Annotated in this window: 97 protein-coding genes and 1 riboswitch (2 of these 98 only partly in view); of the genes, 55 read left to right on the plus strand and 42 right to left on the minus strand. The window is 67.1% G+C overall.

Going from position 1 to position 113,876, the window contains the following annotated elements:
• The 3 genes from ACZK2R_RS19185 to thiC form a co-directional block, all read right to left on the minus strand.
• On the minus strand, positions 1 to 1,138 hold the 5' end (the start) of the coding sequence (locus ACZK2R_RS19185; RefSeq protein ID WP_180838365.1) for a winged helix-turn-helix domain-containing protein. Its footprint begins 1,187 nt before the window's first position; the window shows 1,138 of its 2,325 coding nt (coding positions 1-1,138); the start codon lies at positions 1,136 to 1,138; its stop codon lies beyond the left edge, outside the window.
• 260 nt (positions 1,139 to 1,398) lie between these two features.
• Complete coding sequence (locus ACZK2R_RS19190) at positions 1,399 to 2,070, minus strand: ion channel (protein ID WP_032128402.1); 672 nt, start codon at positions 2,068 to 2,070, stop codon at positions 1,399 to 1,401.
• Between the two features lie 137 nt (positions 2,071 to 2,207).
• Positions 2,208 to 4,052 carry a phosphomethylpyrimidine synthase ThiC gene (gene thiC / locus ACZK2R_RS19195; protein WP_071228157.1) on the minus strand — a complete coding sequence of 615 codons (1,845 nt, stop codon included), beginning with the start codon at positions 4,050 to 4,052 and terminating at the stop codon, positions 2,208 to 2,210.
• An 82-nt stretch (positions 4,053 to 4,134) separates the two neighbouring features.
• A riboswitch (TPP riboswitch) is annotated at positions 4,135 to 4,236 on the minus strand.
• Positions 4,237 to 4,481: 245 nt separating this feature from the next.
• On the opposite strand from thiC, the gene ACZK2R_RS19200 reads away from it, so the two are divergent.
• Positions 4,482 to 6,059, plus strand: a complete 1,578-nt coding sequence (locus ACZK2R_RS19200) for a BCCT family transporter (protein ID WP_049400562.1) — start codon at positions 4,482 to 4,484, stop codon at positions 6,057 to 6,059.
• A gap of 559 nt (positions 6,060 to 6,618) precedes the next feature.
• Here the strand turns inward: ACZK2R_RS19200 and ggt are convergent.
• On the minus strand, positions 6,619 to 8,412 hold the full coding sequence (gene ggt / locus ACZK2R_RS19205) for a gamma-glutamyltransferase (protein WP_223276850.1): 1,794 nt from the start codon (positions 8,410 to 8,412) through the stop codon (positions 6,619 to 6,621).
• Here ggt and ACZK2R_RS19210 point away from each other — a divergent pair.
• The 10 genes from ACZK2R_RS19210 (at position 8,411) to leuB (ending at position 18,681) form a co-directional block, all read left to right on the plus strand.
• Entirely contained in the window at positions 8,411 to 8,608 is a 198-nt protein-coding gene (locus ACZK2R_RS19210) for a hypothetical protein (RefSeq protein ID WP_180838217.1), read from the plus strand. The two genes, ggt and ACZK2R_RS19210, sit on opposite strands and share 2 nt — an antisense overlap.
• 418 nt (positions 8,609 to 9,026) lie before the next feature.
• Positions 9,027 to 10,001, plus strand: coding sequence for a ketol-acid reductoisomerase (gene ilvC / locus ACZK2R_RS19215; RefSeq protein ID WP_032130453.1), 975 nt, complete (start codon positions 9,027 to 9,029; stop codon positions 9,999 to 10,001).
• Positions 10,002 to 10,040: 39 nt separating this feature from the next.
• Positions 10,041 to 11,777, plus strand: a complete 1,737-nt coding sequence (gene ilvG / locus ACZK2R_RS19220) for an acetolactate synthase 2 catalytic subunit (RefSeq protein ID WP_180838218.1) — start codon at positions 10,041 to 10,043, stop codon at positions 11,775 to 11,777.
• Complete coding sequence (locus tag ACZK2R_RS19225; RefSeq protein ID WP_014038403.1) at positions 11,761 to 12,012, plus strand: ACT domain-containing protein; 252 nt, start codon at positions 11,761 to 11,763, stop codon at positions 12,010 to 12,012. The genes ilvG and ACZK2R_RS19225 overlap by 17 nt, the downstream gene beginning before the upstream one ends.
• 96 nt (positions 12,013 to 12,108) lie before the next feature.
• Complete coding sequence (locus ACZK2R_RS19230) at positions 12,109 to 13,200, plus strand: threonine dehydratase (RefSeq protein ID WP_032130451.1); 1,092 nt, start codon at positions 12,109 to 12,111, stop codon at positions 13,198 to 13,200.
• A complete protein-coding gene (locus ACZK2R_RS19235) occupies positions 13,197 to 14,783 on the plus strand; it encodes a 2-isopropylmalate synthase (RefSeq protein ID WP_032130450.1) in 1,587 nt (528 codons plus the stop codon). Before ACZK2R_RS19230 ends, ACZK2R_RS19235 begins: the two co-directional genes overlap by 4 nt.
• A gap of 10 nt (positions 14,784 to 14,793) precedes the next feature.
• Entirely contained in the window at positions 14,794 to 15,573 is a 780-nt protein-coding gene (locus tag ACZK2R_RS19240) for a class I SAM-dependent methyltransferase (RefSeq protein WP_180838219.1), read from the plus strand.
• A 60-nt stretch (positions 15,574 to 15,633) separates the two neighbouring features.
• Positions 15,634 to 17,052 (plus strand): 3-isopropylmalate dehydratase large subunit, encoded by a 1,419-nt coding sequence (gene leuC, locus ACZK2R_RS19245; RefSeq protein WP_180838220.1) that lies wholly within the window; start codon positions 15,634 to 15,636, stop codon positions 17,050 to 17,052.
• Positions 17,052 to 17,630, plus strand: a complete 579-nt coding sequence (gene leuD, locus ACZK2R_RS19250; RefSeq protein WP_180838221.1) for a 3-isopropylmalate dehydratase small subunit — start codon at positions 17,052 to 17,054, stop codon at positions 17,628 to 17,630. Before leuC ends, leuD begins: the two co-directional genes overlap by 1 nt.
• Positions 17,620 to 18,681, plus strand: coding sequence for a 3-isopropylmalate dehydrogenase (gene leuB, locus ACZK2R_RS19255; RefSeq protein ID WP_180838222.1), 1,062 nt, complete (start codon positions 17,620 to 17,622; stop codon positions 18,679 to 18,681). Before leuD ends, leuB begins: the two co-directional genes overlap by 11 nt.
• Positions 18,682 to 18,950: 269 nt before the next feature.
• On the opposite strand, the gene ACZK2R_RS19260 is transcribed toward leuB, so the two are convergent.
• A complete protein-coding gene (locus ACZK2R_RS19260; protein ID WP_180838223.1) occupies positions 18,951 to 19,724 on the minus strand; it encodes an SDR family oxidoreductase in 774 nt (257 codons plus the stop codon).
• A gap of 115 nt (positions 19,725 to 19,839) precedes the next feature.
• Between ACZK2R_RS19260 and ACZK2R_RS19265 the strand changes: the two genes are divergently transcribed.
• Together ACZK2R_RS19265 and ACZK2R_RS19270 are read left to right on the plus strand one after the other, a co-directional pair.
• Positions 19,840 to 20,745 carry a LysR family transcriptional regulator gene (locus ACZK2R_RS19265; protein WP_180838224.1) on the plus strand — a complete coding sequence of 302 codons (906 nt, stop codon included), beginning with the start codon at positions 19,840 to 19,842 and terminating at the stop codon, positions 20,743 to 20,745.
• Between the two features lie 131 nt (positions 20,746 to 20,876).
• The gene (locus tag ACZK2R_RS19270; RefSeq protein WP_478487530.1) at positions 20,877 to 21,008 is read left to right on the plus strand and encodes a hypothetical protein; all 132 of its coding nucleotides are present in this window, start codon (positions 20,877 to 20,879) and stop codon (positions 21,006 to 21,008) included.
• 158 nt (positions 21,009 to 21,166) lie between these two features.
• Here ACZK2R_RS19270 and ACZK2R_RS19275 read toward each other — a convergent pair whose 3' ends face one another.
• A complete protein-coding gene (locus tag ACZK2R_RS19275) occupies positions 21,167 to 24,328 on the minus strand; it encodes an efflux RND transporter permease subunit (protein ID WP_180838225.1) in 3,162 nt (1,053 codons plus the stop codon).
• 4 nt (positions 24,329 to 24,332) lie between these two features.
• Positions 24,333 to 25,463: an efflux RND transporter periplasmic adaptor subunit gene (locus ACZK2R_RS19280; RefSeq protein WP_032129094.1), complete on the minus strand. Its 1,131-nt coding sequence runs from the start codon at positions 25,461 to 25,463 to the stop codon at positions 24,333 to 24,335.
• 118 nt (positions 25,464 to 25,581) lie between these two features.
• On the opposite strand from ACZK2R_RS19280, the gene ACZK2R_RS19285 reads away from it, so the two are divergent.
• From ACZK2R_RS19285 to ACZK2R_RS19295, 3 genes are all read left to right on the plus strand, one after another.
• Positions 25,582 to 26,262, plus strand: a complete 681-nt coding sequence (locus ACZK2R_RS19285; protein ID WP_180838226.1) for a TetR/AcrR family transcriptional regulator — start codon at positions 25,582 to 25,584, stop codon at positions 26,260 to 26,262.
• A 136-nt stretch (positions 26,263 to 26,398) separates the two neighbouring features.
• Complete coding sequence (locus ACZK2R_RS19290; RefSeq protein ID WP_049398378.1) at positions 26,399 to 27,046, plus strand: protein-L-isoaspartate O-methyltransferase family protein; 648 nt, start codon at positions 26,399 to 26,401, stop codon at positions 27,044 to 27,046.
• A 16-nt stretch (positions 27,047 to 27,062) separates the two neighbouring features.
• Positions 27,063 to 28,421 (plus strand): TolC family outer membrane protein, encoded by a 1,359-nt coding sequence (locus ACZK2R_RS19295; protein WP_049460783.1) that lies wholly within the window; start codon positions 27,063 to 27,065, stop codon positions 28,419 to 28,421.
• 100 nt (positions 28,422 to 28,521) lie between these two features.
• On the opposite strand, the gene ACZK2R_RS19300 is transcribed toward ACZK2R_RS19295, so the two are convergent.
• Complete coding sequence (locus tag ACZK2R_RS19300; protein WP_180838227.1) at positions 28,522 to 29,739, minus strand: APC family permease; 1,218 nt, start codon at positions 29,737 to 29,739, stop codon at positions 28,522 to 28,524.
• A 229-nt stretch (positions 29,740 to 29,968) separates the two neighbouring features.
• A complete protein-coding gene (waaA, locus tag ACZK2R_RS19305) occupies positions 29,969 to 31,267 on the minus strand; it encodes a lipid IV(A) 3-deoxy-D-manno-octulosonic acid transferase (RefSeq protein WP_049398381.1) in 1,299 nt (432 codons plus the stop codon).
• Positions 31,268 to 31,327: 60 nt separating this feature from the next.
• Between waaA and ACZK2R_RS19310 the strand changes: the two genes are divergently transcribed.
• Positions 31,328 to 32,245, plus strand: a complete 918-nt coding sequence (locus ACZK2R_RS19310) for an LpxL/LpxP family Kdo(2)-lipid IV(A) lauroyl/palmitoleoyl acyltransferase (protein ID WP_049398382.1) — start codon at positions 31,328 to 31,330, stop codon at positions 32,243 to 32,245.
• A gap of 146 nt (positions 32,246 to 32,391) precedes the next feature.
• On the opposite strand, the gene ACZK2R_RS19315 is transcribed toward ACZK2R_RS19310, so the two are convergent.
• The 4 genes from ACZK2R_RS19315 to ACZK2R_RS19330 all read right to left on the minus strand — a co-directional run bounded on the left by ACZK2R_RS19315 (position 32,392) and on the right by ACZK2R_RS19330 (position 35,685).
• Positions 32,392 to 32,841: an REP-associated tyrosine transposase gene (locus ACZK2R_RS19315; RefSeq protein WP_180838228.1), complete on the minus strand. Its 450-nt coding sequence runs from the start codon at positions 32,839 to 32,841 to the stop codon at positions 32,392 to 32,394.
• A gap of 203 nt (positions 32,842 to 33,044) precedes the next feature.
• On the minus strand, positions 33,045 to 34,376 hold the full coding sequence (locus ACZK2R_RS19320; RefSeq protein ID WP_180838229.1) for an O-antigen ligase family protein: 1,332 nt from the start codon (positions 34,374 to 34,376) through the stop codon (positions 33,045 to 33,047).
• Positions 34,357 to 35,472, minus strand: coding sequence for a glycosyltransferase (locus tag ACZK2R_RS19325; protein ID WP_180838230.1), 1,116 nt, complete (start codon positions 35,470 to 35,472; stop codon positions 34,357 to 34,359). The genes ACZK2R_RS19320 and ACZK2R_RS19325 overlap by 20 nt, the downstream gene beginning before the upstream one ends.
• A 15-nt stretch (positions 35,473 to 35,487) precedes the next feature.
• Positions 35,488 to 35,685, minus strand: coding sequence for a zinc-finger domain-containing protein (locus ACZK2R_RS19330; protein WP_005410967.1), 198 nt, complete (start codon positions 35,683 to 35,685; stop codon positions 35,488 to 35,490).
• A gap of 421 nt (positions 35,686 to 36,106) precedes the next feature.
• Here ACZK2R_RS19330 and ACZK2R_RS19335 point away from each other — a divergent pair, with 421 nt between their 5' ends.
• Both ACZK2R_RS19335 and ACZK2R_RS19340 read left to right on the plus strand, forming a co-directional pair.
• Positions 36,107 to 39,451, plus strand: a complete 3,345-nt coding sequence (locus tag ACZK2R_RS19335) for a GH92 family glycosyl hydrolase (protein WP_180838231.1) — start codon at positions 36,107 to 36,109, stop codon at positions 39,449 to 39,451.
• Complete coding sequence (locus ACZK2R_RS19340; protein ID WP_180838232.1) at positions 39,448 to 40,185, plus strand: basic secretory protein-like protein; 738 nt, start codon at positions 39,448 to 39,450, stop codon at positions 40,183 to 40,185. The genes ACZK2R_RS19335 and ACZK2R_RS19340 overlap by 4 nt, the downstream gene beginning before the upstream one ends.
• Positions 40,186 to 40,644: 459 nt before the next feature.
• On the opposite strand, the gene ACZK2R_RS19345 is transcribed toward ACZK2R_RS19340, so the two are convergent.
• Positions 40,645 to 42,936: an NADP-dependent malic enzyme gene (locus ACZK2R_RS19345; protein WP_032129106.1), complete on the minus strand. Its 2,292-nt coding sequence runs from the start codon at positions 42,934 to 42,936 to the stop codon at positions 40,645 to 40,647.
• A gap of 230 nt (positions 42,937 to 43,166) precedes the next feature.
• Positions 43,167 to 44,510, minus strand: a complete 1,344-nt coding sequence (locus ACZK2R_RS19350) for a dicarboxylate/amino acid:cation symporter (RefSeq protein WP_049398388.1) — start codon at positions 44,508 to 44,510, stop codon at positions 43,167 to 43,169.
• A 332-nt stretch (positions 44,511 to 44,842) separates the two neighbouring features.
• Here ACZK2R_RS19350 and ACZK2R_RS19355 point away from each other — a divergent pair, with 332 nt between their 5' ends.
• Both ACZK2R_RS19355 and ACZK2R_RS19360 read left to right on the plus strand, forming a co-directional pair.
• Entirely contained in the window at positions 44,843 to 46,012 is a 1,170-nt protein-coding gene (locus ACZK2R_RS19355) for an OprO/OprP family phosphate-selective porin (protein WP_180838233.1), read from the plus strand.
• Positions 46,013 to 46,078: 66 nt separating this feature from the next.
• Positions 46,079 to 48,721 (plus strand): hybrid sensor histidine kinase/response regulator, encoded by a 2,643-nt coding sequence (locus tag ACZK2R_RS19360; protein ID WP_180838234.1) that lies wholly within the window; start codon positions 46,079 to 46,081, stop codon positions 48,719 to 48,721.
• Between the two features lie 559 nt (positions 48,722 to 49,280).
• Here ACZK2R_RS19360 and ACZK2R_RS19365 read toward each other — a convergent pair.
• The 4 genes from ACZK2R_RS19365 to ACZK2R_RS19380 are packed head-to-tail and all read right to left on the minus strand — an operon-like array spanning position 49,281 to position 53,085.
• Positions 49,281 to 49,931 carry a response regulator gene (locus ACZK2R_RS19365; protein WP_061479578.1) on the minus strand — a complete coding sequence of 217 codons (651 nt, stop codon included), beginning with the start codon at positions 49,929 to 49,931 and terminating at the stop codon, positions 49,281 to 49,283.
• Between the two features lie 28 nt (positions 49,932 to 49,959).
• The gene (locus ACZK2R_RS19370; protein WP_125895074.1) at positions 49,960 to 51,015 is read right to left on the minus strand and encodes an ABC transporter substrate-binding protein; all 1,056 of its coding nucleotides are present in this window, start codon (positions 51,013 to 51,015) and stop codon (positions 49,960 to 49,962) included.
• Positions 51,012 to 52,403 carry a sensor histidine kinase N-terminal domain-containing protein gene (locus tag ACZK2R_RS19375; protein WP_180838243.1) on the minus strand — a complete coding sequence of 464 codons (1,392 nt, stop codon included), beginning with the start codon at positions 52,401 to 52,403 and terminating at the stop codon, positions 51,012 to 51,014. Before ACZK2R_RS19375 ends, ACZK2R_RS19370 begins: the two co-directional genes overlap by 4 nt.
• Entirely contained in the window at positions 52,396 to 53,085 is a 690-nt protein-coding gene (locus ACZK2R_RS19380) for a response regulator (RefSeq protein WP_180838235.1), read from the minus strand. The genes ACZK2R_RS19375 and ACZK2R_RS19380 overlap by 8 nt, the downstream gene beginning before the upstream one ends.
• A gap of 242 nt (positions 53,086 to 53,327) precedes the next feature.
• Here ACZK2R_RS19380 and ACZK2R_RS19385 point away from each other — a divergent pair, with 242 nt between their 5' ends.
• The 5 genes from ACZK2R_RS19385 (at position 53,328) to ACZK2R_RS19405 (ending at position 59,826) form a co-directional block, all read left to right on the plus strand.
• The gene (locus ACZK2R_RS19385; protein ID WP_478488039.1) at positions 53,328 to 54,467 is read left to right on the plus strand and encodes an OprO/OprP family phosphate-selective porin; all 1,140 of its coding nucleotides are present in this window, start codon (positions 53,328 to 53,330) and stop codon (positions 54,465 to 54,467) included.
• A gap of 75 nt (positions 54,468 to 54,542) precedes the next feature.
• Positions 54,543 to 55,871 (plus strand): CitMHS family transporter, encoded by a 1,329-nt coding sequence (locus ACZK2R_RS19390; RefSeq protein WP_032130486.1) that lies wholly within the window; start codon positions 54,543 to 54,545, stop codon positions 55,869 to 55,871.
• 24 nt (positions 55,872 to 55,895) lie between these two features.
• Complete coding sequence (gene phbB, locus ACZK2R_RS19395; protein ID WP_005419193.1) at positions 55,896 to 56,636, plus strand: acetoacetyl-CoA reductase; 741 nt, start codon at positions 55,896 to 55,898, stop codon at positions 56,634 to 56,636.
• A 207-nt stretch (positions 56,637 to 56,843) separates the two neighbouring features.
• Positions 56,844 to 57,368 (plus strand): hypothetical protein, encoded by a 525-nt coding sequence (locus tag ACZK2R_RS19400; RefSeq protein ID WP_180838236.1) that lies wholly within the window; start codon positions 56,844 to 56,846, stop codon positions 57,366 to 57,368.
• Positions 57,369 to 57,528: 160 nt separating this feature from the next.
• On the plus strand, positions 57,529 to 59,826 hold the full coding sequence (locus ACZK2R_RS19405) for a TonB-dependent receptor (protein ID WP_180838237.1): 2,298 nt from the start codon (positions 57,529 to 57,531) through the stop codon (positions 59,824 to 59,826).
• 439 nt (positions 59,827 to 60,265) lie between these two features.
• Here the strand turns inward: ACZK2R_RS19405 and ACZK2R_RS19410 are convergent, their stop codons facing one another.
• Positions 60,266 to 61,519 (minus strand): flavohemoglobin expression-modulating QEGLA motif protein, encoded by a 1,254-nt coding sequence (locus ACZK2R_RS19410; RefSeq protein ID WP_125895588.1) that lies wholly within the window; start codon positions 61,517 to 61,519, stop codon positions 60,266 to 60,268.
• 343 nt (positions 61,520 to 61,862) lie between these two features.
• Positions 61,863 to 62,972, minus strand: coding sequence for a ribosome small subunit-dependent GTPase A (gene rsgA, locus ACZK2R_RS19415; RefSeq protein WP_032129866.1), 1,110 nt, complete (start codon positions 62,970 to 62,972; stop codon positions 61,863 to 61,865).
• 114 nt (positions 62,973 to 63,086) lie between these two features.
• Between rsgA and ACZK2R_RS19420 the strand changes: the two genes are divergently transcribed.
• Genes ACZK2R_RS19420 through ACZK2R_RS19430 form a run of 3 tightly spaced genes read left to right on the plus strand, consistent with a single transcriptional unit; the run spans position 63,087 to position 65,703 of the window.
• The gene (locus ACZK2R_RS19420; protein WP_032129867.1) at positions 63,087 to 64,361 is read left to right on the plus strand and encodes a pyridoxal phosphate-dependent aminotransferase; all 1,275 of its coding nucleotides are present in this window, start codon (positions 63,087 to 63,089) and stop codon (positions 64,359 to 64,361) included.
• Between the two features lie 3 nt (positions 64,362 to 64,364).
• The gene (locus ACZK2R_RS19425) at positions 64,365 to 64,982 is read left to right on the plus strand and encodes an SGNH/GDSL hydrolase family protein (protein WP_071229632.1); all 618 of its coding nucleotides are present in this window, start codon (positions 64,365 to 64,367) and stop codon (positions 64,980 to 64,982) included.
• Positions 64,983 to 64,986: 4 nt separating this feature from the next.
• Positions 64,987 to 65,703 (plus strand): class I SAM-dependent methyltransferase, encoded by a 717-nt coding sequence (locus ACZK2R_RS19430; RefSeq protein WP_180838238.1) that lies wholly within the window; start codon positions 64,987 to 64,989, stop codon positions 65,701 to 65,703.
• A 68-nt stretch (positions 65,704 to 65,771) separates the two neighbouring features.
• Here ACZK2R_RS19430 and ACZK2R_RS19435 read toward each other — a convergent pair whose 3' ends face one another.
• On the minus strand, positions 65,772 to 66,551 hold the full coding sequence (locus tag ACZK2R_RS19435; RefSeq protein WP_180838239.1) for a polysaccharide deacetylase family protein: 780 nt from the start codon (positions 66,549 to 66,551) through the stop codon (positions 65,772 to 65,774).
• 59 nt (positions 66,552 to 66,610) lie between these two features.
• Between ACZK2R_RS19435 and grxD the strand changes: the two genes are divergently transcribed.
• Positions 66,611 to 67,537, plus strand: a complete 927-nt coding sequence (grxD, locus tag ACZK2R_RS19440) for a Grx4 family monothiol glutaredoxin (protein ID WP_049421809.1) — start codon at positions 66,611 to 66,613, stop codon at positions 67,535 to 67,537.
• A gap of 77 nt (positions 67,538 to 67,614) precedes the next feature.
• On the opposite strand, the gene ACZK2R_RS19445 is transcribed toward grxD, so the two are convergent.
• Positions 67,615 to 68,154 (minus strand): DUF924 family protein, encoded by a 540-nt coding sequence (locus tag ACZK2R_RS19445; protein ID WP_006384394.1) that lies wholly within the window; start codon positions 68,152 to 68,154, stop codon positions 67,615 to 67,617.
• Between the two features lie 43 nt (positions 68,155 to 68,197).
• Positions 68,198 to 68,974 carry an AMP nucleosidase gene (locus ACZK2R_RS19450; protein ID WP_005414446.1) on the minus strand — a complete coding sequence of 259 codons (777 nt, stop codon included), beginning with the start codon at positions 68,972 to 68,974 and terminating at the stop codon, positions 68,198 to 68,200.
• A 151-nt stretch (positions 68,975 to 69,125) separates the two neighbouring features.
• Between ACZK2R_RS19450 and ACZK2R_RS19455 the strand changes: the two genes are divergently transcribed.
• The 5 genes from ACZK2R_RS19455 to ACZK2R_RS19475 all read left to right on the plus strand — a co-directional run bounded on the left by ACZK2R_RS19455 (position 69,126) and on the right by ACZK2R_RS19475 (position 73,903).
• Positions 69,126 to 70,535, plus strand: coding sequence for an amidohydrolase (locus tag ACZK2R_RS19455; protein WP_049462465.1), 1,410 nt, complete (start codon positions 69,126 to 69,128; stop codon positions 70,533 to 70,535).
• Positions 70,535 to 71,797, plus strand: coding sequence for an amidohydrolase family protein (locus tag ACZK2R_RS19460; protein ID WP_180838240.1), 1,263 nt, complete (start codon positions 70,535 to 70,537; stop codon positions 71,795 to 71,797). Before ACZK2R_RS19455 ends, ACZK2R_RS19460 begins: the two co-directional genes overlap by 1 nt.
• Positions 71,798 to 71,817: 20 nt before the next feature.
• On the plus strand, positions 71,818 to 72,450 hold the full coding sequence (locus ACZK2R_RS19465) for a 2-hydroxychromene-2-carboxylate isomerase (RefSeq protein WP_049421816.1): 633 nt from the start codon (positions 71,818 to 71,820) through the stop codon (positions 72,448 to 72,450).
• A gap of 95 nt (positions 72,451 to 72,545) precedes the next feature.
• Complete coding sequence (locus ACZK2R_RS19470; RefSeq protein WP_032129875.1) at positions 72,546 to 73,487, plus strand: DegV family protein; 942 nt, start codon at positions 72,546 to 72,548, stop codon at positions 73,485 to 73,487.
• 77 nt (positions 73,488 to 73,564) lie between these two features.
• The gene (locus ACZK2R_RS19475; protein ID WP_180838241.1) at positions 73,565 to 73,903 is read left to right on the plus strand and encodes a hypothetical protein; all 339 of its coding nucleotides are present in this window, start codon (positions 73,565 to 73,567) and stop codon (positions 73,901 to 73,903) included.
• A gap of 216 nt (positions 73,904 to 74,119) precedes the next feature.
• Here ACZK2R_RS19475 and ACZK2R_RS19480 read toward each other — a convergent pair whose 3' ends face one another.
• The 4 genes from ACZK2R_RS19480 to ACZK2R_RS19495 form a co-directional block, all read right to left on the minus strand.
• On the minus strand, positions 74,120 to 75,532 hold the full coding sequence (locus ACZK2R_RS19480; protein ID WP_180838624.1) for an efflux transporter outer membrane subunit: 1,413 nt from the start codon (positions 75,530 to 75,532) through the stop codon (positions 74,120 to 74,122).
• Positions 75,529 to 76,611 carry an HlyD family secretion protein gene (locus tag ACZK2R_RS19485; protein WP_006384446.1) on the minus strand — a complete coding sequence of 361 codons (1,083 nt, stop codon included), beginning with the start codon at positions 76,609 to 76,611 and terminating at the stop codon, positions 75,529 to 75,531. Before ACZK2R_RS19485 ends, ACZK2R_RS19480 begins: the two co-directional genes overlap by 4 nt.
• Before the next feature lie 21 nt (positions 76,612 to 76,632).
• Positions 76,633 to 78,162, minus strand: a complete 1,530-nt coding sequence (locus ACZK2R_RS19490; protein ID WP_180838625.1) for an MFS transporter — start codon at positions 78,160 to 78,162, stop codon at positions 76,633 to 76,635.
• 153 nt (positions 78,163 to 78,315) lie between these two features.
• Positions 78,316 to 79,233 carry a LysR family transcriptional regulator gene (locus ACZK2R_RS19495; protein ID WP_032129879.1) on the minus strand — a complete coding sequence of 306 codons (918 nt, stop codon included), beginning with the start codon at positions 79,231 to 79,233 and terminating at the stop codon, positions 78,316 to 78,318.
• 141 nt (positions 79,234 to 79,374) lie between these two features.
• On the opposite strand from ACZK2R_RS19495, the gene ACZK2R_RS19500 reads away from it, so the two are divergent.
• Both ACZK2R_RS19500 and ACZK2R_RS19505 read left to right on the plus strand, forming a co-directional pair.
• Entirely contained in the window at positions 79,375 to 79,821 is a 447-nt protein-coding gene (locus tag ACZK2R_RS19500) for a universal stress protein (RefSeq protein ID WP_032129880.1), read from the plus strand.
• Positions 79,822 to 79,826: 5 nt separating this feature from the next.
• Positions 79,827 to 80,297 (plus strand): hypothetical protein, encoded by a 471-nt coding sequence (locus ACZK2R_RS19505; protein ID WP_049400257.1) that lies wholly within the window; start codon positions 79,827 to 79,829, stop codon positions 80,295 to 80,297.
• A 54-nt stretch (positions 80,298 to 80,351) separates the two neighbouring features.
• Here ACZK2R_RS19505 and ACZK2R_RS19510 read toward each other — a convergent pair whose 3' ends face one another.
• The 5 genes from ACZK2R_RS19510 to frmR form a co-directional block, all read right to left on the minus strand.
• Entirely contained in the window at positions 80,352 to 81,797 is a 1,446-nt protein-coding gene (locus ACZK2R_RS19510) for a GGDEF domain-containing protein (RefSeq protein ID WP_125895596.1), read from the minus strand.
• A 187-nt stretch (positions 81,798 to 81,984) separates the two neighbouring features.
• A complete protein-coding gene (gene fghA / locus ACZK2R_RS19515) occupies positions 81,985 to 82,815 on the minus strand; it encodes an S-formylglutathione hydrolase (RefSeq protein WP_180838626.1) in 831 nt (276 codons plus the stop codon).
• Positions 82,816 to 82,878: 63 nt separating this feature from the next.
• Positions 82,879 to 83,238, minus strand: coding sequence for a YqcC family protein (locus ACZK2R_RS19520; protein WP_180838627.1), 360 nt, complete (start codon positions 83,236 to 83,238; stop codon positions 82,879 to 82,881).
• Positions 83,239 to 83,246: 8 nt separating this feature from the next.
• The gene (locus ACZK2R_RS19525; protein ID WP_012512082.1) at positions 83,247 to 84,356 is read right to left on the minus strand and encodes an S-(hydroxymethyl)glutathione dehydrogenase/class III alcohol dehydrogenase; all 1,110 of its coding nucleotides are present in this window, start codon (positions 84,354 to 84,356) and stop codon (positions 83,247 to 83,249) included.
• A 66-nt stretch (positions 84,357 to 84,422) separates the two neighbouring features.
• Complete coding sequence (gene frmR, locus ACZK2R_RS19530) at positions 84,423 to 84,698, minus strand: formaldehyde-responsive transcriptional repressor FrmR (RefSeq protein WP_005411009.1); 276 nt, start codon at positions 84,696 to 84,698, stop codon at positions 84,423 to 84,425.
• Positions 84,699 to 84,910: 212 nt separating this feature from the next.
• Here frmR and ACZK2R_RS19535 point away from each other — a divergent pair, with 212 nt between their 5' ends.
• Complete coding sequence (locus ACZK2R_RS19535) at positions 84,911 to 88,000, plus strand: TonB-dependent receptor domain-containing protein (RefSeq protein WP_121504397.1); 3,090 nt, start codon at positions 84,911 to 84,913, stop codon at positions 87,998 to 88,000.
• A 47-nt stretch (positions 88,001 to 88,047) separates the two neighbouring features.
• On the opposite strand, the gene ACZK2R_RS19540 is transcribed toward ACZK2R_RS19535, so the two are convergent.
• Positions 88,048 to 88,953, minus strand: coding sequence for a LysR family transcriptional regulator (locus ACZK2R_RS19540; RefSeq protein ID WP_180838628.1), 906 nt, complete (start codon positions 88,951 to 88,953; stop codon positions 88,048 to 88,050).
• Positions 88,954 to 89,083: 130 nt separating this feature from the next.
• On the opposite strand from ACZK2R_RS19540, the gene ACZK2R_RS19545 reads away from it, so the two are divergent.
• Both ACZK2R_RS19545 and ACZK2R_RS19550 read left to right on the plus strand, forming a co-directional pair.
• On the plus strand, positions 89,084 to 90,187 hold the full coding sequence (locus ACZK2R_RS19545; RefSeq protein ID WP_180838629.1) for an alkene reductase: 1,104 nt from the start codon (positions 89,084 to 89,086) through the stop codon (positions 90,185 to 90,187).
• A gap of 59 nt (positions 90,188 to 90,246) precedes the next feature.
• Positions 90,247 to 90,663, plus strand: coding sequence for a VOC family protein (locus tag ACZK2R_RS19550; RefSeq protein WP_180838630.1), 417 nt, complete (start codon positions 90,247 to 90,249; stop codon positions 90,661 to 90,663).
• Positions 90,664 to 90,675: 12 nt separating this feature from the next.
• Here the strand turns inward: ACZK2R_RS19550 and ACZK2R_RS19555 are convergent, their stop codons facing one another.
• Positions 90,676 to 91,371 carry a DAPG hydrolase family protein gene (locus tag ACZK2R_RS19555; RefSeq protein WP_180838631.1) on the minus strand — a complete coding sequence of 232 codons (696 nt, stop codon included), beginning with the start codon at positions 91,369 to 91,371 and terminating at the stop codon, positions 90,676 to 90,678.
• 75 nt (positions 91,372 to 91,446) lie between these two features.
• Here ACZK2R_RS19555 and ACZK2R_RS19560 point away from each other — a divergent pair, with 75 nt between their 5' ends.
• The gene (locus ACZK2R_RS19560; RefSeq protein WP_180838632.1) at positions 91,447 to 92,109 is read left to right on the plus strand and encodes a TetR/AcrR family transcriptional regulator; all 663 of its coding nucleotides are present in this window, start codon (positions 91,447 to 91,449) and stop codon (positions 92,107 to 92,109) included.
• A gap of 51 nt (positions 92,110 to 92,160) precedes the next feature.
• Here ACZK2R_RS19560 and ACZK2R_RS19565 read toward each other — a convergent pair whose 3' ends face one another.
• Entirely contained in the window at positions 92,161 to 92,823 is a 663-nt protein-coding gene (locus tag ACZK2R_RS19565) for an SMI1/KNR4 family protein (protein ID WP_258015830.1), read from the minus strand.
• Positions 92,824 to 92,952: 129 nt separating this feature from the next.
• Positions 92,953 to 93,837: a LysR family transcriptional regulator gene (locus tag ACZK2R_RS19570; protein WP_478487535.1), complete on the minus strand. Its 885-nt coding sequence runs from the start codon at positions 93,835 to 93,837 to the stop codon at positions 92,953 to 92,955.
• Positions 93,838 to 93,944: 107 nt separating this feature from the next.
• Between ACZK2R_RS19570 and ACZK2R_RS19575 the strand changes: the two genes are divergently transcribed.
• The 3 genes from ACZK2R_RS19575 (at position 93,945) to ACZK2R_RS19585 (ending at position 97,004) form a co-directional block, all read left to right on the plus strand.
• Positions 93,945 to 95,003, plus strand: a complete 1,059-nt coding sequence (locus ACZK2R_RS19575; RefSeq protein WP_032129891.1) for an NAD(P)-dependent alcohol dehydrogenase — start codon at positions 93,945 to 93,947, stop codon at positions 95,001 to 95,003.
• Between the two features lie 116 nt (positions 95,004 to 95,119).
• Positions 95,120 to 96,376: an NnrS family protein gene (locus tag ACZK2R_RS19580; RefSeq protein WP_180838635.1), complete on the plus strand. Its 1,257-nt coding sequence runs from the start codon at positions 95,120 to 95,122 to the stop codon at positions 96,374 to 96,376.
• Positions 96,377 to 96,407: 31 nt separating this feature from the next.
• Positions 96,408 to 97,004, plus strand: a complete 597-nt coding sequence (locus ACZK2R_RS19585; protein WP_239669743.1) for a GrpB family protein — start codon at positions 96,408 to 96,410, stop codon at positions 97,002 to 97,004.
• 45 nt (positions 97,005 to 97,049) lie between these two features.
• Here the strand turns inward: ACZK2R_RS19585 and ACZK2R_RS19590 are convergent, their stop codons facing one another.
• Positions 97,050 to 98,414: a glutamate--cysteine ligase gene (locus tag ACZK2R_RS19590; protein WP_032129893.1), complete on the minus strand. Its 1,365-nt coding sequence runs from the start codon at positions 98,412 to 98,414 to the stop codon at positions 97,050 to 97,052.
• A 152-nt stretch (positions 98,415 to 98,566) separates the two neighbouring features.
• Between ACZK2R_RS19590 and ACZK2R_RS19595 the strand changes: the two genes are divergently transcribed.
• From ACZK2R_RS19595 to ACZK2R_RS19605, 3 genes are all read left to right on the plus strand, one after another.
• On the plus strand, positions 98,567 to 99,271 hold the full coding sequence (locus tag ACZK2R_RS19595; protein WP_032129894.1) for a VIT1/CCC1 transporter family protein: 705 nt from the start codon (positions 98,567 to 98,569) through the stop codon (positions 99,269 to 99,271).
• Positions 99,268 to 100,092: a helix-turn-helix transcriptional regulator gene (locus ACZK2R_RS19600; protein WP_049400270.1), complete on the plus strand. Its 825-nt coding sequence runs from the start codon at positions 99,268 to 99,270 to the stop codon at positions 100,090 to 100,092. The genes ACZK2R_RS19595 and ACZK2R_RS19600 overlap by 4 nt, the downstream gene beginning before the upstream one ends.
• A gap of 653 nt (positions 100,093 to 100,745) precedes the next feature.
• Positions 100,746 to 101,720 carry an MBL fold metallo-hydrolase gene (locus tag ACZK2R_RS19605; RefSeq protein ID WP_180838416.1) on the plus strand — a complete coding sequence of 325 codons (975 nt, stop codon included), beginning with the start codon at positions 100,746 to 100,748 and terminating at the stop codon, positions 101,718 to 101,720.
• 65 nt (positions 101,721 to 101,785) lie between these two features.
• Here ACZK2R_RS19605 and ACZK2R_RS19610 read toward each other — a convergent pair whose 3' ends face one another.
• Positions 101,786 to 102,217: a hypothetical protein gene (locus tag ACZK2R_RS19610; RefSeq protein ID WP_180838417.1), complete on the minus strand. Its 432-nt coding sequence runs from the start codon at positions 102,215 to 102,217 to the stop codon at positions 101,786 to 101,788.
• 40 nt (positions 102,218 to 102,257) lie between these two features.
• Positions 102,258 to 102,860, minus strand: a complete 603-nt coding sequence (gene yihA / locus ACZK2R_RS19615) for a ribosome biogenesis GTP-binding protein YihA/YsxC (RefSeq protein WP_041864681.1) — start codon at positions 102,858 to 102,860, stop codon at positions 102,258 to 102,260.
• Positions 102,861 to 103,015: 155 nt separating this feature from the next.
• Between yihA and ACZK2R_RS19620 the strand changes: the two genes are divergently transcribed.
• The 4 genes from ACZK2R_RS19620 to ACZK2R_RS19635 all read left to right on the plus strand — a co-directional run bounded on the left by ACZK2R_RS19620 (position 103,016) and on the right by ACZK2R_RS19635 (position 106,292).
• The gene (locus ACZK2R_RS19620) at positions 103,016 to 103,816 is read left to right on the plus strand and encodes a c-type cytochrome (protein WP_180838418.1); all 801 of its coding nucleotides are present in this window, start codon (positions 103,016 to 103,018) and stop codon (positions 103,814 to 103,816) included.
• A 106-nt stretch (positions 103,817 to 103,922) separates the two neighbouring features.
• Positions 103,923 to 104,573 (plus strand): thiol:disulfide interchange protein DsbA/DsbL, encoded by a 651-nt coding sequence (locus ACZK2R_RS19625; protein ID WP_180838419.1) that lies wholly within the window; start codon positions 103,923 to 103,925, stop codon positions 104,571 to 104,573.
• A 106-nt stretch (positions 104,574 to 104,679) separates the two neighbouring features.
• Positions 104,680 to 105,501, plus strand: coding sequence for a thiol:disulfide interchange protein DsbA/DsbL (locus ACZK2R_RS19630; protein WP_180838420.1), 822 nt, complete (start codon positions 104,680 to 104,682; stop codon positions 105,499 to 105,501).
• Positions 105,502 to 105,554: 53 nt separating this feature from the next.
• Entirely contained in the window at positions 105,555 to 106,292 is a 738-nt protein-coding gene (locus ACZK2R_RS19635; protein WP_005419292.1) for an endonuclease/exonuclease/phosphatase family protein, read from the plus strand.
• A 58-nt stretch (positions 106,293 to 106,350) separates the two neighbouring features.
• Here ACZK2R_RS19635 and ACZK2R_RS19640 read toward each other — a convergent pair whose 3' ends face one another.
• Entirely contained in the window at positions 106,351 to 107,226 is an 876-nt protein-coding gene (locus ACZK2R_RS19640) for an EamA family transporter (protein ID WP_032128972.1), read from the minus strand.
• Between the two features lie 72 nt (positions 107,227 to 107,298).
• Between ACZK2R_RS19640 and ACZK2R_RS19645 the strand changes: the two genes are divergently transcribed.
• The 4 genes from ACZK2R_RS19645 (at position 107,299) to ACZK2R_RS19660 (ending at position 111,334) form a co-directional block, all read left to right on the plus strand.
• Positions 107,299 to 107,781, plus strand: a complete 483-nt coding sequence (locus ACZK2R_RS19645) for an Lrp/AsnC family transcriptional regulator (protein ID WP_032128965.1) — start codon at positions 107,299 to 107,301, stop codon at positions 107,779 to 107,781.
• A 77-nt stretch (positions 107,782 to 107,858) separates the two neighbouring features.
• Positions 107,859 to 108,410, plus strand: a complete 552-nt coding sequence (locus ACZK2R_RS19650; protein WP_125895801.1) for a M23 family metallopeptidase — start codon at positions 107,859 to 107,861, stop codon at positions 108,408 to 108,410.
• 172 nt (positions 108,411 to 108,582) lie between these two features.
• Positions 108,583 to 110,727, plus strand: coding sequence for a ferric-rhodotorulic acid/ferric-coprogen receptor FhuE (gene fhuE, locus ACZK2R_RS19655; RefSeq protein WP_049421357.1), 2,145 nt, complete (start codon positions 108,583 to 108,585; stop codon positions 110,725 to 110,727).
• 172 nt (positions 110,728 to 110,899) lie between these two features.
• Positions 110,900 to 111,334, plus strand: a complete 435-nt coding sequence (locus tag ACZK2R_RS19660) for a hypothetical protein (RefSeq protein ID WP_121504385.1) — start codon at positions 110,900 to 110,902, stop codon at positions 111,332 to 111,334.
• Positions 111,335 to 111,404: 70 nt separating this feature from the next.
• Here the strand turns inward: ACZK2R_RS19660 and ACZK2R_RS19665 are convergent, their stop codons facing one another.
• On the minus strand, positions 111,405 to 113,876 hold the 3' portion of the coding sequence (locus ACZK2R_RS19665) for a TonB-dependent receptor (RefSeq protein WP_180838421.1). Its footprint extends 390 nt past the window's final position; only the last 2,472 of its 2,862 coding nucleotides appear in the window; its start codon lies beyond the right edge, outside the window — the gene reads right to left on this strand; its stop codon occupies positions 111,405 to 111,407.

A 113,876-nucleotide genomic window follows, 5' to 3' on the forward strand; every position in this document is an offset into this window, starting at 1 on the left:
CGAATACCAGCCACTTGCCATCAGGCGAGTAGCGCGGCGCATAGTCGAAGTCATCCTCGGCGACACCGTAGTCCAACGCCTCCCATTGGCCACTGGCCAGATCAAGCTTGCGGATGCCGCGATGGGCATAGCGCCCCACCATGCTGCCGAACACCAGGCCACGGCCGTCCGGCGTCCAGTCGAAACTGAGCAGCTCGGTGCCATCGCACCGTGTGGCCTGGCGCAGGGCACCACCGGTCGCGCTGGCGATCAGCACCTGGCAACCGCCGTTGTTGCTGAACCGCGCGAAGGCGATCTCGCGTCCATCCGGCGACCAGCTCGGGAAGCGATCGACCGAGCCGGCCGGCGGAGCCAGCAGCTGCCGCGCAGGCGCGTTGCCGGAGGTCTGCACCTTGATCGCGCCACCGCCCTGCCCGTCTTCGTTGGCGCCCTCATAGGCCACCAATGAACCATCGGGTGAAAGCGTGGGATAGGTTTCAAAGCCGCTGGTCGCGGTGATCAACCGATAGGGACGCTGCGGGCTGCCGATCACGCGCGTGCCGTTCTCCACGGCCGCGTCCACAGCTGAACTGCTGGCCGGTGCCCGCCGCAGCAGCAGCGCGGTCAGCACCACCACCGTGGCCAGCATCAGCACGCCCAGCACCAGCAGTACGCGCCGGCGGACGTGGCGCCAGCGGCGGCGCGATGCCTGCACGTGTGGCGGCATCATCTCGGCGATGGCCATCGCCGGTTGCATGTCCACGATTTCGTCATCGGCTCCCGCGGGCGGCGCCGGCTCGACATCGTCCAGTACCTGCACCGGCACCAGCAGGCGATAGCCGGTCTTGGCGATGGTCTCGATATAGGCCTGGCCGTTGTCGTCGTCGTTGCTGAACGCCTTGCGCAGCTGGGTGACGGCCTGGGTAAGCACATCATTGGTCGGCAGCGTGTCCGGCCAGACTTCCGCGAACAGTTCATCGCGGGTGACAACACGCCCCGGCTGGCGCAGCAGCACACGCAGCACGCCCAGCGCCTTCGGCGTCAGCCGACGCGGGCGACGCGCACCCACGACCTCGACTTCGCGCGAGGACAGAGTGACAGTGCACTCTCCTATCCGGATCCGATCGAATCCGGGGGGCTGGTTTTCACTGCTGTTCATTTTCCGCTACACAGTAGAGACAGGTCCGGGGCAGCGTTTGCCTTCGATACCCTCCCGTCCTGGGAACAGCAAAAAGCCAGACTCCGCACAAAGCATCGGCGCATACCGCAAAAACAATGAAGCGGGCGAATACTAGCCTATGCGGGTTACCTCGCCTATCGCGTGGTCGACATCCAGGCTCTCTCTCGCCGACGCATTCACATAATTTGCTGCACCATTCGCGCCCTGCGGGGCGCGAAATTTTTATCTGGCGTTCATTTTCACATGCGCCGCAGCATGGTCAATCCAACCAGTCGCGAAACCACCAAAGCTACGTACATCACGCCTGAAAACTGCTCCAGCATGACCAAGGCGCGCGCCTGCGGATGCAGTGGCACAACGTCGCTCAAGCCAACACCCGAGAGCAAACTGAAGCTCAGATAAAGAAGCTCCATCCAGGTGCGCTGCGCGCCACCACCGGTGCCCTGGAAACTGCCCGGATACCATTGCTGGCACACGGCGAAAGCAAACGCGAAGGCCCACGCCAGCAACGTGAATGTCGCACCTGCTGCGAACAGTTCATCGCGGGTGACTTTATGGTCCTGGAGCATGTAGGCGATGAGCGCACCGGCCGTATAGAAGTACAGCAGGCTTTCCAGCAGCTGCGCGGTGGTCAGCAGCGCACTGCGATCCAGCAGTGCGCCGGCCAGCGAGAACACCACCGAAGGAATGGCCAGCAGCAGTGCCAGCCAGGTGCCCAGCGGACTGCGCTGGACCACCCACAGCGCCAGGCCGAGTACCGCCATGCCGAACATGCCCAGTGCCGCACGGCCGCCGGCGGTGTCATCAAGTGCGGGATACAGCAGCACCGCGATCAACTGGGCACCCAGCAGCCAGGCCGAAGGATGGCGGCGGGCAATGGCCAGCCAGCGGGTGGTGATGGCAACGGGCATGGCGTCCTTCCCCAGGGTGATGGGCGGAGGATAGCCGGGAGCGACGTGATGAGCGGTAGTGCCGGCCACTGGCCGGCACTCTCCCGGTCCCACGCACGACGGAATGCCGGCCAGCGGCCGGCACTACCCGTTACACGTCAGCCCTGGTGATAGACCTCGGCGCCGGCCGCGCGAAACTCTTCCGACTTCTCCTTCATGCCGGCCTCGGCGTAGTCGCGCACGTCCTGGGTGATCTTCATCGAGCAGAAGTGCGGGCCGCACATCGAGCAGAAGTGCGCCAGCTTGTGCGCATCCTTCGGCAGCGTCTCATCATGGAATTCCTTGGCCTTCTCCGGGTCCAGCCCGAGATGGAACTGGTCTTCCCAGCGGAACTCGAAGCGTGCCTTGCTCAGCGCGTTGTCGCGCACCTGTGCGCCGGGGTGTCCCTTGGCCAGGTCGGCCGCATGCGCGGCGATGCGGTAGGCCATGATGCCGTCGCGTACGTCCTGGCGGTTGGGCAGGCCGAGGTGCTCCTTCGGCGTCACGTAGCACAGCATCGCCGTACCGAACCAACCGATCATCGCCGCACCGATCGCGCTGGTGATGTGGTCGTAGCCCGGTGCGATGTCGGTGGTCAGCGGCCCCAGCGTATAGAACGGCGCTTCGCCGCATTCGCGCAGCTGCTTGTCCATGTTCTCCTTGATCAGCTGCATCGGCACGTGGCCGGGGCCTTCGATCATGGTCTGCACGTCGTGCTTCCAGGCGATCTTCGTCAGTTCGCCCAGCGTCTCCAGCTCACCGAACTGCGCAGCGTCGTTGGCATCGGCGATGCAGCCCGGGCGCAGGCCGTCACCCAGCGAGAAGGTCACGTCATAGGCCTTCATGATTTCGCAGATGTCTTCGAAATGCGTGTAGAGGAAGTTCTCCTTGTGGTGTGCCAGGCACCACTTGGCCATGATCGAGCCACCGCGGCTGACGATGCCGGTGACCCGCTTGGCGGTGAGCGGAACATAGCGCAGCAGCACGCCAGCGTGGATGGTGAAGTAATCCACGCCCTGCTCGGCCTGTTCGATCAGCGTGTCACGGAAAATTTCCCAGGTGAGCGCCTCGGCGCGGCCGTCGACCTTCTCCAGCGCCTGGTAGATCGGCACGGTACCGATCGCCACCGGCGAGTTGCGGATGATCCACTCGCGGGTCTCATGGATGTGCTTGCCAGTGGACAGGTCCATCACCGTGTCACCGCCCCAGCGGATCGCCCACACCAGCTTCTCCACCTCCTCGGCAATGCCCGAGGAAACAGCGCTGTTGCCGATGTTGGCGTTGATCTTGGTCAGGAAATTGCGGCCGATGATCATCGGCTCGCTTTCCGGATGGTTGATGTTGTTGGGCAGCACCGCACGGCCGCGGGCGATTTCGTCGCGCACGAACTCCGGGGTGATGATCTTCTGGATCGAAGCGCCGAACGCCTCGCCCGGGTGCTGCTGCAGCAGCCCGGCATCGCGGATCGCGTCCAGCCGCTGGTTCTCGCGGATGGCGACGAATTCCATTTCCGGCGTGATGATGCCGCGGCGCGCGTAGTGCATCTGGGTGACGTTGGCACCTGCACGCGCACGGCGAGGCAGGCTGCGCGCGGGGAAGCGCACCGCATCAAGCTTCGGGTCATGCTCGCGATCGCGACCGAACGAAGAGCTCAGTCCTTCCAGCCGCTCGGTATCACCGCGTTCTTCCACCCAGCCGCGACGCAGTGCCGGCAAACCAGCGGACAGATCGATGCGCACCTCCGGATCGGTGTACGGGCCCGACGTGTCGTAAACGGTCACCGGTGCATTCTCTTCGCCGCCGAACAAGGTCGGCGTGCGGGTCAGCGCGATCTCGCGCATCGGCACCTGCAGATCCGGGCGTGAACCGGGCACGTGGATCTTGCGCGAGCCGGGAATGGGCCGGGTCACGGATTCGGAGAGTTGCTGGGCCTGTTGCTGCAGGGCGGAGAGCTGTGCGTTCATCGGGCATCGTCCAGGAAGGTCAGGGACGAAGCGGCGGCGCACTGCTGCCGCGCCCGGACGGTCCTTGGGCGGAGTCCGGGCATGGCTGCACTACAAAGCTTCCCTACGCCGGTATGAGCCGGATCAGGTTCCAAGGGACTGTCTCAACCGTGGCCACATGGCCGCGGTACCCCCGCTTCTTGGTGTGCATTAGAGCATAGAACGCACTGCAGCTCCTGGCTGTTCCATCCACGCACGGCGTGGATCCGCTGTTTCTGTATTAACAGAACCGTGACATCGCATTCAGTAACGTGCACACGCATCGTGCCGCTGCGGCCGGTGTTTCCCCGCCGCCTCCGCGGCCCCTGCCCGGTCTGTGCTGCATGTCGCCGGCCCCTCGCAGCAAGCTCTGCTCGCTCCCCTCAATCCCTTGATCGGAGAAGCTCCTTCATGGTGTTTCGCGTTTCCATCGCACTGGTTCTGCTTCTGGTGCTGCTTGCCGGTGTTGCACCCGGCCCCTTCAATACCGTGGTGCAGTCGGTACTGGCCGATGTCATCCGCAGTGTCGGCTGGCTCTATCTTCTGGTCGTGTTCCTGGCACTGACGTTCCTGATGTATCTGGCATTCGGTCGCTTCGGCAACCTGCGCATCGGCGGTGAAGATGCCGAGCCGGAGTTCTCGCGCGCCAGCTGGATGTCGATGCTGTTCGCCGCCGGCATGGGCATCGGCCTTGTGTTCTGGGGCGCCGCCGAGCCGATTTCCCACTTCACCAAGCCTCCGGAAGGCCTCGCACCGCAGAGCATGGACGCGGCGCGGGCTTCGATGCGCTATGCATTCTTCCACTGGGGCCTGCACCCGTGGGCGATCTACGCGCTGATCGGCCTGGCCATGGCCTGGTTCCAGTTCAACCGCAATGGCCGTGGACTGGTCAGTGACATGCTGCAACCGATCATCGGCCGGCACCATCGCGGCTGGATCGGACGCGTGGTCAACATCGCCGCGGTTGTTGCCACTGCCATTGGCGTGGCCACCACGCTGGGGTTCGGTACCATCCAGATCGCTGCCGGCATGGAACGCGTGTTCGGCCTGCACGCGGGTGTGCCACTGCAGCTGACCATCATCGCCATCGCGTTCGTGCTGTACATGGCCTCCACCGCCAGCGGTGTCGAGCGCGGGGTGAAGTGGCTGTCCAACTTCAATCTTGCGCTGGCCGCGCTTCTTGCGGCCACCGTACTGGTGCTGGGTCCGACCGGATTCATCTTCGATACGTTCACCACCACACTGGGGTCGTACCTCAACCAGCTGGTGACGATGAGCCTGCGCATGTCGCCGTTCTCGGGCAGCACATGGGTGGCGGACTGGACCATCTTCTACTGGGCGTGGTGGATTTCCTGGGCCCCGTTCGTCGGCTCGTTCATCGCGCGCATCTCGCGTGGGCGCAGCGTCCGCGAGTTCGTCATCGGCGTCGTGCTGGCACCCACGGTGCTGGGCTTCTTCTGGTTCGCGGTGTTTGGTGGTACTGCGCTGTGGGCGCAGATCTTCGGCCACGCCGACCTGGTGCAGGCGCTGGGCAATGGCTATGAAACGGTGCTGTTCACCCTGTTTGACAGCATGCCGCTGCCCTTGCTGCTTTCCTGCATCGCACTGGTGCTGCTGATGATCTTCTTCGTGACATCAGCCGATTCGGCGGTGCTGGTGCTGGCCAGCATGTCCACTGACGAGGCAGGCGATCCGCCGTTGAAGCGCAAGCTGGCCTGGGGCATCGCGGTGGCGCTGATCGCAGCGGCGTTGCTGCTGGCCGGTGGCCTGGATGCACTGCAGGGCATGATCACGATTGCGGCGTTGCCATTCGCGCTGCTGATGGTGCTGGTGATGGTGTCGCTGTACCGGGTGCTGGACCAGGAGTACACGCGCGAGCGGCGGCAGGCGCAGCGCCAGCGGCATATGATCGATGCGTGGATCGCGCGCGAGATGGCGGCGCAGGAGGAGACCCAGGCGGAGGCGGCGCGCGCGCACGATCAGGATTGAGGGTGTTTTGCAGCCTGCGGCTGCACCGCTTCTTTCAAGCAAGTGCAGATTCAAAAGCCAGAGCGGCTCTGGGTTTCTGCTGGTTGGGCGGGGCGGTGTGGGTAGGCAGGACACGCCGTAAACCCGTCCCTGGGGGCTCGATGGCGCCATCCATGGCGCCAACGGTCCTGCCCACCCACACCGCCCCACCCCCGACAGGTTACGTGTGACGGTTGGTCCATCCACGCCATGCGTGGATGAGGTGTATCGGAAAACAAGAAGGGGTCGGATTCGTTTTCCTCCGGAAAATGGATCCGCCCCCTACTCACAGCACGCGGCTGTTGCCGTTGCCTTTGTTCTTGATCTTCTTTTTTCTTTTCCCGCGGTGATGGCCACGGAAACTGTCAGGGGCCGGGCGGGTGGGCTGGGCGGGGGTGTCCGCGGCATGGATGCCGCGGCCAAGCCTCCAGGGACGGATTCACGGCGTCCCCCGACCAGCCCACCCGCCCGGCCCAATCACATGATCCCGCTTCCACGAACCATCACCGCGGAGGGGGCTGCGCCCGGTGGCCGGGAAACCTCAATACCCCGCCGCCTGCCCATCCTTTCGACTCTCAGACGCACCGTAGTAAACGCCGGATTCCGGATCACGCATGATCGCCTGATACCCACCATACGGACCGTCGGCGAACACGATGCGATGCCCCTTGCGCATCAACGCACGCACCGTTTCATACGGGAAGCCGGTTTCCAGATTCACTTCACCACCGTCGGTCATCGCCGTGGCCTGACCTGTCGGTTCAGTCGAGCCCTCGTGCTGGATGCGCGGTGCATCACCGGCTTCCTGCAGGTTCATGCCGAAATCCACCAGGTTCATCACGATCTGCGCGTGGCCCTGCGGCTGCATCGCGCCACCCATCACGCCGAAGCTGGCATACGGCTTGCCGCCCTTGGTGATGAACCCCGGGATGATGGTCTGGAAGGGACGCTTGCCCGGCGCGTAGCCGTTGGGATGGTTCTTCTGCAGCACGAACATCTCGCCACGGTCCTGCAGAATGAAACCCAGACCGGGCGGTGCCATGCCGCTGCCCATGCCACGGTAGTTGGACTGGATCAGCGAAACCATCATGCCGTCGGCGTCGGCCACGGTCATGTAGATCGTGTCGCCCTCCTCCAGCTGCTTCGGCGTGCCCGGCTGCACTTCCTTCAGCGCCTTGTCCATCGAGATCAGCGCGCGGCGCTGTGCGGCGTAGTCCTTGGAAATCAGCTTCTGCACCGGCGCCGGCTGGAACGCCATGTCGGCATAGAAGCGCGCGCGATCGGCGAAGGCCAGCTTCTTCGCTTCAACGAACAGGTGCACATGCTCCGGTGAACCGAAGGGAATCTTCGAGAAGTCGTAGCCTTCCAGCACGTTGAGGATCTGCAGCGCGGCGATGCCCTGGCTGTTCGGCGGCAGCTCCCACACGTCGTAGCCACGGTAGTTGCTGCTGACCGGTTCGACCCACTCACCGTGGTGGTCAGCCATGTCCTGGTAGCTCAGGTAGCCACCGTTGGCCTTGAAATAGTCGCCGATGGTGCGGGCGATATCGCCCTTGTAGAAGGCATCACGGCCGCCGTCGGCGATCTTCTGCAGCGTACTGGCCAGATTCGGGTTCTTCCACATCTCACCCTTGCGCGGGGCGTGGCCGTTGATCGTGAACTGTTCCTTGAACCCCGGATACTGCGACAGCTTGGGCACCGAGCGGTCCCAGTAGTAGGCGATCACCTCAGCCACCGGGTGACCCTCGCGGGCGTAACGGATGGCCGGTGCCAGGTTGTCCGCCATCGGCTTGCGGCCGAAGCGGTCGTGCAGTGCGAACCAGCCGTCGACAGCGCCCGGTACCGACACCGGCAGTGGACCGGTGGCCGGGATGTCCTTCAGGCCACGGCGCTGGAACTCGGCCAGGGTGAGCGACTTCGGCGAGCGGCCCGAGCCGTTGTAGCCGTAGAGCTTCTGCGTCTTCGGGTCCCACACGATGGCGAACAGGTCGCCCCCGATGCCGTTGCCGGTGGGCTCCATCAGGCCGAGCGCGGCGTTGGCGGCAATCGCCGCGTCCACCGCCGAGCCACCGCCCTTCATCACGTCCAGCGCGATCTGGGTGGCCAGCGGCTGCGAGGTGGCGGCCATCGCATGCGGGGCGATCACCTCCGAACGGGTGGCAAAGGTGTGGCCGGTGATGCGGTCGGCGGCAGAAGACAGTGCGGGCACAGCGGCCAGTAGAGCAGCGGCCAGCAGGGAACGGGCAAGGCGTCGGGACACGGTCGGGTTCCGATGGAAGGGTGGTCCCTCGATCTTCGCCGCTGCGGCCTTCACGCGGTATCGGGCAGAGGTCATGGACGTTGATCCTGGGATGGGGTGCGGAAGCTCCGCACCCGCCAAGGCGAAAATCCGCCGGATTCCGCGCAAAAGCCGGCCTGAAAGGAGTGAATTGGGGTTCACCGAAACACTTTCAGCGGCAACCATCCTTGTGCCGCAAGCGATTGCGCTGGATGCACTGGAAACCGATAAAAAAATCCGTCGCGAGGGTTGACAGCGCCGAAACGGCTGTGTTTCTCTCGATCACATGTTGCATCACAACACGCCACCGCGAACCCACATCGAAGCCGCCGATATCGGCGCCGCTTCGCTGCGTTCGATTCTTGTGCTCGTACTTATTACCCAACCAACAGGTGCGGGACGAGCCAGCGTGTAAGCAACAAACACACCGGAACTCTTCAAAAACCCGCACCCGCCCCGGTGCGGGTTTTTTCATTTCAGGACCTGGTTTCAGACGCAACCACCATGCACAACGCCGATCGCACAACCCGGACCTGCACCACCGCGACGCCTCGTGGTGGCTGTGCCTGTGCAACGCGCGGCGCCTCCTCCACCGCTTTCCCCTGACCGGCCGGCACGTCACCTCGACGACCGGCCGTTCTTTTTTCTTCCCACCGCAAGGAACCTCCCCCATGAGCACCAACGACCTGCCCCAGACCAAGATCGCCGTCATCGGCTACGGCAGCCAGGGCCGCGCCCACGCGCTGAACCTGCGTGAATCCGGCTTCGATGTGGTGGTAGGCCTGCGTCCGGGCGGCCCGACCGAAGCCAAGGCGCAGGCCGATGGCTTCACCGTGATCGCGCCCGCTGAAGCGGTGAAAGACGCCGACCTGGTCGCCGTGCTGACCCCGGACATGGTGCAGAAGAAGCTCTACAACGACGTGCTGGCGCCGAACATGAAGCAGGGCGCCTGCCTGCTGTTCGCGCATGGCCTGAACGTGCACTACGGCATGATCGAGCCGCGCGCCGACCTGGACGTGGTGCTGGTTGCGCCGAAGGGCCCGGGTGCGCTGGTGCGTCGTGAGTATGAGATCGGGCGCGGCGTACCGTGCATCTGGGCGGTCTACCAGGATGTCAGCGGCAAGGCTGCGCAGCACGCGCAGGCCTATGCGGCCGGCCTCGGCGGCGCTCGCGCCAACCTGATCCAGACCACCTTCAAGGAAGAGACCGAGACCGATCTGTTCGGCGAGCAGGCGGTGCTGTGCGGCGGTGCCTCGGCACTGGTGCAGGCCGGTTTCGAAACCCTGGTCGAAGCCGGTTACCAGCCGGAGATCGCCTATTACGAAGTGCTGCACGAACTGAAGCTGATCGTGGACCTGTTCTACGAAGGCGGCATCTCGCGCATGCTGGAGTTCATCTCCGAGACCGCGCAGTACGGCGACTACGTCAGCGGCCCGCGGGTGATCGACGCCGGCACCAAGGCGCGCATGAAGGAAGTGCTGAAGGACATCCAGGACGGCACCTTCACCAAGAACTGGGTGGCCGAGTACGAAGCGGGCCTGCCGAACTACAACAGGTTCAAGCAGGCCGACCTGGAGCACCCGATCGAGAAGGTAGGCAAGGAACTGCGCGCCAAGATGGTCTGGTTGCAAGGACAGGCCGCGTAACCGCGCGGCCCTCCCCCACCCGCTTTGCAAGGTTCCCCCATGAACTCTTCGACACATCGCAGCGCGCCGCCCAACGGCGCGCGCTGGCTGACCCAGGCGCTGGAGGCCGAAGGCGTCCGCACGCTGTTCGGCTATCCCGGTGGCACCATCATGCCGTTCTACGACGCGCTGGTGGATTCGTCGCTGAAGCACATCCTGGTACGCCATGAGCAGGGCGCGGCGCTGGCCGCCAACGGTTTTGCCCGCGCCAGCAACCAGGTGGGTGTCTGCGTGGCCACCTCCGGCCCGGGCGCCTCCAACCTGGTGACCGGCATTGCCGATGCGATGCTGGATTCGGTACCGATGGTCTGCATCACCGGTCAGGTCGGCACGCCGCTGCTGGGCACCGACGCCTTCCAGGAACTGGATGTGTTCGGCCTGACGATGCCGATCGTCAAGCACAGCTGGCTGGTGCGCAGCGTCGATGACCTGCCGCGCGTGGTCGCCGATGCATTCCGGATCGCCCGCGAAGGCCGGCCCGGCCCGGTGCTGATCGACCTGCCCAAGGACGTGCAGCTGGCCGATGCCAGTCATCTGCCAGCGCACGTGCCGAGCAACATCGAGCCGCCGCCTGCGCCGGCCGAAGCGGCCATCGCCGAGGCCATCGCCGCACTGGCAGCCGCCGAAAAGCCGGTGGTCTACGCCGGTGGTGGCATCGCGCTGGGCGACGCGGTGCAGGACCTGCGCGACTTCGTCGAGGCCAGTGCCATCCCCACGGTGATGACCCTGCGTGGGCTGGGCGCGTTGCCGGCCAACCACCCGCAGTCGCTGGGCATGCTGGGCATGCATGGTACCCGCGCGGCCAACATGGCGGTGCAGGAAAGCGACCTGCTGCTGGTGCTGGGTGCGCGCTTCGATGACCGTGCCACCGGCAAGCTGGCCGAGTTCGCACCGTTCGCCCGCGTCGTTCACATCGACGCCGACGCCTACGAGATCTCCAAGCTGCGCAGCGCCGACGTCGCCGTGCCCGGCAACGTCAGCCATGCCATCCGCGCCCTGCGTGCGGCCTTCCCCTCCCCCAAGGCCCACCAGGACGCATGGCGCAAGCGCTGTGCACAGCATCGTGATCGTTTCGCTGCGCGTTACGACGCCCCCGGCCAGCATATCTACGCCCCGGCGCTGCTGAAGCGCCTGAGCGAGCTGGCACCGGCCGATGCAGTGATCGCCTGCGATGTCGGCCAGCACCAGATGTGGGTCGCCCAGCACTGCCGTTTCAACCACCCGCGCAATCATCTGACCAGTGGCGCGCTGGGCACCATGGGCTTTGGCCTCCCGGCCGCGATGGGTGCGCAGTTCGCCTGCCCCGATCGCACCGTGGTGCTGGTCTCCGGCGACGGCAGCTTCATGATGAACGTGCAGGAGCTGGCCACCATCGCGCGTTGCCGCCTGCCGGTGAAGATCGTGCTGCTGGACAACAGTTCGCTGGGCATGGTGCGGCAGTGGCAGGAGCTGTTCTTCGCCGAGCGTTACAGCGAGATCGACCTGTCCGACAACCCGGACTTCGTGGCACTGGCGCAGGTGTTCGGCATCGCCGCCACCCGCATCGACAACCGCGACGACGTGGAAGGCGGCCTGGCCGCACTGCTGGCCGAACCAGGCCCGGCGCTGCTGCACGTGGCCATCGATGCACGCGCCAACGTGTGGCCGCTGGTGCCGCCGAACACTGCCAACAGCACGATGCTGGAAAGCAATCCCGCCCACGCCCGCCAGGAGACCCCCAATGCAATACCGGCTTGACCTGGTGCTGCACCCGGCCGAAGGCGCGCTGCTGCGCGTGATCGGCATGGCCGAACGCCGTGGCTTCGCGCCGCGTGCGATCAGTGGTGCGCCGGTGGCCGCCGACGATGGCCGCTGGCACCTGCAGCTGGTGGTGGATGGCCAGCGTCCGGCGGAAACGCTGTGCCGGCAGATCGAGAAGATCTACGACTGTGTGTCCGTGCAGGTCACCGCCGTGGAAGGAGCATCCGTATGAACACCCGTACCGTAGCGACCACGGTGCCGGTACGGAGGCGTCTTCTTCGCCGCCCGCGCCCGCATGCGGCGGTCTTCTGCACTGCGCTGGTGGCCCATGCCGGCCGCTGACACCAGCCAGGAAAGCGATGTCGGTGACGTAAGCGTCGCCGACGTACTGGCGGCGCAGGCTCGTCTGCGCCGCTTCCTGCCGCCCACCCCGCTGCACCATGCCGAGCGCTTCGGCACTTGGCTGAAGCTGGAAAACCTGCAGCGCACCGGCTCCTACAAGGTACGCGGTGCATTGAACGCGCTGCTGGCCGGCCGCGAGCGCGGCGACACCCGGCCGGTGATCTGCGCCTCGGCCGGCAACCATGCCCAGGGCGTGGCGTGGGCGGCCTACCGCCTGGACGTGCCGGCCATCACCGTGATGCCGCACGGCGCACCGGCCACCAAGATCGCCGGCGTCGCCCACTGGGGCGCGACCGTGCGCCAGCACGGCACCAGCTATGACGAGGCCTACGCCTTCGCGGTCGAACTGGCACAACGCCACGGCTACCGCTTCCTGTCCGCGTTCGACGATGCCGATGTGATCGCCGGCCAGGGCACGGTCGGCATCGAGCTGGCCGCACACGCGCCGGACGTGGTGATCGTGCCGATCGGCGGCGGCGGGCTGGCCTCCGGCGTTGCGTTGGCACTGAAATCGCAGGGCGTCCGCGTCGTTGGCGCGCAGGTGGAAGGCGTCGATTCGATGGCCCGCGCGATCCGCGGTGACGTGCGCGAGATCGCCCCCGTTGCTTCGCTGGCCGACGGCGTGCGGGTGAAGATTCCCGGCTTCCTGACCCGCCGCCTGTGCACCTCGCTGCTGGACGACGTGGTGATCGTGCGCGAAGCCGAACTGCGCGAAACCCTGGTCCGCCTGGCACTGGAAGAACACATCATCGCCGAGGGTGCCGGTGCGCTGGCGCTGGCCGCCGGCCGCCGCGTCGCCGGCCGCCGCAAGTGCGCGGTGGTCTCCGGCGGCAACATCGATGCCGGCGTCCTCGCCGGCCTGCTCACCGACATCCGCCCGCGCCCGCCACGCAAACCACGGCGACGGCGCAGCGAAACACCGCGCTCGCCCGCCAAGGCCAGCGCCATCGCTTCCCCCACCTCTTCCCCTTCCCCCCTGCAAGCCGTCGCACCCGCTGTCGAGGAGATTTCCCTGTGACCACCATCGAACGAATTACCACCCCGCGCATCCGCATCTTCGACACCACCCTGCGTGACGGCGAGCAGTCCCCCGGCTGCAGCATGAGCCCGCCGCAGAAGCTGGTGATGGCGCGTGCGCTGGACGAACTGGGCGTGGACATCATCGAGACCGGCTTCCCGGCCAGCTCGCAGTCCGACCGTGAGGCGATGGCACTGATCGGCCGCGAACTGCGCCGCCCGAGCCTGACCCTGGCGGTGCTGTCGCGCTGCCTGCAGGCCGACATCGAAACCTCCGCACGTGCGCTGGAGGCCGCTGCCAACCCGCGCCTGCACGTGTTCCTGTCGACCAGCCCGCTGCACCGCGAGCACAAGCTGCGGATGACCCGCGAGCAGGTACTGGAGTCGGTACGCAAGCACGTATCGCTGGCCCGGTCCTATATCGACGATGTCGAATTCTCGGCCGAGGATGCCACCCGCACCGAGCTGGACTACCTGATCGAAGTCGCGCGCGTGGCCATCGCTGCCGGCGCCACCACCATCAACCTGCCCGACACCGTCGGCTTCACCACGCCGGAAGAGATCCGCGCGATGTTCCAGCAGGTCATCGCCGGCGTCGCCGACGTGCCGAATGCCGCCAATGTGATCTTCAGCGCGCACTGCCACAACGACCTGGGCCTGGCCGTGGCCAACTCGCTGGCCGCCATCGAAGGCGGTGCACGCCAGGTCGAGTGCACCATCAACGGCATCGGCGAGCGCGCCGGCAACTGCTCGCTGGAAGAGATCGCGATGGTGCTGAAGGTGCGCCAGGCCTTCTACGAACAGGACAGCTCGATCAACACCCCGCGCATCGTCGGCACCTCACAGCTGCTGCAGCGCCTGGTCGGCATGCCGGTACAGCGCAACAAGGCCATCGTCGGTGCCAATGCCTTCGCCCACGAATCGGGCATCCACCAGCACGGCATGCTGCGTCATCGCGGCACCTACGAAATCATGCGTCCGGAAGACGTGGGCTGGGAGGATTCGCAGATGGTGCTGGGCCGCCACAGTGGCCGCGCCGCCGTCGAAGCACGCCTGCGTGCGCTGGGCTTCTGGCTGGACGAAGACGAACTGAAGCTGGTATTCGAGCAGTTCAAGGGCCTGTGCGAACAGCAGCGCGTAGTCACCGATGCCGACCTGCAGACGCTGATGCAGGGCGGCTCCAACGCGCAGGGCTATCGCCTGGCGTCGATGACCATCAGCGACGTCGGCAGCCGCGCCAATGCGCTGGTGGAACTGTCCGACCCGGACGGCAACCGCGTGGCCGAGACCGCGCAGGGCGATGGCCCGGTCGATGCGCTGTTCGGCGCGCTGTCGGCCGCTACCGGCGTGCAGCTGATGCTGGACAGCTACCACGTGCACAGCGTCGGCATCGGCGCCGATGCGCGCGGCGAAGCCAATCTGAGCGTGCGCCACGAGGGCGTGGAGTACGACGGCACCGGCACCAGCAAGGACATCATCGAAGCCTCTGCGCTGGCCTGGCTGGATGTGGCCAACCGCCTGCTGCGCCAGCGCCAGGCTGCCGCCCACAGCAACACCGACGTTGCCACCCCCGCCACCGCCTGAGGACCCCGCCATGAGCGCCTTCGACACCCCCACCCCCACCAGCGCCGCTGGCCAGCAGTGGAACGCCCAGGATTATGCGATCGACGCCGGCTTCGTGCCGCTGCTCGGCGGCGCGGTATCGCGCCTGCTCGACCCGCGCGCCGGTGAACGCATCCTCGACCTGGGCTGTGGCGATGGCGTGCTCAGCACTGAGCTGGCGCTCAGCGGCGCACACATCCACGGCGTGGATGCCTCGCCGGAGCTGGTGATCGCCGCGCGTGCGCGCGGCGTCGATGCGCAGGTGATGGATGGCCACGCGCTGTCGTTCGACAGTGAGTTCGATGCGGTATTCAGCAACGCAGCGCTGCATTGGATGAGCAACCCCGACCGGGTGATGGAAGGTGTGCGCCGCGCCCTGCGCCCCGGTGGCCGCTTCGTTGCCGAGTTCGGCGGCCATGGCAACGTGGCCACGATCATTGCCGCGGTGCAGGCCGCACGCGTGGCCCATGGCCACGGCGCCAGCGCATTCCAGTGGTACTTCCCCACTGCCGATGCCTACGCCGACCGCCTGCGCCAGCATGGCTTCCAGGTGCAGCTGATCGAGTGCACGCCGCGACCGACCGCACTGCCGACCGGCGTGGCCGGCTGGCTGCGGGTATTCGCCACACCGCTGCTGGATGACCTGCCAGCCGAGGCACGCGCCACCGTGCGCGAGGCCGCCACCGTTCTGCTGGCCGAGCTGCCGCGCAACGCCGGCGGTCAGCCGCTGGCCGACTACGTGCGGCTGCGGGTGCTTGCCCGTCGCCGCTGACTTGACCTTTTCGCTATCTTTCCTGATGTCCGCACCTTCGTACTTCTGCCAGGCACACGCATGACTTCCGCACCCCGCACCCTGTACGACAAACTGTGGGACGCCCACGTGGTGGTTCCCGAATCCGACAGCGCGCCCGCCGTGCTGTACATCGACCTGCACCTGATCCACGAGGTGACCTCGCCGCAGGCGTTCACCGAACTGCGCGAGCGCGGCCTGTCGCCGCGCCGCCCGGATCGCACCAAGGCGACGATGGACCACTCCACGCCGACCCTGCCGGCTGCCGCCGATGGCACGCTGCCCTATGCCAGCGCGGCGTCCGAGGCACAGGTCGCCACGCTGGCACGCAACTGCGCAGAGCACGGCATCGAACTGTTCGACATGGCTTCGGACAACCGCGGCATCGTCCACGTGATCGCGCCCGAGCAGGGCTTCACCCAGCCCGGCATGACCATCGTCTGCGGCGACAGCCACACCTCCACCCATGGTGCGTTCGGTTCGCTGGCGTTCGGCATCGGTACCAGCGAGGTCGGCCACGTGCTGGCCACGCAATGCCTGCTGCAGCGCAAGGCGAAGACCTTCGCGATCACCGTTGATGGGCCGCTGGCACCCGGCGTTGGCGCCAAGGACGTGGTCCTGCACATCATCGGCGTGATCGGCGTCAATGGTGGCACCGGCCACGTGATCGAGTTCCGTGGCAGCACCATCGAAGCGATGGACATGGAACAGCGCATGACCCTGTGCAACATGTCGATCGAGGCCGGCGCACGCGCCGGTATGGTGGCCCCGGACCAGGTCACCTTCGACTTCGTCGCCGCTACACCGCGCGGGCCCAAGGGCGCCGATTTCGATGCTGCCGTGGCGCGCTGGCAGCAGCTGCGCAGCGATGACGGCGCGCATTTCGACAGCGAAGTGCACATCGACGCTGCCGACATCCGCCCGACCCTGACCTGGGGCACCCATCCGGGCACCGCGATCGCAGTGGATGCGCCGATTCCGGCAGCCAACGATGCCGCCGCACAGAAGGGCCTGGACTACATGCACTTCCAGGCAGGCAGGGCGCTGGCGGGTACGCCGGTGGACGTGGTGTTCGTCGGCTCGTGCACCAATGGGCGCCTGAGCGACATGCGCGAAGTGGCGCAGGTGCTGCGCGGTCGTCGCGTCGCTGACCGGGTACGCATGCTGGTGGTGCCGGGCTCGGAGATCGTCAAGCGCGAGGCCGAGGCCGAAGGCATCCATGAGATCGTGCGCGCGGCCGGTGCTGAGTGGCGCGAGCCGGGCTGCTCGATGTGCATCGCCATGAACGGCGATCTGGTCGCGCCCGGCCAGCTGGCCGTGAGCACCAGCAACCGCAATTTCGAAGGCCGCCAGGGCCCCGGTTCGCGCACGCTGTTGGCCTCGCCAATGAGCGCGGCATGGGCCGCAGTGAACGGGCACGTTGCCGATACCCGCGAACTGTTCGCACAGGAGGTGGCGTGATGAGCGGATTCCGTACCCTGACCTCGGCCAGCGTGGTGCTGCGCCAGACCAACATCGATACCGACCAGATCATTCCCGCACGGTTCCTGTCCACCACCGAGCGCGCCGGCCTGGGCCGCAATGCGTTCAATGACTGGCGCTGGCAGGCCGATGGTTCGCCGGTCGCCGACTTCGCCTTCAACCAGCCGCACAACGCCGGCCGCAGCATCCTGCTGGCCGGCCGCAACTTCGGCTGCGGTTCCTCGCGCGAGCATGCGCCGTGGGCACTGACCGACCTGGGCCTGCGCGCCATCGTCAGCAGCGAGATCGCCGACATCTTCCGCGGCAACTCGCTGAAGAACGGCCTGCTGCCGATCGTGCTGGATGAGGCCGATGTGCAGGCGCTGATGCAGCGCCCGGATGATGAGCTGACCATCGACGTGGCCGCGCGCGAACTGCGCACCCCGGATGGCCGTATCTATCCCTTCCCGCTGGATGGCTTCTCGCAGACCTGCCTGCTGGAAGGTGTCGACCAGTTGGGGTATCTGTTGGGCCGTGTCCCTGAAATCGAACGCTACGAGAGTGAGCATGCACGCTGAAATTGTTGTCCTGCCCGGTGATGGCATTGGCCCGGAAGTGGCCGCCGCGGCAGTCGCCGTCCTGAAGGCCGTCGCCGAACGCTTCAACCACACCTTCACCTTCAGCGAGCACGACATCGGTGGCGTCGCCATCGATCGCCATGGCGAGCCATTGCCCGCCTCTACGTTGACCGCCTGCCAGGCCGCCAACGCCGTGCTGCTGGGTGCGGTCGGCGGCCCGAAGTGGTCCGACCCGAATGCCAAGGTGCGCCCGGAGCAGGGTCTGCTGGCGATCCGCAAGGCGCTGGGCCTGTACGCCAACCTGCGCCCGGTGCGCACCCATGAAGCCGCGCTGCACGCCTCGCCGATCAAGGCCGAGCTGCTGCAGGGCGTGGACTTCGTGGTGGTGCGCGAGCTGACCGGTGGCATCTATTTCGGCGACAAGACCCGCGACGCCGACAGCGCCAGCGATCTGTGCCGCTACACCGTGGCCGAGATCGAGCGCGTACTGCGCAGCGCGTTCCGTCTGGCGCAGCAGCGTCGCGGCAAGGTCACCTCGGTGGACAAGGCCAATGTGCTGGAAACCTCGCGCCTGTGGCGTGACGTGGCCGCGCGCATCGGCCGCGAGGAGTTCCCGGACGTTGCGCTGGAGCACCAGCTGGTCGATTCAATGGCGATGCACCTGCTGGCCAAGCCGCGCGAGTACGACGTGATCGTCACCGAGAACATGTTCGGCGACATCCTCACCGATGAGGCGTCGATGCTGGCCGGCTCGCTCGGCCTGCTGCCGTCGGCCTCGCTGGGCGAGCCGGGTGCGGTCGGCATCTACGAACCGATCCACGGTTCGGCCCCGGACATTGCCGGCAAGGGCATCGCCAATCCCTACGCAACGATCTTCAGCGCGGCGATGCTGCTGCGCCATTCGCTGGGGCTGGAAGCGGAAGCCGCTGCGGTGGAAGCGGCGGTGCACGCCGTGCTGGATGATGGTGTGTTCACTGCCGACCTGGCCGCCAAGGGCCAGGCGGTGAGTACCGCCGCTGCGACAGATGCGGTGCTGGCGAAGCTCAACTGATCCGATAGCGCCACGCCATGCGTGGCGCCCCTCCCTTTGGACATTGTGCGCAGCCACCCATGGGGTGGCTCTACTGTAGATCCACGCCATGCGTGGATGGTTCGAACCCCGTGCAGTAGATCCACGCCATGCGTGGATGCAGCCATCCGTGCCAACCAAGGTCGGCACCCACCACCGCAGTAGATCCACGCCATGCGTGGATGCAGCCATCCGTACCAGCCAAGGTCGGCACCCACCACCGCAGTAGGGCCACGCCATGCGTGGCTGCTTTACTTGGTGGTATACCCACCATTGACCAGGATCGTCTGCCCAGTCATCCACCAGCCATCGGTGACCAGGAAGCGGATCCACGGCACGATGTCGGCGATGTCGGTCAGGCCAGTGCGGGTGAGTGCCGACAGTGCCGCCGCGGTCTTGTGATACGCCTGCGCATCGGCACTCTCGGCCGGATAGAAGAACGGCGTGTCCATCGGGCCAGGCCCGATCGCAGTCACCGAGATGCCGCGTTCGCCGAACTCCTTCGACGCCGCACGGGTGAAGTGCTCGACCGGCGCCTTGGTACCGGCATAGCTGGAATAGAACGGCGTGAATGCGCCCAGCAACGAGGTGACCAGGGTGCAGATGCGGCCGCCGTCATTGACGTTTCGACCGGCTTCCTTGAGGAAGAAGAACGCGGACTTCGCATTGACCGCGCTCATCTCGTCGTACTCGGCTTCGCTGATCTCCAGCATCGGCTTCTTCAGCACCTTGCCGACGGTATTGATGGCGATGTCCGGCCGGCCGACTGCAGCCACGGCATCGGCGAACAAGCGCTCCATCGCTGCGGCCGAAGTCAGGTCGCCCTGCAGCGCCACCGCCTTGCTGCCAGCAGCCTGTACGGCGGCGACCGTTGCTTCCGCATCAGCCTGGGTGGCGGCACTGTTGTAGTGGATGACGATGGCCTTGGCGCCCTGGCTGGCAAAGTCGCGGGCCAGCAGCCCGCCCAGGTTCTTGGCACCGCCAGCGATCAGCACGGTCTTGCCCTTGAGGGAATGGTCAGTCATGGCTTGGTCTCGGGGAGGGGCTGCCCGGGATGGCAACCTGCCCTGATGACGATATCGTGCAGAAAATCCGGATAAAGCCCGCTATATTGACTTAACTTTCCAGAGTCAGCGAACAATGGACCGGATCGATCGCTTCCGTATCTTCACCCGGGTGGTGGAGAGCGCCAGCTTCACCCGCGCCGCCGACCAGCTCGGCCTGCCCCGCTCCACCGTCTCGGCAGCCATTGCAGAGCTGGAGCAGCGGCTCGGCACCCGCCTGCTGCAGCGCTCCACACGACGGGTCTCCACCACCCACGACGGCGACGTGTTCCATGCGCGCTGCCTGCGCCTGATCGCCGAAGTCGAAGACGCTGAATCGTTGTTCCGCCAGGATGATGCGCAGCCGATTGGCCTACTGAAGATCGACGTGCCCAGCCGCATCGGCCGACGCATCATCGCCCCCGCCCTGCCGGATTTCTTTGCGCGCTACCCGCAGGTGGAACTGGACCTGGGCATGACCGATCGCGCGGTGAACCTGATCGAGGACGGTTGCGATGCCGTGCTGCGGGTTGGCCACCTGGGCGACTCCAGCCTGGTGGCACGCACGCTGGGCCAGCTCGACTTCGTCAACGTTGCCGCGCCCAGTTACCTGAGTGAGCACGGAGTGCCGCAGCATCCCGCTGATCTACAGCAGCACCGCGCGGTGAACTACGCATCGCCGACCACGGCGCGGGTGGAACCGTGGGAATGGCAGGACGGTGGCCAGCTGCGCACGCTGCCGATGCCTGGCTGGGTACGGGTAAACAGCGCCGAGGCCTCGATCGCGTGCTGCGTGGCGGGGCTCGGCCTGCTGCAGATTCCGCGCTACGACGTGCAGGCCGAACTGCAATCCGGTGCGCTGGTGGAAGTGATGCCACAGCACGTGGCGCAACCGCTGCCGGTGACCCTGTTGCAGCCGCACCGGCAACACCGCGCGCAACGCGTGCGGGTGTTCATCGAATGGCTGCTGCCGGTGCTGCGGAACGGCCTGCAGCTGCAGTAGATCCACGCCATGCGTGGATGCATGCCACGCAGATCAGTAGATCCACGCCATGCGTGGATGACTGAGCCTGGTCCTCCGCAGCCACCCATGGGGTGGCTCTACTGCAGAAACTACCAACCTTGGTGGAAGTGATGCCACAGCACGTGGCGCAACCGCTGCCGGTGACCCTGTTGCAACCGCATCGGCAGCACCGCGCGCAACGCGTGCAGGTGTTCATCGAATGGCTGGTGCCGGTGCTGCGGAACGGCCTGCAGCTGCAGTAGATCCACGCCATGCGTGGATGCACGCATCAGTGCCAACCAAGGTTGGCACCTACCAGGGCCAAGACCCGCTGTGGTAGATCCGCGCCATGCGTGGATGCGTGCATCAGTGCCAACCAAGGTTGGCACCTACCAGGGCAGTGGCCGCCGAACCCGGGGCATTACGCCCCGGATTCGTCCGGCTTGACCCGGAACCACGCCGCGTACAGCGCCGGCAGGAACACCAGGGTCAGCACCGTGCCCACGATCAGGCCACCCATGATCGAGATCGCCATCGAGCCATAGAACGCACTGCGCGAGAGCGGAATCATCGCCAGCACCGCCGCCAGCGCGGTCAGCACGATCGGGCGGAAGCGGCGCACCGTGGCATCGATGATCGAATGCCAGCGGTCATGCCCGGCATCGATGTCCTGCTGGATCTGGTCGATCAGGATCACCGAGTTGCGCATGATCATGCCGGCCAGCGCGATCGTGCCCAGCAGCGCCACGAAGCCGAACGGGGCGCGGAACAGCAGCAGGAACAGGGTCGCACCGATGATGCCCAGCGGCGCGGTCACCAGCACCATCGCCGCACGCGAGAAGCTGCGCAGCTGCAGCATCAGCAGCGTGGCCACCACCACCAGGAACAGCGGCATGCCGGCCTTGATCGAGTTCTGGCCACGTGCCGAATCCTCCACGGTACCGCCGGTTTCCAGCAGGTAGCCATTCGGCAGTTCGGCACGGATGCCATCCAGCGTCGGCAGGATCTGATGCACCACGTCCAGTGGCTGCATGCCATCACTGATGTCGGCGCGCACGGTCACCGTCGGCAGACGGTTACGGTGCCAGATGATGCCATCCTCGAAGCCGTACTCCATCGTCGCCACCTGCGACAGCGTGATGCTGCCGCCGTTGGCGGTCGGCATCGACAGGCTGGACAGCAGCTCCAGCTGGTTGCGTTCATCGGCCGGCCCGCGCAGCAGCATCTCGATCTGGCGGTTGCCTTCGCGATACACGCTCACCGACTGCCCGGCCAGCGAGCTGGACAGGAACTGGCTGACCTGGGCACTGCTCACACCCAGCGCGCGCGCACGCTCCTGGTCGATCACCAACCGCACCACCTTGCTCGGCTCGCTCCAGTCCAGGTTGACGTTCATCACGTGCGGGTTTTCACGCACCTTGGCCTCGACCTGCCGTGCGATCGCCTGCACCTTCTCGATGTGCTCGCCGGAGATGCGCATCTGCACTGGGTAACCGACCGGCGGACCATTCTCCAGGCGGGTGACGCGCATCTGTACGTCCGGGAACTTCGGGATCACCTCATGCAGCAGCCAGTCGCGGGTGCTTTCGCGCGACTTGATGTCCTTGGCCAGCACCACGAACTGGGCGAAGTTGGTGGCCGGCAGCTGCTGGTCCAGCGGCAGGTAGAAGCGTGGCGAACCGGTGCCCACGTAGGACACGTAGTTGGCGATGCCATCGCGGTTGGACAGCAGCTTCTCCAGCTTCTCTGCCTGGGCCTGGGTCGAGCGCAGCGACGCGCCCTCGGCCAGCTCGATGTCCACCATCAGTTCCGGCCGGGTCGAATCCGGGAAGAACTGCTGCGGCACGAAGCGGAACATCATCAGCGAGAACACGAACAGGGCGATGGTCGCGGCGATCACCCACCAGCGGTGGCGCAGGCAGCCATCGAGGAAGCGACGGAAGCTGCGATAGAACGGGCGCTGGTACGGATCATGGTCGTGCCCGTGCTGCGGCGGCGCGATCAGGTTGGCCAGCGCCGGATAGCGGTCGGCCCACTGCTGGCGCTTGGCCAGCCAGCGCGCGGACAGGCTGCCCGGCTTCGGCGGCTGCGGATTGAACAGGTCCGGCAGCATCTTGTCGCCCAGGTACGGGATGAACAGCACCGCCGCGATCCACGACACCACCAGCGCAATGGTCACCACCTGGAACAGCGAGCGGGTGTACTCACCCGTGCTCGATGCCGCCGTGGCGATCGGCAGGAAGCCGGCCGCCGTGATCAGCGTACCGGTCAGCATCGGGAACGCGGTCGACTCCCAGGCGAAACTGGCCGCACGCAGGCGGTCGTAGCCCTGCTCCATCTTGGTGGCCATCATCTCCACCGCGATGATCGCATCGTCCACCAGCAGGCCCAGCGCCAGCACCAGCGCGCCCAGCGAGATCTTGTGCAGGCCGATGTCGAAGTAGTGCATGACGAAGAAGGTCATCGCCAGCACCAGCGGGATGGTCACACCTACCACCAGGCCGGTGCGCAGGCCCAGCGAGAAGAAGCTGACCAGCAAGACGATCACTACGGCTTCGGTCAGCACCTGCACGAACTCGCCGACCGACTCCTCCACCGACTGCGGCTGATCGGACACCTTGCGAAGCTGCATGCCGGCCGGCAGGGTCTTCTGCAGGCGTTCGAACTCTGCATCGAGGTTGGCGCCGAGCTTGAGGATGTCACCGCCATCCTTCATCGCCACCGCCAGGCCGATGGCCTCTTCGCCCATGAAGCGCATCTTCGGCGACGCCGGGTCGGCGAAGCCGCGCTTGACCTCGGCGATGTCGCCCAGGTGCACGGTGCGGTCGCCAGCACGGATCGGGAACTGGCGGATGGCGTCGATGTCGTTGAACTGGCCGGTCACGCGCAGCTGCACGCGGTCGGTGGCGGTCTCGAAGAAGCTGGTGCCGGTGACCGCGTTCTGGTCGGCCAGTGCCTGCTGCACCTGCTGCATCGACACGCCCAGCGTGGCCAGGCGGGTGTTGGACAGCTCGATCCACACCTTCTCGTCCTGCAGGCCGACCAGGTCGATCTTGCCGACGTCGGGCACGCGCTGCAGTTCCAGCTGGATGCGGTCGGCGTAGTCACGCATCACCGCGTAGTCGAAGCCTTTGCCGGTCAGCGCGTAGATGTTGCCGTAGGTGTCGCCGAACTCGTCGTTGAAGAACGGACCGACGATCTCGCGCGGCAGCGTCGCACGGATGTCGCCCACGCGCTTGCGCACCTGGTACCACAGGTCCGGGATCTGCCTGGAACGCAGGCTGTCGCGGGCCATGAAGATGACCTGCGATTCGCCGGGGCGCGAATAGGAGCGGATGAACTCGTACTCGCCGGTGTTCATCAGCGCCTTCTCGATCGGCTCGGTCACCTGCCGCGAGACCTGTTCGGCGGTGGCGCCCGGCCACAGCGTGCGCACCACCATCGCCTTGAAGGTGAACGGCGGATCTTCGGACTGGCCCAGATGCTTGTACGACCACGCACCGATCAGCGCGAACGCCAGCATCGCGAACAGCACCAGGGGTCGGTTGGCCAGCGCCCACTCGGAGAGATTGAAGCGGCGCACCGGCTTACTCCTTGGCCTTGGCGGCAGCGGCCGGCGCGGCCGGCTTCAGCACCGGACGGTTCTGCCGGTCCACGGCGATCACCGGCTGACCGGCACGCAGCAGATGGCCACCAGCAGCAACCACCCAGTCACCTGCGCTCACGCCGGACAGCACCGGCACGGTCTCGCTGCCAAACGCACCGGTGGTGACCGCTGCAGCCTTCAGCGTGCTGTTGGCCGGGTCGACCAGCCACACGCTGGCGGTACCGTTGGCACCGCGCTGCAGCGCGCCCAGCGGCAGCTGCAGGGTGCCGTGGCGGCCGGCGCTGCTGTAGACGCGTGCGCTCTGGCCCAGTTCGACATCGGCCAGCGCATCGGCGGCCAGGCTGACCCGGGTCGCGTAGGTACGTGCCTGCGGATCGGCGGCGGCGGCGATCTCGCGGATCGTGCCCGGCAGGCGCTGGCCAGGACGGTTCCACAGTTCCACCTCGACCGGCTGGCCCACCGCATAGTCGCGGATGGTGGCCTCGGGCAGGTCGATCAGCACTTCGCGCCCGCCATCGGCGGCCAGGTTGAAGATGGTCTGGCCGGCCGACACCACCTGCCCGGCCTCGGCCTCGCGGCTGGCGATCACGCCGTCGGCCGGTGCGCGCAGTTGGGCGTAATCGGCCTGGTTGCGCAGCACATCGAGGTTGGCGCGGGCGGCGTTGGCCTGGCCCTGTGCGGCCTTGAAGGCGGCGGACTGCTGGTCCAGCTGCGAGCGGCTGACCAGTTGCTGGTCGGCCAGCACCTGGTAACGCTTGAGGTCATCGCGGGCACGTACCAGATCGGCTTCGGCCGCAGCCAGCTGCGCCTGCGAGGCGCGGGCCTGCAGCGCGAAGTCGGCCACGTCCAGCTCGGCCAGCACATCGCCCTTCTTGACCCGCTGCCCGGCATCGACATGGCGCTTGACCAGGTTGCCACCGACGCGGAACGACAGCGGGCTTTCCTGCCGGGCACGCACCGTGCCCGGGAACGCCGCCGGGGCCTGCCCGGCCTGTTCGCCGGGGTGAACCACCAGCACCGGTACGGCCGCCTGTGGCGCCTGTTCCTGTCCCGAACAGGCTGCCAGCGCAGCCACCCACACCATACCGCCCATCCAGCGCACGATCTTCATCGGTCAACGTCCTGAAAACGCAGGGTTGCAACTAAGGGAGAGCCGCGACTGCCGGCCCAATTTAATAAACCGGCCGGTATAGTATAAATATCGAACCGCTTGGTCTAGTATTGTCGTGATGAGTTCTCACACTTCCCGCAAGCCGTCGGCCAAGCCCGCTGCCAAGGCCGCCGGACCCGGGCGCCCCAAGGACCTCGGCAAGCGCGCGGCGATCCTTGAAGCAGCCAAGGCACTGTTCATCGAACAGGGCTATACCGGCGTGAGCATGGACACCATCGCCGCTCAGGCCGGCGTCTCGAAGCTGACTGTGTACAGCCACTTCGGCGACAAGGAAACCCTGTTCTCCGAGGCCGTGCAGTCAAAATGCATTGAAATGCTGCCTGACGCGCTGTTCGTGGCCGACGCGGACGGCCCCCTGCGCGACCAGCTGATCGGCATCGGCCTGGCCTTCTTCGAGCTGATCACCTCCGACGCAGCGATCTCGATCCAGCGCATGATGATGGCGCCGGAGACCGACGAACGCCTGCGCGAGCTGTTCTGGCAGGCCGGCCCGGAACGTACCTGCGAGGCCCTGGCCGATTTCCTGCGCGCGCGCGGCGAACGCGGCGAGCTGGACATCCCCGACTATTACCTGGCCGGCCAGCAGTTCCTGACCCTGGTCAAGGGCGAAGTGCACATGCATATGATGTGCGGCATGCCACTGTCACCAGTGGAATGCGACCCTCTCACCCACGTGACCGCCAGCATCGACTTCTTCCTGCGCGCCTATGCGCCACGAGGGGCCAGGACGGCCGGATAACCAAAACTGAACGAACCGGAGGTCGCGATGACTTCCGGCACTGCGACCCCGGCCACCCGGCAGCTGATGCTCTGGGCGCGCCGCCGGCCTCCGGCACCGGTAAAATGGCCGGCCCACTGCGCTGGATTTGAACCTCATGACGATTGATTACGCCCACGCCCGCGAACTGATGGTGGAACAGCAGATCCGTCCCTGGGACGTGCTGGACATCAAGGTGCTCGACGTCCTGGCCCGCCTGCCGCGCGAGGCCTTCGTCGCCGACGCGCACCGGGCGCTGGCCTACGCCGATGTTGAACTCCCGATCGGCCATGGCCAGAAGATGATGAAGCCGGTCATCGAGGGCCGTACCCTGCAGGCACTGGATCTGCAGCCGGGTGACGAAGTGCTGGAAATCGGCACCGGCAGCGGCTTCCTGGCAGCCTGCATCGGCGCGCTGGCGCGCGACGTGCTGAGCCTGGAGATCGACCCGGAACTGGCCGCCGCCGCGCGTGCCCGCCTGGACGCTTCCGGCCTGGGCACCAACGTCCGCGTGGAAGTGGCCGACGCCCTGTCCTGGCAGACCGAACGCCGCTTTGACGTGATCTGTGTCACTGGTGCGGTCGACGTGGTGCCGTCACAGTTCGCCTCGTGGCTGCGTCCGGGTGGTCGCCTGTTCGTGATCCATGGCCGTTCGCCGGCGATGGAGGCCCTGCTGGTCAAGGCCGACGGCAGCACCGAGTCCCTGTTCGAGACCGATATTGATTACCTGCGTGGTGCCGCCCCGGCCCCCCAGTTCCACCTCTGAGTCCAAGGAAGCCGCAATGATCCGCCGATCCCTCGCTGTTGCGCTGGCCACTGCCCTGCTGCCGTTGTCCGCCCATGCCGCCGACCTGCTGCAGGTCTACGAAATGGCGCGCAATGGCGATCCGCAGCTGTCCGCCGCCGAATCCACCCGGCTGTACGACAAGGAAGGCGCCGTGCAGGCCCGCGCTGCCCTGCTGCCGCAGATCAACGGCCAGGCCACGCTGAACCGCTCGCGCAGCGAGGCGGACCATGACGCCAACTCCGGCACCGTGACCAGCAAGCGCCGCAACTACACGATCGAAGGGAGCCAGACGCTGTTCAACTGGACCCAGATCAACAACCTGCGTTCGCAGCGCGAGCTGAGCAAGGCCGCGGACTTCACCCTCGATTCGGCCAACGACAGCCTGATCGTGCGCACCTCGGCGGCCTACTTCAACGTGCTGGTGGCAATCGAATCGCTGAACGCCGCACAGACCAATGAAGCGGCCGCGAAGAAGCAGTTCGACTTCGCCGACAAGCGCCTGGAAGTGGGCCTGGCGCCGATCACCGACGTGCACGAAGCACGCGCCCAGTACGACCAGGCGCGTGCCAACACCATCGTTGCGCAGAACACCCTGGCCGATAACTACCAGGCCCTGACCGAACTGACCGGCCAGCCGGTGGTCAACCTGCGCGGCCTGCCGGCGGACTTCCGCCCGGAAGTGCCGGCCAACCGTGGCAACATCGATGAGCTGGTGCACCAGGCCACCAACCAGAATCCGGCGCTGAAGGCCCAGGAACTGAAGGTCAGCGCCGCCGAGGCTGGCGTGCAGGCCGCTCGTGGCGGCCATTACCCGACCCTGTCGCTGGGCGGCAGCTGGGGCAAGAGCGCAACCTGGGGTGACAGCACTGGTGCCGGCTCGTTGTCGCCGGATGCACGCACCAACAGCATCGGGCTGACCCTGAGCGTGCCGATCTTCGCCGGTGGTGCCACCCAGTCCGGCGTGCGCCAGGCACTGGCCCAGCGCGACATCGCCCAGGACGGCTACGAGCAGCAGAAGCGTGCCCTGGACCGCAACACCCGCAATGCCTACCAGACCCTGGTGCAGGGCATCAGCGAAGTGGAAGCCCGCCGCCTGGCGGTGGTCTCGGCGCAGAGCGCGTACGACGCGTCGCAGGTCGGCCTGGAAGTCGGTACCCGTACCGTGCTGGACGTGATCCAGAACCAGCGCATCCTGTTCTCGGCGCAGCTGGATTATGCACAGGCCCGCTACACCTTCCTGCAGAACCGCTTGCTGCTGAGCCAGTCGCTGGGTGCGCTGGACGTGGCCGAGCTGCAGGACGTGAACCGCCTGCTGACCCAGGACGCGGGCAACCCGTCGACGACCACGCACTGAGTCGTCGCCCTGCCGGCAACGAAGAAGCCACCCGGGAGGGTGGCTTTTTTGTGGGCAGCGCGTACGGCCCCACCCAGGCATGGCGCAGATCCGCCGGCCGTCAGCCCGGCCACGCGCCTGCCCGCTCCACTGCGGCCAGCACGCACAGCGCCGCGGCCAGGGGCGCAAGCACCATCGCAGCCCCCGGCATAGGCGCGCGCACACGCAGTGCTGCCAGGCACAAAGCCGCCATCACCAGCAGGGTGGCCGGGCCCGGCAGCACCGGCAATGCATCGACGGGTGTTCCCAACGCCAGCAGCGCCGCCAGCACCACGGTGACCGGTATCAGCCGCGTCCGGAACCCGGGCGCTTCATCCGCGGCCACAGGCCAGAGCTGCGCTGCCAGATGTGTGGCCAACGACAACAGCACCAGCAGCAGTGCTGCCAACCCGGCCATGCCCGCCAGCGGCAGCAACGGCAGCAGCCACTGCAACTGCGGATGGCCCTGCAATGCCACCGACAACGGCCGCGTACTGGCCAATGCCGGGAACTCGACCAGGCCGGCCTGCAACGCCGCCAGCACGATCAGCAGCAGCATTGCCAGCAGCAGCGCGGCCGCCAGCAGCCCTGGTGACCGCGCACGCACCTGCGGGCCACGCCCAGGAAACCCCAATACCAGACCCACACTGGCAAACACCGCCAGCAAGGGCACGCTTGCCGCCAGCACACCGCCAGGTCCGAACCGATAGGGCGCGGTGGCGTCCGGCAGCCACGGAATCCAGTTCGCGTAGTGCACATGGCGGACCGCCAGCGCCAGCAGCAACAGCCCTACACCGATCTTCGCCGTCAACAGCACGCAGACCATCAGCGCGATGCGACGCGGAGGCAGTAACACGAACGCACCCAGCACCAGCAGGCTGGTGACGGCAATCACCGGATCCGGCAATGCGCTGCCGGTTTCAATACCGCGACTGGCAAACACCGCACGCGCGTGGCCCGCCATGGACTGCGCCACGCCGGCGCTGGTCACCACCAGCTCCAGCAGCAGCACAGCACCCAGCAGGCGCGCGACTGCTGTGCCCCAAGCGGCCCGCAGCGGGCCGTACAGGCCATCGGCTTCCGGCTGCTGCTGGTTCAGCACGTGCAGGCAATACAGCATCGGCGCTGTGCCCAGTGCGGCCAGCAGCAGACTCAGTACGATGGCCGGGCCGGCCTGGGCGGCGGTGTACTGGCCGACCAGGGCGATCACGCTGCCCCCCAGCAACAAGGTCAACGCCACCAACGCGAAGTGATCCATTCCCAGCAGCGCGTGCCGGCCACGGCGGTTGTCGCTGTCCATCGCAAGCCCTCTTGATTCCGCCCATGCGCGGTCGACAGCAGGCTGGCAGCCTGCGCCAAAGGGCGGTATCAGAATCCGTACCGTGCGCATCGCGATGTGACCACAAACACGTTCGCAGCCACGCATCCGGTCCTGCTGCGACAGGAATCCGGTTGCTAAGCAGAATTGATGCAGTCGATCACGTCAGTCGGTCCACGTAGTGTCCGCCCTGGCGGTGTTGCTGCCCGGCTCAGCTGCGCGGCGGCGGCAGATGTGGCGCGACCAGCGCCAACGTGCGCTGCAGGGCACCGCGGCCATTGCTGACCAGCGTGCATCCAGCACGGGCCATGTCCTCGCGCGCCGCAGCGTCGCCCAGCAGGTGCTGCAGCAGGTCACCTACTGCCTGCACGTCCTCGCCGATCAGCAAGGCACCGGCCTCACGCATGCGCCGTGAGATCTCTGCGAAGTTGTGCAGGTGCGGGCCGGTCACAGCGGCAGTGCCCATCGCCGCCGGTTCCAGCAGATTGTGGCCACCGATCGGCTGCAGGCTGCCGCCGACGAAGGCGACCTGCGCGCAGGCATAGAACGGCATCAGCTCACCCAGGGTGTCGATGACGAATACATCCGTGCCGGCCTCCGGCCATTGCTTCGCGCGACGGGTCGTCACGTTCCAGCCCTGCTCGCGCGCCAGCGCCTCCACCTTCGGGAAGCGCTCTGGGTGCCGCGGCGCCCACAGCAACAACAGGTCGGGGTGCTGCTGGCGCAGGCGCCGATGCAGGTCGATCACCGCCTGCTCCTCACCATCGTGGGTACTGGCCGCGATCCACACCGGGCGCCCGGCGGGCACGCAGGCGTGGAACTGCTCGACGAAGCCCTGCACATCCGGCGTGGCGATATCGAACTTGAGGTTGCCCAGCGCCTGCACCTGTTCACGCGCAGCACCCAGCTGCACGAAGCGCTCGGCGTCGTCCTGCGACTGCGCGGCCACGCAGGTGACCGTGCGCAGCGCACGGCGGATCAGCGCCGCCAGCACCCGGTAACCGCGCAGCGAACGCGCGGACAGGCGGGCGTTGAGGATGTACACCGGGATGCGACGGTCGCGGCAGCCGAACAGCATGTTCGGCCACAGCTCGGTTTCCAGGATCAGTGCCAGGCTGGGCTGGAAATGGCCGAGGAAGCGGTTGACGCTGCCCGGTACGTCGTACGGCAGATAGACATGGTCCAGCGCGTCTCCCCACAGCGCGCGCACGCGCTCCGAACCGGTCGGGGTGATGGTGGTGATGACCCAGCGGATGTCCGGACGCTGCTGGCGCAGGGCATTCACCAGCGGCGCGGCGGCATTGACCTCGCCCACCGAGACCGCGTGCAGCCAGACCCGCGGCTGGCCGGTCGGCTGCGGATACGAGGCATAACGCTCGTCCCAGCGCCGGAAGTATTCACGGACCCGGAAACCGCGCCAGACCAGGTGGTACACGGTGATCGGCAGCAGGATGTAGAGCACGGCCGAGTACAGGCCGCGCAGGATCCATTCGACAGGGTCTTTACGCATGCGGCAAGGATACGGGAGCCCCCCGGGAAAGACACGCAGCCGGGTTGGTAGAATGGCGCCATGTCAGATGCCACCACCGCCGTCCGCCCGTCGCTGCGCGATCCCCGCAACTGGCCGATGTTCGCCGCCATGCTCGGCGCCTTCGCCATCGCCCGCCTGCCGTGGATGCTGCAGCGTGCGCTCGGCCGGGGCGTCGGCTGGATCAGCTGGCGCCTGCTCGGCAGCCGCCGTCGCGCCGCCGAGGTCAACCTGCAGCTGTGCTTCCCGGAGAAGGACGAAGCCTGGCGCCAGCGCCTGGTGCGCGACAGCTTCGACGCGCTGGGCGTGGGCGTGCTCGAGTGCATCCGCGCCTGGTGGGGCAGCATCGACCGCATCCGCCCGCAGGTGAAGATCGAAGGCCTCGAGCATCTGCGGCAGATGCAGGCCGAAGGCCGCGGCGTGCTGCTGGTCTCCGGCCACTTCATGACGCTGGAGATGTGCGGCCGCCTGCTGTGCGACTACGTTGACCTGTCGGGCATGTACCGCAAGCACAAGAACCCGGTGTACGAATGGGCGGTGAAGTTTGGCCGCCTGCGTTATGCCAAGGCGATGTTCGCCAACGAGGACATCCGCGCGACCGTGCGCCACCTGAAGAAGGGCGGCTTCCTCTGGTATGCGCCGGATCAGGACATGCGTGGCAAGGACACCGTGTTCGTGCCGTTCTTCGGCCATACCGCATCCACCATTACCGCCACCCACCAGCTGGCGCGGATGACCGGCTGCGCGGTGATTCCGTACTTCCACCGCCGCGAGGGCGGGAAGTACTTCCTGAAGATCGGCGCACCGCTGGAGAATTTCCCCAGCGAGGATGTGGAAGCCGATACCACGCGGGTCAACCAGGCCATCGAAGAAATGGTGCGCGAAGCCCCGGACCAGTACCTGTGGATCCATCGGCGGTTCAAGCGCCAGCCCGGCGGCCGGAGCGATTTCTACAAGTAGCGGTGGGAGGGATGGCTTCATCCACGCATGGCGTGGATCTACTGCCTTGTGCGGCTTCATCCGCGTATGGCGTGGATTCAATGACGTGGGGCATTCTGAAGTAGATCCACGCCATGCGTGGATGCTCTTCGATTCCGTGCCGGGATTCACAACGGCCAGCGGCACCAGGCGTACGGGTACTCCCCCATCACGCACGCCAAGCCCGCACGGACCGGATTGGCCAGGATGTACATCGCCTTCTCGTGAAGGGATTCATCGCTGCGTACGGCGTGATCGTGGTAACCGTGCTGCCACAGCGACCCTCGCCGCTCCAATCGCCGATTCAGCAGCCGGCTGCTGCGTGATTTGAGCAGGGCCATGCACTCGGCCAGGGTTCCCCCGCGCAATTCCATCAACCAGTGCAGATGGTCGGGCATCACCACCCAGGTGAAGCTGTGGCTCCCCCCCTTGCGCTCTACGAAGCGCAGTGCCTCAACCAGAATCGCTACGTTGGAAGCATCGGCAAAGAAGGGTTCACGATCGAGGGTTACCGTAGTCAATGAATAGACGTTACCGGTGCAGGAGTAACGACCGTAGCGGAGTCTTGGGCTGGCCATGGCCTCAGCGTGCGATACACACGGAGGCACGGCTAGTGGAGGTTGGCGCGTGTTTGCGTCGGTAAAGCCCCATCCACGCATGGCGTGGATCTACTACGGCGACGTTCGTTCGGTGACCGCCCCATGCACGCCATGGCGTGGATCCACCATGGGGACGTTTGTTCGGTACGTGGAGTAGAGCCACGCCATGCGTGGATGGACGATCACACCACCGTCGGCGTGTCGTCCGTTTCGCGGGCCAACAGGCTGCCGGCGAACAACGCGGCCAGCAGCACGGTCAGCCCCCCCCAGAATGCGGAATAGAACGCAAGGTGGGTGTTGAGCGGGAATACGGTGGCGGCCAGCGCCAGCATCGCAGGGCGCGCGCGGTCACGGGCCGCGGGCGGTGCGAAACGCCAGGCGCGCCACGCCTGGGCGACGGCGGCCAGCCACAACAGCAGGCCCAGCACGCCGGTTTCGGCAAGGATTTCCAGCACGATCTGGTGTGCGTGCAGCGCCGGTTCGGCGCCCCACACCGCGGGCCCATCGTCACCGACGCACTGCGGGTACGCATCGCGGAAGCCGCGTGCGCCCACGCCGTTGATCGGGTGCCCGGCAATCATGCAACCGGCCGCACTCCAGATGCGCCCACGTCCGGACAGCGCCTGGTCGACGCCCTCGGTGCCGCCGTCCCAGGCCATCGCGGTGCGCGCCACACGCTCGCGCAGCTGCGGCACGCTGGCGGTCAGTGCCGCCGCGGCCAGCAGGCCGACCACCGCCAGCAGGCCCAGGCGCTTCCAACCGAGCTGGCGCACGCCGCTGTAGGCCACGATCACCGCGAAGGTGATCCAGGACGCGCGCGAACCGGCCAGCAGCAGCACGATGGCCAGCGCCGCACCGGCGAGCAGCCAGCCCGGCGTGCCGAAGCGGCGTGCGGCGGGGAGCAGCAGGAACGGCGAGAGGCTGGCCAGCACCTGGCCGAATTTCAGGTTGCACGGCCCGAGCGCGCCACTGAGGCGGTCGGCCAGCGCGGCTTCCTCGGCCGGGCACAGCGCATGGCCGCTGACGGCGAGCTTCAGTTGCTGCAGCGACCAGAACCACGGGCTGGTGCCCGCCACCGACTGCACCAGCGCATCCAACGTCCACAGCGCGGTGATCAGCGCCAGGCCACCGAAGATCAGGCGGCGCCGCTGCGGCGTGGCCACGGCGATCGCCACCAGCCACATGAAGGGCAGGTAGCGCAGGCCGGCGGCCGCCTTGGTCCACGACGCCGCCGGATCGATCGCATCGAAGGCGGAGAACGCCTGCGGCAGCCAGTAACCGAGGAACAGGATCGAGGTCAGCGCCCACGCGGCGGGTGTCAGCAGGTGCGGGCGGCGCTGCAGGCGGCGCATGATCATGCGCACCGCGGCATAGAGCGCACCAAGACCCAGCACGGTTTCAGCGATGCCCGGCAACGGCCACAGCGCCACGTACGCCAGCACCCACCAGGGCGCCCAGCGCCCGGCGCGGTCCTCGCGCACGAGGGTTGCGGGGTCAGCCGGCGAGGTCGGCATAGAGGCGGAGGGTGTCGCGCTGCATGGCCTGCAGGGTAAACGGGATGCGGGTCGGCAAGGACGGCGGCTGCGCCAGCAGGGCCAGCGCACGTTCACCCAGCGCCCGTGCATCGCCCAGCGGCACGGCGCCGGCCGGCTGCAGCTGCTGCAGCAGTTCGCCGACGCCGCCATGGTCCCAGCCCAGTACCGGGCGACCGACCGACAACGCTTCGACCACGGTGCGGCCGAACGCTTCGGGCTTGTCCGACAGCTGCAGCACCAGATCGCTGGCCGCATAGGCCTGGGCGATGCGCGCGGTCGGCGTGCTGATCTGCACGGCGTCGGTCACGCCCAAAGCAGCCGCCTGCCGGCGCAGGTCGGCCACGTAGGCTTCACGGCCGGGTTCATCGGTGCCCAGCATCCACAGCTGTGCAGGCACACCGGCCGCGCGCACATCCGCCAGCAACTGCAGCGCATGAGCATGCCCCTTCAGCCGGGTGCCCCGCCCCGGCAGCAGCAGCAGCGGGCCCTCAACCTGCGCCAGCCACGGGTAATCGGCTGCCAGCGCCAGTCGTGGCCGACGGTCGGCGCGGGCCACGCGGGGAAACTGTGCGACATCGACGCCGCGCGGAATCACCTGCAGCCTCGCTCCGGGAACCGTGGGGTAGTGCCGCTGCACATAGTCGCGCACGGTATTGGACACGCAGATCACGCGTTCACCGCTGGTCATCACCGCGCTGTAGCGGCTGGGCGAGTTCAACCCGTGCACGGTGGTCACCCAATGCGGGCGCTGTGCGGCAGGCATCGCGCGGATCGCGTACAGGCCCAGCCAGGCCGGCAGCCGCGAACGGGCATGCACGATGTCGGCGCCAACTTCAGCGAACAGGCGGCGCAGGGTCGGCAGGTGGCGCAGGGTCAGCAGCGATTTGCGGCCGATATCAAGGGTGAGGTGCTCGGCACCGCTATCGAGCAGCGGCTGCACCAGGCGGCCACCGGCGGAGACCACCAGCGCACGATGGCCGGCAGCGACCAGGGCCGCAGCAATTTCCAGGGTCGAGCGCTCGACACCGCCGGAGTGCAGCGCCGGCAGCAACTGCACCACGGTCAATCGGCGCATCGAAGGGGCGGCCGCTTAGTCGGCCAGCACGAACACGGAACCGCAGTACGGGCACTGCGCTTCGCCGTTGGGCTCGTCTTCGATCGGCAGGTACACGCGCGGATGCGAGTTCCACAGCGCCATTTCCGGGGTCGGGCAGCTCAGCGGCAGATCGCTGCGGTGCACGGTGTAGCGCTTCTCGGCGTTGGCGGGCGCAGTGGCGGTATGGCTCATGGCGGATGTCGATGAACGGGTTGCGAGGCCTGTGATTCTAGCATCTGGGCCGCCCCGACATTGCGCCGCAACGGGTCTTTGCGCGTACCGGGCCGATTCCCTGCGGCCTTGCATGCCACCTCGGGACGGGGTGCCGGCGGAAATTCCCGATCGATCCTGCAGGTTCACGCCGAAAATCCGCCGAAAACGATATTTCCCGCATTTGGATCGAACTAAATGGCACTTGTCAGGTTGCCACGGCTGTTGCAGGATCGGGCCAGGTCGTAAACCGGCCCACTCCAATCCGACCCGATCGCATGGCCCGCCCCCACCGGACCGGCATCGCTTCTTCCACTGCCATCCCGGCGGGCGGAGCGATGCTGTCCGTGGTGTCCGCCGATGCGGGTTCTGCCCGCCGCCTGCCCTTCCGGGAGACCCCTGCATGACCCTGTCCGATCCACGCCGCGCCCTGCTTCCGCTCGCCCTGGCCCTGGCCTGTGCGACTACCGCGATGCCGGTGCTGGCACAGGGACTGCAGACCTCGTTCGAACCGGGCCAGCCGACGCCGGCACCGGCCGCAGGCGCACTGCAGGTCACGATCGGCAACGGCCCTGCTGCGCCTTACGCCGCCAAGCGCAATGCGGGCTACAGCGGCCTGCATGCACTGCGCTACAGCAGCGAAGGCGGCAGCGCGCGACGCGAGCTGTTCAAGGCGGACATGACCATCGAGGCCGATACCACCCTGTCGTGGCTGGTGCTGCCGGAGATCGTCGGCAAGGACACCGTGGCCTCGACCTATGTGTCACTGGACCTGCTGCTGGACGATGACAGCCGCGTTTCGGCCAGCGCTGCACGCGACCAGCATGGCGTGGCCATCGGTGCGCGCGCGCAGGGCGATTCGAAGACGCTGTATCCGCAGCAGTGGGCGCGCAAGGCGGTGCGGCTGGGCGACGTGCCCGCGCTGAAGGGCCGCCGCGTGGTGGCGATCGAACTGGAGGTGGCCAGTGCCGACGGTGCACCGGTCTCGGGCTGGATCGATGACGTGCGCCTGGACACAGTGCCACGTCAGCAGCCAGCGCGCGTCTCCGACTGGGTGCTGACCACCCGTGGCACCCAGGCCAACGGCACCTTCTCGCGCGGCAACAATTTCCCGGCCACCGCGGTACCGCACGGATTCAACTTCTGGACCCCGGTGACCGATGCTGGCGCACTGAACTGGCTGTACCGCTGGAACGAACAGAACGACGCACAGAACCGTCCGCAGCTGCAGGCGCTTGCGCTGAGCCATCAGCCCAGCCCGTGGATGGGCGACCGCCAGACCTTCCAGGTGATGCCCTCGGCCAGCCGTGGCGTGCCGGAGGCCGACCGTCGCAAGCGCGCGCTGTCATTCGAGCGCAGCCATGAAAGCGCGCGCCCGTATCGCTACGACGTGCGCTTCGACAACGGCATCGCGGCCGCCATCGCGCCGACCGATCATGCCGCGCTGTTCCGCTTCGAGTTCCCCGAGGGCGGCGACGCCAACCTGCTGTTCGACAATGTCGATGCACGCGGTGGCCTGACCCTGGACGCTGCCACGCAGACACTGTCCGGCTACACCGATACGCGCAGCGGCCTGTCCAACGGCGCCAGTCGCATGTACGTGGTGGCCAGCTTCGACAGGCCGTGGCGCAGCAGTGGGCGCCTCAACACCGGCCGACCGACCGGTTACATCAAGTTCGATGCCGGCAGCGACCGGCGGGTGACCATGCGCCTCGCCACCTCGCTGATCTCGGTGGAGCAGGCACGGCACAACCTGGCCCTGGAAATGGCCGCAGCCGATACGCTGGAAAGCGTGGCCGGCCGTGCGCAGGATGCATGGGATGCGCGCCTGGCCCGTTTCGACATCGGCGATGCCAGCGACGACCAGAAGACCACGCTGTACTCCAGCCTGTACCGGCTGTTCCTGTACCCCAATTCCGGCCATGAGAACGTGGGCAGCGCCGCCGCACCGGAGTGGCGCTACGCCAACCAGGCCAGCGCCAGCGATGACAACACCGAGGGCAGCGCGACCCGCAGCTATGCCGCCGTGCGCGACGGCAAGGTGTTCGTCAACAACGGCTTCTGGGACACCTTCCGCACCACCTGGCCGGCCTATGCGCTGTTCACGCCCGACGATGCCGGGCAGCTGGTGCAGGGCTTCATCGAGCAGTACCGCGCCGGCGGCTGGATCGCACGCTGGTCGTCGCCGGGCTACGCCGATCTGATGGTCGGCACCAGCTCCGATGTGGCCTTCGCCGATGCATGGCTGAAGGGCGTCGGCGGGTTCGATCCGGCCGAGGCCTATGCCGCCGCGCTGAAGAACGCGACCGTGGTGCCGCCGGACCGCCATGTCGGCCGCAAGGGCATGAACCGTTCGACCTTCCGCGGCTATGCCAGTGCCGACGTGCACGAAGGCATGTCGTGGACGATGGAAGGCGCACTCAATGACTTTGGCATCGCCAACATGGCCGATGCCCTGGCCAAGCGCGCGACCGCGCCCGCCGCACGCGAGCGCTACAGCACCGAGGCCGACTACTTCCGCCATCGCGCCGCCAGTTACGCGACGATGTTCGATCCGGCGGCAGGCTTCTTCCAGGGCCGCAAGGCCGATGGTCGCTGGCGCGTGGACGCAAAGGCCTACGATCCGCGCGTGTGGGGCCACGACTACACCGAATCCAATGGCTGGACCTTCGCCTTCACCGCCGCCCACGATGGCGAAGGCCTGGCCGCGTTGTATGGCGGCCGCGAAAAGCTGGCGGCGAAGCTGGATACCTTCTTCGCCACACCTGAAACCGCGGACCCGGCACTGGCCGGCTCGTACGGCGGCACCATCCACGAGATGACCGAAGCGCGCGACGTGCGCATGGGCATGTATGCGCACAGCAACCAGCCGGCGCACCACATCCCGTGGATGTACCTGTACGCCGGGCAGCCGTGGAAGACCCAGCAGCACGTGCGCGAGATCCTGTCGCGGTTGTACGTCGGCAGCGAGATCGGCCAGGGCTACCCGGGCGATGAGGACAACGGTGAAACCTCGGCATGGTACGTACTGGCCTCGCTGGGCCTGTACCCGCTGCGCATGGGCGCCCCGGAGTACGTGATCGGCTCGCCGGCATTCGAGCATGCACGGGTGGAGCTGCAGGGTGGCGCGGTGCTGACCGTGAACGCGGCCAACAACTCGCGTGAGAACGTCTACGTGCAGTCGCTGAAGATCAACGGTACGCCGTGGACGAAGACCTGGGTGCCGCACGACCTGATCGCCAAGGGCGCGACCCTCGACTTCGTGATGGGACCCCGCCCCTCGCGCTGGGGCAGCGGCGTGGACGATGTGCCGCGCTCGTTGACCGCGCGCGGCCAGCACCCGCAGCTGCTGCACGACCTGCTCGGCAGCGGCGCGAAGGCGACGCTGGCCGATGGCCGTGCCCTGCCCGCGCTGGTCGATGACGATGCCGGCACCACGGTGGGTCTGGGCGCCGGTGCAACCATCGCGCTGACCGGCCTGGCCGAGGGCACCCCGACGATGTACACGCTGACCAGCGGTGACGGCCGCATCCAGGGCGGCGAATGGACGCTGGAGGCGCGCAATGGCAGCGGCAGCTGGACCGTGCTCGACCAGCGCCGTGGCGAAGACTTCGAATCCGCCCGCCAGACCCGTCCGTTCCGCATCGCAAAACCCGGTCGCTACAGCGAATACCGCCTGCGCCTGGCGGCACCGGCACGGCTGCCGCTGGCGGAGATCGAACTGCTGGCGCCCGGCACCGTACAATGAGCTGCATGCGCTTCCGTCTACTGCCTCTGGCCCTAGTTGCCCTGTCCTTCTCAAGCTTCGGCCAGACCCAGGCGTTCGATACGCAGCTGACCCGCGACGGCGTGACGCTGAACTACCAGGACGCCCGTGGCGCCCTGGCCGCACCGCAGCGCAAGCGGGTGATCGATACGTTCTTCTTCGCCTATCTGCGCGAACGCGCGGACTTCCATCCGGCGGCGCCGTCGATGGTGCGCATCGTGATCGATCCGGCCTACACCGGCATCGCCTTCGTTGGCGACAAGGAACAGGCGGCGACGATCACCATCAATCCGGGTTGGCTGGCGCAACACCCGAACGACATCGACCTGGTTACCCATGAGGCGATGCACATCGTGCAGGGGTATCCCGGCTACGGCGATGCACGGGTACCGGGCTGGCTGGTGGAAGGCATCGCCGACTACGCCCGCGACCGCTATGGCATGGATAACGCCGCCGCCGGCTGGGCATTGCCGGTCAAGGTCGAGAAGGGGCAGAACGTCGACAGCGGCTACCGGGTCACCGGCGCCTTCCTGAAGTGGGCCGAGACCGAGCATCCGGGCCTGGTACTGGCGCTGGACAAGGCCCTGCGCGATGGTCGCTACACGCCTGCGCTGTGGCAGAAGCAGACCGGCAAGGCGTTGCCGGCACTTTGGGCGCAGTACGCCAAGCCGCGTTCGGATGCGCCGCCGGCGCCAGCACGCCGCGGCAAGCGCTGACGGGTAGCGCCGGGCCATGCCCGGCGGAATGCAGAGCGCCGCGCTGCGCGCTCGCCGGGCATGGCCCGGCGCTACCACATCGCTGCCTCAGCGCGACTGCACGAAGCCGGCGTACAGCGCGAACAGCTGCCGGAAATAACGACGCGTCACTCGATTGCGCATGACACCCTCGCCCATGAAAAGTTGGTCGGGCCCAGGGTGGGAAGGCCGGTCCGGTCCCTTCCCACGGCCGGGCCGCGTGGGCGTATTGGGCCGCAACGGCGTTGCAGGGACATGACCGGGCGGCGTAACGCGTGTGGCACAGGCCGGCGGGCGGTAGAGCCGGCCGCTGGCCGGCTGCGGTGGTGGTGGACATGATTGCGGTTGCTGGCCAGCGGCCGGCACTACCCGTTTCCGCTTTGCGGAAACAGAAACGCGCCCCGGGGGGCGCGCTTCTGCAGCTGACGCTGGAAAGAAGGCTTACGCCTTCTTTTCCGCTTCCAGCTGCTTGCGGATCTGCGCATCCACCGCTGCAATGGCGGTCATGTTCAGGATCCTGCGCGAGGTCGCGCTGGTGGTCAGGATGTGCACCGGCTTGTTCACGCCCATCAGGATCGGGCCGATCGCCACGCCGTCGGTGAACACACGCACCAGGTTGTAGGCGATGTTGGCCGCTTCCAGGTTCGGCAGCACGAACAGGTTGGCACGGCCCTGCAGGGTCGAGCCCGGCAGCAGCTTCTGGCGCAGCGCTTCGTCCCATGCGGTGTCACCCTGCATTTCGCCGTCCACGTTCAGACGCGGGTTGCGCTTGAGCAGCAGCTCGCGCACCTGGCGCATCTTCAGCGCGTCCTTCGAATCGTGGCTGCCGAAGTTGGAGTGCGACAGCAGCGCCACCTTCGGCTCGATGCCGAACAGCTTCATGCGGTAGGCCGCCTGCAGGGTCGCTTCGCACAGCTGCTCGGCGGTCGGGTCTTCCTGCACGTGGGTATCGACGAAGAAGAACACGCCCTGCTGGTTGATCACGCCGGTCATCGCCGAGGTCGAGGTGACCTTCGGCTCCAGCGGCAGCACGCTGCGCACGTAACCCAGCTTCTTGTGGAAGCGGCCGACGATGCCGGTCAGCATCGCATCGGCTTCGCCACGGGCCACCATCACTGCAGCGATCAGGGTCGGGCGCGAACGCATCAGGTTCTTCGCCGCGGCCACGGTCACGCCACGACGGCCGGTCAGGCCGTGGTAGTACTGCCAGTACTCGTTGAAGCGCGGGTCGTCGTTGATGTTGGTGACTTCAACGTTCTCGCCGATCTTCAGGCGCAGGCCGAGGCGCTCGATGCGCGACTCGATCACTTCCGGGCGGCCGATCAGGATCGGGTGCGCCAGGCCGTCATCGACCACGTTCTGCACCGCCTGCAGCACCACTTCCTCTTCGCCCTCGGCATACACAACGCGCTGCTTGTCGCTGCGCGCGCGGTCGTAGACCGGCTTCATCATCAGGCTGGTGCGGTAGACGAACTGGGCCAGCTTGTCGCGGTAAGCGCCCATGTCGTCGATCGGGCGCGAGGCCACGCCCGAGTCCATCGCGGCCTGGGCCACGGCGGCCGACAGCTCCACCAGCAGGCGGCGGTCGAACGGGCGCGGGATCAGGTATTCACGACCGAAGCTCGGGGTCTCGCCGCCATAGGCCGAACCCATGTCGGTGGCCGCACGACGCGCCAGCGCCGCGATGGCACGCACGCAGGCGATCTTCATTTCCTCGTTGATCGCGGTGGCACCCACGTCCAGCGCACCGCGGAACAGGTACGGGAAGCACAGCACGTTGTTGACCTGGTTCGGGTAATCCGAACGGCCGGTGCCGATGATCGCGTCCGGACGGGCGGCGCGCGCCAGTTCCGGCATGATTTCCGGGGTCGGGTTGGCCAGCGCGAAGATCACCGGATCCGGCGCCATCGTCTTGACCATGTCGGCAGTCAGGATGCCCGGCGCAGACAGGCCCAGGAAGATGTCCGCGCCGTCGACGATCTCGGCCAGGGTGCGCTTGTCGGTGTCGCGCGCATAGCGCTGCTTTTCCGGGTCCAGGTCGGTACGACCGGTGTGGATCACGCCCTCGCGGTCGAAGGCCAGGATGTTCTCCGGCTTCAGGCCCAGCTGCACCAGCATGTTCACGCAGGAAATGCCAGCTGCGCCCATGCCCGTGGTCGCCAGCTTCACTTCCTCGATCTTCTTGCCGGTGATCGCCATGGCGTTGAGCACCGCTGCGCCGACGATGATCGCCGTGCCGTGCTGGTCGTCATGGAACACCGGGATCTTCATGCGCTCGCGCAGCTTGCGCTCGACCACGAAGCATTCCGGCGCCTTGATGTCTTCCAGGTTGATGCCGCCGAAGGTCGGTTCCAGCGAGGCGATGATGTCGACCAGCTTGTCCGGGTCGGTTTCATCCACTTCGATGTCGAACACATCGATGCCGGCGAACTTCTGGAACAGCACGCCCTTGCCTTCCATCACCGGCTTGCCGGCCAGCGCGCCGATGTTGCCCAGGCCCAGCACCGCGGTGCCGTTGGAGATCACCGCCACCAGGTTGCCACGGGCGGTCAGCTCGCTGGCCTGCTGCGGGTCGGCCTTGATCGCTTCACAGGCGTACGCCACGCCCGGCGAATACGCCAGCGACAGGTCGCGCTGGGTCAGCATGGGCTTGGTAGCGGAAACCTTGATCTTTCCCGGCGGGGACATCCGGTGGTAATCGAGGGCGGCCTGTTTGAAATCTTCGTTGGACATCGATGTGGGTTACATGAATGGGCAGAAGGGACAGGGGATGATACCCCCGTTGGAGCGTCTGGACCTGTCGCTATCCTGTCGCAGGCATGCTGCGACCGCACAATTCCGTGCCGTATGCGACGGTACCGCGACACCAGCTTCGGTGCGTCCCATGACAGCCATGGGACGCCTTGAAACGCCGCGGGGCCGTACCACTGTCGTGATCGGCCCCGCGGTACGACACACCTGGATCAGCCCCTGGCCGGCAGCGCCTCGGGCACGGCATCGATCAGCGGCGGCAGTTCGCTTTCGCGGCCATCCAGCGCCAGCTTCAGGCGGTTGCGGTCCAGCGCCCCCTCCCAGCGCGAGACCACCACCGTGGCCACGGCATTGCCGATGAAGTTTGTCAGCGAGCGGCATTCGCTCATGAAGCGGTCCACGCCCAGGATCAGCGCCATCCCGGCCACCGGCACCTCCGGCACCACGGCCAGGGTGGCGGCCAGGGTGATGAAGCCGGCGCCGGTGACGCCGGCCGCGCCCTTGGAGCTGAGCATGGCGACCAGCAGCAGGGCAATCTGATGGCCCAGGGTCAGTTCGGTGTTGGTGGCCTGGGCGATGAACAGCGCGGCCAGGGTCATGTAGATGTTGGTGCCGTCCAGGTTGAACGAGTAGCCGGTCGGGACCACCAGGCCCACCACCGACTTGCTGCAGCCGGCGCGTTCCATCTTCTCCATCAGCGACGGCAGCGCCGACTCCGACGAGGAGGTGCCCAGCACCAGCAGCAGTTCGGCCTTCAGGTAGCGCGCCAGCTTGAACACCGAGAAGCCGCACAGGCGGCAGACCAGGCCCAGGATGACCGCCACGAACAGGAAGGCGGTGAGGTAGAACGAACCCACCAGCCAGGCCAGGTTGATCAGCGAGCCAACGCCGTACTTGCCGATGGTGAAGGCGATTGCGCCGAAGGCACCGATCGGCGCGGCCTTCATCAGGATGTGGACCAGCTTGAACACCGGGGCGACCAGCGCCTCCAGGAAGTTCACGATCGGCTTGCCCTTCTCGCCCACCGAAGCCAGCGCGATGCCGAACAGCACGGCCACGAACAGCACCTGCAGGATGTTGCCATCGACGAACGCGCTGAGCAGCGTCTTCGGGATGATGTCCATCAGGAAGCCGACCAGGGTCAGGTCATGCGACTTCTCGACGTAGCTGTGCACCGCGGTCTGGTCCAGCTCGGCCGGATTGATGTTCATGCCGGCGCCGGGCTGCACCACGTGCGCCACGATCATGCCGACGATCAGCGCCAGCGTGGAGAAGAACAGGAAGTACGCCATCGCCTTGGCGAATACGCGGCCCACCGTGCGCAGGTGGGTCATGCCGGCGATGCCGGTGACGATGGTCAGGAAGATCACCGGTGCGATGATCATCTTCACCAGGTTGATGAAGGCATCGCCGAGCGGCTTCATCTTCTCGCCGATCAACGGTTCGTAGTGGCCGAGGATGGCGCCCAGGACGATCGCCACGATCACCTGGAAGTACAGCTGGCGATAGATCGGCAACGGCTTTGCAGGCACCGGTGCTGCGGTCGGGATGTGCATGGCGGACTCCGGAAGGGGCGTTTTCAGGCACGTACGGCCCCGGGACTGCACGGGAACCGTTACCGTGGAAACTGACCGCAGGCCCTGTGCAGCACGCGCAGGGGGTGCGACCAATGGACGCCTTTGTACGCGCCGGGCACGCTGGCGCAGATAACCTATTGGTACTAGCCCCCCGGTTCAGGTGGCCGCGATGCCTACACTGGCGCCGCACCGCCCGATCACGGGGAGGCCGGTGGCCCGAGCTGAACGGCCGGGCGCGTCATTGCGAAAGTTCCGGCCCTTGCGGCCGTTGTTGTCCTGTCCACACGCAATCTGAGAGAGCCGCACCCAACATGCGCCCGATTCCCACCTTGCTGGCCCTGTCGCTGGCCGCGCTTCCCGCCTTCGCTTCGGCTGCCGATTTCGACAACTGGCCGACCAAGTACGCCTTCGGCGACGGCACCGAGCTGGCCGCTACCGCCAACATCGCCTACGACTACAACGATTTCTCCTCGGACAGCGGCCTTGAGGACGACGACGCCGTGCGCCGCAAGGAGTTCGGTGCGACGCTGAAGAAGAAGGGCGTCTACGACGCGATGGCCTATTACGACTTCCAGTCCGATACCTGGCTGGACGTGTTCGTGCGCTTTGAAAGCAAGGCCTTCTTCGGCCGCGACATCGGCCGCTTCCGCTTCGGCTACATGAAGACCCCGGTCGGTCTGGACGCGAACACGTCCTCGCGCGCCGGCAGCTTCCTGGAAACCGCGCTGCCGGTGCAGGCCTTCTACGCCGGCCGCCGCACCGGCGTGGAATGGGTGCTGGAGCGCCCGCAGTACCTGCTGCAGGCCGGCGCCTATGGCGGCAAGGACCTGCAGGGTGACAACCCGGGCACCACCCAGGCCGTGCGTGCGGTGTGGACCCCGGTGAAGGCGCCGGGTGACGTGATCCACCTGGGCCTGGCCTACTCGCAGGAAAATCCGCGCGGTTACAGCGATGGCCGCGACGTGCACCACGAGGCCAGCGCGCGCCTGCGCGCACGTCCGGAAGCCGGCCTGACCGACATCCGCTATGTCGATTCCGGCGCGCTGGTCACCGCCGACCAGATCCGCCGCACCGGCCTGGAAGGCATCTGGATCCGCGGCCCGTTCTCGGTGCAGGCCGAAGCCCTGCGCGCCACGGTCACCCGCCATGACGGCAAGCCCGACTACACCGGCAGCGGCCAGTACGCGATGGCGAGCTGGGTGCTGACCGGCGAATCGCGCCCGTACAACGCCGGTGCGGTGGCCAACATCAAGCCGGCGCACGACTACGGCGCGGTGGAACTGGTGGCCCGTTACAGCCGCATGGACCTCGACGATGGCAGCATCCTCGGCGGCCGCCAGCACGACCTCACTCTGGGTGCGAACTGGTACCTGACCAGCCACTTCAAGTTCCAGGCCAACTACGTCAAGGTCGACGCCAGCCGTCGCGGCGTGCACAGCACGCCGGAGATCTTCGAACTGCGCGCGCAGATGCACTTCTGACCCCTTCCACGTCAGATCCCGGCGGGCGTGCACGCCACGCCCGCCGGCCCTGCGTAGACTGCCGCCATGTACTGGCTCAGCCGCCACCGGATGCTGTTGCTGACCATCGCGGTGATGGTCGGCGGCACCGTGCTGTGTGCGGTCGCCGCCGGCCACTACGCCTGGCGGCGCGCCCTCGGCGAGGAAAGCAGCCAGGTACAACGCCAGCTGCAGTTGTATGGCCAGGGCCTGCAGCAGCGCATCGACCGCTTCGGCACCTTGCCGCAGGTACTGGCACTGGATCCGGATCTGCTGCACGCGCTGCGCGTACCGCCCTCGCCCACCGAACGGCAGCGGCTGAACCTCAAGCTGCAACGCGCCAATGAAGTCACCCGTGCCTCGACCCTGACCCTGGTCGGTCACGATGGCGTGGCGGTGGCGGCGAGCAACTGGGACCAGCCGACCACCAACGTCGGTGAGAACTACAGCTATCGTCCCTATTACCGCCAGGCGCTGGCCCAGGGCCGCGGCCGCTTCTACGGCATCGGCATGACCACCGGCGTGCCCGGCTACTACCTGTCGCAGGCCATCGAGGAAGACGGCAGGCGGCTCGGCGTGGTGGTGATCAAGGTCGAGCTGTCGGCACTGGAGCAGGAGTGGCTGAGCAGCCCTGACGTGGTGCTGGCCAGCGACGACCACGACGTGGTGTTCCTGGCCAACCGTGACAGCTGGCGCTACCGCCTGCTGCGCCCACTGGGCGCCGATGAGCGCCGCGAGATGCTGGACGCCCGCCAGTACGCCGATCGCACCCTGCAGCCACTGCGCGCACGTACCGAGGATGTACTGGCCGATGGCGGCCGCATGGTGCGCCTGCTGGATCCGGCATTGCCGCAGCCGATGCTGTGGCAGAGCCTTGCGCTGCCGGCCGAAGACTGGAACCTGCACCTGCTGCACGACGCCAGTGCCGCCACCGCCGCCGGCCGTGCGGCCGCGCTTACCGGAGGTGCCGCATGGCTGGCGCTGGGCTTCCTGGTGCTGTTCATACAGCAGCGCCGGCGCCTGGCCAAGCATCGCCTGCGCAGCCGCCGCGAGCTGGAAACCCTGCTCAAGCAGCATGCACAGGAACTGCGCACCGCACAGGATGGCCTGCTGCAGGCCGCCACCGATGCCGACAGCGGCCTCAGCCGCAGCCTTGAACACCTGCCGCAGGGCGTGGTGGTGATCGACCGGGACCTGCGTCTGGTCGCATGGAATTCGCGCTACCTGGAACTGTTCCGTTTCCCGCTGGACCTGGTGCGCGTGGGGCGGCCCATCGAGGAACTGTTCCGCTTCAACGCACGCCGTGGCCTGCTCGGTCCCGGCCCGGTCGACGAGGCCATCGAGCGTCGCCTCAACCACCTGCGCAGCGGCCGTCCGCACATGCGCGAAAGTGAGAAGGACGACGGTACGGTGCTGGAGATCCGCGGCAACCCGCTGCCCGACGGCGGTTTCGTCACCAGCTACGCCGACATCACCAGCTACAAGAATGCTGCACGCGAACTGCGCTCGCTGGCCGATGCACTGGAACACCGCATCGCCGAACGTACCCACGACCTGGACGAAGCACGTCGCGAAGCCGAGCAGGCCAATCGCTACAAGACCCGCTTCGTCGCCTCGGCCGTGCACGACCTGCTGCAACCGCTCAACGCAGCACGCATGTTCGTCTCGGTGCTGCGCGGCAAGCTGAGCGACCCGGCGCAACAGCAGACCAGCGATCACATCGACGCTGCATTGGCCGCGCAGGATGCGATCCTCAACAGCCTGCTGGATATCGCGCGGTTGGAATCGGGCAGCCTGCCGACCCGTGTGCAGGCGTTCCGGCTCGGGCCGCTGCTGCAGACGCTGGCGCGCGAATTCGGCATCGCCGCGCAGTCACGTGGCCTGGTGGTGGACTGGGTCGATACCGATGCCGTGGTGGTCAGCGATGAAGCGCTGCTGCGCCGCATCCTGCAGAATTTCCTGTCCAACGCACTGCGCTACAGCGAACGCGGCCGTGTGCTGCTCGGCTGCCGTCGCCGCGAAGGCCTGCTGTGGATCGAAGTGCACGACCAGGGCCCCGGCATCCCCGATGCGTTGCAGGGCGAGATCTTCGAGGAATTCCGCCGCCTGCACGACGGCCAGCAGCGCGGTGCCGGGCTTGGCCTGGCCATCGTCGACCGCATCGGCCGCCTGCTCGGACATCCGATCCGGCTGCGCTCGCAGCTGGGCCAGGGCAGCGTGTTCGCCGTGGGCGTGCCGTTCGGCGACGCCAGCGCGATACCCGCCACCGCGCCCGCGCCGGTGCTGGCGCAGGAACCGGCGGCGGACAACCCGCTGCGAGGGCGCCGTGTGTGGGTAATCGATGACGATCCGCACGTGTGCGCGGCCAGCCGCGCGCTGCTGGAGCGGTGGGGCTGCGAGGTGCTGCTGGCCGATGGCCCGCAGGCAGCGCTGCAGTTGGCCACGACGGCAACCGTGCCGGAGCTGGTGCTGCTGGATGTGCGCATGGGTGACCACCACGGCCCGGTGCTGTACGAGACATTGGCAGAGCTGTGGCGGGCCCGACCGCCGGTGGTGCTGGTCACTGCCGAGCGCGATGCGGGATTGCGCGAGATGGCCGCCGAGCGTGGCTGGGGAATGATGGCCAAGCCGGTGAAGCCGCCGGCGCTGCGGGCGCTGATGAGTCAGTTGTTGATCCGGCATCGCGGGTAGTTTCCAGCCAACGGCGCGGCCCCTCGTGGGTGGTGTCTGGTTGGTCGTGGAAAGCAAAAGCCGTGGTGGGCCGGTCGGGTTGGGTGCACGGGGGACGCCGTGAATCCATCCCTGGAGGCTTGGCAGCCGCATCCATGCGGCTGACACCCCCGCGAACCCAACCCGACCGGCCTCTGACAGATTTCGGTGGCCTGCCACCCACGGAGAAGAAAAAGAAGAACAAAAGCCGGTCGCGCGCTGCGCTTGCTCGTGTAGAGCCGAGCCCATGCTCGGCATCGCGGACTGACCGCAAAGCAGCCGAGCGTGGGCTCGGCTCTACAAAAGGCGGCCTGCCAGGCTGCCTTTGCTTTTGATGTTCTTTTCTCTTCCGTGGATGGATGCGCACGGAACCTGTCCGTGGCCGGGCAGGTGGGCTGCGCAGGGGCGTGAGCCGCATGGATGCGGCGACCGAGCTTACATGGACGTACTTGCAGCGGCCCCTGCGCAGTCCACCTGCCCGGCCTCACCCATGAACTGCTCTACGTGTCCACCCACGAGGGGCTGCGCCGTTGGCTGGAAACTACAACCCGATGCCGGCGTCGCCCTCGGGCTCCAGCGCCTTCACCAGCACCGCCGCCTGCGTGCGGCTATGGCACTCGAGTTTCTTCAGGATCGCGGTGACATGCACCTTCACCGTGTTCTCGGCCAATCCCAGCGTATAGGCGATCTGCTTGTTGAGCAGGCCATCGGCCAGGCACAGCAGCACGCGGAACTGCTGCGGGGTCAGCTGGGCCAGGCGGCTGGCCAGCAGCGCATCGGCCTCCGAGCGCTCGGCGGCCATCGCCGGGAACCACAGGCCACCATCGAGCACAGTCTGCACCGCCTCGCCGATGGTCTCGGCCGGAGCCGACTTCGGAATGAAACCGGCAGCACCGAACTGCTGCGCGCGGCGGATCACACGGGGATGGTCGTTGGACGAGAGGATCACCACCGGAATGTCCGGATGCGAGCCGCGCACGTGCAGCAGCGCGGAAAAGCCGTGCGCGCCGGGCATGGTCAGGTCGAGCAGCACCAGGTCCACGTCCGGGTGCGCGTCGAGGGCTTCGGCCAATGCCTCGGCGCTGGCGACCTCGCGCACCTGCGCCAGCGGCAGGCTCTGCCGCAATGACTGCACCACCGCCGAACGCAGCAGCGGGTGGTCATCGGCGATCAGGATGGTGTATTCGCTCATGCCGCCATTGTACGGGCAGGCCGTCGCCTCAGCGCCCTGCCGGCTCCACGCTGCTGCGCCAGGCATCGAGGAACTGGCGGCGCTTGAGTGCATCCAGGTACACCAGCAGGCCCGGGCCCAGCTGGATCGGGCGACGGCTGCGGCCGGGTGCATCGTCGCCACGTGCGTTGCCGGTCACGATCGGCATCAGCCGTGCCTCGCGTGACAGCACCTGCTGGCCACGCGGCGACAACAGGTAGTCGAGGAAGCGCCGGGCTTCTTCCGGGTGTGGGCCGGTGCGTGGAATCACCGCGGTACGCAGTACCACCAGCGTGTAGTCCTCAGGCTCCACAATCGCCAGCGGAGCACCCGCGTCGATGCGCGCCTGCGCGTAAGAGCCGAGCACGTTGTAGACCAGCGACAGCTGTCCGCTGGCCACCTTGTCCAGTAGCACGCCGGTGCGCTCCTCGCGCACCACGTCGTTGTCGCCCAGCGCGCCCAGCAGCGCACCGGCAATGCTGCCACGCTGCGCATCCTGCGTTGACAGCAGGTAGCCGACGCTGCTGCGTTCGATGTCATAGGTGCCGACCCTGCCGCGCAGCGGTGCACCTTCGGCGCGCAACCGGTCCAGCAGTTGCCGGCGCGTGTGCGGCACCCTCGCAGCCGTCAGCGCGCGGGTGTTGTAGACCATCACCACCGGCTCATAGCTGATGCCGAATGCCTCGTTGCGCCACTGCGCCCAGGCCGGCAGCGCGGTGGTCTGAGCGGAGCGGTGCGGCAGTGCATGACCATCGTTGACCAGCTTGGTCTGCAGGTCCATGCCACTGGAGATCAGCAGGTCCGGCGATGCCGGTCCGCCGCGGTCGTGCAGGTACCGCGCGTACAGGTCCTGGGTGATGATGTCCTCGTACACCACTTCGGTGCCCGGGTGCAGCCGCTGGTAGTCGGCGATGACCACCGCGAACACTTCGATGTCGGTGGTGCCGTGGATGCGCAGCTGCGCCGTGGTCTTTGCCTGTGCGGGAAAACGGCGCACATCGCCGGGCGCGGCCAGCACCGGCAGGGCCAACAGCAGGGCAACGGCGGTGGCGAACAGGCGGATCATGAACTGCTCCGGGGCAGGCGGATGGTAGCGATCAAACCACCCTGCGGACGGTTGCTGAGATCGATGCGGCCGCCATGGCTGTCGACCACGCGCTTGACGATGGCCAGGCCCAGCCCGGCGCCGCCGGACGGCGCGCCCTCGCCACGGGCGAAGCGCTCGAACACGCGTTCGGCATCGGCGGCGGCAATGCCGGCACCGTGGTCGGCGATGGTCAGCACGGCCTGCCCGCCTTCCACGGTCAATGCGATCTGCAACGGACCGTCGCCGCCGTACTTGAGTGCATTGTCGACCAGGTTCTTGATCGCCTCGCGCAGCAGCAGCGCATCGCCATGCACCTGTACCGGCTCGGCAGTCATCGCCAGCTGCACGCGCGGCGCCGGGCCGGCCTGCGGCAGCGCTTCATGCAGGGCCTGGTGCACGGTCTCGGCCAGATCCACTGCAGCAAAGCGCTGCAGATGCGAACGATGGATCACGCTGGCATCGCTGAGCAACTGATTCAACAACCGGCTCATGTGGGTGGCGTTGCGCTCGATCGCCTGCAGGCTGCGCCGCATGTCTTCGGGATCGTCGTCATCCAACGCCAGCTGTGCCTGCGCACGCAATGCCGCTAACGGCGTGCGCATCTGGTGCGCGGCCTCGGCCATGAACGCGCGCAGCGTCTCGTTGCTGCTGGACAGCCGTTCCATGAAGCGGTTCAACGCCGCCACCATCTGGTCCATCTCGCGCGGTACACGGGCATCCAGCGGCTTCAGGTCAGAGGGCTCGCGGCGTGACAGCTCGCGTTCCACCCGCACCAATGGCCGGAATGCGCGATGCACGCCAAAGGCCACCAGCGCCAGCAGCAGGCCGGACAGCACACCGATCGCCAGCAGTGCGCGGTTGACCATGTCCTGCGCGACCGCTTCACGCGCACGCCGGGTCTGGCCGACCTGCACCTGTACCTCGCCCTGCGCCGAGGCGGCGGCGAAACTGCGGCCGACCACCACGAAGCGCACGGTCTCGCCGCTGTAGGCGGCATCGAACAACTGCGGTTGCGTGCCGGGCCGGCGCGGCGGCGCCGGCAGGTCGCCATAGCCGGTGATCAGGTTGCCACGGCTGTCGGCGACCCGATAGAACACGCGGTCTTCCGGGGCCATCGCCAGCAGGTCCAGCGCCGCATAGGGCAGATCGACCTGCCATTGGCCATCGACCAGGGCCACCGAATCGGCAATGGACAACGCCGAGGACACCAACAGGTGATCGTAGGAACGGTTGGCGGCGCGCTGGCCATAGCCGCGCGCGGCAAACAGCAGAGCCACCGCGAACACCGCCAGCAACGCGCCGAGGTAGAGCAGCAGCGTGCGCCGCAGCGAGCCCGGTGCGGCGTTCGCGGTCCGCGCGTCAGGCATCGGCGTCGGTGCTGTCATCACTGGTTTCCAGCAGGTAGCCGACGCCGCGCACCGTGGTGATGCGCAGCGGCGCGGCGGCCAGCTTCTTTCTCAGGCGCCCCACATACAGCTCGATGGCATTCGGGCCGGCTTCATCGTCGAAGCCGAACAGGCCATTGCCTATCTCATCCTTGCCGACCACCTGGCCGAGGCGGCCGACCAGAATCTCCAGCAGCCGGTACTCGCGGTTCGGCAGTTCGATCGGTTCGCCGTCGAGGCTGACCCGGTGCGCGGCATTGTCGAACTGGAAGCCACCGATCTGCACCACTTCGCTGGCCTGGCCGCGCGCGCGTCGCAGCAGCACGCGGCAGCGCGCTTCGAACTCGCGGAAATCGAACGGCTTGCCCAGGTAATCGTCGGCGCCGACGTCCAGCGCCTGCACACGGTCTTCGATGCCGTCGCGCGCGGTCAGCATCAGCACCGGTGTGCTGTCGCCGCGCTCGCGCATGCCGGCCAGCACGCGCAGGCCATCGAGCTTGGGCAGGCCGATATCCAGAACCACCAGGTCGAAGCTCTGGTAGCGCAGCACGCTGGCGGCCGCCAGGCCATCGGCCTGCCAGTCCACGGCGTGCCCACTGCGGCGCATGCGGCGGATGATCGCATCGGCCAGATCCGGGTTGTCTTCGACCAGCAGCAGGCGCATGGGCACGGGGGTGGGAGGGGAAACGAATGCTACCGCATGCCGCCGCCGCGCTTGCCGGGCGTGGCCCAGTGAGCGCAGTGGCCGGTTTTACGCTGCACCGCACAATCCGTTGACAGGACGATGACAGCTACGGCAACCCAGACTGCGGCCGCGCACCGTCCGGTGCCCACGATTGCCGCGCGCCTGGCGCGCACCTGGGAGGGTTTGTGGAATTCACGTTTGCCTGGCGGCGCCCTGCCGCCATGATGGCGCTGGCTGCCCTGTCGGCGCCGGCCTTTGCCGCCGAAGACGATCGTCCGGTCACGGCTTCGCTCGGAGGCCGCCTGCACCTGGACTTCGCCACCTTCGACAACGACAACCGCGGTACGCCGAACAAGGATGACACCGAGATCCGCCGTGCCTGGGTCGATGTGTCCGGCAAGTTCTTCGTGGTCGACTACAAGCTGGAAGCCGATTTCTCCGGCGACCGCGTCGAGGCCAAGGACGTGTACCTGGCACGCAGCTTCGGCAAGGCCGGCAAGCTCACCGTGGGCCAGTTCAAGCAGTACTTCTCGCTGGATGACCGCACCAGCTCCAACTACGGCAGCTTCCTGGAGCGCGGCAACGCTGGCACCACGCTGGCGCCGCTGTATCGCCTGGGCGCATCGTGGCAGGCCAACCCCGGCGACTTCACCTGGGCGGCCAGAATCTACAGCCTGGAAAGCATCGACGCCTGGCAGGTGAAGGGCCGCGCCGCCGGTGGCCGCGTCACCTGGGCGCCCTCGCCCAGCGATGGCGACGTGCTGCACCTGGGCCTGTCGCTGGCCCGTGAGGCCTACGACAACCCCGGCGCCAATGGCGTGCCTGGCCTGCGCATCCGCCCGCGCCCGGCCGGCCACCTGTCCGACGAGAGCCGCCTGACCCTGGTCGACTTCTCCGCCGGCCGCGATACCGATGTCAACAAGTGGTCGCTGGAATACGCGCAGGTGCGCGGCCCGCTGTCGTGGCAGGGCGAGTTCAGTGGCGCCACCTTCGATGACGGCGCGCAGCGCGGCGACGTAATGGCCGCCTACGGCATGCTCAGCTGGTTCGTCACCGGCGAAAGCCGCGCCTACGACCGCAAGACCGGCCGCTTCGCGCGGGTGAAGGACATCCGGCACAAGGCCGGTGCCTTCGAAGTGGCGCTGCGCTACGACCAGATGTGGGGCGCACAGCACCTCGATGGTGCACCGGACCTGCGCCGCGGCAGCACCGAAGCGTGGACGCTGGGTGGCAACTGGTACCTGCGCGACAACCTGCGCTTCATGCTCAACGTGATCGAAAGCCGCAACCGCGACCGCCTCGCCGGGATCACGGTGGACCGCACGCGTGCGGTCACCGGCCGCCTGCAGTACGACTTCTAGACCTGATGTTCCGGGCATGCCGCCCGGGCCCCTTCCACTCCCCCACGTCCTGTTTTCGCAAGGAGTCCGCAGATGATGCTGAGCATCCTCGGCTTTGGCATGGTCATTACGTTCATGTACTTGATCATGAGCAAACGCCTGTCGCCGCTCGTCGCCCTGATCACCATCCCCATCCTGTTCGCGCTGATCGGCGGCTTCGGCGCCAACATCGACGAGATGATGCTGGAGGGCATCAAGAAGATCGCGCCCACCGGCGTGATGCTGATGTTCGCCATCCTCTACTTCGGGGTGATGATCGACGCCGGCCTGTTCGATCCGCTGGTGCGGGTGATCCTGCGCTTCGTGAAGGGCGATCCGATGAAGATCGTGCTCGGCACCGCGGTGCTGGCGATGCTGATCTCGCTGGACGGTGATGGCTCGACCACCTACATGATCACCGTCTCGGCGATGCTGCCGTTGTACCAGCGGCTGGGCATGAACGCGCTGAACATGACCTGCGTGACCATCCTCGCCGGCGGCGTGATGAACCTGACCCCGTGGGGCGGCCCGACCGCCCGCGCGGCCACCGCGCTGCACGTGGACCCGGCCGATGTATTCGTGCCGCTGATCCCGTCGATGGTGATCGCCTGTGCTGGCGTGCTGCTGCTGGCCTGGTACCTGGGCCTGAAGGAACGCCGTCGCCTCGGCGTGGTGACCCTGCCCAAGGGCGGCAGCTGGATGGACAACAGCGTGTCCGACGACAGCAACCCGCTGCCGACCGTGGAAGACGCCGAGGACATCAAGCGTCCGAAGCTGCTGTGGGTCAATCTGGCCCTGACCGTAGCGCTGATGACCGCGCTGATCATCGGCGTGCTGCCGATGCCGGTGCTGTTCATGGTCGGCTTCGCCATCGCCTTGGTGATCAACTACCCGAACCTGGCCGAGCAGCGCCGCCGCGTGGTCAACCACGCCGGCAACGTGCTGTCGGTGGTGTCGCTGATCTTCGCCGCTGGCATCTTCACCGGCATCCTCAACAACACCGGCATGGTCGAAGCGATGTCGCACAGCTTCCTGGCGGTGATCCCGGAATCGTGGGGGCCGTACCTGGCGGTGATCACGGCGGTGGCGTCGATGCCGTTCACCTTCTTCATGTCCAACGACGCGTTCTACTTCGGCGTGCTGCCGATCCTGTCCGAAGCCGCCGGCAACTACGGCATCACCCCGGTGGAAATGGCGCGCGCCTCGCTGGCCGGTCAGCCGGTGCACCTGCTCAGCCCGCTGGTGCCGTCCACCTACCTGCTGGTTGGCCTGGCCAAGGTCGAGTTCGCCGATCACCAGAAGTTCACCCTGAAGTGGGCCATCGCCATCTCGATGCTGCTGATGGTCGGCAGCCTGCTGTTCGGCCTGTACCCGCTCGCGGCCTGACCCCTTACCAAGGAGCCTTCTGCAATGACGCTTCGAATCGCTTACGTCACCAGCGGCATGGGCAGTGTCGGTACTGCCATCTGCCAGAGCCTGGCCCGCAGCGGCCACACCGTGGTCGCCGGTTGCGCGCCGAACTCACCGCGCAAGGCCAACTGGCTGCGCGAGCAGCGCGAACAGGGCTTCGACTTCATCGCCTCCGAAGGCAACGCCACCGACTGGGCCTCGACCAGCGCGGCGTTCGCCAAGGTCCGCGCCGAAGTCGGCGAGGTGGATGTACTGGTCAACAATTCCGGCGGCAGCCGCGACCTGCTGTTCCGGCAGATGACGGTGGAAGACTGGAACGCGGTGATCGCCTCCAACCTCAATGCGCTGTTCAACCTGACCAAGCAGGTGGTGGACGGCATGGCCACGCGGGGCTGGGGCCGCATCATCAACATCGGTTCGGTCAGCGCCCACAAGGGCCAGATCGGCCAGGTGAACTACGCCACCGCCAAGGCCGCGATGCATGGTTTCAGCCGTGCGCTGGCCGCGGAAGTGGCCTCGCGCGGGGTGACCGTCAACACGTTGTCGCCGGGTTATATCGCCAGCCAGGCGATCAGCAGCTTCCCGCCGGATGTGCTGGACCGGCTGGCCGCGTCGGTGCCGGTGCGCCGCCTCGGCCGCCCGGAGGAAGTAGCCGGCCTGTGCGCGTGGCTGGCCTCGGATGAAGCCTCGTACGTGACCGGCGCCGACTATCCGGTCAATGGTGGCCTGTACATGGGTTGAGCCCGTCTCCACGCAGCGCGTGGACCGCCTCCCCCACGGAGTGCGCGGGGCCGGTGAACCTTCGTTCGCGAGGGGGATCCGGCCCCTTTTTGTTTCTGCATTTCTGAGACGCACTTCCCGATGCATCGGCAGAACCGGTGCTATAGCTGCCAGCGCTTGCCGCGCCCAATGGACGAACGGCTGATATCGCGGATCAAGGAGGTTGGCATGCGTGCAATGCTGATTGCGCTTCTTGCGGTCGCCACCACGCCACTGGCGGCAACCCCACCCGCTGCCACTGCAGAAGAGGCGGACGCAACCTGGCGGCTCGCGGAGCGCTGGTCCTTGCAGCTGGCACGCTCTGACCTTGTCGCGCAGCTGTCACCACTGGCTCCGGCCGGCTCGCGTTCGGAAGCAGGAAGGGGCCGGGGCGACAGCGCCACCATCGATCTGGCGCCATTCGTGGTCGCCGGAAGGATCAAGGGGCCTTCTGGCCAGATCCACACCGACGCGTCGGGGCGAATCATCAAAGGCATTACGCTGTCGCTGGGCGGCGCCTGCATCTCGCGAAAGCAGATGGGTCGTCGCTACCCCGACTTCAACGTCCTTTCCGTCCCGTCAGGGCATAGTCTGGACGAGTCGACGGTGTTCGGCACGGTACTGAACGGCATCCAGATCGGGTTCTCATTCTCCGAACATGATCGTGACTGCATGGACCAGCTCAAATTCAGGTGGCCCGGTGAGCGCTTCTGATTCTCTCCGGCATACCACCATGACGAACAGGTTGCAGGACGCACACCACTGCCCTGCATCGTTCGTTGGTTTTCCGTAAAGAAGGTTTCATGTTCCGTTCGCATAGTGGCCATGCACCGCGCACGCGTGCCGGTGACCACCCCCAATGCAACGGACCACCATGCAGACCCGACACCTGACGATCGCCGTGGCGATCGCGCTTTCCGCCGCCGCCAGCGCCCATGCTGCCACCGCCGCCGATACCGGCGCCAGCACCGATGCCGCGCTGAGCGCGCAGACGCTGGATACCGTCTCCGTGATCGGCCAGGGCGAGACCCGCCAGGTGCAGCGCATCAACGCCGTCGACAAGCAGGTGCTGCCGCCGGGCACCAGCGGCCAGAAGATCCTCGATCGCCTGCCGGGCGTGTCGGTGCAGTCCAACGACGCCTTCGGTGCCAACGAGGAATCGCAGACCATCAGCCTGCGTGGCTTCGACAAGAGCCGCCTGGGCTACACGCTGGACGGCATCCCGCTGGGCGACAACAGCTACGGCAACTACAACGGCCTGAGCATCGCCCGCGCGATCATCGCCGAGAACCTGGCCGGCGCCGAGCTGTCGCAGGGCATCGGTTCGCTGGGCGTGGCCTCGACCAGCAACCTGGGCGGCACCATCCAGTACTTCTCGATGGACCCGTCCACCGAATTCGGCGGTCGCGCCAGCGTCACCGTTGGCGACAACAGCCAGCGCCGTGGCTACCTGCGCGTGGATACCGGCGACATCAACGGCTTCTCGGCCTATGTGTCCGGCGTGCACCAGGACCAGGACATGTGGGCTGCGCCGTACCAGAACCAGACCACCCGCCAGTTCAACGCCAAGGCGGTGTGGAACGTGGGCGACCATCGTTTCGGTGCGTTCGTGGCCACCTCGCGCGCCAGCCAGGCCAACTACGCCTACCTGTCCAAGGACATGCTGGCACGTGGCCTGGGCTATGACTGGAACATCTACGCGCCGGACTGGGATCGAGCCGTGGCTGCTGCGTACTGCGCGCCGGGCACTCTGGACCGCAGCAAGTGCAAGTTCAGCGGTGGCGTCACCAGCATCGACGATGCGTATTACCAGAGCCGTGCACTGCGTGACGACAACCTGTACTCGGTGGATGCCGACCTGCGCCTGGGTGAGCAGGGTCGCTTGAAGCTGCTGGCCTACCACCACGACAACCGTGGCCAGGGCCACTGGTGGGCACCGGGCCAGCCGTCCTACCCGGGTACCGACAAGATGCTGCCGATCTCGATCCGCAGCACCAACTACACGATCAACCGCGATGGCCTGACCGCCGCACTGTCGTGGACGGTCGGTATCCACGAGCTGGAAGCCGGCCTGTGGTACGAGCAGAACGACCACAACGTGTCGCGCAACTTCTACTACATCAGCGGCCCGTTCCTGGACGACCTGTACCTGAAGAACCCGGACCGCCTGCTGTTCAACCAGGACTTCGACATCCGCACGCGCCAGTTCTACGTGCAGGACCGCATGCGCTTCCTGGACCAGCGCCTGACCGTGGACGTGGGCATCAAGAGCCCCAACACCCGCATGCGCGCCACCGCCAACCCCGGCGTGGAAACCAGCATCGCCTCGGGCACGCTGACCGCCAAGGAATCGGTGCTGCCGCAGCTGGGCCTGGGCTTCAAGCTCAACGCCAACAACGAGCTGTTCGCCTCCTACGCCGAGAACATCGCCGCCTTCGTCGGTGGTGGCAGCGGCGGCCCGCTGCAGGTGTCGCCGGAATCGTTCGCGGCCAGTGCCGGGCTGGAGCCGGAGAAGTCCAAGAGCCTGGAAGCCGGCTTCCGTACCTTCGGCGAGAAGTACCAGGCGTCGATCGCGGGCTACAACGTGAAGTTCGACAACCGCCTGCTGTCGCTGAACCCGTGCTCGAGCATCGAAGTCGGCACGCGTCCGGAGTGCGTGACGCGCTTCATCAACGTCGGTTCGGTGAAGAGCTACGGCGCGGAACTGACCTTCATCCTCAAGCCGATCGACGGCCTGCAGTGGTACAACGCGCTGTCCTGGAACAAGACCACCTACGAGGACGACTACCTGTCCGGCGGCGCGGTAGTGCCGGTGGCCGGCAAGATCACCGTGGATACGCCGCAGCGCATGGCCTCCAGTGAAATCAGCTGGAACCGCGATGGCTTCTTCGCCAGCCTGCGTGCCAAGTACACCGGCAAGCGCTACTACACTTACACCAACGACCAGTCGGTGCCGGGCGTGACTACCTTCGACGCCGGTGCGGGCTACGATTTCGGCCCGGGCCTGGGCCTGCGCAATGTGCGGGTGTCGTTGAACGCGACCAATCTGACCAACAAGCGCTATGCGGGCCAGCTGAGTTCGTTCGCACCGACCGATCCGGAGGGCAAGCGCTATGCGATCCACGCGAGCGCGCCGCGGCAGTTGTTCATGACGGTGGCGGCGGAGTTCTAAATCGAAAGCGGGCGCTGCGGCGCGTTGATTGTTCCTGCATGGCGAGGGTAGGCAGGCCCATGCAGGACACGCCGTAAACCCATCCATGGGGGCTCGATCGGCGCATCCATGCGCCTCACGGTCCTGCATGGGCCTGCCTACCCACGCTGGACAGTTCCCCGCGCCGGCGCGGAGACAATTGAAAGCAAGAGCAAAAGCAAAGCGCCGGGCAGTGCCCGGCGCTTTGCTTTTCAAGCTTTTCAAACGCAATCCCTCTGGTGGGCCTGCTGCCGCGCCCGCAGGAAACTGTCTGGAGGAGGCGGGGCACCCTGGTCAGGACCGTTGGCGCCATGGATGGCGCCATCGAGCACCATGGAGGGGCTTTTGCGTGTCCTGGCCAGGGTGCCCCGCCTCCTCCCCACCGATAGCAGGCAGGCGCTGGCGGGTCCGCCAACGCATTTCATTCCGGCGCCAGCTGGTCCATCCGTATCCGGTTGGCGAACAGCGAGAACGCCAGCATCCCGGCCAGGCCATTCGCCCGGCTCACCCAGTGCGGCAGCCAACGCGGCGGCTTCAGCACCCCCGCATCGAACAACGGCGCGAACGCGATCGCATCGGTCAGGCTCATCTTGCCGGCAAACAACCAGCGGCAGACCTGCAGGCGGTCCTCGGCCAGCATGTGGCGGAAGAACGTGTGCACCGACACCAGGCCGCGCAGGTACACCGTGTCCTTGGTGAAGGCCAGGCCGCCACTGGGCGGCACGCCACGGAACACGCGCTGCGCCGAAGCGAAACTCTCTTCCGCGTTCTGCCCGGCATCGCAGAAATAGCGGAACACTTCGATGAAATCAGCACCTTCGCGGGCCATCGCAATCGCTTCGGTACGCAGGCTGATGCGCTTGAGGCGCTCGATGTCGATGCTGCCGGTGATCTGCTCGGCGAAGGTGGCCAGCCCTTCCTGGGTTGCCGTCACCCGCGGCGAGGACAGTGCCAGGCTGGGCAGCACCGGCTGCTCGCGGCCGTTCAGGGCGGTCAGTGAATGCACCAGCGCTTCATGGTGGAACAGCTGCGCGCGGTCGTAGGCGCTGAAGCGTGCACTGGTGCGCAGGCGGATGCGGGTCGGGCCGGCGGCGGCCTTGGACACCAGCTCCGGGTCGAGCTGTACCTGGATGATGCGCGATTCGAAGAACGCGTCCAGATCGTTCTGCAGCTGCAGTTGCAGCGCGATGGCCGAGACCGGCACCTGTTCTTCCGGTGCCAGCAGTTCGTGGTCCAGCTCGGCGGCGATCTGGATGAAGTGGCGCGCCGCTTCGCGCGTGCTCGGGCCATTGCCCGGCAACGGCTGCTCGGGGGCGCCGAACAGCTGCACCGAACAGGAGTCGACGGCGGCAGTGCCCAGTCCTTCCAGCAGCTGCGCAGCCAGGTCCCAGCTCTGCGCTGACTGCCGCACGTAGTGACCCAGTGGATGGCTGTCGTCGCAGTCGGCGGCAATCGCGGCCAGCGCACGACGTTCCTCGCTGAAATCCAGCTTCGGGTAGTCCACCTTCGGCAGTACCGGCTGGCCGCGTGCCACGCTGGCCAGGAACGGTGCCTGCAGCGTCGCTGGCCAGCTGGTCAGGCCCAGCAGGCGGATGCCTCCCACGGCCTCGACCAGGCGCGCATCGAGCGCTGCATGGTGGGCCACGTCACGGTCCAGCGTCGCAGTCGGTTCCATGCGCGGACTATAGCGCCCTGCCCGCGCGTTGGTAGGTGCAATGGATCGGGTAGCTGCCAACCTTGGTTGGCATCCGCCGAAGGCGGACTTCGGATACATCCGTGCCAACCAAGGTTGGCACCTACCAGGAGCGGGCAGAGGCGGGCTTCGGATACATCCGTGCCAACCAAGGTTGGCACCTACCAGGAGCGGGCAGAGGCGGACTTCGGATACATCCGTGCCAACCAAGGTTGGCACCTACCAGGAGCGGGCAGTTGGCACCCACCCGAAGCAGGCAGACGCAGGTTCATTGCAGGGGGCAGAGCCCATTGCGGTGCAATGGGATCCGACCCCGCGATACCGATCAACGCCTGCGCGGCTTGCCTGCCGGGCGGAACTGCTGGCCCTTGCCCTTCTTGCCACCGCGTTCCTGCGCGGTCTCGGCCTGGCGTACTGCCAGCTTGGCGGCGGCGGCGGCCACTTCTTCCTTCAGCTTGAAGTAGTTCAGCAGCCGGCTCTCTTCAATCTCGCCAGCCTCGATCGCTGCACGCACGGCACAGCCCGGCTCCTGCTGGTGCTTGCAGTCGTTGAAACGGCACTGTGCGGCCAGCGCTTCGATGTCCGCGAACCCACCCTCGGACAGGGTCTCTTCGCCGGTCGGCTTCAGCTCGCGCATCCCGGGGGTGTCGATCAGGCAGGCGCCGGTCGGCAGCGGCATCAGCGCGCGGTGCGTGGTGGTGTGGCGTCCACGCGAATCGTTGGCGCGCACTGCGTTGGTCTTCATCCGCTGCTCGCCGAGCAGGGTGTTGGTCAGCGTGGACTTGCCGGCACCGGAGGAACCGACCAGCACCACCGTGCGGCCCGGGCCCAGCCACGGCTGCAGCACCGCCACGCTGTCGGCATCCAGGCCGTTGATCGCATGCAGCGCGATGCCCTGCATCTCCAGCTCTTCCAGCACCGCCAGTGCGTCTTCGCTGTACTCGGTCTGGTCGGCCTTGGTCAGCACCACCACCGGCTCTGCACCGCCACCACCGACCAGCAGCAGGTAGCGTTCGATGCGGCGCGGATTGAAGTCGGCATCCAGACCACAGACGATGAACACCGTATCGATGTTGGCGGCGATCACCTGCTGGTGGTAATGCTCGCCGGCCGCACCGCGCTTGATCGCGGTACGCCGCGGCAGCAGGGCGACGATGCGGATGCCATCGAGCAGCACCCAGTCACCCACCGCTGGCCGTTCATGGCTGGGGAAGCGCGGGCGCTGCCATTCCGGCAGCGACTCGGCCTTGATCGACGCATCCGGGCCATCGGCCACCACGTAGTGGGTGCGGTGCTGTTCGATCACCCGTGCCGGGCGGGCCTGCGGATGTGCGGCCATCGCGGCCTGCCAGTCGGCCTGCTGCGCCGGGCCCGGCCAGGGCCAGCCAATGGTCTGCAGGGCGATGAAATCGGGGGTCTGGGTCATCGCCGCCATTCTACCAGTGCCGGCGCCCTGCCAGCCCAGCAATGACGGGCCCGGAGCCCTTGCCATGCATTGCAGCAATTCCGGTAGGATGGAAGCCCCATGCCTTTTGACGGCCCAGCTCCCATGTCCACCAACTCGCCCAAGCCCCTGGCCATCCGCGAGCGCCTTTCCGAAGTGCGCTACGAAATCCGCGGAGAACTGGCGCGGCGAGCCCGGGAGCTGGAGGCGCAGGGCCGCAAGCTGATCAAGCTCAACATCGGCAATCCCGGCGCCTTCGGTTTCCGCGCGCCGGAGCACCTTCAGCGTGCGATCGCCGACGACATGGGCCGCACCGACCCCTACACGCACCAGCAGGGCCTGCCGGTCGCGCGTGAAGCCATCGCCAGCTACTACGCCCGCCGTGGCGCGCCCGATGCCCATCCGGACCGCGTCTTCCTCGGCAATGGCGTCAGCGAACTGATCGACCTGTCGCTGCGTGCGCTGCTCAATCCCGGCGACGAAGTACTGGTGCCCTCGCCCGACTACCCGCTGTGGTCGGCCTCGACCATCCTCAACGATGGCCGCCCGGTGTACTACCGCTGCGCACCGGAGAACGGCTTCCAGCCGGACCCGAGCGAGATCGAGACGCTGGTGTCCTCGCGCACCCGCGCCATCGTGCTGATCAACCCGAACAACCCCAGCGGCGCCAGCTACCCACGCGAACTGCTGGAGCGCGTGGTGGAGATCGCGCGCCGCCACAACCTGCTGTTGCTGGTTGATGAGATCTACGACCAGATCCTGTACGACGACGCGGTGTTCCAGCCGGTCGCACCGCTGGCTGGTGATCATCCGTGCCTGACCTTCAGCGGCCTGAGCAAGGTGCACCGCGCCTGCGGCTGGCGCGTGGGCTGGGCCCACCTCAGCGGCGACGATGCCCGCCTGGGTGACTTCCGCGCGGCGCTGGACCTGCTCGGTGCGCTGCGCCTGTGCGCCAACGTGCCGGGCCAGTACGCCATCGAGGCCGCAGTGAACGGCCCGGACACCATTTCCGAGCTGTGCACGCCGGGCGGCCGCCTGTACGAAACCCGCCGTGCGGTGATCGAAGCCTGCGAAGCCAGCGAACACCTGTCGCTGGTCGCGCCGGCCGGCGCGCTGTACGCGTTCCCGGCCGTGGTCGGCGCTGCGGCGAAGGGCTTCGACGACCACAACTTCGCGCTGGACCTGATGAACAACGAGGGCGTGCTGGTGGTGCCGGGCTCGAGCTTCAACGTGCCCTACCGCCACCATTTCCGCGTGACCCTGATGCCGGAAGCCTCGGTGATGCGCGATGTATTCGCGCGCATTGACCGTGCCCTGGCCCGCCGTGCCGAGGACGCGACCAAGGTCGTGCCGCTGAAGCCGCGCCGTTCGGTGGCCTGACCTGTGACCCTGTCCTACCTGGCGCTGGGCGATTCGTACACCATCGGTGAAGCGGTTGCAGTCGAAGGCCGCTGGCCGCACCAGCTGGCTGCCGCACTGCGTGCACAGGGCACTGAGCTGTCCGATCCGCAGACCATTGCGACCACCGGCTGGACCACCGACGAACTCGATGCGGGCATCGATGCGGCCGCGCCGCAGGGGCCGTTCGATTTCGTCAGCCTGCTGATCGGCGTCAACAACCAGTACCGCGGGCGTCCGCTGGACGAATACCGCAGCCAGTTCCAGGCCCTGCTGCAGCGGGCGATCGGCTTCGCTGGCGGTGACGCCGGCCGCGTGCTGGTGCTGTCCTTCCCCGATTGGGGTGCGACCCCGTTCGGCGCCGGCAGTGGCCGCGACCTGGCCGCCATCGAGATCGAGACCGACGAGTTCAACGCGGCTGCCGAGGTGATCAGCACCCAGCAGGGCGTGGCCTTCGTCGACATCACCGATATCAGCCGCGCGCAGGGCGAAGACCCGACGATGATTGCCGAGGACGGCCTGCACCCTTCGGCGCGGATGTACGCGCTGTGGAGCGCGCGCGCCCTGCCGGTGGCCGCGCACCTGCTTGGCGGCACGGACTGAGGCGATGGACGGCACGCCACGGACTGGCACGCCCCTGCCCTGCACTCCCCTGGCGGCCCCGCAAGCCCGCTTGATCGCCGACGCATTCCGGCCGGCGCAGGTCTGGGGCAGCCGCCGCGACTACTACTACACACGCGGCAAACTTGGCAGCGATCCGCTGTACGACGGCGTGCTGCAGCATCTGCCTGACGATGGGCAGCCGGTGCTGGACCTGGGCTGCGGGCTGGGCCTGTTCGCCCATGTGCTGCGCCAGCGCGGCGGTACCCAGCATTACCTGGGCGTGGACGTGGATGCCGGCAAGATCACCCGCGCGCAACGTGCTGCCACCCACCTGCAGGACGTGCGCTTCGACTGCGTGGATGTGCAGGCGCCGCTGCCGGCCCAATCCGGGCACGTCCTGCTGCTGGACGTGCTTCAGTATCTGGACGCGGGCCCACAGCAGGCCCTGCTGCGCGCGGCCAGCGCGCAGGTGGCCCACGGCGGCTGCCTGTTGCTGCGCACACCGCTGGCCACCGGCGATGGCCGCGACCGCACCACGCGGGTGGCCGACCGGCTGGCCTGGCTGATCGGCTGGATGGGCACACGACCGCGCCACTATCCCGATCCGCAGGTGTTGCAGGCGACATTGATCGAGGCCGGATTGCAGGTGACGTCGCCCCGGCCGCTGCACGGGCGTACCCCGTTCAACAGCTGGCTGCTGGTGGCGCACCGCATCCGGTAGCGCGGGGCCATGCCCGGCGGATTCCATCCATGCCGCTGCGCTCGCCGGGCGTGGCCCGGCGCTACCGGTTATCCGGCCGGCAGCTGCGCCTTCAGCCCGCGCTCGTCCAGCGCCTGCAGCACGCGCTCGATGATCACCAGGTTATGCCCATGGGCGGCACCTTCGTGCAGCAGCACGATCGCGCCCGGGCGCAGATCCGGCAGCAACCGTGCCAGCACGCCGTCCGGCGTGCAGCCGACGCCGTCGTAGCCGCGCGCGCTCCAGCCTACCCGGACCAGCCCCAACCGCTGCAGCACCGGCGCCACGAACGGATTGGTCATGCCCACCACCGAGCGGTACCAGCGCACCGGCTGGCCGCTTACCGCCTGCAGGGCATGCTGGCAGCCCTCGATCTCGGCGCGCATCGCCACCGGGCCCAGCCGCCAGAAGCGCGCCTGCGGATGGCTGTGGCTGTGATTGCCCAGGTCATGGCCACGGCGCAGGATCTCCTGCACCAGTTCCGGCTGTGCCAGCGCACGTTCCCCCACCAGGAAGAAGGTGGCGCGTGCCTGGTGGCGGTCCAGCAGGTCGAGCACGGCGCGGGTTTCCGGGCCAGGACCGTCATCGATCGTCAGCCATACCGTGTTGCCGGCCTCCGGCAGTCGGCTCAGCACCGGCGCATAGAAGCGGCTGTTGGGCAGGAACACCGGCACCATGAACAATGCGTGGCTGGCCACCATCAGCGGCAGACCCCACTGCCAGCCGTCCAGGGCCCAGACCAGGATCACGACCAGCTGCGACGCCACCAGCCAGGGCAGCCAGCGCCAGGGGCGGGCCGGGATGCGATGCAATGTTCCTGCGTTGCTCATCCCCCATGATGCCATGGGGGTTAGAATTGATGATTCGAATTCCCGGAAACCCGACGTCCATGTCCCTCGATCCCGCCCTGCGTTCGCGCATCGAATCCATCCTCAACGCCAACCGCGTCGTGCTGTTCATGAAGGGCCAGCCGTCGATGCCGCAGTGCGGTTTCTCGGCCAAGGCCGTGGGCGCCCTGCAGGACCTCGGCGTCGAGTTCGCCCACGTCAACGTGCTGGCCGACCAGGAAATCCGTGAAGGCATCAAGGCCTACGGCGACTGGCCGACCATCCCGCAGCTGTACATCGACGGCGAACTGGTCGGCGGCAGCGACATCGTGCTGCAGATGGCCGCCAGCGGCGAGCTGAGCAGCGTGCTGGGCCTGGCTGCGCCGGACCGTACCCCGCCGAGCATCACCGTCACTCCTGCCGCCGTGGAAATGCTCAAGGGCGCGCTGGCCGATGCTCCGGGCGCTGCCCTGCAGCTGTCCATCGACGCCGGTTTCCAGCCGAACTTCCAGCTGGCCCCGCACGACGAAGGCGCGATTGCCGCCGAGTCCAACGGCCTGCGCGTGCAGTTCGACCTGGCCAGCGCGCGTCGCGCCAACGGCATCACCATCGACTGGGTGGACGACATCCGCGGCAAGGGCCTGGCGATCGACAACCCGAATGCGCCCAAGCCGGTACAGGAAATCAGCGTGCGCGACGCCGACGACCTGGTGCGTGCCGGCAACATCACCCTGGTGGACGTGCGCCCGGCCGACGAGCGCGCCATCGCAGCCGTCGGCGTACCGTTCAAGAGCTTCGACGGCAACGGCCGCGCCGCGCTGGAAGCCCTGCCGAAGGACACCGCACTGGCCTTCATGTGCCACCACGGTGGCCGCAGCGCGCAGGCCGCCGAGCAGTTCCGCGCCCTGGGCTTCACCAAGGTGTTCAACGTCACCGGCGGCATCAACGCCTGGTCGGAAGACGTCGACAACGGCGTGCCGAAGTACTGATCGGCACTGAAAAAGGGGACGGAGGGAATTAAGTCGTTTGTGGCAAAAACGACTTAATTCCCTCCGTCCCCTTTTTCTTAGCCGGCGAACCCGCCTTCGGCCAGGTAATCCAGTTCTTCCGGCGTGGGGATGCGGCCCAGCACGGCGTTGCGATGCGGGAAGCGCCCGAAACGGCGGATGATGTCGCGGTGCAGTTCGGCGTACTGCAGGTATTCCTTGTCACCCAGCACGTCGAACATCGCCACCGAGCGGTCCTGGTCCAGCGGATCCTCGGAGTGCTCGAACGGCAGGTAGATGAAGGCGCGCAGCTTCGGCACCAGCTGCAGGTCCAGGCCCTCCTCGATGGCACGCATGGCGTAATGCCGGGCCAGGCCATCGGTGGCGTAGGAATGGGCAGTGCCCCTGAAGCAGTTGCGCGGGAACTGGTCCAGCAGCAGCATCAGGGCCAGCGCCCCTTCGGCACTGCCCAGCCAATGCTCGCGCCCGCGCGAAGCGGCGGCGAAATGCTCATCCAGAAACAACTGGCGGAACTGCGCGTCGAACGCGTCGTCGCGGGCGAACCACTTCGCAGGGCCCGCCTCCTTCCAGAATTCCACCACTTGCGCGGCAACGTCCATTACCTACTCCCAGGCCCGGACGCCCCGCGCCCGGCCTTCATCATCATTCGTCGAAGCGCAGGTGGCGGACCGACTTGCCGTTGCGCCGGATAAGCTTAAGCGCCTCGATGCCGATCTGGATATGGTTTTCCACGAACTGGGAGCTGACCTTGGCATCGGAGGCCTCGGTCTTGACCCCGTCCGGGATCATCGGCTGGTCCGAAACCAGCAGCAGCGCGCCGCTGGGGATGTGGTTGGCGAAGCCGGCGGCGAACACCGTGGCCGTTTCCATGTCGATGGCCATGCAGCGCATCGCCCGCAGCCGCTCCTTGAAGGCCTCGTCGTGCTCCCAGACCCGGCGGTTGGTGGTGTAGACGGTGCCGGTCCAGTAATCGTGGCCGAGGTCGCGGATCATGGTCGAAACCGCACGCTGCAGCGCGAAGGCCGGCAGCGCCGGTACTTCCGGCGGCAGGTAGTCGCCCGAGGTACCCTCGCCGCGGATCGCCGCGATCGGCAGCACCAGGTCGCCCAGCTGGTTCTTGCGCTTGAGACCACCGCACTTGCCCAGGAACAGCACCGCCTTGGGCATCACCGCCGACAGCAGGTCCATGATGATCGCGGCATTGGGACTGCCCATGCCGAAGTTGATCATGGTGATGCCATCGATGGTGGCACTGGCCATCGGCCGGTCCAGGCCGATGACCGGCGCGCCGGTCAGCTCGGAGAACGTATGCAGGTAGCCGCCGAAGTTGGTCAGCAGAATGTGCTGGCCGAACTGGTCCAGCGGTACGCCGGTATAGCGCGGCAGCCAGTTGTCGACGATTTCCTGCTTGCTCTTCATGGGCAGTCCGGTACGGCGGGGGACCGGGTATTTTCAGCCACCCGGCCGGTGCCGTCGAGCCACCGTCGACAGGCCTGTGAAGAAGGTCACTTGGCAAGCCCGCCGCCTCCGGGCTAGCGTCGACGGTTGGACCAGCTGCAAGGGGAACTGCATGGCATCGACGTTGTTGCGCGCCGGGGTAGCCCTGGCACTGCTTTCATTGAGCACGGCTCCGGCGGTGGGCGCCTCGCGCTTCGTCGCCGATCCCTACCCCAGCACCTACCAGGCGCATCCCGATGCGCCGGTGCTGATCCAGAACGCCACCGTGCTGACCGGCACCGGCCAGCGCCTGGACAATGCCGACGTGCTGCTGCGCGAGGGCCGCATCGTCGCCGTTGGCCGCCAGCTGCAGGCCGATGCCGGTGTCACCCGCATCGATGCGCAGGGCAAGTGGGTCACCCCTGGCCTGATCGACGTGCACTCGCACCTGGGCGTGTACCCCAGCCCCGGCGTCGGCGCGCACAGCGACGGCAACGAGATGACCGCACCGGTCACCGCCAACGTCTGGGCCGAGCACTCGGTGTGGCCGCAGGACCCGGGCTTCGCCACCGCACTGGCCGGCGGTGTGACCAGCATGCAGGTGCTGCCGGGCTCGGCCAACCTGGTGGGTGGCCGCGGCGTGACCCTCAAGAACGTACCCGCGGTGACCTACCAGGCGATGAAGTTCCCCGGTGCACCCTGGGGCCTGAAAATGGCCTGCGGCGAGAACCCCAAGCGGGTCTATGGCGAAGGCAAGGGCGTGACCCCAGCCACGCGCATGGGCAACGTGGCCGGCTACCGCGCCGCCTTCATCGATGCCGCCGACTACATCGCCAAGAACAAGCCGAAGCCGGCCAAGCGCAAGGGTTGGTTCGGCAGCGACAAGGGCGACAGCGCCGGTGATGCCGGCGGCAAGCGCGATCTCAAGCTGGACACGCTGGCCGGTGCGATCGAAGGCGACATCCGCGTGCACATCCACTGCTACCGCGCCGACGAGATGGCCACCATGCTCGATCTGGCCAAGGAATTCGGCTTCAAGGTAGCCGCCTTCCACCACGGCGTGGAGGCCTACAAGCTGGCCGACCGGCTGGCCGCCGACGGCGTCTGCGGTGCGCTGTGGGCCGACTGGTGGGGCTTCAAGATGGAAGCCTTCGACGGCATCCCGGAGAACATCGCGCTGGTCGACCGGCCGAAGAACAGCTGCGCCATCGTCCACTCCGACTCACCCGAAGGCATCCAGCGCCTGAACCAGGAAGCGGCCAAGGTGATGGCGTCCGCGCGCCGCGCGCGCATGCCGGAGATCACGCCCGAACACGCCATCACCTGGATGACCGCCAACGCCGCCAAGGCGCTGGGTATTGAAGGCCAGACCGGCACCCTGGAGGCCGGCAAGATGGCCGATGTGGTGGTCTGGAACGGCAATCCCTTCAGCTCGTACGCGCTGGCCGAGCAGGTCTTCATTGATGGCCGCAGGTTGTACGACCGCAGTGCACCGGCAGCGACGCCGCGTTCCGATTTCCAGCTTGGCCAGGAGGTGCGCTGATGGGCGTGTTGAACAAGCGTCGCCGGGCATGGCCCGGCGCTACCTTGGTTGCGCTGTTGTTGATGACAACCGCAGCCTCGGCGCAGGACCTGCTGGTGCGCAACGCGACCGTGCATACGGCCAGCACGCGTGGCAGCCTGCAGAACGCCGATGTGCTGGTGCAGGGCGGCATCATCCGCGCGGTGGGCAACGGCCTGTCGGCGCCGGCCGGCGCCAGCGTGGTCGAGGCCAATGGCCGTCCCCTGACACCGGCACTGTTCGGTGGCATCACCGAGACCGGTATCGAAGAAGTTTCCGGTGAATCGAGCACGGTGGACAGTTCGCTGAAGCTCGGTGAGCAGCCACTGCGGCCGGAATTCGACGTCACCCTCGCCTACAACCCGGCCTCAGTGCTGATTCCGGTCACGCGCCTGGAAGGCATCGGCTTCACCGCGCTGGGCGCTGCCACCGGCGGTGGTTTCGTGGCCGGCCAGGGCGGCGTGATGCGGCTCGATGGCAGCACCGATCCGATCGGCCCGCGTGCCCTGTTCCTGCGCATCGGCGCGGCAGCCTCCGAACTGACCGGGCATTCGCGCGCCGCGCAATGGATGCTGTTGCAGCAGATGATCGACGAAGCACGCGGACAGGTGGCTGCGGACTCGCCGCACGCGCTGCTGACGCCAGCCGGACGCCGCACGCTCAGTCGTTACCTGGCCGGCCAGGGCCGCATCGTGGTGGAGGTGGATCGCGCCGCCGATATCCGCCAGCTGCTGCGCTGGGCCACCCGCGAAAAGGTGAAGATCGCCATCGCCGGTGCCAGCGAGGCCTGGCAGGTGGCCCCGGAACTGGCCGCTGCGCACGTGCCGGTGTTCGTCGATGTGCTGGCCAATCTGCCCGCCAGCTTCGACCAGATCGGTGCCACCCTGGAAAACGCTGCGCGCCTGCAGCGTGCTGGCGTAGCGGTCTCCTTCGTGCAGCGCGGCGACGCCACCCACAACGCGCGCAAGATGCGCCAGCTGGCCAGCAACGCGGTGGCCAATGGCCTGCCGTGGGCCGATGGCCTGGCCGGGCTGACCCGGGTGCCTGCACAGGCGTTCGGGGTGGCCGACCAGATCGGCAGCATCGAACCCGGCAAGCGCGCCGACCTGGTGCTGTGGGAGGGCGATCCGCTGGACGTGGCGCACTATGCCGAGCAGGTCTGGCTGGGCGGCCGTGCGATGCCGATGCGCTCGCGCCAGACCGAACTGCGTGACCGCTACCTGCAGCGCAACGCGCAGCCCTGACCGCACACGAGGACACACCGATGGCGACACTGCGCTGGTACTTCGACCTCATCTCGCCCTACTCCTACCTGCACTGGCAGAAGCTGAAGCAGCTGCCGCAGTTCGCGCAGATCCAGACCGTGCCGATCGCCTTCGGTGCGGTGCTGCATCACCTGGGCAACCTAGGGCCGGCCGAGATTCCGGCCAAGCGCCGCTTCATCTACCGCCAGCTGTTGTGGACCGCGCAGGCCGAGGGCACACCGCTGCGATTCCCGCCCGGCCATCCGTTCAACCCGCTGCCCGCCCTGCGCCTGTGCCTGGCCGCGGGTGCCAGCGTGCAGGCGGTGGACGTCCTGTTCGACTGGATCTGGCGCGACGGCAACGCGGCCGACAGCCCTGACGCCCTGCGCGAACCGGCCGCACAGCTGGGTATTGACGATGTCGCCAGCGCCATCGCCGACCCGGCGGTGAAGGAGCAGCTGCGCCGTAACACCGAGGCCGCAATTGGCGCCGGGGTGTTCGGTGTGCCGACCCTGGCTATCGATGAGGAGCTGTTCTGGGGCAACGACGCGCACCCTCTGATGGCGGCGGTGCTGGCCGATCCGGGCCTGCTGCGGCAGCCCGAATGGCTGCGCCTGGCCACCCTGCCGGTGGCGGTGCAGCGCAGTCGCTGAACAGGGCGTGGCGCGTTTCCCTCGCGCGCCTGGCTGGGATTTGAGATAGATTTCACGTTTCCGAACCTACAACCGCCCTGGAGGGGGAGCCGCGGATGCGCATCGGAATCGTCGTCGACTCGGCCTGCGACCTGCCGCCGGACTTCATCGCCACCCACAACATCGTGCTGCTGCCGATCACCGTACGCATCGGCGAAGCGGTGCTGGCCGATCATCGCGATGAACAGGCCACACTGAGCTTCCTGCACGCGCACGTGGCCGAACACGGTGCTGAAGCGGAAACCATCCCCTTCAGCGTCAACCAGATCCGCGACCTGTTCCTGCAGCAGCTGGTGATCGATTACGACCACGTGTTCTGCATGACCATCACCAAGACCCGCAGCCCGATCCATGACAACGCGCTGCAGGCCAGCTTCGCCATCCTCAACGACTACAAGCCGGTGCGGCAGGCAGCGGGTTACAACTCGCCGTTCGCGCTGCGCGTGCTCGACACCCAGAACCTGTTCGCCGCGCAGGCGGTGACCGCAGTGGAAGCGGTGCGCCTGCGCGACAGCAACGCCAGCGTGCAGCAGATCCGCGAGCGGCTGGAGGAGCTGGCCAGCAACGTGCACGGCTACATGGTCACCCGCGACCTGTACTACATGCGCGCGCGTGCGCGGCACAAGGGCGACCGCAGTGTCGGCCTGCTCAGCGCCGCATTGGGCAGTGCGCTGGACATCAAGCCGGTGCTGCACGGTTACCGCGGCGAGACCGGACCGGTGGCCAAGATCAAGGGCTTCGACAACGCCGTGCAGAAGTTGTTCGCGGTAGTTGGCCAGCGCGTACGCGCCGGGCTGATGACACCGACGGTGTGCGTCAGCTACGGCGGTGAGCTGGAAGAGCTGCGCACCCTGCCCGGCTATGCACAGCTGAAAGAGGTCTGCGCCACCCATGGCGTGACCGTGTACGAATCGGTGATGAGCCTGACCGGCATGGTCAACGTCGGCAAGGGCGCAGTCACCGTGGGCTTCGCCGATGGGCCGCATCGGTTTGAATGAGGGCCAACGCGGGCTGGAATCTGCACAACGATTCCACCGCGACTGTGCCAGCCTTGCAGCACTTCAAGGAGAACACCATGCCTGCGCAGTACCACATCAGCCTGCCCGACCCGTCCAAGGCCCGCGGCAACGATCCTGACCTGTCCTTCCATTCGCAGGGCGCCGCCGGTTTCGCCGAAGAACTGCAGGATGCGCTGCGCAATGGCAGCCTGTTCGAGCGCTGGAAGGCCAAGCAGCCCGACCCGGACGCGGTGGAGGTGCAATGGGGCGTAACCGACCCGGACGCCACCGTGACCGGCGAGCAGAAGGACCTGCGCATCAACCTGGTGGCCACCACCCGTATTGACAGTGACGTGTTCAAGCAGCGCCTGCGCCTTCTGGCCGGCCACCATTGGGAACTGCGCGACGTACGTTGAGGCCATGCCCTGGTAGTGCCGGCCGCTGGCCGGCAGCCACAACATCCATGGAGGTGCCGGCCAGCGGCCGGCACTACCCCGACGATTTCCTACCAGCCCCCGCCCAAGGCCGTGCTCTGGTCGACGCCAACCTTGGTTGGCGCTTCCGGGAAAATCGCCAACCAAGGTTGGCAACTACCGACGAACCGCCGGGCATGGCCCGGCGGTTCCATTTCCCTACCAACCACCGCCCAGCGCGCGGTACAGCTCCACCCGCGCGATCGCAGCCGTGGCCTGGCTGTTGGCCAGCGCAGCCTGGTTGTCCAGCGCGACGCGCTGGGTGGTCAGCACATCCAGCATGTCGACCACGCCAGCCTGGTACTGCCGGCGCGCCGCGCCCAGTGCGCTCTCGCTCTCGTCCACCGCCACATGCAGCTGCACCGTGCGCTGCTGCTCGGCGGCATAGCCATCGATGGCGTCGTCCACTTCATGCCAGGCCTGCAGCACGGTACGGCGGAACTGCAGCGCCGACTGTTGCTGCTGCAGCCTGCTCAGCGCGAGGTTGGCCTTCAGCCGCCCGCCCTGGAAGATCGGTACGCTGATGGACGGCCCGATGCTGAAGCGGTGCGCGTTCCAGCCATCCAGATCATCCAGCTGCTTGGCCTGGAACCCAGCGTCGCCATTCAAGGTGATGCGCGGCAGGAAACTGGCCTTGGCCACGCCGATGCCGGCCGTTGCCGCATGCAGTGCCGCTTCGGCACGACGGATGTCCGGGCGACGCTCGGCCAGTTCACTGGGCAGCCCCACCGCCACCGCCGGCAACGCCGGCCAGTCACGGCGTGCATCCTGCAGCTGCGCGTCCAGCGCCTGCGGCGGCTGCGCCAACAGGAACGCCAGCGCATTGCGCAGCTGCGATTCGCGATGCCGCAGCGGCGCGATGCGTGCCTGCAGCGATGCCACCTGCGCGGACGCGCTGGACACCTGCAGCGTGCTGGCCACGCCCTGTTGCTGGCGTGCCTCGGTCAGGCGCTTCATGTCGAGGGCGATGCTGAGGTTGTCCTCGGTGATCGCCAGCAGCTGCCGCGTCGCGCGCAGCTGCAGGTAATCACGCGCGGTTTCCGCCAGCAGCGCGATGCGCACCGCGTGTGCATCCTCCTCGGCCATCTGCACGCGTGCGTCGGCCGCTTCCACCTGGCGGCGCACACGCCCCCACAGATCCAGTTCCCAGCTCAGGCCGATGCCGGCCTGGAACAGCCCGTAGTCATCACGGCCGCCGTTGCCGGACGGATCATTCAGGCCCACCTCGCTGTTGCGTGCACGCACGCCACTGGCGCTCGCGCTGACGCTGGGCAGGCGATCGGCGGCGGTGATGCCACGTGCGGCGCGGCTCTGCTGCACGCGGTTGGCGGCCAGCTGCAGGTCCAGGTTGGCCGCGAGCACCTGGCCGGCAAGCTGCCCCAGCAGTGGATCGTCGAAGCCGGCCCACCAGGCCGCGTCCTGGTCGATGGCGTTGCCGGCGACCGCCTCACCCTGCCAGTGGCTGGGCAGTTCCGCCTGCGGGCGTACGAAGTCCGGACCCATCGTGCAGGCAGCCAGGGCCGTGCACAGGCTGGCCGCAACGAAGGTGCGGAACAGGGTGACTGCGCTCATGCACCCTCCCCGCTCTTGTGGCCCGGACTGTGCTGCACGCTCTGCGCGCGGGCGCGGCTGCCCAGGTCAACACTGGCTTCCACCGACATGCCGGCACGCAGCTGGTCCAGCAGTGGCTGGCCGGGTTCCAGCACGATCTTGACGGGAATGCGCTGCACCACCTTGGTGAAGTTGCCGGTGGCGTTTTCCGGTGCGACGGCGGCGAAGGTGACGCCGGTGGCCGGTGCGATGCTGTCGATGTGCCCGCGCAGCGGCTTGCCCGGGAACACGTCCACCTTCAGCTCGACCTGTTGGCCGGCCTGCATGCGGGTCATCTGCGTTTCCTGGAAGTTGGCGACCACGAAGGCGCGCTTCAGCGGTACCACCGCAGCCACCGGCGTACCCGGGGTCAGGTAGGCGCCCACGCGTACCGCACGGCGGCCGACCATGCCGTCGATCGGCGCGCGCAGCACGGTGTGCGACAGGTCCAGTTCGGCACGCGCCTGCGCCGCTTCTGCACGCTGTACCGCCGCCTGTGCGGCCTGCACGCCAGCGCTGAGGATGTCGGTGCGCTGGCGTGCGGTCGACAGCGCGGCCTGGCCCTGCTGCAGGTGCGCACTGGCCACGGCCTGCTTCGACTGCGCCTGCTGCGCGTTCTGCACGGTGCCGGCGCCATCACGGGCCAGTTCGCGGTAACGCTGCTGGTCGGCGCTGGCCAGGGTCAGTTCGGAGCGGCTGACATCGACACTGGCCCTGGCCTGTTCAATCAGCGAGTCCTGCTGGGCCAGTGCGGCCTGCGCGTTGGCCAGCTGTGCACGGGCGTTGGCGAGGTCGGCACGGGCCGCCTGCAGGGCCACCTGGTAGTCGCGGTCGTCGATGCGGGCAAGCACGTCGCCCGCCTTCACCGACTGGTTGTCCTCTACTTCCACGGCACTGACGAAGCCGGGAATCTTCGGCGCGACCAGCGTGTAGTCGGCAACGACATAGGCATTGTTGGTGGTCTGGTGACCGCCGTCGCGCAGCAGCAGCCAGGCACCGATGGCCAGGGCCAGCACGCCCAGGCCCAGGCCGGTATTGAGAGTGGTTCGATTGATCGTCATGAGGGGGTTCCTGCGAAAGGTTCAGGCCACGGCACGTGGCGGATGGATGCGGGTGGGCATCCAGGCAATGAGGGGAATGAAGGCCAGCGCCACCAGCGCGACCACCCAGTACAGGTCGGCCGAGGTCAGCGCCTGCACCTGCGCATGCAGGCGCGCGCCCAGCTGCGGGCCCTCGGCCAGCCACGGCTGCTCGCCAAGGCGGTCGACCAGCACGGTGGAATGGAAATGACGGCGGCCCTGGGCGACGGCATCCAGCACGCCGCTGGCGAGCACGGCAGCAAAGCCCTTGACCGTGTTGAACCACGCCGAGGCGAACGGACCGTCCTGCGGTGCCAGCCCGCCAGTGGCCAGCATCAGCAGCGGCAACACCGCCATCGGCTGGGCGAATACCTGCAGCAGCTGTACCCACAGGAAGTTGTCGCGGATCCAGGCCACATCCAGGTGCGAGCCCAGCCAGCAGGCCAGCGCCAGCATCGCCAGGCCGGTGGCCTGCACCCAGCGGCAATCCACTGCGCGGATGTTCAACAACGCCGCCACCAACGGCAGTGCGATCACCTGTGGCAGCGCCACCCACAGCAGCATCGGTGCGGTCTGCAATGGCCGGTAGCCCTGCACGCTGGCCAGGAAACCGGAGGGAATCGAGATCACTGCCAGCAGCACGAACAGCACGCCGCCCAGCGTCACCAGCGAGTAGCTGAGGTTGCGGTTGGCCAGCAGCTGCAGCTTGAAGAACGGCAGCGGGTGGAACCATTCATTGATCATGAACAGCACCATCAGGCCGGCGCCGCCACCAATCATCAGGGTGATCATCGGCGAGTCGAACCAGTTCAGGCGCGGGCCCTGCACCAGGCCCAGCACCAGCAGCACCAGCGCCGGCAGGCCCAGCGCCAGGCCCACGCCATCGAACTCGGCAAAACGCTCCAGCCGCAGCGGGTCCTGCGGCAGGCCCCAGCTGACCATCGCCATGGCAGCCAGGCAGTACGGCACGATCTGCCAGAACGCCCAGTGCCAGCCCACCTGCTCGACCCAGAACGCGGCCAGCGGCGTGCCCATGCTCGGGCCGAAGGTAGCGGTCAACGCGTAACCCGCCAGGCCATACAGCTTGATGCCCGGCGGCAGGAAGCGCAGTGCCACGCTCATCAGCAGCGGCGGCAGCGCACCACCACACAGCCCCTGCAGCGCGCGCAGCAGCAGGAACACCTGCAGGTTCGGGGCAAGCGGGCAGAGCACGCCCAGCACCATGAAGCCACCGATCATCGCCAGCGCGAAGCGGCGCAGCGAGAAGGTGGCGGCACACCACGGGGCGAAGGCCATCGCGCTGACCGACATCGCGCTGTAGAGGGCGACGATCCAGCTGCCGTCATCGACGCTGAAACCCATCGCACCGCGGATGTCGGCCAGGGCGACCTTGGTGATGTTCTCGTTGAAGCCCGACACCAGCACCGCCAGCAGCACGCCACACAGGCCGACCAGAACGCGGCGGTCGAGCCCGGGGGCGGCGGCAGGACGGGGCGCAGCAGCGGCCGGGACAGCGGCGGCCGGCGTACTCATCGCCGGGCACCGATCCGTGCAGTGCACGGCATGTTGAGGGTCATTGGAATGCGCTCAGTGAAACTCAGGGGAGCGCAGTCTAGGGAGCTGGTACCCTGCGAAAAATGGCGCAGCCCGCATCCCAGGCGTGCGTCAAGCGCACGCATGAAAGTGTCAGCGCGGAGCCTCCCCTGCGCTTTCGCACATGGTCTTGATCGAGCGCCGCAGCCACTGATGCGCAGCATCGTTGTCCAGCCGCGGGTGCCAGGCCTGGACGATGGCGGCGGTGCGCACCGGGATCGGCAGCGGGAACAGGCGCAGCGGCAGGCGCATGCTGACGATCCGCTCCAGCATCACGCTCGGCATCTGCGGCAGGATCAGGTCCGACTCGGCGGCAGCGAAGATCGCGCCGTGGAAGGTCGGGCTGATCAGCGCCACCCGCCGCTGCAGGCCCAGCGTGGCCAGGTCGTCATCGATCGGGCCACGCGGCAGCCCCCGCCGCGACACCGCGATGTGGTCGCAGGCAGCAAAACGCTCGGCGCTGATCTCCTCATCGAACAACGGATGATCTTCGCGCGCGGCGCCCATGAACGAGGTACTGAACAGGTTCTGCACCTTGGTATCGGGCGCGTGCTTGCCGGCGGTGCTGATGTACAGGTCGATCCGGCCCTGCGCCATCGCGTCGTCGTCGGTATCGCCCTCGGGCACGAAGCGCAGTACCGCGCGCGGCGCCTGCTGGCGGAACAGTTCACGCAGGCGTCCGCCGAATCCACCGATGAAGACATCATTGGCGCGGACATTGAAGGTGCGCTCCAGGGTGCGCAGGTCGATCTCGCGACCGGCGTTGAACACACGGTGGGCCTGCTCGATCACATCGCGGACCTGCTCACGCAACTGCAGCGCGCGGGGCGTGGGGGCCAGACCGCGGCCGGCACGCACCAGCACCGGGTCGCCCAGCGCGGTGCGGATCCGGCCCAGGGTACGGCTCATCGCCGGCGCGCTCAGGTTCATCCGCCGCGCGGCGGCGGCCACGCTGCATTCGTCAATCAGCACGTCCAGTGCCAGCAACAGGTTCAGGTCCGGCAGGGGCATGACAGTCTCCAGTAAATCAGATGACTCTACGACACTTGTAACCACAGTCGATTGCGTTTTACGCATTCATTGACTGCCGCGCACGGCATGGGTGCGCGCAGTGACATCGGCGACCATCCCCGGCCTGCCAAGGAGACATCCATGTTCAATACCCTGCTGGTCGCCCTGGACGGTGGCCCCCAGCACGCACGCGTGCTGGACCTGGCCGCAGCCATCGCCGGCCCCCACAGCCGCCTGCACCTGCTGTGCGTGCTCGACCCCGAATTCGCGCTGGCGGCCGATGCCAGCGAAGCCGACCGCATCGAGTACCCGGAAGCCGCCCGCCAGCGCTCGCGGGCCGAAGCGGTGCTGGCCGAAGCCCTGGCCGAGCTGCGCGAGCGCGGCGTCGACGCCATCGCGCAGATTCCCTCGGGTGACCCGGGCGAAGTGATCAGCGAGCAGGCCCGGCGCCTGAAGTGCGACCTGATCGTCATCGGCCACCGCCACCTGTCCCGCCTGGAACGCCTGTTCGAACCCTCGATCGGGCAATGGACCATCGACCACGCGCCCTGTCCCGTGCTGGTGGAAACCCGCGACCCACAACCCTAGCAACCATGGCCTCCCGTTCCCCGTTGTTTCCCACCCGCGTCAACTACCGCGCCTTCGGCCGCCAGTTCGGCCGCGGCGAACAGGCACTGCTGGCGGCGATACGCCAGCTGCACGATCCTGATCAACAGGCCGATGGACTCGCCCAGCTGAGCAGCCTCGGTATTGATCCCGAAGGCTGCGACGCGTTCGTCGGCCTGCTGCCGCTGCTGGCCACGCCCACCGCCCCGATCGACCTGCTGCCCGCTGGCTCACCGTTCATCGCGGCCAGCGAACTGGACCTGCTGGTCTGCCTGCTGCGCATCGCCCAGTGGCGGCATGCACGCCCGCGCGAAGATGACACGCTGGCACCGTTGCGCCAGCAGCTGGCGCGCTGTGCGATGGCCGTGCAGGCGGCAAACCTGCCGTTGCGCCAGCGCTCTTTGTCACCGGTCGGGCTGAGGCTGCTCGATCCCACTGGCTGGTTGCGGCAGCGCTGACCCGGCCGCGCCGCCCGTGCGTAATCACGCACGGGGACCGGGCACCCGGCGCGCTCAGCAATCCATCCTGCCGTGCGCACTGCCTTCGTCGTCGAGCACGTGCGCATGCAGGATCACCTGGTTGCGACCGGCACGCTTGGCGGCGTACAGGCCGGCATCGGCATCCGCCAGCAACTGATCCGCGCTGGCCAGAGCCGGCGGGTGCAGGTAGCCCACGCCGATGCTGATACTGACCGACCCTTCCGGCAGTGGCAGCGCCGCCACCGCCTCACGCAGGCGCTCGGCCAGCGCCAGCACGCCCGACAGCGGGCTTCCGGGCACGATCACCGCAAATTCCTCGCCGCCGTAACGGGCAACACTGTCACCGGCACGGCCGGCACTGATCTTCAGGACCGTGGCCACGGCCTGCAGGCAGCGGTCCCCGGCCGGATGTCCGTGGCGGTCGTTGAAGGCCTTGAAGTGGTCGATATCCACCAGCAGCAGGCCCAGCTCGGTGCCGCTGCGCCGCGCACGGTTCCATTCCGCCAGCAGCAGTGCATCGAACTCACGCCGGTTGGCCACACCGGTCAGGCCATCCTGCCGAGCGAGCTGGTCCAGCGATGCCTGCCGTTCCATCAGGTCCACCTGCAACAGGATGCTGCGCACGCCGAAGCCCAGCGTTGCCACCACGAAGCCAGTGACCGCCAGCGGCCGCGCATGATCAACCACCAGGGTACCGACCACCAGCAGCAGCAATGGCAGGATCATCGGCCCCGCCGCCTGCACCGTTCTGCCCAGCCTCGGGTGCATCACGAACGTCGGCGCAGGCGCCTGGCTCATCGCCAGCAACGCCAGCAGCAGGAACGGCAGGTCGATCAGCAGATCGTTGTAGGCACCGAAGGACTGTTCCGAGGTGTAGTGGTTGATGTAGTACGCCACCATCAGGTAGCCCACCGCGTAGATCGCCAGCGCGCGGAAGAAGTTGCGCCGCTCCGGAACGTCTCCCACCAGCCAGCGCACCACCGCAAACCCGGCAATGCACAGATTCTGGATATCGAACATGCGCTGCATGTTGGACAACGCGTGGTCGTCGATGTCGACGCGCGCGGCGAACGACTGCGCATGCACGAAGAACAGCACGCCCAGCAACGCGGCCATCGCCGCGTCGATCAGGCTGATGCTCAGCCGCTCGCGGCGTGCACGGGCCAGGATGAACACCAGCGGCACGCCGTACAGCACATACAGGAACAGGCTGGCCTGCGGCGTGACATCGGCACGGCCGGCACCGAGCGCATCGATCATGTTGACGGCCATGCCACCCGCCCAGAGCAGCAGCGCCAGGGCGGTGGCGCGCCAGCCGAGCGCGGCACGGTCGCGGCGCGCCCGCCACAGGCAGGCCGCCGCCGCCAGCAACGGGGCACCCGTGAGGAACCCGAAGGAACCCGCACCGGCCGGACCCGACCACAGGGCCACGACCAGGCCGTGGCAGAGCACATACAGCAGCGCCAGCACTACCGGCATGCATCCCCCGATCCGCAAGGCCGTATGGGCGCACGATAGCCCCGCTCGCGCCACGGCCACGTGATCCAATACAGCAAATACGACACTTCGCGTGCCCCGCCATGGGAGTGCCGGCCGCTGGCCGGCAATCCCGGGGAATCACAGGGCTGCAGGTTGCCGGCCAGCGGCCGGCACAACCGGAAAGCCGTCAGCCGTGCAGGGCGCGGGCGTGGTGGGCGATGTGCTCGCCGATGAAACTGGCGATGAAGTAGTAGCTGTGGTCGTAGCCCGGCTGCAGGCGCAGGGTCAGCGGATGGCCGGCGGCATCACAGGCCTGCTGCAGGCGCTGCGGTTGCAGCTGGGTCTGCAGGAATTCGTCCGCCTGGCCCTGGTCGACCAGCAACGGCAGGCGCTCAGTGGCCACGGCGACCAGTTCGCTGGCATCCCACTGCGCCCAGTCCGCCGGGTTGTCGCCCAGGTAGGCGTGGAAGGCCTTCTGCCCCCACGGCACGTGGCTGGGCGCAACGATCGGCGAGAACGCCGACACGCTGCGGTAGCGCCCCGGGTTGCGCAGCGCGATCACCAGCGCACCGTGACCGCCCATCGAGTGGCCGCTGATGCCGCGCGCATCGGTGACCGGGAAATTCGCCTCGATCAGTGCCGGCAGTTCCTGCGCCACGTAGTCGTGCATGCGGTAGTGCTTCGCCCACGGTGCACGGGTGGCATTGAGGTAGAACCCCGCCCCCTTGCCCAGGTCATAGCCCTCGGCATCGGCCACGTCATCGCCGCGTGGGCTGGTATCGGGCGCGACGATGATCACGCCATGCTCGGCCGCGTAGCGCTGCGCGCCCGCCTTGGTGATGACGTTCTGCTCGGTGCAGGTCAGCCCGCTCAGCCAGTAAAGCACCGGCAGTTTCTGCGTTTCCGCCTGCGGCGGCAGGTACACGGCGAACTGCATGTCGCAGCCCAGCGTGGTGGAATGATGGCGGTAGACGTCCTGCCATCCGCCGAAACAGGCGCGGTGTTCAATGCGTTCCATGGTGCTCTCCTGCGCGGCGCGTCAGCGCACGCGTGCTTCTGGTAGATGCCGACCTTGGTCGGCTTATCCAAGCGCGGCGTGGATGCCTTTGTTGATCCGTTCATCCAGCTGCGCCAGCAGGCGCAGCAACGATTCGACGCCAGGCTGGCCATCAAGATTGCGCCAGGCCGCCACGGCCACATCGCTGCGCGGCGGCCACTGTCCGGCTGCGCGCGCCTCATGAAGGCGCGGCAGGAATACCTGCGCAAGCCACTGCTCGAACGGCATGCCATCGTCGCTGCCGAAGGCCGAGGTCACCGCACGCGGTGGCCCCACCTCCCCCACTACCCAGCCCAGCGCACGCAACGCCTGCTCGATCGGAGCCACCAGGGCCGCGCGCGGGTCTTCCGCACGCGGCCGGCGCAGAGCATCCAGCCAGCCCATGACGCGGCTCAGTAGTGGACCACCGAACGGATCGACTTGCCTTCGTGCATCAGGTCGAAGGCTTCGTTGATCTTGTCCAGGTCCATGGTGTGGGTGACGAACGGTGCCAGTTCGATATCGCCCTTCATCGCGTCCTCCACCATGCCCGGCAACTGGCTGCGGCCCTTCACGCCGCCGAAGGCGGTGCCCATCCACTTGCGCCCGGTCACCAGCTGGAACGGACGGGTGGAGATCTCCTGGCCGGAACCGGCCACGCCGATCACCACGCTCTGGCCCCAGCCACGGTGCGCGCATTCCAGCGCCGCGCGCATCACGTTGACGTTGCCGATGCACTCGAAGCTGTGGTCCACGCCCCAGGTGGTCATCTCGACGATGACCTGCTGGATCGGCTTGTCGTAGTCCTTCGGGTTGATGCAGTCGGTGGCGCCGAATTCGCGCGCCAGTTCGAACTTGGACGGGTTGGTGTCCACCGCGATGATGCGGCCGGCCTTGGCCTGGCGCGCACCCTGGATCACCGCCAGGCCGATGCCACCCAGGCCGAACACCGCCACGCTGTCGCCTTCCTGCACCTTGGCGGTGTTGTGCACCGCGCCGATGCCGGTGGTGACGCCACAACCGAGCAGGCAGACGTGCTCCGGGTTCGCGTCCGGATTGATCTTCGCCAGCGAGACTTCGGCCACCACGGTGTACTCGCTGAAGGTCGAGCAACCCATGTAGTGGTACAGCGGCTCGCCGTTGTAGCTGAAGCGGCTGGTGCCGTCGGGCATCACGCCCTTGCCCTGGGTGGCACGCACCGACACGCACAGGTTGGTCTTGCCGCTCTTGCAGAACAGGCACTCGCCACACTCGGCGGTGTACAGCGGAATCACGTGGTCGCCGGGCTTGACGCTGGTCACGCCCTCACCGACCTCCACCACGATGCCGGCGCCTTCATGGCCCAGCACCACCGGGAACAGGCCTTCCGGATCATCGCCGGACAGGGTGAAGGCATCGGTGTGGCAGACACCGGTGTGGGTGATCTTGACCAGCACCTCGCCCTTCTTCGGCGGGGCGACGTCGATCTCGACGATCTGCAGCGGCTGGCCGGGACCAAAGGCGACGGCGGCACGGGACTTCATGGTGGCTTCTCCAGGATCAGGCGGAAAGGGAATGGCAGGACGATCGGCGCGATATGGCGCCGATGCTTATTTCAGGTACGAGCGGATCAACGCGCTCATGTCGCGCACGCGTTCGGCGCGTTGTTCGTCTGAGGCAGCGGGTTGCCCGAACTCCTCGCGCAGATGGGCCTCCATCACCTCGGACATCAGGCCATTGACCGCGCCACGGATGGCGGCGATCTGCTGCAGCACCGGCCCGCAGTCGGCACCGGCTTCCAGCGCGCGATCCAGCGCATCGCACTGGCCGCGGATGCGGCGCACGCGGGCCAGGACCTTCTTCTTCTCTTCGGGGGAGTGCGGCATGGCGGGGCCACATCGAAACTATACTGGGGGATAGTATACACAGAGGGGCGAATGAAGCCATCTGGTGCTGCCGAGGCATGCCCCAGGGACAGATCAGCCCAGAATATGAATGAACAATAAATATACTCATTTGTTACTTTTTCATGACGTAGGGTGTCGCATTCGACCCTGCGTTTACCCCTGAGTCACATTGGCGTGACCAGGGAGAAATCATGTACCGACCGTTGTTCGCCCGCAGTCGCTTGTCTGTCGCGCTGGGTTCGGCATTGGTGCTGGTGGCCGCCGCACCGGCCATGGCGCAGCAGGCCGCCACACAGGAACAGAAGGCCGAGCCCGCCAGCAGCAAGACCCCCGTGCAGCTGGACCGGATGACCGTCACCGGCTCGCGCATCTACCGCGCCGGTTTCGACACGCTCGAGCCCGCCGCGGTGGTCAGCCGTGAATCGATCGAGAACTATGGCGACACCAACCTCATCGATGCCCTGACCCGGATTCCCGGGGTCAGTGCCGGCGTCAGTTCGCGCGGCGACCAGGCCGGCTTCGGTGCAGGCGTCAACTTCGCCAGCAAGTTCGGGCTGGGCAGCAATCGCCTGCTGACCCTGGTCAATGGACGCCGCTTCGTCACCTCTACACCGCCCACCATCTTCGGAGCCGGCGGCGGCTCGGGCATCCAGGTCGACATGAACGCCATTCCCAGCGTCATGGTGCAACGCATTGAAAGCCTGAGCGTTGGCGGTGCCCCCACCTATGGCTCGGATGCGATCTCCGGCGTCAACAACATCATCCTGCGCGACCGGTTCGAGGGTGCCGAAGTCGAGCTGGGCTACGGCAGGACCAGCAAGAACGACAACGAGCGCTACTCCTGGTCGGCCATCTTCGGTACCGACTTCGCTGATGGCCGTGGCCACATTGTGGTGGCGGCGGAACTGGACAACGCCGATGGGGTGAACGCGCTGCAACGCGATTTCTACCGCCAGGGCTACAGCCTGCAGGCCAATCCCACGGCGGCCAATGCCACTGCCCAGCCCCTGCGCCGGCCGACCAATGATGGCCGCATCGACGGCAGCATTCCGTTCAACACCGGGCCCCGCGATGGTATCCCCGACCAGGTCTGGATCCGCAACCGGCGCATTGCCAGCATGACCTTCGGTGGCCTGGTGATGCCGGCGACCGGCAGCTACACGCGCAACGGCCTGGGCGACATCCTTGGCTTCGGCCCGAACAAAGACAAACTGTGGCAGTTCAACAACGAGGGCAAGCTGGTCGAGTTCAATCCCGGCACCAGCTACGCGGGCGGCAACGCCTCCGGCGGTGACGGCCTGAACCTGTTCGAGACGGTGCCGCTGATCGCCGACCTCGAACGACGCTCGGTGTTCTCCACCGGCAGCTTCGACTTCACCGACAACGTGCGTGGCTTCTTCGAACTTTCGCGATACGAAGCGACCGCCCGCGAAACCCTCGACCAGAACGTCTACAACGCGGTGTCCTTCGGCAATGCGCGCCTGGACGGCGGCGGTACCGCCAGCGGTGCACTGACCTTCAGCGCCAGCAATCCGTTCCTCAGTGCGGAAACCCGCAAGATCCTCGCCGACAACGGCATCACCTCGTTCCGCCTGTCGCGATCTTCGCGCGACCTGTCGATGAACAACGCCAGCACCGAGACCCGCCTGACCCGTGCGGTGCTCGGCCTGAACGGCTTCTTCGAGGTCGGAAAACGCAGCTTCAACTGGGAAGCCAGCGTCACCCACGGCCGCGGTGACTTCGACTACCTCGGCACCGGCCTGATCCAGCAGAACTTCATCAATGCGATCAACGTCACCACCGACGCCAGCGGGCGCATCATCTGTGATGCCACCCGCCCGGGCACCACGGCCGATGCGAACTGCCGCCCGCTGAATCTGTTCGGCGAGAACCAGGCGTCGCGCGAAGCCCTGGACTATGTCTCCACCCGGACCGTGGCCAAGGCGCAGACCCGCCAGACCGTCATCAATGCGTCGGTATCCGGCGGCCTGTTCGATCTTCCCGGCGGCGAGCTGTCCGCGGCGGCCGGCTTCGAGCACCGCCGCGAAGAAGGCTCCTTCACCCCCAGCGAGTACCAGCGCCTGGGCCAGGGCCGTTCGGTGCCGACCCAGGCGGCCGAGGGCAAGTACCACACCAACGAAGTGTTCGCCGAAGTGCTGGCACCGCTGTTCAATCCCGACTGGGATATCCCGGGCCTGCATCGCCTAGACCTGACCGCCAAGTTCCGCCGCGTCGACAACTCCGTCGCCGGCGCGTTCAATGCGTTCACCTACGGCATCCAGTACGAACCGATCGCCGGCCTGCAGCTGCGCGGCAACAAGACCCAGTCACTACGCGCGCCCTCCATCGCCGAGCTCTACACCACCCAGCAGCCGGCCTACTACAACATCCCGGAAGTGTGCTCGCTGGACAACATCAGCGGCGGCTCAAATCCGGCGGTGCGTCGCCGCAACTGCGAGGCGTTCTTCGCCGCCTACCCGGGTGCCGATCCGAACACCTTCCGCCAGCAGCCGACCAATACGCTGGGTTCGACCAACGGCAGCACCCGCCTGCAGAACGAAACGGCGAAGTCGTGGACGGCCGGCATCGTGTTCGCCCCAGAATGGATCCCGGGCCTGCGCGTCGCTGCCGACTGGTATGACATCAAGATCAACAACGTGATCACGTCGCTGAGCGCCAACGACATCATCACCGGTTGCTTCGACACTGCCGACTTCAACGCCGCCAACGTGCCCAACGCCAACCGCTTCTGCAGCCTGGTGACGCGTGATCCGAACACCGGCGTGGCTACCAGCATCAAGACCGAGTATGGCAACGGCCCGGTGCTGATGTTCCGTGGCTGGACCGCCGAAGTCGGCTACCGTTGGGACCTGTCGCGCTTCGGCGTACTGGACCTGGACTTCTACGGCTACATGCCGAAGAACCGTGGCCAGGCCGCGAACCGGGACGTGCCGTTCGTCGAACAGGCGGGCAGCTTCAACGAGCCCAAGCGCCAGTTCCGTTGGACGGCCCAGCATCGCATCGGCAACTGGAACTACGGCGTGGCCTCCAACTACACCAGCCGCGCCCAGTACACGATGACCGATACCCCGGAAAGCCGTCAGTACTTCTACCGCGACAGCTGGACCACCTGGGACGCCAACGTCACCTACCGCATCACCGACGCCGCGCGCGTGACGTTGTCGGTGATCAACGTGGGCGATGACATCGGGCCGTTCCCGTATGTACTGGATGCACTGGGCCGTCGCTACATGGCCAGCCTGCGCTACAACTTCAAGTAGGCCTGGCGCAGCGTTTCCACAGGCGGGGCCCGGTGTACGGGCCCCGCTCAATCAAACAGACCTTGTTCCGCCAACCGGGTCAGCTCATCCACCACGTAGCGCACCTTCGGCCGCAGGTGGCGCGTCGGTGGCCACAGCGCATGGATGTCGATGTGCCGCTGCATGTGTTCGTCCAGCACCGATTGCAGCACGCCGGAATCGAGATGGCGGCGCACCAGTGAAATGGGCATCTGGCAGATGCCGAGGCCGGCGATGGCCGCTTCGATCACCGCGTCGCCATCGTTGAGTTGATAGGGCGCACTGGGAATGAACGTTCCCTCGTCCTCCTCGCTGCCGATCCGCCACCAGATCGGTTGCCCGTGGCGGAAGCCGACGATGCTGCGGTGCTGCGCCAGTTCCTGCACCGTGCGCGGCACGCCATGCGCCTGCAGGTACGCCGGCGATGCGCAGGTGACCAGGCGCTGGCGCCCCAGCCGGCGCGCGACCAGGTGCTCGGCCTGGTGCAGCCCACCGAAACGGATCAGCAGGTCGATGCCCTCTTCGACCGGATCGACGAAGTGATCGGTGAAGGTCATCGTCAACTGCAGGTCCGGATACTGGCGGCACAACCGCAGCAGCACCGGCAGCACCACCAGCCGCCCGAACGAGGACGGCATGTCAATGCGCAGCCGCCCGCTGGGCAGGCCCGCCGAACCCAGACAGGCCTCGGCCGCGGAGATTTCTTCCAGCGCCGCCGCACAGGAGGCGTAGTACGCCTCGCCATCAGTGGTCAGTGCGATGCGCCGCGTAGTGCGATGGAACAGGCGCACCGCCAGCCGCGCTTCCAGACGGGCGATGGCCTTGCCCACCGCCGAGCGCGAGATGCCCAGCGCGTCTGCCGCCTCGGTGAAGCTGCCCGAGCGTGCGGTCGTGACGAACGTCACCAGGCCATTCAAGGATTCCAGCGGCAGCATCGTTCGCACTCCATTGGGGACAAATAGTCCCGCACCAAGGGAGATCGAAGCGCTTTATGCGCCTGCATGTCAACTCCATCCTGTGTGCATCGCGCCGCTGGCGCCTCTCCCCCGCACCGAGATGACCGACATGACCACCGCCCTCTTCCGCCCGATCGACCTGTCAGGAACCGCCCTGCGCAACCGCATCGCAATGGCGCCGATGACCCGCGCCCGCAATCCCGGCGCGATCGCCAACGCGCTCACCGCGCAGTATTACCGGCAGCGTGCCAGCGCCGGCCTGATCATCAGCGAAGGCACGCCGGTCTCGCCGCAGGGCCAGGGCTACATCGACGTGCCGGGTATCTGGTCGGCCGAGCAGGTGGCCGGGTGGAAGCTCGTCACCGAGGCGGTGCATGCCGCGCAGGGCACGATCTTCGCCCAGCTCTGGCACGTCGGCCGCATGTCGCATGCCTCGCTGCAGCCTGAGGGCGGACAACCGGTCAGCGCCGGTACCCGCCCGGTGGCCAGCGCACCGAAGAACACCTCGTTCGTGTACCTGGACGACGGCAGCCGAGGCCACGCCGATCCCACCCCGGCACGTGCACTGGAGACTGCGGAGATCCCCGGCATCATTGACGACTTCGCACGCGGCGCCGACAACGCCATCGCTGCCGGCTTCGATGGCATCGAACTGCATGCCGCCAACGGCTACCTGTTCGAGCAGTTCCTCAACCCGCTCATCAACGAACGCGAGGACCGCTACGGCGGCTCGCTGCCGAACCGCGCGCGATTGATCCTGGAGACGGTGGATGCGATGGCCCAGCGCATCGGCGCGCACCGAATCGGCGTACGCCTGGCACCGAACAACCTCACCTTCGACATGCCGTTCTACCCCGACAACGAAGCCACCTATCTGTACCTGGCCGAGGAACTGGGCAAGCGCGGGCTGGCCTATGTGCATCTCAACGACAACCTGCAGGCGGGGCAGTCGGTGCTGGGCGAGGCGTTCCTGCAGCAGTTCAAGCAGGTCTACGGTGGCACGTTGATCCTGGCCGGTGGCATGACCCGCGAACGCGCCCTGCAGCTGGTCGAGGCCGGCACCATCGACCTGGCCGCATTCGGCCAGCCGTTCATCGCCAACCCGGATCTGGTCGAACGCCTGCAGCACAACGTCGCGCTGGCCACGCCCGACCGCAATACCTATTACGGTGGCGGCGAGGCAGGCTACCTCGACTACCCGCGCGCGCAGTAGAGCCACGCGATGCGTGGATGCGGGCGTACACTGCTCACCCGCATCCACTGGATCTGCCCATGGATACGCCCACCGCATCGTTCATCGTCAACCTCGATGTCCCCGATCTTGCCGCTGCCGAGGACTTCTACATCCGAGTCTTCGGCCTGCGCATCGGGCGCCGTCTAGGCCCAGGCGCCGTGGAGCTGCTCGGTGGGCCAACGCCGCTGTACCTGCTGCAGAACGAGGCCGGCAGCGCCGCCACCGATGATGGCGACGTGCGCGACTACGAGCGCCATTGGACGCCGCTGCACCTGGACTGGGTGGTGGATGACATCGAGGCGGCACTGGCACGTGCGGTTGCGGCCGGGGCGACGCTTGAGCAGTCCGTGCGCGAGCGCCGCTGGGGGCGCATCGCCGTGCTGGCCGATCCGTTCGGCCACGGCTTCTGCCTGATCCAGTTCAGTGGCGAAGGCTACGACGCGCTGGCCGAGTGACCGGCGCATCGTTCACCACGGCAACGGCGCCACTTCACCGTTGGCGCGCTCGCCGTAGTACAGCGACGGCAGCAGGCGCGAGAGGAAACTGAACTCCGTGTAGCAATGCCTGAGCAGGCCCAGGCCGACCGCATCGTCGGCATCGCGCTGCGGATCGGTGCTGTCCAGGCCAAGCACGAAGCGGCTGCGCAGCACGCAGCCAAACGGCGTATCGCGCGCGACATGCAGCATCTGCCCGTCGCAGGGATCACCGTTTGCATCCAGGCGTACGTGGTCACCGAAGCCGATGCGCGCGGCGATCACTGCCGATACATCGCCTGCATCCTGTGCCACCTGCAGGCGCTCGGGCACCAGCAACGTGCGCGGGTCATGGAACTTCAAACGCGCCGCCACCGGCGGAATATCGGCCAGCGATTCCACCGCGTGGATGCTGGCACCGTGGTAGCTGCGTCCGCGCTGCCAGGCCGCGTCCCAGCCGCGATGCTCGACATGATCGACCGGATGCCACCAGCGGATGTGCTGTGTGGTCTCGAAGAAGGTGAACCACCAGTCCAGCATGCGGCCCTTGCAACCGTGCAGATCGGTACGCACCGCCACCAGCAGGGTGCCATCTTCGCGGCGCTGGATGCCGGTTTCCAAGCGCATCGGTGCGGGGTCGAGCAGATCGTGGTGGTCCAGCCAGGCGCGGGCGTTCACAGCGGTATCCATCGGGGTCTCCTGCATGTCGGGAGACCCGACAATACGGAAACGCTCTTCGTTTCGCAATTATCCGAATGCGGTAAGATGGGCGCAATGAACAGCACCACCCTGCCCGAGCCACCCTCACCAATCCGCCGCCGCGGCCGCCCTGCGCGGCCGGAAGCCGAAGTCCGCCACGCCGTGCTGCAGGCCACGCTGGAGCTGCTGCTGGCACAGGGTTACGAGGCCACCACCATCGAAGCGGTGGCGGCGCACGCCGGGGTAGCGAAGAAGACCGTGTACCGCCACGCCAGCAACCGCGAAGAACTGGTCGGGTTGGCCGTGCGCGAGTGGACCGACGGCTTCGCGCCGCAGTTGCAGCGCGATGCGCACGACGCCGATGAGGTGATGCCGTTGCTGCGGGCCATCCTGCACGCGGTGTGCGCGCAGGCACTGTCGGCGCAGGCAGTGCAGGTATTCCGCCTGCTGGCCACCGACTTTCCCGGCAAGGACGCGCTGCTGCAGGCCTATCTGGACAATGGCATCGAACGCGGCCGTGCGCTGCTGGCCGACTGGCTGGCGCGTCAGCAGCAGCGCGGGCTGCTGCGCGAGGGAGATGCCGCGTGCATGGCACGGCTGATCCTGGCGATGGCCGTGGCCGAGCCGCTGCGCGAACGCGTGATCGGTATGGTGGCCGAGGATGCGCCGGTAGAGGTGCATCTGCGTGATTGCCTGGAATTGTTGGCACCCGTACTGCAGGTGCCGTAGCCGGCCGCATCCACGCATGGCGAGGTTCTACCGGCAGCGCTTCGGATCAGGTCACGCCTGCACGTAGGGCATTTCGCTGTCGATACCGTCGAACGCGATCAGCTGCAGCAGCGGCTGCACGTCCTCGTCACTGATCTCACCCGCAGTGATGTCATCCACGCGTGCATACAATGCCTCCAGCGCCGCTACCTGGTCCCCTCGCAGCCAGCCACGATGGGTACCGAGCCAAGCCTGCAGATTGGTTCCGATATCGCCCTCCGAAAGCAGCGACTCCTCTTCCTCCAGCTCCACCACCGCTTCGGCCATCTTGCGGAACAGGAAGTCCTGGAAGTTCGCGGCCAGCAGATCGGCGCGATCATCGTCATGCCAGACCAGCAGCACCGGCGACTCGCTGGAACCCGGTGCATTGGTCCAGAAACAGTAATGATCACCCGCGCCGGTGCGCGCGAACGGCAGCAGTTTCAGGTCATCGCGCAGCGGGTTGTAATGATCTTCGGCAGTCAGATCTTCCCACGCTGCGCGCAGTTCGCTCGGCTCGATCGGTTCATAGTCGTTGGCATACAGCAGTACCGGCGGCTGCGGCTGCACCTGCGGGAACACCGTGCGGTACCAGTTCGGGCCCTGCTCGCCCCAGCTGAAACGGTTGTCTTCCACCAGCTGGCGGAACAACGGCGGGAAGGTCTGGCCGGAAGCCTGTTCGAGATCGGCGAGCATGCTCAATGACGTCCTTTTGTTGAGAAGACTCACTCTAGCGGGTGAACGCCATCCCCGCATGGCGCGGATCCACTCGGAAAGCTCTCGTTGGAGCCGGTCATTGGACGGCACTGCGCCATCCACCGCGATTCACTCGCGCAGCATATCCACGAACGCACGCAGCGCACCGGGCATCTGCCGCTGCTTCGGGTAGTACAGCGCGAAGCCGGCGAACGGCTCGCTCCAGTCTTCCAGCACCGCCACCATCTGCCCCAATTCGATGTAGGGCCGCGCGGTGTCTTCCAGCACGTAGGCCAGGCCGATGCCATCGAGTACCGCGCCGACCACGGTGCCCTGCTCGCCCAGCGTCAGCCGTCCGGGCACGTCGATCTCCAGCGCCTGCCCACCGCGCTCGAACTGCCACTTGTACAGATGCCCGCTGGCGAAGCGGAAGCGGATGCATTCGTGTGCAGCGAGATCGCGCGGATGCTGTGGCGCGGGATGCCGCCGCAGATACTCCGGCGATCCGACAATCAGCCCGCGCAGTGGTGGCCCCATCGGCACTGCCACCATGTCCTCGGGTACGAACTCGTGCAGGCGCACGCCGGCGTCGTAGCCCTCGGCGACGATGTCGACCAGGCCGTCGTTCTCGGTCAGCTCCACCCGCACGTCGGGATGGGCGTGCAGGAAGCGCGCCAGCCGTGGTCCCAGCTGTGTCGCCACCGCCGCACGGGTGGCATTGATGCGCAGCAGGCCGGCCGGTGCGGCACGGAACTGGTTCATCTCCTCCAACGCATCGTGCACCTGCCCCAAGGCCGGCTGCAGGCGCTCCAGCAGGCGCTGCCCGGCCTCGGTCAGGGCCACGCTGCGGGTGGTGCGATGGAACAGGCCCACCCCCAACCGTTCTTCCAGCGCGCGGATCGCATAACTCACCGCCGAGGTCGACAGCGCCAGCTCGGCGCCGGCACGGCGGAAGCTGCGGTGGCGGGCGACTGCGGCGAACGCGGCCAGGTGGGAGAGATTGTCAGTGGCCATGATTGTGCAGTTTCACTTGATGAATCATGCCGATATCCGGGCTTTTTGCCACTGGGTACGGGGCGTATTGTAAAGCGCCTTTCGACAAACCCTGCCAAGGATTCCCCATGTCCCTCGCCCGTGGTTACGCCGCCCATTCACATACCGACCCGCTGATCCCCTACGAGTTCGAACGCCGCGCCGTCGGCCCGGACGATGTACGTATCGAGATCCTCTACAGCGGCATCTGCCACTCCGACCTGCACCAGGCCCGCGACGACTGGGGTGGCTCGATCTACCCGATGGTGCCGGGCCACGAGATCATCGGCCGCGTCACCGAGGTCGGCAGCAACGTCACCCGCTTCAAGGTGGGCGACCACGCCGGCGTGGGCTGCATGGTCGACTCGTGCCGCCACTGCGACGCCTGCGAGCACGACCTGGAGCAGTACTGCGCCGAAGGCGCGACCTGGACCTACAACGGCCGTGAACGCGAAAGCGGCGCGCCGACCTACGGTGGCTATTCCGACCACGTGGTGGTCGAGCAGCGCTTCGTGGTGAAGGTGTCCGAAACGCTGGACCTGAAGGCCGCCGCCCCGCTGCTGTGCGCCGGCATCACCACCTGGTCGCCGCTGCGCCACTGGAAGGTCGGCCCGGGCCAGAAGGTCGGCGTGATCGGCCTCGGTGGCCTCGGCCACATGGGCGTGAAGTTCGCCAAGGCCCTCGGCGCGCACGTGGTGATGATCACCACCACGCCGGAAAAGGGTGCCGATGCCAAGCGCCTGGGCGCCGATGAAGTGCTGGTCTCGCGCGATGCCGCGCAGATGAAGGCGCACGCCGGCAGCTTCGACTTCCTGCTCAACACCATCCCGGTTGGCCATGACACCAACCCGTACATGGGCCTGCTCAAGCGCGAGGCCACCATGTGCCTGGTCGGCGTGCTGACCGAACTGGATCCGCCGCTGACCGGCGGCAGCGTGATCTTCGGCCGCAAGCACCTGACCGGCTCGGCGATCGGCGGCATGGCCGAAACCCAGGAAATGATGGATTTCTGCGCTGAGCACGGCATCGTCAGCGATGTCGAGATGATCGACATCAAGAACGTCAACGAAGCCTGGGAGCGCATGGCGAAGAACGATGTGCGCTACCGCTTCGTGATCGACATGGCGACGATGAAGAACGCCGCCTGATCGATCGGCGACTGTGAACGAAGAACCCCGGCACTGCCGGGGTTTCTTGTTTGCGTTGCACGGCCCGTCCGCCGGGCCATGCCCGGCGAGCGAAGCGGTTGCCTCCCTCCTTGGGCATGACGAAGATCAAGGACCCGGCCACCAGCCGGGCGCAGACTCGCTGCATGGCCCGCCTGCCCTCCCCTGCGATGCTGATGCGCGCGCCGCACCGGCTGCTGTTCTTCATCGGCGCCAGCAACCTGCTGCTGGCAATGCTGTGGTGGGCGTTGTGGCTGGGCGCATTGCGCGGGTTGTGGACGCCGCAGCCACCGCCGCTGCCTCCGGCCTGGCTGCACGCGCTGCTGATGCAGTACCTGGTACTGCCCAGTTTCATCTTCGGCTTCCTGCTCACCGTGTTCCCGCGCTGGCTGGCACAGCCGGAGCTGCCACGCAGCCGTTATGCGCCGGTCGGCATCGGCCTGTTTGGTGGGCAGGCGTTGCTGATTGCCGCCGCCTGCGGGTGGACACCCGGGCTGTGGCCCGGCCTGCTGCTGGCACTGGCCGGCTGGAGCGCCGGACTGATCGTGCTGGGACGCGTGCTCAAGGCCGCCGGTCCCAACCGCAACTGGCATGCGCGCGCCTGCTATGCCGCACTGCTGCTGGGCTGGCTGGGGCTGCTGCTGTTCATGGCGGTGGGGCGCGGCCACGCCACGCTGATGCCGGTCACGGTGGCACTCGGCACCTTCGGCCTGCTGCTGCCGGTCTACCTCACCGTCGCGCACCGGATGATCCCGTTCTTCGCCAACAACGTGGTGGATGGCTATGTGGCGTGGCGCCCGCTGCGCTGGTTGGCTGCGATGTGGGCGCTGCTGATGCTGCGCCTGCTGTTGAGCGCGTTGCAGATCGACCACCTGCTGTGGCTGGCCGATGCGCCGCTGCTGATGTTGTCGCTGCAGGCGCTATGGCACTGGTGGCCACGCGGGCCGATGCCGGGCCTGCTCGCGGCCCTGTTCCTGGCACTGGCGTGGCTGCCGATCAGCTTCGCGTTGTATCTGCTGCAGGACATCGGCCAGATGCTGGGCCATCCGCAACTGCTCGGCCGCGCGCCGCTGCATGCCCTCGCCGTGGGCCTGTTCGGCAGCCTGCTGGTGGCGATGGTGACCCGGGTCACCCAGGGCCATTCCGGCCGACCGCTGGTGATGCCGGCAGTGGCCTGGTTTGCGTTCGTCGCGCTGCAGGCGGTGGCGATCATGCGCATCGCTGCCGAACTGATGCCCGACGCCCATGCGTGGCATTTCGCCGCAGCCATCGGCTGGTTGCTGGCCTTGGCACCGTGGGTGGCGCGGCTGGGCTGGATCTACCTGTGCCCACGGCGCGACGGCAAGCCGGGCTGACATCACCGCTGGGCATGGCACCATGGTGGGCATGTCCGATATCCCGTTCGATCCCACCGCAATCACCACCTTCGCCGATGGCGACCCTGAGGAGAATCCCTGGGTTCTCGGCGCGCCGCAGCCGGAAGCGCTGCAGGTGGTGCCCTGGTCCACGCTGTGGGCCGACCAGTTCGAGCAGCAGCGCACGCAGCTGCAGGCGACACTCGGCAACACCGCGCTGGGCATTGAACATGTCGGCTCCACCGCGGTGCCGGGCCTGCCGGCCAAACCGGTACTGGACATCGACCTGCTGGTTGCCGATCCCGCCGACGAAGCGGCCTGGCTGCCAGCGCTGCAGGCACTGGGCTACGTGCTTACCATCCGCGAACCCTCGTGGTACCAGCACCGCATGCTGCGACTGGACGTGCCGCGCGTGAACCTGCACGTGTTCGCACCTGGTTGCGCCGAGCACCTCCGCCACTGCTTGTTCCGCGATTGGCTGCGCAGCCATGAAGATGACCGCAGGCGCTATGCACAGGCCAAGCAGGCAGCACTGCAGGGCAATGCCAACGTGCAGGCCTACAACCGCAGCAAGCAGGATGTGGTTCGCGGCATCTACGCGCGCCTGTTCGCAGCGCGCGGGTGGTGACGCAACGGCAGGTGCCGGCCCCGGTTGGCACCCGCCGGAACAGTGTCAGTACGCGAACTCGCGGAACACCGGATCGACGTCGCCGTGCCAGCGGCCATGGAACAGCGCCAGCTTGCGTTCGGCCGGGGTCAGGCCGGACTCGACGATCTCCTGCAGCACGTCCAGGAACTTGCTCTCGTCCTGGCCGTCGGCATTGCGCGCCGCGCGGCGCTTGAGGCCTTCGACGGAAATCTTCACCGCTTCACGGGCCAGGTCGCGCACGCTGCCAGTGCGGAACGGCAGGTTCATCGCATGCTTCGGCACGCCGTCGCGCAGTGCATGGCGCTCGGCCAGGGTGAAATCCCGTACCAGGTCCCAGGCCGCATCCAGTGCGGTGTCGTCGTACAACAGGCCCACCCAGAATGCCGGCAGCGCACACAGGCGGCTCCACGGGCCACCGTCGGCACCGCGCATTTCCAGATACTTCTTCAGGCGCACTTCCGGGAACGCGGTGGTCATGTGGTCCGACCAGTCGCGCAGCGTCGGCAGCGCGCCCGGCAGCACCGGCAGCTTGGCCTGCATGAAATCGCGGAAGCTCTGCCCGCTGGCGTCGTGGTAGATGCCATCGCGGTAGGAGAAATACATCGGCACGTCGAGCAGGTAATCGACATAGCGCTCGTAACCGAAGCCATCCTCGAACACGAAGTCGAGCATGCCGGTGCGGTCGGCGTCGGTGTCGGTCCAGATGTGCGAGCGGTAGCTCAGGTAGCCGTTCGGCTTGCCTTCGGTGAACGGCGAATCGGCGAATAGCGCGGTGGCGATCGGCTGCAGCGCCAGCGACACGCGGAACTTCTTCACCATGTCCGCTTCGGTGGCGTAATCCAGGTTCACCTGCACCGTGCAGGTGCGGGTCATCATGTCCAGGCCCAGCGAGCCGACCTTGGGCATGTAGGCGCGCATGATCTTGTAGCGGCCCTTCGGCATCCACGGCATCTCATCGCGCTTCCACTTCGGCTGGAAGCCCATGCCGAGGAAGCCGAGCTGCAGCTCACCTGCCACCTGTGCCACTTCGTTGAGATGGGTGCCGGTCTCCACGCAGGTCTGGTGGATGGTCTCCAGCGCCGCGCCGGACAGTTCCAACTGGCCCGCCGGTTCCAGCGTGACCGAGGCACCATCGCGCAGCAGGGCGATCGTGTTGCCGTTCTCCTGCACCGGCTCCCAGCCGAAGCGGACCAGGCCGTTGAGCAGTGCCTCAATGCCGCGCTCGCCCTCGAAGGTCGGCGGGCGCAGGTCATCCAGGCGGAACCCGAACTTCTCGTGCTCGGTGCCGATGCGCCACTGCGCGCGGGGTTTCTCGCCGGAGGCGATCACCTCCACCAGCTGCGAGCGGTCGGTAATGGGTGTATCGGCGACGTGGCTGGGGCTCGACAAGGGGAAGGCTCGCTGGACAGTGGCGGGGGATGTGGGGCCCGGGGCCTTCCATCGCAAGGGCGCACTATAGCGTGGCGACCCGTTGCGTCATGCGACGGAGACGGTTTTCAGCATCCTACCGACGCCCTCTTGACCCTCGTACACTCGGGGCCATGAGCCGCCATTCACGACACCCCGAACTGCACCGCTCCGAGCGCGTCGGCTGGCTGCGTGCCGCCGTGCTGGGGGCCAACGATGGCATCGTCTCGGTGGCCGGCCTGGTGGTCGGCGTGGCCGCCAGCGGCGCCTCCGCGGCGACCATTCTGGCCACCGGCGTGGCTGGCACCGTGGCCGGCGCGATGTCGATGGCCGCTGGAGAGTATGTCTCCGTGCAGACCCAGGCCGACACCGAAGATGCCGACCTGGCGATGGAAAAGCGCGAACTGCACGAAGATCCGCACAGCGAGCTGGAAGAGCTGGCCGCGATCTACCGCCACCGCGGCCTGGAGCCGGCGCTGGCGCGGCAGGTGGCCGAGCAGCTCACCGCCCACGACGCACTGGGCGCCCACGCCCGCGACGAGCTGGGCATCACCGATACCCTGCGCGCGCGCCCGCTGCAGGCAGCGCTGGCCTCGGCCGGCGCCTTCACCTGTGGTGCGGCACTGCCGGTGCTGACCGCGCTGCTCGCGCCGGTCGACAAGGTCGCGATGATGACCACCGCCAGCACCCTGCTCGGCCTGTGCCTGACCGGCGCGATGGCGGCCCAGGCCGGCGGCGCACCGCCGGTACGCGGCGCGATCCGGGTGATGTTCTGGGGCGCGTTGGCGATGGCCGCGGCCGCCGGCGTCGGTCGCCTGCTCGGCGCACACGTGACATGACCGCCATGCTGCCCCCGGCCACCGCACTGCTGGCCGAGATGGCCAGTCTGGCAGGCTGTGAGCGCGCCGAAGGCTATGCCTGCATCACCGCCCGTCGCGAGCATGGCGCCAGCTCGGTGGAGATTCCGCAACCGCAGTTCGCGATCCTGCTGGAGGGCCGCAAGCAGGTGCGCACCGCGCACCAGTCGCTGGAATTCATCCCCGGCGACATCCTGCTGCTGACCCAGCGCTGCCGGATCGATGTGGTCAACACGCCCGACCCGGGGACCGGCCGCTACCTCAGTGCCATCGTGCCGCTGTGTGCCGAAGTGCTGGCGGCCGCACGCACGCTGTGGAGCGAGGACCTTCCCGCCCCTGGCCAGGCGATGGCACGTCTGCCGTTGATCGACCATGGCCCGGTGCTGCGGCAGTGGCGGCAATCGCTGCAGGACGGCCGCTACAGCGAGGCACGATTGGCCCTGGCCTCGCTGGTGCTGACCCTGTGCCGGCAGGGCCACGGCAACCTGCTGCTGCCGCAGGCGCCGAGCCTGGGCGAACAGATCCGCGACCGCATCGCCGCCGAACCGGCACGCGACTGGCAATCGCGTGATGTGGAAGAACAGTTCGCGCTGAGCGGTGCGACCCTGCGTCGTCGTCTCGCCGCCGAGGACACCAGCCTGCGCCAGCTGCTCACCGAGGCCAGGCTGGCGCATGGCATGCAGCTGCTCTACACCACGGACCTGCCATTGAAGACCGTCGCAGCACGCGCGGGCTACCGGTCTGCGGCGAGTTTCAGCAAGCGCTTCGCCGAGCAGTACGGACTGGCTCCCACAGACATTTGAGGGGGTTCGGCAGGGCTGCGCCCTGCACCCACAGAGGCAACGGCAACGGCCGAGGCAACAGCAACAGCGGCTATCCGAGGGATGGCGGGGCGGTGTCGGAGTGCGGGGACGCTGCAAGTACGTCCCTGTAAGCTTGGCAGCCGCATCCATGCGGCTGACACCCCGCACTCCGACACCGCCCCACCTCCGACAGATCTCCGCGGCTGTTGGTAGGTGTCGACCTTGGTCGACACCTCTGTCAGATATCGAATGAGTCATCCACGCATGGCGTGGATCTACTGTGTCGACCAAGGTCGACACCCACCAGAGCAGTTTGCCGTTCCGACAGATCGCAGAAAACTGTCGAAGGCGGGGTGGGTCCGGTTGCGGGGGCGTGAGCCGCATGGATGCGGCGACCGAGCTTACATGGACGTACTTGCAGCGGCCCCCGCAACCGGACCCACCCCGCCATCCCACGGATAGCCCGCTGTTGCTGTTGCCTCGGCTGTTGCTGTTGCTTCGGCTGTTGCTGTTGCCTCTGCGGGTGCAGGGCGCAGCCCTGCAGACAACACCCCTTCCCTGAGCATTCCGCGTAGTGGTTTGAGCGCCGCACACACGTCGACCACGGCACGCTATACGGCAACGGAACCGCCCGTCGTCCACCGAGAACCAGCATGACCCTGCGTCCCCTGCCGCTGCACCGCGCCCTGCTGTTGGCCTTGTCATCCCTGCCACTGGCCGCGCTGGCCGAAACCACGTCGCCTGCCCCCACCCAGCAGGTCCCAGGCGTCTACCACCAGCGCGTCGGTGCGCTGCAGGTCACCGCCCTGTTCGATGGCGTGGTCGCGCTGGGCCGGCAGGAAGTCGTGGGCGTGCCGCCGACGCTGGTCAGCCGCCTGCTGGAAGGCCGTTACGTGCCCGAAGACAAGAAGGGCCTGCAGACCGCGATCAATGCTTTCCTGGTGCGCCAGGGCAACCACCTGACCCTGGTCGATACCGGTACGGCGCAGTGCTTCGGCCCCGGCCTGGGCCAGGTGCTGGGCAACCTGCGCGCCTCCGGCGTGGACCCGGCCGAGGTGGATGAAGTGCTGCTGACCCACGCCCATCCGGACCATCTGTGCGGCGTGCTCGACGCGCAGGGCAAGCCGGCCTACCCGAATGCCACGGTGTGGCTGTCCAAGGCCGATGCCGACTACTGGCTCAACCCGGCCAGCGAGGCCACCGCGCCGAAGGGCGTGCGCTTTGCCTTCCCGCTGGCGCGCAACGCGGTAGCGCCCTATCAGGCCAGCGGCCACCTGCGCACCTTCAGTCCCGGCGATGCCCTGCCCGGTGGCGCGGTGGCGATGGACACCCATGGCCATACGCCCGGCCATGTCTCCTACCGGTTCGACAGCCAGGGCCAGTCACTGCTGGTGTGGGGCGATGTGCTGCACTTCCACGCGGTGCAGTTCGCGCACCCGGAGGCGGCCTTCGAGGCCGATTCGGACCGCAAAGCGGCCATCGCCAGCCGTCGCGGCCTGCTGCAGCAGGCCACCGCCAACGGTTGGTGGGTGGCCGGTGCGCACCTGCCGTTCCCCGGTCTGGGCCATGTGCGTGGCGAGGGCAAGGCCTATGCGTGGGTGCCGGCGGAGTATTCGCCGTTGAAATGAGGTATCGCCGACCAGCGGCCGGTACTACCCGGAAGCAGACCGGTCGCGCCGGGCCATGCCCGGCCCTACCGGCCGGGTGCCGAGCGCTGCGCGTCCCGTAGTTCGTCCAGGTACGGCAACAGTTCCTGCAGCGCCAAGTACAAACCCGCTTGCCGCGCGTCCATCCGGATCGCCTGCCACTGCGCGTGTTCGAAGATCCCGTCATCAGAACAGCTGAGCGAGGTCGCATCAAGCTCAGCGCAGGATTCGCGAAGCCTCAGCAGCGCCTGCTGGCCCAATGGCGGCACCTGATCGGCCAGACCGTCCATGACGGCCACCAGAGGCATCAGGACCGACGACTGGACCTCACAGGCAAGACACTGCGGCAGCTTTGCCGCTTGGCCCAATGCGTCCTGCTGGAGGAAATCGAGGGCAGAGAGCAAGGTGCAGGCCGCTTCGACGCGGGCACCGTCACCCGCCCCGTGCCATTGCCAGAACGTTGCTGCAAATCCTTCCATCCGTACACCCCGATGAAAAGGCAGGCGACCGCTGGCCGCCTTATTCCAGCCCCAGCCAGCCGCCGATGATGCCGCGGGCTTCGTCCACACCGGTGCGGGCGGCGCCGGAGAACACCTGCACGCTGACCGTATCACCGAAGGAGGAGTGCAGTTCCTTGCGCACCTTCTGCAGGGTCTGCATCTGCTGGCTGCGGCTCAGCTTGTCGGCCTTGGTCAGCAACGCATGCGCCGGCAGGCCACGCTGCACGGCATAGGCCAGCATCTGCCGGTCGTAGTCCTTCAGCGGGTGGCGGATATCCATCACCACCACCAGGCCCCTCAGCGCATTGCGGGTGCGGAAGTAGCGGTCGATGAAGGCCTGCCAGTGCGCCTGCAGGTCCAGCGGCACCTTGGCGTAGCCGTAACCGGGCAGATCGACCAGATGGGCTTCCGGGGTCACCTGGAAGAACACCAGCTGCTGGGTGCGGCCGGGGGTCTTGGAGACCCGGGCCAGGCTGTTCTGGCGGGTCAATGCGTTGAGAGCACTGGACTTGCCGGCGTTGGAGCGGCCCGCAAAGGCCACTTCGGCCCCCTCATCGGGCGGCAGCTGCCCCATGTTGTGGGCAGAGAGGTGGTATTGGGCGCGTTCGATGAGCAATGACATGTGCATAGGATCGCATGTTGTGGCACCGCGCGCCCGGCCCCGGGCCCTCCGCCGGGAAAATGCTGCACTGCTGCGTTGACCGTGCGCGGAAACGGCGTTGATAATCCGGACGATGCCGTGGCTGCCGCCCGGCCCGGTCCATACGGAGCTTTAGCATGCGCCACGCTCGCGTTCTTGCCGTATCCGCCCTTGCCACTGCCATAGTTGTTGCCGCTGCTGCGTTCGCGCAGACCACGTTGACCCCGCTGCCCGACAACGGGCCGATCAACACCGCCTCGCTGGAGGTCGATTTCAGCAAGACCCACTGGGGCGATGCCAAGGCCGGCCAGACCAAGGCCTCGGCCTGCGCGGCCTGCCATGGCGCCGACGGCAATTCCACGGTGGAGATGTACCCGTCCATCGCCGGCCAGAGCGAACGCTACGTCGCCCAGCAGATGGCCCTGATCGCCAACGGGCAGCGCAGCTCCGGCGCGGCGGTGGCGATGGTGCCGTTCGTGCAGAACCTCACCCCGCAGGACATGCGCGACATCGGCGCGTTCTTCGCCACGCAGAAGGCCACTGCCGGCATCGCCGATGACACGGCGGTCACCGACGGCCCCTACAAGGGCATGAAGTTCTACGAGATCGGCCAGCAGCTGTACCGTGGCGGTGACGCCAAACGCGGCCTGCCGGCCTGCATGGCCTGCCACGGCCCCAGCGGCGCCGGTAATCCGGGGCCGGCCTATCCGCACATCGGTGGCCAGCACGCCAGCTATGTCGCGCGCCGCCTGCAGGAATACCAGGCTGGCCAGACCAACGAGACCGACAAGGCGCACTTCCAGATCATGGCTGCGGTTGCGCAGAAGCTGAGCGAGCAGGAGGTGCAGGCGCTGTCGAGCTACCTGCAGGGCCTGCACAACAAGGCCGACGACGTGGCCGTTGCCACCGCGCCGGCACAACCGGCTGCCGCCCCCTGACCACCACTGGTCGGCCCGGGTCGCCACGCCGGCCCGCGGCTGCGGTATGTTTCCTTCACGCCGGCGACCGCGCCGGCGTTGCTTTTTTCAACGGAGATGCGTGTCGATGAGGTTGATTTCCCGCCTGCTGTTGTCTTTGCTGGTGCTGCTGCCGCTGGTAGCCTGCGCCGCCACCCCCGCCAATGCCCCGCTGGTCGAAGGCAAGGACTACGAGCGCATCGCCCAGCCGGGCCCGTTCCAGCCGCTGGCCGGCAAGATCGAGGTGGTCGAGGTCTTCGGCTACACCTGCCCGCACTGCGCCCGTTTCGAACCGCAGCTGGAAGCCTGGGCAGCCAAGCTGCCGGCCGATGTGCGCTTCACTCCGGTACCGGCAGCCTTCGGCGGCGCCTGGGATGCCTGGGCACTGGCCTACTACGCCGCCGACGAAGTCGGCGTGGCCAAGCGCAGCCATGCCGCCGTGTTCAAGGCCCTGCACCAGGACGGCTCGCTGCCGATGCAGAACGTCTCGGCCGATGAGCTCGCCAACTTCTACAAGGCCTATGGCGTGACCCCGGACCGTTACCTGCAGGCCCTGCGCGGCGATGCCGTACAGAAGAAGGTCGATGCCGCCCGCGCGTTCGCCCAGCGCACCAAGATCCCCGGGACCCCGGCGCTGATCATCAACGGCCAGTACCTGGTCCGTGGCGACAGCTTCGACGACCAGCTGCGCATCGCCTCGGCGCTGATCGCCCAGGCCCGCGCAGCCCGCGGCCGCTGAACCAACACCCACCACCGACACGGCGCTGTCGCCGCCGCGTGTCATCATTTCCCCCTGGCCGGCGCATGACGCCGGCCCCACCTTTCCAGATGCTGGAGACGTTTCCATGAAGATCCGTTACGCCCTCGCCCTCGCAGCGCTGCTGCCGATCCTGGCGGCCTGCAAGGCCGACGACGGCAGCACCAACACCACCGCGGCCCCGGCCGAACCGGCTGCAGCTCCGGCGACCACCGAACCGGCCGCTGGCAGCGAAGGCGCCGCCCCGGCCGCTGCCGAAGGCGAGAAGGCCGCGGCTGAAGCCGCCCCGGCCGCTGCACCGGCCCCGACCACCACCGCACTGACCGGCCCGGCCCCGGTGGAAGGCGCCGACTACCAGGTGATCCCGAACGGCCAGCCGTTCCAGCCGGCCGCCGGCAAGATCGAAGTGACCGAGATCTTCGGCTATGTCTGCCCGGCCTGCGCCGCGTTCCAGCCGCTGGTCGGCCCGTGGAAGGCCGGCCTGCCGAGCGACGTGAACTTCGTCTACGTGCCGGCCATGTTCGGCGGTACCTGGGACAACTACGCCCGTGCCTTCTACGCCGCGCAGACCCTGGGCGTGCAGGAGAAGACCCACGAAGCCCTGTACGCTGCCATCCATTCGCAGAAGACCCTGAAGGGCGAGCGCGGCACCGATTCGGTTGACGACATCGCCAAGTTCTACGGTGCCTACGGCGTGGATCCGAAGCAGTTCGCCGCCACCATGGGCAGCTTCGCGGTGAATGCCAAGACCAACTCGGCCAAGCAGTTCGCCCAGCGCAGCCAGATCAGCGGCACCCCGTCGATCATCGTCAATGGCAAGTACCTGGTGAAGGGCAAGAGCTTCCCGGACATGCTGCGCATTGCCGACCACCTGATCGCCCGCGAACGCGGTGCGGCCCAGGCTCACTGATCCAAGAGAAGCGTTTCCCGGCCGTGAATTCCCCCCGTACACGGACCCTGCGCTTGCTGACGGCCAACATCCAGGCCGGCTCAAGTACCCGCCGCTACAGCGACTATGTGACCCGCAGCTGGTCACATGCGCTGCCGGCGGGCCGCAAGCGCAGCAGCCTGGACGCGATCGCCACCCTGGCGCGCGAACATGACATCGTCGGCCTGCAGGAGGCCGACCCGGGCAGCCTGCGCTCGGGCTTCACCAACCAGACCCACTACCTGGCCCAGCGTGCCGGCTTCAACTACTGGAGCCACCAGCCGAACCGGCGCATGGGCGGGGTCGCCTCCAGCGCCAACGGCCTGCTGAGCAAGCTGGAACCGGTGGAAGTGCAGGATCACGCCCTGCCCGGCCGCATCGGCGGGCGCGGCGTGCTGCTGGCCAAGTTCGGCGACGGCGCCGATGGCCTGGCGGTAGCGGTAGCCCATCTGTCGCTGGGCGCGGGTTCGCGGATGTCGCAGCTGGGCTTCATCGCCGAGCTGCTGTCCGACCATCCCAATGCGGTGCTGATGGGCGACTTCAACTGCCTGGCCGAACGCCCGGAAATGCAGGTGCTGTACCAGAAGACCCGCCTGCAACCACCGGGCTGCATCGTGCCGACCTTCCCCAGCTGGCGCCCCGATCGCGCCATCGACCACATCCTGGTCAGCAGCGGCCTGCAGACCCGCACCGTGGAAGCCGTACCGGCCGCGTTCTCCGATCACCTCGCCCTGGCGATGCAGATCGACGTCCCGGCGGACGCCCTGCGCTGACCGCTCCTGGTGGGTGCCAACCTTGGTTGGCACGCTCTCCGCCGGGCATGGCCCGGCGCTACCCCGCCTGCACCACCGGCACCTTCAGCCGCCGCGCGGTCATCGTGCTGCCCACCGAGGCCAGCACCGTGCAGCCGATCGCCAGCCACTGCAATCCATGCAGGTGCTCGTGCAGCAGCAGCATCGCCCACAGCGCGGCTACTGCCGGCTCCATGCTGATCAGGATGCCGAAGGTCTCCTTGGGCAGGCGCTTGAGCGCCATCATCTCCAGCGACATCGGGATCGCGCTGGACACCAACGCCACCAGCAGGCCAGCGGCCAGGATCTTCGGATCGAGCAGTGCGGCGCCGGCATGCACCACGCCCACCGGCACCACCACCAGCGACGCCGCCAGCAGCCCCAGCGACACCGAATGCCCGGCGTGCAGATGGCCGGCACGCTTGCCGAACACGATGTACAGGCCCCAGCACGCCGCCGCACCCATGGCATACAGCACGCCGGCCGGATCCAGCGCCGGGCCGCCACCGATCGGCAACAGCAACAGCAGCCCCACCGCCGCGCAGCCCACCCACAGGAAGTCGATCGGTCGTCGTGATGACAGCATCGCCACCGTCAGCGGCCCGGTGAACTCGATGGCCACCGCGATGCCGAAGGGAATCGTGCGCAGGGCCATGTAGAACAGCAGGTTCATCAGGCCCAGGGTGAGCCCGTAGCGCAGGATGGTGATCGCATCCACGCGGCTGGTCTTCCAGCGCCATGGCCGCCAGAACAGCAGCAGCAACAGCGCCGAAAAGCCCACGCGCAGCGCGCTGGTGCCCTGGGCACCGATCAGCGGGAACAGGTGTTTTGCGTAGGAGGTGCCGATGGCCAGCGAGGTGACCGAGCCGAGCACCGCCAGCGCCGGCAACATCGGCGCGAGTCGTGAGGTCTGCATGCGCAAAGTCTATTGCGCCGGCGCCGAGCACTTGGCTCAATTGACGGCCCGTTCGTGCAACTTCTGCTCGCCATGGCCATCGCCCCCGTGCTCGACAGTTTCGACCGCGCCATCCTCGACCTGCTGCAGCGGGACAACACCCTGCCGCAGCGCGAAATCGCCGAGGCCGTGCACCTGTCCACCCCGGCCGTGCAGCGCCGCATCAAGCGCCTGCAGGACAGCGGCGTGATCGCGGCCAATGTAGCGGTGGTCGCCGCCGCCAAGGTCGGGCGGCCGCTGACCATCATCGTCGAGGTGCGCGTGGTCAGCGAGCAGCGCGAGCGGGTGGCGCCGTTCAAGCGCCGCGTGCAGGACGACCCGGCCGTGCAGCAGTGCTACTCGATCACCGGTGACGGCGATTTCCTGCTGCTGCTTTCGGCGGCGTCGATGGAAGAGTACGAGGCGATCACCGAGCGCTTGTTCGGCGGCGATGACAACATCGAGCGCTTCCGTACCTCGGTGGCACTGGGCACCTTGAAGCGGAGTTTCGAGGTCCCGCTGGCACCGGTTCTGTAGCGTCGAGCCATGCTCGACTGCGTTTTTACCGCAGAGCAACAGCCGTCGAGCATGGCTCGACGCTACAGTCGGAGACCATGAGCACTCCTTCCTCTCCTGCCGGTCGCCTGCGCCGCTGGCTGCTGCGCGGCCTGTGGCTGGCCATTGCCGTCGTTGCCGCGATGGCGCTGTGGAACAGCCCATGGGCGGCCACGCCGAGGATGCTGTGGAGACTCTCGCGCATGCCGCCGGCCACCGAACTCCCGGTGCCGGTGGAGGGTGTGCGCCCCCGCCAGATCGCCGATACCTTCGGCGCGCCGCGCGGCCGCGACCGCTCCCACGCCGGCATCGATATCTTCGCCCAGCGCGGCACGCCGGTGCGCAGCGTCACTGCCGGCGTCATCGCGGATGTCAGCGAACGCGGCCTCGGTGGCCGCCAGGTCTGGGTGATCGGGCCCGGGCGGGAACGCTACTACTACGCGCATCTGGAAGGCTGGGCCGAGGGCCTGGCGCGCGGCCAGGTGGTGCAGGCCGGTGACCTGCTCGGCCACGTGGGCGACAGCGGCAATGCCAAGGGCACGCCGCCGCATCTGCACTGGGGCATCTACGCCACGAACGGCCCCCGCGACCCGTTGCCGCTGCTGCGCTGACCACCATTGCGCCCCCGCGGATCGATCCGTTCATGATTTGTAAATAGGAATTGTTCGTATTACCATTTCTTTCGTTTCCGGTGGTGCCAGGACGGCCTGCCCGCCCTTCCCCTACCCGTAGCGCCTCGCCTCCTGGATGCCGGCCGAACGCGCGTGCTCGTCCAGGACCCCCATGACCCGTCCCGCCTTCCGTACCCTGCAGCCGCAGCGGCTGTCCGTTGCCGTGCTTGCCGTTCTCTGCGCCGTGGCCCCGGCCGCCTTCGCCGACACCGCCGCCGATCCGACCACGCTGGACAAGGTGGTGGTCAAGGGCGAACGTGCCGAAGGCTATTCGGTGCGCCGCACCTCGGCCGGTACCCGCTTCGATCTGGCACCGCGCGAGATCCCGCAGTCGGTCAGCATCATCAGCCACCAGCGCATCGAAGATCAGAAGCTGGACGACATCATCGACGTGCTGGCCAACACCACCGGCGTGACCAGCACCCAGTCCGACAGCGAGCGCACCGAGTTCTACGCGCGTGGCTTCTACATCGATGCCTACCAGTTCGATGGCCTGCCGACGCAGATGGTGCAGAACTGGAGCTACGGCGATTCCGGCCTCGATCTTGCGCTGTACGACCGCGTGGAAGTGGTACGCGGCGCTACCGGCCTGCTCAGCGGTGCCGGCAATCCGTCCGCCTCGGTGAACCTCATCCGCAAACACGCCGACAGCGCAGAACTGACCGGCAGCATCTCGGTGAACGTCGGCAGTTGGGGCCGCACACGCACCACCGTGGACGTGGGCACCGCGCTGAACGCCAGTGGCACGGTGCGCGGCCGGGTGATCGGCAGCTACCTGGACACCGATGGTCAGATGGACCGCTACAACCAGCGCAAGACGCTGGGTTATGCCGTCATCGACGCCGACCTGACCCCGGACACGCAGCTCAGCGTAGGCTACGACTACCAGCAGAAGCGCGCCAACGGCGCGACCTGGGGCGGCTTCCCGATGTGGTACGCCGATGGCAGCCCGACCAACTATCCGACCTCGTTCAATCCGTCGCCGGACTGGACCTACTGGGACACCACCAGCAAGCGTGCGTTCGCCACCCTGCAGCATGCCTTCAGCAACGGCTGGAAGTTCAAGATCGGCGCCACCCACGACCGCACCAAGGCCGACGACAAGCTGTTCTATCCGGCCTACACCGCGTTCAACAAGACCACGGGCGCCGGCATCACGCCGATGGCCGGCTTCTACAACACCGAGCGCAAGGTTGATGGCATCGATGGCTACATCGATGGGCCGTTCCAGCTGTTCGGCCGCGAGCACCAGTTCATGGCCGGCCTGAGCTACAACAAGCGTGAGTTCGCCAACTATGGTGATTTCCAGCCTGACTTCAACGATCCGAATGCACAGTACCTGCCGCTGGCCAGCTACTTCGGCTGGACCGGTGATTTCCCGCAGCCGAACTGGCGACCGCTGAAGCTTGCCAGCCAGGGCACCATCACCCAGAAGGCCGGCTATGCCGCCGCACGCCTGTCGCTGGCTGATCCACTGAAGCTGATCATCGGTGCGCGCTACACCGACTGGAAGAGCGAAGACGAAGGCAACGACCGCTCGCACAAAGTGACCACGCCGTATGCCGGCCTGGTCTACGACATCAACGATACCTACTCCGCCTACGCCAGCTATACCGAGATCTTCCAGCCGCAGACGCTGCGCAACAAGCAGGGCAGCTACCTCGATCCGGTCGATGGCAAGAGCTACGAAGTCGGCGTCAAGGGCGCGTGGTTCGACAACCGGCTGAATGCATCCGTGGCAGTGTTCCGCATCGAGCAGGACAACGTTGGCCAGGCAACCATGGACAAGGTCGACGGGCAAATGAACGAGACCGCCTACATCGCTGCACGTGGCACCGTCAGCCGTGGCTTCGAGTTCGAAGTGAATGGCGAACTGGCACCGGGCTGGAACGCGACCTTCGGTGCTTCACGTTACGTGGCCAAGGACATCAACGGCGCCGACATCAACACCAACCTGCCGCAGACCGCGCTGAAGCTGTTCACCAGCTACACCCCGCAATCGCTGCAGGAACTGACCGTCGGCGGCGGTGCCAACTGGCAGAACCGCATCTACTACGCTGCGCCGGTAGTGGGCCGTTTCGAACAGGAAGGCTACGCGCTGGTCAGTGCCTTCGTGCGCTACCGCATCTCGCCGGAGTTCAGCGTGCAGGCCAACCTCAACAACCTGCTGGACAAGAAGTACTACTCGCAGATCACCGGCTACGGTGCCTACGGCGACGGCCGCAATGGCTCGCTGACGTTCACCTGGGCGTTCTGATCCAACCGGCCTTGTAGCGTCGAGCCATGCTCGACTCGATCACACGGGGTCGTCGAGCACGGCTCGACACCACAACGGGGGCGCTCGGCGCCCCCTTTGCCGCGCTGCCCTTGCAGGTGTAGCGTCGCGCAGACGGATACCTCCGCGCCTTTCCCCTCCAGGACGACCGGCCATGCGCACCCGCACGAAACTCGGTCTCTCGCTCGTGGCCCTGTTCTCTTCGCTGCCGCTGATGGTCGCTACAGGCAATGGCTACTTCATCCTGCTTCTGCTGATCGGCCTGCCCGCAGCGATCCTGTTCTGGTTCGATCTGGGCCGTGAACTGCGCGCCATCCCCACTCCCACCCGCTCCGAGCGCGCGCTGGGATTGGCAATGGGCATTCCACAGGTGCTGTTCGGACTGTTGTGCGCGGGGATCGGCCTGATCCTGGTGGCCTGGATCCTGTACAACCTGCTGGTCCAAACACTGCCACAGTTCCGCATTCCCTCACTGCCCGCCTTCGCGGTCGGGCCGATGATGATCGTGGCCGGGCTGGGATGGGCACGCACCGCGTTCCGCCGTGCCAGCCTTGAACAGGATGACCCAGAACAGGACATTCCGGATTGACCACCTTCATGGAGTCGAGCATGGCTCGACGCTGCAACGGCGCCGGGCTGAGCCCGGCGCCGTCCCTTCATCAGAAACGCAGGTCCGCGCGCAGGTACCAGTAGCGGCCACGCGGGATGTCATAGGTCGAAGCGTCGTAACCGTTCAACGAGCACGACAGGCAGATCGGCGGATCCTTGTCGAACACGTTGTTCAGGCCAGCGGTCAGCTGCAGCCCCTTCATCCAGTCGATCTTGTAGCCCACCTGCATGTCATGGAAGGTGGTGGCCGACAGCGTATTGGTGCCTGCGGCCTGGTTGCTGCAGACCGGGAATACAGAGGCGTCACCGCAGTTCTCGGTCAATTCGGAGATATGCCGAACGGTCCAGTTGGCACTCCAGCGGTCCAGCGTCCAACCGATGCTGGCATTGCTGGTCCATTCCGGAATCGAGCTGTCGGCCACTTCCACGCCCGGCTTCTGCGGCTGCTTCTGGCCCGCCGCACCGGTGGCCTCGTAGCGGCCGACGAACGTGTTCTTCCAGCCCAGCTTGAACTGGCCGATCGAGCTCTGCGGCAACGTCCAGAACAGATCCACGTCCCAGCCATCGGTCTTGATCGAGCCGAGATTGGTCAGGCGGTTGTTGAAGCTGCTCACTGCACCGGTATTGGCGCGGGTGATGCCATCGCAGTAGATCGGATCCAGCGTTTCCACGCACAGGTCCAGCTGGGTCTGCGCGTTGATTGCCTGGATCGCGCCATCGATGGCATGGCGATAGAAGGTCACCTCCACGTCGAAGCGCTCGGACCACGAGGTGTTGTTGCCAAACCACGGGCTCCACACGAAACCGGCACTGAAACTGCGCGAGCGCTCCGGATCCAGCTCGCGGTTGCCGCCGGTGGTCACCGAGATCTGCGAGTTGGCCTGCTGGAAGCCGGCCGGCACGCCCAGCGCGGCACAGTTGGCGGCGCTGCCGCGCGGCGGCGTACCGCCCAGGCCCACCGAGCATGGATCGAACAACTGCAGGTCGGCACGCGCGGCCGAACCGTACAACTCACCGATCGACGGTGCACGGAAGCCCTCGGCATAGGTCGTGCGCAGCACGAAATCGTCGGTCACCTGCCAACGCAGGCCGTACTTGGGCGTGAATTCGCCACCGAAGGTGGAGTAGTCCGAATAGCGGCCGGCCAGGCTGAGGTCCAGCTTCTTGCCGAATGAAGAGTCGGCGAAGATCGGCACGCTCAACTCCAGGTAGGCCTCGTTGACGTCATACGAGCCGGATGTCGGCTGCGAAGGCACGCCGTTGTAGTGGCCCGCCACCGTCAGCGGATCGGGCTGGTACGAACCCTCGTACTTGCGATACTCGAAGCCGGTAGCGAACGACACCGGGCCGGCCGGCAGCGTGAACAGGTCGCTGGACAGGTTGGCGGTGAACAGGCTCAGTTCGTTCTGGCTGCGGTCACGCACCACCGGCTGGATCCACTTCAGCATGTCCGGAGTGATCGAACCGGCACCGCCGAAGATGTTCAGCGGCACGCAGCCCGGCGTCGCCACACAGACGGACGGATCGCCCAGCGCCATGTTGACGTTGTAGATGTTGTAGCTGCCGTAGTTGGTCTGTTCGGCCTTGTTCTTGCTGTACATGCCGTTGACGTCCCAGTACCAGCTGCGGTCAGCCGCCTGGAAGTTGCCGACGAAGCCGGTGGCGAAATACGTGGTGTCCACTTCCTGCTTGAACACGCGCGCGCCGCCCTCTACTGGACGGCGACCGATCAGGCTCAGGTTGTCACCCGAGACCAGGTCGAAGCCGAACGGGTTGTACGGGTTGAGCGCAGACACGGTGATGTTGTCGGCCAGCGGATTGCCGGTGGCGCCATCGGGACCGAAGAACAGCGGCTCCGGGCCGGCCTGGTTGGTCGACTCACGGCGGTTGCCCAGTGCCTTGACGTACCACTGCACGTTGTCGGTGATGTCGAAGCGGAACTGACCGAACAGGCCCTTACGCTCCGACGGTGTCAGCACCATGTTGTATTCGGCGAAGTTGAAGCGATCAGCACTGGTGAAGCAGTGATAGTCATCGGTGCGCGCGCAGCCGGCACTGCCGTCGTAGCGCGGGTTGCTCACGCCGGTATTGGGCACGATGTTCTGCACCGCACCGGTGTTCGGGTCGGTGAACATGAAACGGCCCTGCGGAATGCCACCGCTGCCGAAGGCCAGGCCGGTGCCGGGAATCGGGAAGCGCGACTGCTCGCGGTCCTTGGCGAACACCGGATCCTGCTTGGTCCAGCTGGCGCCGAGGAACAGGCTGAAGCGGTCGCCGCTCTTGCCCCAGGCCAGATCCACGCCCTTCTGCGTGCCATCGCCCTTGCTGTACTCGCCGTAGTTCAGGGTCACCTGGCCGCCATCGAAGTCGCGGCGGGTGATGATGTTGACCACACCGGCAATGGCATCGGAGCCATACAGCGACGACGCGCCATCTTCGAGCACTTCGATGCGCTCGACGATGGCCAGCGGAATGGTGTTGAGGTCGGTGGCCGAGCCCACACCGGAGGCGGACGACTCATT

It is taken from the genome of Stenotrophomonas sp. 96582_Sma, assembly GCF_056480905.1.

Coding starts and splice junctions, on each gene's coding strand:
- ACZK2R_RS19420 (WP_032129867.1), top strand. CDS start 63,087: ATGTCCACCAACTCGCCCAAGCCCCTGGCCATCCGCGAGCGCCTTTCC.
- ACZK2R_RS19375 (WP_180838243.1), bottom strand. CDS start 52,403: ATGCCTGACGCGCGGACCGCGAACGCCGCACCGGGCTCGCTGCGGCGC.
- phbB (WP_005419193.1), top strand. CDS start 55,896: ATGACGCTTCGAATCGCTTACGTCACCAGCGGCATGGGCAGTGTCGGT.
- ACZK2R_RS19360 (WP_180838234.1), top strand. CDS start 46,079: ATGTACTGGCTCAGCCGCCACCGGATGCTGTTGCTGACCATCGCGGTG.
- ACZK2R_RS19310 (WP_049398382.1), top strand. CDS start 31,328: ATGTCAGATGCCACCACCGCCGTCCGCCCGTCGCTGCGCGATCCCCGC.
- frmR (WP_005411009.1), bottom strand. CDS start 84,698: ATGCCGCACTCCCCCGAAGAGAAGAAGAAGGTCCTGGCCCGCGTGCGC.
- ACZK2R_RS19295 (WP_049460783.1), top strand. CDS start 27,063: ATGATCCGCCGATCCCTCGCTGTTGCGCTGGCCACTGCCCTGCTGCCG.
- grxD (WP_049421809.1), top strand. CDS start 66,611: ATGTCCCTCGATCCCGCCCTGCGTTCGCGCATCGAATCCATCCTCAAC.
- ACZK2R_RS19285 (WP_180838226.1), top strand. CDS start 25,582: ATGAGTTCTCACACTTCCCGCAAGCCGTCGGCCAAGCCCGCTGCCAAG.
- ggt (WP_223276850.1), bottom strand. CDS start 8,412: ATGACCTCTGCCCGATACCGCGTGAAGGCCGCAGCGGCGAAGATCGAG.
- ACZK2R_RS19525 (WP_012512082.1), bottom strand. CDS start 84,356: ATGAAGTCCCGTGCCGCCGTCGCCTTTGGTCCCGGCCAGCCGCTGCAG.
- ilvG (WP_180838218.1), top strand. CDS start 10,041: ATGAACTCTTCGACACATCGCAGCGCGCCGCCCAACGGCGCGCGCTGG.
- ACZK2R_RS19520 (WP_180838627.1), bottom strand. CDS start 83,238: ATGGGCTGGCTGGATGCTCTGCGCCGGCCGCGTGCGGAAGACCCGCGC.
- leuD (WP_180838221.1), top strand. CDS start 17,052: ATGAGCGGATTCCGTACCCTGACCTCGGCCAGCGTGGTGCTGCGCCAG.
- ACZK2R_RS19435 (WP_180838239.1), bottom strand. CDS start 66,551: ATGAGCAACGCAGGAACATTGCATCGCATCCCGGCCCGCCCCTGGCGC.
- ACZK2R_RS19480 (WP_180838624.1), bottom strand. CDS start 75,532: ATGAGCGCAGTCACCCTGTTCCGCACCTTCGTTGCGGCCAGCCTGTGC.
- ACZK2R_RS19200 (WP_049400562.1), top strand. CDS start 4,482: ATGGTGTTTCGCGTTTCCATCGCACTGGTTCTGCTTCTGGTGCTGCTT.
- ACZK2R_RS19325 (WP_180838230.1), bottom strand. CDS start 35,472: ATGCGCCGATTGACCGTGGTGCAGTTGCTGCCGGCGCTGCACTCCGGC.
- ACZK2R_RS19500 (WP_032129880.1), top strand. CDS start 79,375: ATGTTCAATACCCTGCTGGTCGCCCTGGACGGTGGCCCCCAGCACGCA.
- ACZK2R_RS19510 (WP_125895596.1), bottom strand. CDS start 81,797: ATGCCGGTAGTGCTGGCGCTGCTGTATGTGCTCTGCCACGGCCTGGTC.
- fhuE (WP_049421357.1), top strand. CDS start 108,583: ATGACCCGTCCCGCCTTCCGTACCCTGCAGCCGCAGCGGCTGTCCGTT.
- ACZK2R_RS19410 (WP_125895588.1), bottom strand. CDS start 61,519: ATGGAACCGACTGCGACGCTGGACCGTGACGTGGCCCACCATGCAGCG.
- ACZK2R_RS19605 (WP_180838416.1), top strand. CDS start 100,746: ATGACCCTGCGTCCCCTGCCGCTGCACCGCGCCCTGCTGTTGGCCTTG.
- ACZK2R_RS19405 (WP_180838237.1), top strand. CDS start 57,529: ATGCAGACCCGACACCTGACGATCGCCGTGGCGATCGCGCTTTCCGCC.
- ACZK2R_RS19380 (WP_180838235.1), bottom strand. CDS start 53,085: ATGCGCCTGCTGCTGGTCGAAGACAACCCGGATCTGGCCGATGCGATC.
- ACZK2R_RS19190 (WP_032128402.1), bottom strand. CDS start 2,070: ATGCCCGTTGCCATCACCACCCGCTGGCTGGCCATTGCCCGCCGCCAT.
- ACZK2R_RS19280 (WP_032129094.1), bottom strand. CDS start 25,463: ATGAAGATCGTGCGCTGGATGGGCGGTATGGTGTGGGTGGCTGCGCTG.
- ACZK2R_RS19335 (WP_180838231.1), top strand. CDS start 36,107: ATGACCCTGTCCGATCCACGCCGCGCCCTGCTTCCGCTCGCCCTGGCC.
- ACZK2R_RS19565 (WP_258015830.1), bottom strand. CDS start 92,823: ATGCTCGCCGATCTCGAACAGGCTTCCGGCCAGACCTTCCCGCCGTTG.
- ACZK2R_RS19265 (WP_180838224.1), top strand. CDS start 19,840: ATGGACCGGATCGATCGCTTCCGTATCTTCACCCGGGTGGTGGAGAGC.
- ACZK2R_RS19400 (WP_180838236.1), top strand. CDS start 56,844: ATGCGTGCAATGCTGATTGCGCTTCTTGCGGTCGCCACCACGCCACTG.
- ACZK2R_RS19450 (WP_005414446.1), bottom strand. CDS start 68,974: ATGAAGAGCAAGCAGGAAATCGTCGACAACTGGCTGCCGCGCTATACC.
- ACZK2R_RS19315 (WP_180838228.1), bottom strand. CDS start 32,841: ATGGCCAGCCCAAGACTCCGCTACGGTCGTTACTCCTGCACCGGTAAC.
- ACZK2R_RS19470 (WP_032129875.1), top strand. CDS start 72,546: ATGCGCATCGGAATCGTCGTCGACTCGGCCTGCGACCTGCCGCCGGAC.
- ACZK2R_RS19550 (WP_180838630.1), top strand. CDS start 90,247: ATGGATACGCCCACCGCATCGTTCATCGTCAACCTCGATGTCCCCGAT.
- ACZK2R_RS19505 (WP_049400257.1), top strand. CDS start 79,827: ATGGCCTCCCGTTCCCCGTTGTTTCCCACCCGCGTCAACTACCGCGCC.
- ACZK2R_RS19660 (WP_121504385.1), top strand. CDS start 110,900: ATGCGCACCCGCACGAAACTCGGTCTCTCGCTCGTGGCCCTGTTCTCT.
- ACZK2R_RS19330 (WP_005410967.1), bottom strand. CDS start 35,685: ATGAGCCATACCGCCACTGCGCCCGCCAACGCCGAGAAGCGCTACACC.
- ACZK2R_RS19300 (WP_180838227.1), bottom strand. CDS start 29,739: ATGGACAGCGACAACCGCCGTGGCCGGCACGCGCTGCTGGGAATGGAT.
- ACZK2R_RS19290 (WP_049398378.1), top strand. CDS start 26,399: ATGACGATTGATTACGCCCACGCCCGCGAACTGATGGTGGAACAGCAG.
- ACZK2R_RS19230 (WP_032130451.1), top strand. CDS start 12,109: ATGCCGGCCGCTGACACCAGCCAGGAAAGCGATGTCGGTGACGTAAGC.
- ACZK2R_RS19545 (WP_180838629.1), top strand. CDS start 89,084: ATGACCACCGCCCTCTTCCGCCCGATCGACCTGTCAGGAACCGCCCTG.
- ACZK2R_RS19495 (WP_032129879.1), bottom strand. CDS start 79,233: ATGCCCCTGCCGGACCTGAACCTGTTGCTGGCACTGGACGTGCTGATT.
- ACZK2R_RS19560 (WP_180838632.1), top strand. CDS start 91,447: ATGGGCGCAATGAACAGCACCACCCTGCCCGAGCCACCCTCACCAATC.
- yihA (WP_041864681.1), bottom strand. CDS start 102,860: ATGTCATTGCTCATCGAACGCGCCCAATACCACCTCTCTGCCCACAAC.
- ACZK2R_RS19600 (WP_049400270.1), top strand. CDS start 99,268: ATGACCGCCATGCTGCCCCCGGCCACCGCACTGCTGGCCGAGATGGCC.
- ACZK2R_RS19485 (WP_006384446.1), bottom strand. CDS start 76,611: ATGACGATCAATCGAACCACTCTCAATACCGGCCTGGGCCTGGGCGTG.
- ACZK2R_RS19390 (WP_032130486.1), top strand. CDS start 54,543: ATGCTGAGCATCCTCGGCTTTGGCATGGTCATTACGTTCATGTACTTG.
- ACZK2R_RS19540 (WP_180838628.1), bottom strand. CDS start 88,953: ATGCTGCCGCTGGAATCCTTGAATGGCCTGGTGACGTTCGTCACGACC.
- ACZK2R_RS19465 (WP_049421816.1), top strand. CDS start 71,818: ATGGCGACACTGCGCTGGTACTTCGACCTCATCTCGCCCTACTCCTAC.
- ACZK2R_RS19340 (WP_180838232.1), top strand. CDS start 39,448: ATGAGCTGCATGCGCTTCCGTCTACTGCCTCTGGCCCTAGTTGCCCTG.
- leuC (WP_180838220.1), top strand. CDS start 15,634: ATGACTTCCGCACCCCGCACCCTGTACGACAAACTGTGGGACGCCCAC.
- leuB (WP_180838222.1), top strand. CDS start 17,620: ATGCACGCTGAAATTGTTGTCCTGCCCGGTGATGGCATTGGCCCGGAA.
- ACZK2R_RS19355 (WP_180838233.1), top strand. CDS start 44,843: ATGCGCCCGATTCCCACCTTGCTGGCCCTGTCGCTGGCCGCGCTTCCC.
- ACZK2R_RS19370 (WP_125895074.1), bottom strand. CDS start 51,015: ATGATCCGCCTGTTCGCCACCGCCGTTGCCCTGCTGTTGGCCCTGCCG.
- ACZK2R_RS19455 (WP_049462465.1), top strand. CDS start 69,126: ATGGCATCGACGTTGTTGCGCGCCGGGGTAGCCCTGGCACTGCTTTCA.
- waaA (WP_049398381.1), bottom strand. CDS start 31,267: ATGCGTAAAGACCCTGTCGAATGGATCCTGCGCGGCCTGTACTCGGCC.
- ACZK2R_RS19535 (WP_121504397.1), top strand. CDS start 84,911: ATGTACCGACCGTTGTTCGCCCGCAGTCGCTTGTCTGTCGCGCTGGGT.
- ACZK2R_RS19225 (WP_014038403.1), top strand. CDS start 11,761: ATGCAATACCGGCTTGACCTGGTGCTGCACCCGGCCGAAGGCGCGCTG.
- ACZK2R_RS19240 (WP_180838219.1), top strand. CDS start 14,794: ATGAGCGCCTTCGACACCCCCACCCCCACCAGCGCCGCTGGCCAGCAG.
- rsgA (WP_032129866.1), bottom strand. CDS start 62,972: ATGGCGGCGATGACCCAGACCCCCGATTTCATCGCCCTGCAGACCATT.
- fghA (WP_180838626.1), bottom strand. CDS start 82,815: ATGGAACGCATTGAACACCGCGCCTGTTTCGGCGGATGGCAGGACGTC.
- ACZK2R_RS19650 (WP_125895801.1), top strand. CDS start 107,859: ATGAGCACTCCTTCCTCTCCTGCCGGTCGCCTGCGCCGCTGGCTGCTG.
- ACZK2R_RS19430 (WP_180838238.1), top strand. CDS start 64,987: ATGGACGGCACGCCACGGACTGGCACGCCCCTGCCCTGCACTCCCCTG.
- ACZK2R_RS19585 (WP_239669743.1), top strand. CDS start 96,408: ATGTCCGATATCCCGTTCGATCCCACCGCAATCACCACCTTCGCCGAT.
- ACZK2R_RS19210 (WP_180838217.1), top strand. CDS start 8,411: ATGGACGTTGATCCTGGGATGGGGTGCGGAAGCTCCGCACCCGCCAAG.
- ACZK2R_RS19625 (WP_180838419.1), top strand. CDS start 103,923: ATGAGGTTGATTTCCCGCCTGCTGTTGTCTTTGCTGGTGCTGCTGCCG.
- ACZK2R_RS19260 (WP_180838223.1), bottom strand. CDS start 19,724: ATGACTGACCATTCCCTCAAGGGCAAGACCGTGCTGATCGCTGGCGGT.
- ACZK2R_RS19445 (WP_006384394.1), bottom strand. CDS start 68,154: ATGGACGTTGCCGCGCAAGTGGTGGAATTCTGGAAGGAGGCGGGCCCT.
- ACZK2R_RS19570 (WP_478487535.1), bottom strand. CDS start 93,837: ATGGCCACTGACAATCTCTCCCACCTGGCCGCGTTCGCCGCAGTCGCC.
- ACZK2R_RS19460 (WP_180838240.1), top strand. CDS start 70,535: ATGGGCGTGTTGAACAAGCGTCGCCGGGCATGGCCCGGCGCTACCTTG.
- ACZK2R_RS19610 (WP_180838417.1), bottom strand. CDS start 102,217: ATGGAAGGATTTGCAGCAACGTTCTGGCAATGGCACGGGGCGGGTGAC.
- ACZK2R_RS19490 (WP_180838625.1), bottom strand. CDS start 78,162: ATGAGTACGCCGGCCGCCGCTGTCCCGGCCGCTGCTGCGCCCCGTCCT.
- ACZK2R_RS19475 (WP_180838241.1), top strand. CDS start 73,565: ATGCCTGCGCAGTACCACATCAGCCTGCCCGACCCGTCCAAGGCCCGC.
- ACZK2R_RS19595 (WP_032129894.1), top strand. CDS start 98,567: ATGAGCCGCCATTCACGACACCCCGAACTGCACCGCTCCGAGCGCGTC.
- ACZK2R_RS19350 (WP_049398388.1), bottom strand. CDS start 44,510: ATGCACATCCCGACCGCAGCACCGGTGCCTGCAAAGCCGTTGCCGATC.
- ACZK2R_RS19620 (WP_180838418.1), top strand. CDS start 103,016: ATGCGCCACGCTCGCGTTCTTGCCGTATCCGCCCTTGCCACTGCCATA.
- ACZK2R_RS19555 (WP_180838631.1), bottom strand. CDS start 91,371: ATGGATACCGCTGTGAACGCCCGCGCCTGGCTGGACCACCACGATCTG.
- ACZK2R_RS19580 (WP_180838635.1), top strand. CDS start 95,120: ATGACGAAGATCAAGGACCCGGCCACCAGCCGGGCGCAGACTCGCTGC.
- ACZK2R_RS19345 (WP_032129106.1), bottom strand. CDS start 42,936: ATGTCCAACGAAGATTTCAAACAGGCCGCCCTCGATTACCACCGGATG.
- ACZK2R_RS19320 (WP_180838229.1), bottom strand. CDS start 34,376: ATGCCGACCTCGCCGGCTGACCCCGCAACCCTCGTGCGCGAGGACCGC.
- ACZK2R_RS19640 (WP_032128972.1), bottom strand. CDS start 107,226: ATGCAGACCTCACGACTCGCGCCGATGTTGCCGGCGCTGGCGGTGCTC.
- ACZK2R_RS19270 (WP_478487530.1), top strand. CDS start 20,877: ATGCCACAGCACGTGGCGCAACCGCTGCCGGTGACCCTGTTGCAACCG.
- ACZK2R_RS19630 (WP_180838420.1), top strand. CDS start 104,680: ATGAAGATCCGTTACGCCCTCGCCCTCGCAGCGCTGCTGCCGATCCTG.
- ilvC (WP_032130453.1), top strand. CDS start 9,027: ATGAGCACCAACGACCTGCCCCAGACCAAGATCGCCGTCATCGGCTAC.
- ACZK2R_RS19365 (WP_061479578.1), bottom strand. CDS start 49,931: ATGAGCGAATACACCATCCTGATCGCCGATGACCACCCGCTGCTGCGT.
- thiC (WP_071228157.1), bottom strand. CDS start 4,052: ATGAACGCACAGCTCTCCGCCCTGCAGCAACAGGCCCAGCAACTCTCC.
- ACZK2R_RS19645 (WP_032128965.1), top strand. CDS start 107,299: ATGGCCATCGCCCCCGTGCTCGACAGTTTCGACCGCGCCATCCTCGAC.
- ACZK2R_RS19385 (WP_478488039.1), top strand. CDS start 53,328: ATGATGGCGCTGGCTGCCCTGTCGGCGCCGGCCTTTGCCGCCGAAGAC.
- ACZK2R_RS19575 (WP_032129891.1), top strand. CDS start 93,945: ATGTCCCTCGCCCGTGGTTACGCCGCCCATTCACATACCGACCCGCTG.